At 40.9% G+C, this 101,237-nt stretch carries 101 protein-coding genes, 1 rRNA gene and 1 pseudogene (1 of these 103 only partly in view); 53 read left to right on the top strand and 50 right to left on the bottom strand.

What is annotated here, in order from left to right:
• The first annotated feature begins 4 nt into the window (after positions 1 to 4).
• A 5S ribosomal RNA gene (gene rrf, locus FTU62_RS08835) occupies positions 5 to 119 on the top strand.
• A gap of 182 nt (positions 120 to 301) precedes the next feature.
• On the opposite strand, the gene FTU62_RS08830 is transcribed toward rrf, so the two are convergent.
• From FTU62_RS08830 to FTU62_RS08800, 7 genes are all read right to left on the bottom strand, one after another.
• Positions 302 to 712 (bottom strand): hypothetical protein, encoded by a 411-nt coding sequence (locus FTU62_RS08830; RefSeq protein WP_078194283.1) that lies wholly within the window; start codon positions 710 to 712, stop codon positions 302 to 304.
• Between the two features lie 10 nt (positions 713 to 722).
• Positions 723 to 1,268: an ATP/GTP-binding protein gene (locus FTU62_RS08825; protein ID WP_180102454.1), complete on the bottom strand. Its 546-nt coding sequence runs from the start codon at positions 1,266 to 1,268 to the stop codon at positions 723 to 725.
• A 15-nt stretch (positions 1,269 to 1,283) separates the two neighbouring features.
• A complete protein-coding gene (locus FTU62_RS08820) occupies positions 1,284 to 2,258 on the bottom strand; it encodes a hypothetical protein (RefSeq protein ID WP_180102453.1) in 975 nt (324 codons plus the stop codon).
• A gap of 86 nt (positions 2,259 to 2,344) precedes the next feature.
• Entirely contained in the window at positions 2,345 to 2,704 is a 360-nt protein-coding gene (locus FTU62_RS08815; RefSeq protein ID WP_180022868.1) for a roadblock/LC7 domain-containing protein, read from the bottom strand.
• A 426-nt stretch (positions 2,705 to 3,130) separates the two neighbouring features.
• Positions 3,131 to 3,772, bottom strand: a complete 642-nt coding sequence (locus tag FTU62_RS08810; RefSeq protein ID WP_180077483.1) for a hypothetical protein — start codon at positions 3,770 to 3,772, stop codon at positions 3,131 to 3,133.
• Positions 3,773 to 3,790: 18 nt separating this feature from the next.
• Entirely contained in the window at positions 3,791 to 4,219 is a 429-nt protein-coding gene (locus FTU62_RS08805; protein WP_078194278.1) for a ClpXP protease specificity-enhancing factor, read from the bottom strand.
• 27 nt (positions 4,220 to 4,246) lie between these two features.
• Positions 4,247 to 4,900, bottom strand: a complete 654-nt coding sequence (locus FTU62_RS08800) for a glutathione S-transferase N-terminal domain-containing protein (RefSeq protein WP_180024986.1) — start codon at positions 4,898 to 4,900, stop codon at positions 4,247 to 4,249.
• 88 nt (positions 4,901 to 4,988) lie between these two features.
• Here FTU62_RS08800 and FTU62_RS08795 point away from each other — a divergent pair, with 88 nt between their 5' ends.
• The gene (locus FTU62_RS08795; protein ID WP_078194276.1) at positions 4,989 to 5,300 is read left to right on the top strand and encodes a hypothetical protein; all 312 of its coding nucleotides are present in this window, start codon (positions 4,989 to 4,991) and stop codon (positions 5,298 to 5,300) included.
• Between the two features lie 63 nt (positions 5,301 to 5,363).
• Here the strand turns inward: FTU62_RS08795 and rpsI are convergent, their stop codons facing one another.
• On the bottom strand, positions 5,364 to 5,750 hold the full coding sequence (gene rpsI, locus FTU62_RS08790) for a 30S ribosomal protein S9 (protein WP_180102452.1): 387 nt from the start codon (positions 5,748 to 5,750) through the stop codon (positions 5,364 to 5,366).
• 12 nt (positions 5,751 to 5,762) lie between these two features.
• Positions 5,763 to 6,191, bottom strand: coding sequence for a 50S ribosomal protein L13 (rplM, locus tag FTU62_RS08785; RefSeq protein ID WP_004722943.1), 429 nt, complete (start codon positions 6,189 to 6,191; stop codon positions 5,763 to 5,765).
• 191 nt (positions 6,192 to 6,382) lie between these two features.
• Between rplM and FTU62_RS08780 the strand changes: the two genes are divergently transcribed.
• From FTU62_RS08780 to FTU62_RS08760, 5 genes are all read left to right on the top strand, one after another.
• The gene (locus tag FTU62_RS08780) at positions 6,383 to 6,763 is read left to right on the top strand and encodes a hypothetical protein (RefSeq protein WP_180102451.1); all 381 of its coding nucleotides are present in this window, start codon (positions 6,383 to 6,385) and stop codon (positions 6,761 to 6,763) included.
• 90 nt (positions 6,764 to 6,853) lie between these two features.
• The gene (gene pdxA / locus FTU62_RS08775) at positions 6,854 to 7,837 is read left to right on the top strand and encodes a 4-hydroxythreonine-4-phosphate dehydrogenase PdxA (protein ID WP_180092545.1); all 984 of its coding nucleotides are present in this window, start codon (positions 6,854 to 6,856) and stop codon (positions 7,835 to 7,837) included.
• 69 nt (positions 7,838 to 7,906) lie between these two features.
• A complete protein-coding gene (locus FTU62_RS08770) occupies positions 7,907 to 8,716 on the top strand; it encodes a pilus assembly protein PilJ (RefSeq protein WP_180102450.1) in 810 nt (269 codons plus the stop codon).
• Positions 8,717 to 8,746: 30 nt separating this feature from the next.
• The gene (gene rsmA / locus FTU62_RS08765) at positions 8,747 to 9,559 is read left to right on the top strand and encodes a 16S rRNA (adenine(1518)-N(6)/adenine(1519)-N(6))-dimethyltransferase RsmA (RefSeq protein ID WP_180102449.1); all 813 of its coding nucleotides are present in this window, start codon (positions 8,747 to 8,749) and stop codon (positions 9,557 to 9,559) included.
• A gap of 6 nt (positions 9,560 to 9,565) precedes the next feature.
• Positions 9,566 to 10,411, top strand: a complete 846-nt coding sequence (locus FTU62_RS08760) for a symmetrical bis(5'-nucleosyl)-tetraphosphatase (protein ID WP_180102459.1) — start codon at positions 9,566 to 9,568, stop codon at positions 10,409 to 10,411.
• Positions 10,412 to 10,464: 53 nt separating this feature from the next.
• Here the strand turns inward: FTU62_RS08760 and FTU62_RS08755 are convergent, their stop codons facing one another.
• From FTU62_RS08755 to hflX, 6 genes are all read right to left on the bottom strand, one after another.
• Positions 10,465 to 10,911: a DUF2147 domain-containing protein gene (locus FTU62_RS08755; protein WP_180102448.1), complete on the bottom strand. Its 447-nt coding sequence runs from the start codon at positions 10,909 to 10,911 to the stop codon at positions 10,465 to 10,467.
• A gap of 140 nt (positions 10,912 to 11,051) precedes the next feature.
• Positions 11,052 to 11,501: a DUF2147 domain-containing protein gene (locus FTU62_RS08750; protein WP_180102447.1), complete on the bottom strand. Its 450-nt coding sequence runs from the start codon at positions 11,499 to 11,501 to the stop codon at positions 11,052 to 11,054.
• Positions 11,502 to 11,561: 60 nt separating this feature from the next.
• A complete protein-coding gene (locus FTU62_RS08745) occupies positions 11,562 to 12,014 on the bottom strand; it encodes a DUF2147 domain-containing protein (protein WP_180024995.1) in 453 nt (150 codons plus the stop codon).
• A gap of 248 nt (positions 12,015 to 12,262) precedes the next feature.
• Entirely contained in the window at positions 12,263 to 12,937 is a 675-nt protein-coding gene (locus FTU62_RS08740; protein ID WP_078190106.1) for an LrgB family protein, read from the bottom strand.
• 10 nt (positions 12,938 to 12,947) lie between these two features.
• Complete coding sequence (locus FTU62_RS08735; RefSeq protein WP_078194269.1) at positions 12,948 to 13,319, bottom strand: hypothetical protein; 372 nt, start codon at positions 13,317 to 13,319, stop codon at positions 12,948 to 12,950.
• Between the two features lie 43 nt (positions 13,320 to 13,362).
• Positions 13,363 to 14,697, bottom strand: a complete 1,335-nt coding sequence (gene hflX / locus FTU62_RS08730; RefSeq protein WP_111885001.1) for a ribosome rescue GTPase HflX — start codon at positions 14,695 to 14,697, stop codon at positions 13,363 to 13,365.
• A gap of 411 nt (positions 14,698 to 15,108) precedes the next feature.
• Between hflX and FTU62_RS08725 the strand changes: the two genes are divergently transcribed.
• Positions 15,109 to 15,933, top strand: coding sequence for a 1-acyl-sn-glycerol-3-phosphate acyltransferase (locus FTU62_RS08725; RefSeq protein ID WP_180102458.1), 825 nt, complete (start codon positions 15,109 to 15,111; stop codon positions 15,931 to 15,933).
• A 45-nt stretch (positions 15,934 to 15,978) separates the two neighbouring features.
• On the opposite strand, the gene FTU62_RS08720 is transcribed toward FTU62_RS08725, so the two are convergent.
• Complete coding sequence (locus FTU62_RS08720; RefSeq protein ID WP_257223140.1) at positions 15,979 to 17,598, bottom strand: phospholipase D family protein; 1,620 nt, start codon at positions 17,596 to 17,598, stop codon at positions 15,979 to 15,981.
• 104 nt (positions 17,599 to 17,702) lie between these two features.
• Between FTU62_RS08720 and FTU62_RS08715 the strand changes: the two genes are divergently transcribed.
• The gene (locus FTU62_RS08715; RefSeq protein WP_180102445.1) at positions 17,703 to 18,713 is read left to right on the top strand and encodes a metallophosphoesterase; all 1,011 of its coding nucleotides are present in this window, start codon (positions 17,703 to 17,705) and stop codon (positions 18,711 to 18,713) included.
• A gap of 290 nt (positions 18,714 to 19,003) precedes the next feature.
• On the opposite strand, the gene FTU62_RS08710 is transcribed toward FTU62_RS08715, so the two are convergent.
• Positions 19,004 to 20,317 carry an MFS transporter gene (locus tag FTU62_RS08710; protein WP_078194265.1) on the bottom strand — a complete coding sequence of 438 codons (1,314 nt, stop codon included), beginning with the start codon at positions 20,315 to 20,317 and terminating at the stop codon, positions 19,004 to 19,006.
• A 145-nt stretch (positions 20,318 to 20,462) separates the two neighbouring features.
• A complete protein-coding gene (locus FTU62_RS08705) occupies positions 20,463 to 21,104 on the bottom strand; it encodes a hemolysin III family protein (protein WP_180011623.1) in 642 nt (213 codons plus the stop codon).
• A gap of 107 nt (positions 21,105 to 21,211) precedes the next feature.
• On the opposite strand from FTU62_RS08705, the pseudogene FTU62_RS08700 reads away from it, so the two are divergent.
• Both FTU62_RS08700 and FTU62_RS08695 read left to right on the top strand, forming a co-directional pair.
• Positions 21,212 to 22,435: pseudogene (locus FTU62_RS08700) on the top strand (SAM-dependent methyltransferase).
• 11 nt (positions 22,436 to 22,446) lie between these two features.
• Positions 22,447 to 22,872 carry a GNAT family N-acetyltransferase gene (locus FTU62_RS08695; protein WP_257223138.1) on the top strand — a complete coding sequence of 142 codons (426 nt, stop codon included), beginning with the start codon at positions 22,447 to 22,449 and terminating at the stop codon, positions 22,870 to 22,872.
• A gap of 78 nt (positions 22,873 to 22,950) precedes the next feature.
• Here FTU62_RS08695 and FTU62_RS08690 read toward each other — a convergent pair whose 3' ends face one another.
• The 3 genes from FTU62_RS08690 to FTU62_RS08680 all read right to left on the bottom strand — a co-directional run bounded on the left by FTU62_RS08690 (position 22,951) and on the right by FTU62_RS08680 (position 26,822).
• Positions 22,951 to 23,289, bottom strand: coding sequence for a hypothetical protein (locus tag FTU62_RS08690; protein WP_078194261.1), 339 nt, complete (start codon positions 23,287 to 23,289; stop codon positions 22,951 to 22,953).
• A gap of 184 nt (positions 23,290 to 23,473) precedes the next feature.
• Positions 23,474 to 25,606, bottom strand: a complete 2,133-nt coding sequence (locus FTU62_RS08685; RefSeq protein WP_180102443.1) for a 3-hydroxyacyl-CoA dehydrogenase NAD-binding domain-containing protein — start codon at positions 25,604 to 25,606, stop codon at positions 23,474 to 23,476.
• Positions 25,607 to 25,616: 10 nt separating this feature from the next.
• Entirely contained in the window at positions 25,617 to 26,822 is a 1,206-nt protein-coding gene (locus FTU62_RS08680; RefSeq protein WP_180102442.1) for an acetyl-CoA C-acetyltransferase, read from the bottom strand.
• Between the two features lie 12 nt (positions 26,823 to 26,834).
• Between FTU62_RS08680 and FTU62_RS17415 the strand changes: the two genes are divergently transcribed.
• A complete protein-coding gene (locus FTU62_RS17415) occupies positions 26,835 to 27,299 on the top strand; it encodes a hypothetical protein (protein ID WP_257223137.1) in 465 nt (154 codons plus the stop codon).
• Between the two features lie 50 nt (positions 27,300 to 27,349).
• Here FTU62_RS17415 and FTU62_RS08670 read toward each other — a convergent pair whose 3' ends face one another.
• Positions 27,350 to 28,360 (bottom strand): AraC family transcriptional regulator, encoded by a 1,011-nt coding sequence (locus FTU62_RS08670; protein WP_180005120.1) that lies wholly within the window; start codon positions 28,358 to 28,360, stop codon positions 27,350 to 27,352.
• 210 nt (positions 28,361 to 28,570) lie between these two features.
• On the opposite strand from FTU62_RS08670, the gene FTU62_RS08665 reads away from it, so the two are divergent.
• The 5 genes from FTU62_RS08665 (at position 28,571) to FTU62_RS08645 (ending at position 36,110) form a co-directional block, all read left to right on the top strand.
• Complete coding sequence (locus tag FTU62_RS08665; RefSeq protein ID WP_180102441.1) at positions 28,571 to 29,692, top strand: CaiB/BaiF CoA-transferase family protein; 1,122 nt, start codon at positions 28,571 to 28,573, stop codon at positions 29,690 to 29,692.
• Between the two features lie 216 nt (positions 29,693 to 29,908).
• A complete protein-coding gene (locus FTU62_RS08660; RefSeq protein WP_257223146.1) occupies positions 29,909 to 31,147 on the top strand; it encodes a carbohydrate porin in 1,239 nt (412 codons plus the stop codon).
• 170 nt (positions 31,148 to 31,317) lie between these two features.
• The gene (locus FTU62_RS08655; RefSeq protein ID WP_180102439.1) at positions 31,318 to 33,723 is read left to right on the top strand and encodes a glucose/quinate/shikimate family membrane-bound PQQ-dependent dehydrogenase; all 2,406 of its coding nucleotides are present in this window, start codon (positions 31,318 to 31,320) and stop codon (positions 33,721 to 33,723) included.
• 265 nt (positions 33,724 to 33,988) lie between these two features.
• Positions 33,989 to 35,632 carry a nitrite/sulfite reductase gene (locus FTU62_RS08650; protein ID WP_180102438.1) on the top strand — a complete coding sequence of 548 codons (1,644 nt, stop codon included), beginning with the start codon at positions 33,989 to 33,991 and terminating at the stop codon, positions 35,630 to 35,632.
• Positions 35,625 to 36,110, top strand: a complete 486-nt coding sequence (locus FTU62_RS08645; RefSeq protein ID WP_180085417.1) for a DUF934 domain-containing protein — start codon at positions 35,625 to 35,627, stop codon at positions 36,108 to 36,110. The genes FTU62_RS08650 and FTU62_RS08645 overlap by 8 nt, the downstream gene beginning before the upstream one ends.
• Positions 36,111 to 36,180: 70 nt before the next feature.
• Here the strand turns inward: FTU62_RS08645 and FTU62_RS08640 are convergent, their stop codons facing one another.
• From FTU62_RS08640 to FTU62_RS08630, 3 genes are all read right to left on the bottom strand, one after another.
• Positions 36,181 to 36,630, bottom strand: coding sequence for a VOC family protein (locus tag FTU62_RS08640; protein ID WP_180102437.1), 450 nt, complete (start codon positions 36,628 to 36,630; stop codon positions 36,181 to 36,183).
• A gap of 207 nt (positions 36,631 to 36,837) precedes the next feature.
• Positions 36,838 to 38,013, bottom strand: a complete 1,176-nt coding sequence (locus FTU62_RS08635; protein ID WP_180102436.1) for a thiolase family protein — start codon at positions 38,011 to 38,013, stop codon at positions 36,838 to 36,840.
• A gap of 113 nt (positions 38,014 to 38,126) precedes the next feature.
• The gene (locus FTU62_RS08630; RefSeq protein ID WP_180102435.1) at positions 38,127 to 38,648 is read right to left on the bottom strand and encodes a GspH/FimT family pseudopilin; all 522 of its coding nucleotides are present in this window, start codon (positions 38,646 to 38,648) and stop codon (positions 38,127 to 38,129) included.
• A 378-nt stretch (positions 38,649 to 39,026) separates the two neighbouring features.
• Between FTU62_RS08630 and omp38 the strand changes: the two genes are divergently transcribed.
• Both omp38 and FTU62_RS08620 read left to right on the top strand, forming a co-directional pair.
• Positions 39,027 to 40,079 carry an outer membrane protein Omp38 gene (gene omp38, locus FTU62_RS08625; RefSeq protein ID WP_180102434.1) on the top strand — a complete coding sequence of 351 codons (1,053 nt, stop codon included), beginning with the start codon at positions 39,027 to 39,029 and terminating at the stop codon, positions 40,077 to 40,079.
• A 431-nt stretch (positions 40,080 to 40,510) separates the two neighbouring features.
• Positions 40,511 to 42,688: a TonB-dependent siderophore receptor gene (locus FTU62_RS08620; protein ID WP_180102433.1), complete on the top strand. Its 2,178-nt coding sequence runs from the start codon at positions 40,511 to 40,513 to the stop codon at positions 42,686 to 42,688.
• A 62-nt stretch (positions 42,689 to 42,750) separates the two neighbouring features.
• Here FTU62_RS08620 and FTU62_RS08615 read toward each other — a convergent pair whose 3' ends face one another.
• Positions 42,751 to 43,815 carry an aldehyde reductase gene (locus tag FTU62_RS08615; RefSeq protein ID WP_257223134.1) on the bottom strand — a complete coding sequence of 355 codons (1,065 nt, stop codon included), beginning with the start codon at positions 43,813 to 43,815 and terminating at the stop codon, positions 42,751 to 42,753.
• A 438-nt stretch (positions 43,816 to 44,253) separates the two neighbouring features.
• Between FTU62_RS08615 and FTU62_RS08610 the strand changes: the two genes are divergently transcribed.
• From FTU62_RS08610 to bfr, 3 genes are all read left to right on the top strand, one after another.
• Complete coding sequence (locus FTU62_RS08610) at positions 44,254 to 44,742, top strand: immunity 26/phosphotriesterase HocA family protein (RefSeq protein WP_078194246.1); 489 nt, start codon at positions 44,254 to 44,256, stop codon at positions 44,740 to 44,742.
• 348 nt (positions 44,743 to 45,090) lie between these two features.
• Positions 45,091 to 46,065, top strand: coding sequence for a 23S rRNA (adenine(1618)-N(6))-methyltransferase RlmF (gene rlmF / locus FTU62_RS08605; RefSeq protein WP_180102431.1), 975 nt, complete (start codon positions 45,091 to 45,093; stop codon positions 46,063 to 46,065).
• 372 nt (positions 46,066 to 46,437) lie between these two features.
• A complete protein-coding gene (gene bfr, locus FTU62_RS08600) occupies positions 46,438 to 46,902 on the top strand; it encodes a bacterioferritin (protein ID WP_067762676.1) in 465 nt (154 codons plus the stop codon).
• Between the two features lie 57 nt (positions 46,903 to 46,959).
• On the opposite strand, the gene FTU62_RS08595 is transcribed toward bfr, so the two are convergent.
• Positions 46,960 to 47,526 carry a peroxiredoxin gene (locus FTU62_RS08595; RefSeq protein ID WP_180102430.1) on the bottom strand — a complete coding sequence of 189 codons (567 nt, stop codon included), beginning with the start codon at positions 47,524 to 47,526 and terminating at the stop codon, positions 46,960 to 46,962.
• Between the two features lie 189 nt (positions 47,527 to 47,715).
• Here FTU62_RS08595 and FTU62_RS08590 point away from each other — a divergent pair, with 189 nt between their 5' ends.
• From FTU62_RS08590 to FTU62_RS08565, 6 genes are all read left to right on the top strand, one after another.
• A complete protein-coding gene (locus FTU62_RS08590; RefSeq protein WP_180102429.1) occupies positions 47,716 to 48,447 on the top strand; it encodes a YqiA/YcfP family alpha/beta fold hydrolase in 732 nt (243 codons plus the stop codon).
• A gap of 86 nt (positions 48,448 to 48,533) precedes the next feature.
• Positions 48,534 to 49,826, top strand: a complete 1,293-nt coding sequence (gene bioA, locus FTU62_RS08585; protein ID WP_180102428.1) for an adenosylmethionine--8-amino-7-oxononanoate transaminase — start codon at positions 48,534 to 48,536, stop codon at positions 49,824 to 49,826.
• Complete coding sequence (locus tag FTU62_RS08580; RefSeq protein ID WP_180102427.1) at positions 49,823 to 50,980, top strand: 8-amino-7-oxononanoate synthase; 1,158 nt, start codon at positions 49,823 to 49,825, stop codon at positions 50,978 to 50,980. Before bioA ends, FTU62_RS08580 begins: the two co-directional genes overlap by 4 nt.
• Before the next feature lie 7 nt (positions 50,981 to 50,987).
• Positions 50,988 to 51,776, top strand: a complete 789-nt coding sequence (gene bioC, locus FTU62_RS08575) for a malonyl-ACP O-methyltransferase BioC (protein WP_180102426.1) — start codon at positions 50,988 to 50,990, stop codon at positions 51,774 to 51,776.
• The gene (bioD, locus tag FTU62_RS08570) at positions 51,773 to 52,417 is read left to right on the top strand and encodes a dethiobiotin synthase (protein ID WP_180102425.1); all 645 of its coding nucleotides are present in this window, start codon (positions 51,773 to 51,775) and stop codon (positions 52,415 to 52,417) included. Before bioC ends, bioD begins: the two co-directional genes overlap by 4 nt.
• A gap of 39 nt (positions 52,418 to 52,456) precedes the next feature.
• Entirely contained in the window at positions 52,457 to 52,915 is a 459-nt protein-coding gene (locus FTU62_RS08565) for a nucleoside deaminase (protein ID WP_180102424.1), read from the top strand.
• Between the two features lie 104 nt (positions 52,916 to 53,019).
• Here the strand turns inward: FTU62_RS08565 and FTU62_RS08560 are convergent, their stop codons facing one another.
• The 5 genes from FTU62_RS08560 to FTU62_RS08540 form a co-directional block, all read right to left on the bottom strand.
• Positions 53,020 to 53,433 carry a biopolymer transporter ExbD gene (locus tag FTU62_RS08560; protein ID WP_078190075.1) on the bottom strand — a complete coding sequence of 138 codons (414 nt, stop codon included), beginning with the start codon at positions 53,431 to 53,433 and terminating at the stop codon, positions 53,020 to 53,022.
• Between the two features lie 18 nt (positions 53,434 to 53,451).
• Positions 53,452 to 53,877 carry a biopolymer transporter ExbD gene (locus FTU62_RS08555; protein ID WP_180102423.1) on the bottom strand — a complete coding sequence of 142 codons (426 nt, stop codon included), beginning with the start codon at positions 53,875 to 53,877 and terminating at the stop codon, positions 53,452 to 53,454.
• 14 nt (positions 53,878 to 53,891) lie between these two features.
• Positions 53,892 to 54,755 (bottom strand): MotA/TolQ/ExbB proton channel family protein, encoded by an 864-nt coding sequence (locus tag FTU62_RS08550; RefSeq protein WP_078194237.1) that lies wholly within the window; start codon positions 54,753 to 54,755, stop codon positions 53,892 to 53,894.
• Between the two features lie 28 nt (positions 54,756 to 54,783).
• Entirely contained in the window at positions 54,784 to 55,482 is a 699-nt protein-coding gene (locus tag FTU62_RS08545; protein WP_180055273.1) for an energy transducer TonB, read from the bottom strand.
• 148 nt (positions 55,483 to 55,630) lie between these two features.
• On the bottom strand, positions 55,631 to 58,342 hold the full coding sequence (locus tag FTU62_RS08540) for a TonB-dependent receptor (protein ID WP_078194235.1): 2,712 nt from the start codon (positions 58,340 to 58,342) through the stop codon (positions 55,631 to 55,633).
• A 774-nt stretch (positions 58,343 to 59,116) separates the two neighbouring features.
• On the opposite strand from FTU62_RS08540, the gene FTU62_RS08535 reads away from it, so the two are divergent.
• From FTU62_RS08535 to FTU62_RS08510, 6 genes are all read left to right on the top strand, one after another.
• Entirely contained in the window at positions 59,117 to 60,844 is a 1,728-nt protein-coding gene (locus FTU62_RS08535; protein ID WP_180102457.1) for an ABC transporter substrate-binding protein, read from the top strand.
• Positions 60,845 to 60,911: 67 nt separating this feature from the next.
• Positions 60,912 to 62,675 carry an ABC transporter substrate-binding protein gene (locus FTU62_RS08530; RefSeq protein WP_373886347.1) on the top strand — a complete coding sequence of 588 codons (1,764 nt, stop codon included), beginning with the start codon at positions 60,912 to 60,914 and terminating at the stop codon, positions 62,673 to 62,675.
• Positions 62,676 to 62,698: 23 nt separating this feature from the next.
• Complete coding sequence (locus FTU62_RS08525; RefSeq protein WP_180085377.1) at positions 62,699 to 64,714, top strand: M3 family metallopeptidase; 2,016 nt, start codon at positions 62,699 to 62,701, stop codon at positions 64,712 to 64,714.
• Positions 64,715 to 64,724: 10 nt separating this feature from the next.
• Positions 64,725 to 65,663, top strand: coding sequence for an ABC transporter permease (locus FTU62_RS08520; RefSeq protein WP_078190067.1), 939 nt, complete (start codon positions 64,725 to 64,727; stop codon positions 65,661 to 65,663).
• 7 nt (positions 65,664 to 65,670) lie between these two features.
• Complete coding sequence (locus tag FTU62_RS08515; protein WP_180102421.1) at positions 65,671 to 66,810, top strand: ABC transporter permease; 1,140 nt, start codon at positions 65,671 to 65,673, stop codon at positions 66,808 to 66,810.
• A 15-nt stretch (positions 66,811 to 66,825) separates the two neighbouring features.
• On the top strand, positions 66,826 to 68,565 hold the full coding sequence (locus tag FTU62_RS08510) for an ABC transporter ATP-binding protein (RefSeq protein WP_180102420.1): 1,740 nt from the start codon (positions 66,826 to 66,828) through the stop codon (positions 68,563 to 68,565).
• 51 nt (positions 68,566 to 68,616) lie between these two features.
• Here FTU62_RS08510 and rluB read toward each other — a convergent pair whose 3' ends face one another.
• Genes rluB through FTU62_RS08495 form a run of 3 tightly spaced genes read right to left on the bottom strand, consistent with a single transcriptional unit; the run spans position 68,617 to position 71,164 of the window.
• Positions 68,617 to 69,735: a 23S rRNA pseudouridine(2605) synthase RluB gene (rluB, locus tag FTU62_RS08505; protein ID WP_180102419.1), complete on the bottom strand. Its 1,119-nt coding sequence runs from the start codon at positions 69,733 to 69,735 to the stop codon at positions 68,617 to 68,619.
• Between the two features lie 41 nt (positions 69,736 to 69,776).
• Complete coding sequence (gene scpB / locus FTU62_RS08500) at positions 69,777 to 70,373, bottom strand: SMC-Scp complex subunit ScpB (RefSeq protein WP_078190063.1); 597 nt, start codon at positions 70,371 to 70,373, stop codon at positions 69,777 to 69,779.
• The gene (locus tag FTU62_RS08495) at positions 70,370 to 71,164 is read right to left on the bottom strand and encodes a ScpA family protein (protein ID WP_180102418.1); all 795 of its coding nucleotides are present in this window, start codon (positions 71,162 to 71,164) and stop codon (positions 70,370 to 70,372) included. The genes scpB and FTU62_RS08495 overlap by 4 nt, the downstream gene beginning before the upstream one ends.
• Positions 71,165 to 71,503: 339 nt before the next feature.
• Between FTU62_RS08495 and FTU62_RS08490 the strand changes: the two genes are divergently transcribed.
• A complete protein-coding gene (locus tag FTU62_RS08490) occupies positions 71,504 to 72,223 on the top strand; it encodes a GNAT family N-acetyltransferase (protein WP_180102417.1) in 720 nt (239 codons plus the stop codon).
• Between the two features lie 14 nt (positions 72,224 to 72,237).
• Here FTU62_RS08490 and FTU62_RS08485 read toward each other — a convergent pair whose 3' ends face one another.
• The 3 genes from FTU62_RS08485 to FTU62_RS08475 form a co-directional block, all read right to left on the bottom strand.
• The gene (locus tag FTU62_RS08485) at positions 72,238 to 72,564 is read right to left on the bottom strand and encodes a hypothetical protein (RefSeq protein ID WP_180102416.1); all 327 of its coding nucleotides are present in this window, start codon (positions 72,562 to 72,564) and stop codon (positions 72,238 to 72,240) included.
• 103 nt (positions 72,565 to 72,667) lie between these two features.
• A complete protein-coding gene (locus tag FTU62_RS08480) occupies positions 72,668 to 73,285 on the bottom strand; it encodes an L-threonylcarbamoyladenylate synthase (RefSeq protein ID WP_078190059.1) in 618 nt (205 codons plus the stop codon).
• An 89-nt stretch (positions 73,286 to 73,374) separates the two neighbouring features.
• Positions 73,375 to 74,037 carry an elongation factor P hydroxylase gene (locus tag FTU62_RS08475; protein WP_180102415.1) on the bottom strand — a complete coding sequence of 221 codons (663 nt, stop codon included), beginning with the start codon at positions 74,035 to 74,037 and terminating at the stop codon, positions 73,375 to 73,377.
• A gap of 97 nt (positions 74,038 to 74,134) precedes the next feature.
• On the opposite strand from FTU62_RS08475, the gene FTU62_RS08470 reads away from it, so the two are divergent.
• The 9 genes from FTU62_RS08470 to FTU62_RS08430 all read left to right on the top strand — a co-directional run bounded on the left by FTU62_RS08470 (position 74,135) and on the right by FTU62_RS08430 (position 79,163).
• On the top strand, positions 74,135 to 74,692 hold the full coding sequence (locus FTU62_RS08470) for a DUF177 domain-containing protein (RefSeq protein WP_078194223.1): 558 nt from the start codon (positions 74,135 to 74,137) through the stop codon (positions 74,690 to 74,692).
• A 76-nt stretch (positions 74,693 to 74,768) separates the two neighbouring features.
• Positions 74,769 to 74,951, top strand: a complete 183-nt coding sequence (gene rpmF, locus FTU62_RS08465; protein WP_004279227.1) for a 50S ribosomal protein L32 — start codon at positions 74,769 to 74,771, stop codon at positions 74,949 to 74,951.
• Between the two features lie 206 nt (positions 74,952 to 75,157).
• The gene (fabD, locus tag FTU62_RS08460) at positions 75,158 to 76,138 is read left to right on the top strand and encodes an ACP S-malonyltransferase (protein ID WP_180102414.1); all 981 of its coding nucleotides are present in this window, start codon (positions 75,158 to 75,160) and stop codon (positions 76,136 to 76,138) included.
• Positions 76,135 to 76,869, top strand: coding sequence for a 3-oxoacyl-ACP reductase FabG (gene fabG, locus FTU62_RS08455; protein WP_078190055.1), 735 nt, complete (start codon positions 76,135 to 76,137; stop codon positions 76,867 to 76,869). The genes fabD and fabG overlap by 4 nt, the downstream gene beginning before the upstream one ends.
• 85 nt (positions 76,870 to 76,954) lie before the next feature.
• The gene (gene acpP / locus FTU62_RS08450) at positions 76,955 to 77,191 is read left to right on the top strand and encodes an acyl carrier protein (RefSeq protein ID WP_078190054.1); all 237 of its coding nucleotides are present in this window, start codon (positions 76,955 to 76,957) and stop codon (positions 77,189 to 77,191) included.
• A gap of 191 nt (positions 77,192 to 77,382) precedes the next feature.
• On the top strand, positions 77,383 to 77,856 hold the full coding sequence (gene lysM / locus FTU62_RS08445) for a peptidoglycan-binding protein LysM (RefSeq protein ID WP_078190053.1): 474 nt from the start codon (positions 77,383 to 77,385) through the stop codon (positions 77,854 to 77,856).
• A 107-nt stretch (positions 77,857 to 77,963) separates the two neighbouring features.
• Positions 77,964 to 78,218: a hypothetical protein gene (locus FTU62_RS08440; protein ID WP_180102413.1), complete on the top strand. Its 255-nt coding sequence runs from the start codon at positions 77,964 to 77,966 to the stop codon at positions 78,216 to 78,218.
• Positions 78,219 to 78,314: 96 nt separating this feature from the next.
• Positions 78,315 to 78,680: a hypothetical protein gene (locus FTU62_RS08435; RefSeq protein WP_180102412.1), complete on the top strand. Its 366-nt coding sequence runs from the start codon at positions 78,315 to 78,317 to the stop codon at positions 78,678 to 78,680.
• 336 nt (positions 78,681 to 79,016) lie between these two features.
• Entirely contained in the window at positions 79,017 to 79,163 is a 147-nt protein-coding gene (locus tag FTU62_RS08430; protein ID WP_180102411.1) for a hypothetical protein, read from the top strand.
• Between the two features lie 122 nt (positions 79,164 to 79,285).
• Here the strand turns inward: FTU62_RS08430 and hemJ are convergent, their stop codons facing one another.
• Complete coding sequence (gene hemJ / locus FTU62_RS08425) at positions 79,286 to 79,738, bottom strand: protoporphyrinogen oxidase HemJ (RefSeq protein ID WP_180022661.1); 453 nt, start codon at positions 79,736 to 79,738, stop codon at positions 79,286 to 79,288.
• Positions 79,739 to 79,806: 68 nt separating this feature from the next.
• Positions 79,807 to 81,036, bottom strand: coding sequence for a beta-ketoacyl synthase N-terminal-like domain-containing protein (locus tag FTU62_RS08420; RefSeq protein ID WP_111885033.1), 1,230 nt, complete (start codon positions 81,034 to 81,036; stop codon positions 79,807 to 79,809).
• A 273-nt stretch (positions 81,037 to 81,309) separates the two neighbouring features.
• On the opposite strand from FTU62_RS08420, the gene FTU62_RS08415 reads away from it, so the two are divergent.
• The 7 genes from FTU62_RS08415 (at position 81,310) to rimI (ending at position 89,173) form a co-directional block, all read left to right on the top strand.
• A complete protein-coding gene (locus tag FTU62_RS08415) occupies positions 81,310 to 82,770 on the top strand; it encodes an EcsC family protein (protein WP_180102410.1) in 1,461 nt (486 codons plus the stop codon).
• 155 nt (positions 82,771 to 82,925) lie between these two features.
• A complete protein-coding gene (gene rpsL, locus FTU62_RS08410; RefSeq protein ID WP_000246374.1) occupies positions 82,926 to 83,300 on the top strand; it encodes a 30S ribosomal protein S12 in 375 nt (124 codons plus the stop codon).
• A 178-nt stretch (positions 83,301 to 83,478) separates the two neighbouring features.
• A complete protein-coding gene (gene rpsG / locus FTU62_RS08405) occupies positions 83,479 to 83,949 on the top strand; it encodes a 30S ribosomal protein S7 (protein ID WP_005011815.1) in 471 nt (156 codons plus the stop codon).
• A gap of 131 nt (positions 83,950 to 84,080) precedes the next feature.
• Positions 84,081 to 86,216 (top strand): elongation factor G, encoded by a 2,136-nt coding sequence (gene fusA, locus FTU62_RS08400; protein WP_111885035.1) that lies wholly within the window; start codon positions 84,081 to 84,083, stop codon positions 86,214 to 86,216.
• A gap of 93 nt (positions 86,217 to 86,309) precedes the next feature.
• A complete protein-coding gene (tuf, locus tag FTU62_RS08395; RefSeq protein WP_180077405.1) occupies positions 86,310 to 87,500 on the top strand; it encodes an elongation factor Tu in 1,191 nt (396 codons plus the stop codon).
• 215 nt (positions 87,501 to 87,715) lie between these two features.
• On the top strand, positions 87,716 to 88,597 hold the full coding sequence (locus tag FTU62_RS08390) for a metal-dependent hydrolase (protein ID WP_180102409.1): 882 nt from the start codon (positions 87,716 to 87,718) through the stop codon (positions 88,595 to 88,597).
• A 117-nt stretch (positions 88,598 to 88,714) separates the two neighbouring features.
• A complete protein-coding gene (gene rimI / locus FTU62_RS08385) occupies positions 88,715 to 89,173 on the top strand; it encodes a ribosomal protein S18-alanine N-acetyltransferase (RefSeq protein WP_180102408.1) in 459 nt (152 codons plus the stop codon).
• An 85-nt stretch (positions 89,174 to 89,258) separates the two neighbouring features.
• On the opposite strand, the gene FTU62_RS08380 is transcribed toward rimI, so the two are convergent.
• The 3 genes from FTU62_RS08380 to trxB all read right to left on the bottom strand — a co-directional run bounded on the left by FTU62_RS08380 (position 89,259) and on the right by trxB (position 91,892).
• A complete protein-coding gene (locus tag FTU62_RS08380; RefSeq protein WP_180102407.1) occupies positions 89,259 to 90,074 on the bottom strand; it encodes an arginyltransferase in 816 nt (271 codons plus the stop codon).
• Positions 90,075 to 90,095: 21 nt separating this feature from the next.
• Positions 90,096 to 90,827 carry a leucyl/phenylalanyl-tRNA--protein transferase gene (gene aat, locus FTU62_RS08375; protein WP_180089343.1) on the bottom strand — a complete coding sequence of 244 codons (732 nt, stop codon included), beginning with the start codon at positions 90,825 to 90,827 and terminating at the stop codon, positions 90,096 to 90,098.
• A gap of 111 nt (positions 90,828 to 90,938) precedes the next feature.
• Positions 90,939 to 91,892, bottom strand: coding sequence for a thioredoxin-disulfide reductase (gene trxB, locus FTU62_RS08370; protein ID WP_180024006.1), 954 nt, complete (start codon positions 91,890 to 91,892; stop codon positions 90,939 to 90,941).
• A gap of 253 nt (positions 91,893 to 92,145) precedes the next feature.
• On the opposite strand from trxB, the gene FTU62_RS08365 reads away from it, so the two are divergent.
• Complete coding sequence (locus FTU62_RS08365) at positions 92,146 to 95,259, top strand: DNA translocase FtsK (RefSeq protein WP_180102406.1); 3,114 nt, start codon at positions 92,146 to 92,148, stop codon at positions 95,257 to 95,259.
• Between the two features lie 56 nt (positions 95,260 to 95,315).
• Here the strand turns inward: FTU62_RS08365 and FTU62_RS08360 are convergent, their stop codons facing one another.
• Positions 95,316 to 96,203: a LysR family transcriptional regulator gene (locus FTU62_RS08360; RefSeq protein ID WP_180102456.1), complete on the bottom strand. Its 888-nt coding sequence runs from the start codon at positions 96,201 to 96,203 to the stop codon at positions 95,316 to 95,318.
• A gap of 104 nt (positions 96,204 to 96,307) precedes the next feature.
• Between FTU62_RS08360 and FTU62_RS08355 the strand changes: the two genes are divergently transcribed.
• Positions 96,308 to 97,210 (top strand): AEC family transporter, encoded by a 903-nt coding sequence (locus FTU62_RS08355; RefSeq protein ID WP_180102405.1) that lies wholly within the window; start codon positions 96,308 to 96,310, stop codon positions 97,208 to 97,210.
• Positions 97,211 to 97,290: 80 nt separating this feature from the next.
• On the opposite strand, the gene FTU62_RS08350 is transcribed toward FTU62_RS08355, so the two are convergent.
• The 6 genes from FTU62_RS08350 to FTU62_RS08325 form a co-directional block, all read right to left on the bottom strand.
• Positions 97,291 to 97,578, bottom strand: coding sequence for a PA4642 family protein (locus FTU62_RS08350; RefSeq protein WP_067766167.1), 288 nt, complete (start codon positions 97,576 to 97,578; stop codon positions 97,291 to 97,293).
• A 285-nt stretch (positions 97,579 to 97,863) separates the two neighbouring features.
• Complete coding sequence (gene minE, locus FTU62_RS08345) at positions 97,864 to 98,136, bottom strand: cell division topological specificity factor MinE (protein WP_078190039.1); 273 nt, start codon at positions 98,134 to 98,136, stop codon at positions 97,864 to 97,866.
• 2 nt (positions 98,137 to 98,138) lie between these two features.
• Entirely contained in the window at positions 98,139 to 98,951 is an 813-nt protein-coding gene (minD, locus tag FTU62_RS08340) for a septum site-determining protein MinD (RefSeq protein WP_067670152.1), read from the bottom strand.
• 65 nt (positions 98,952 to 99,016) lie between these two features.
• Positions 99,017 to 99,736: a septum site-determining protein MinC gene (gene minC / locus FTU62_RS08335; protein WP_078193110.1), complete on the bottom strand. Its 720-nt coding sequence runs from the start codon at positions 99,734 to 99,736 to the stop codon at positions 99,017 to 99,019.
• Positions 99,737 to 99,861: 125 nt separating this feature from the next.
• Positions 99,862 to 100,926, bottom strand: coding sequence for a preprotein translocase subunit SecA (locus FTU62_RS08330; RefSeq protein WP_373423587.1), 1,065 nt, complete (start codon positions 100,924 to 100,926; stop codon positions 99,862 to 99,864).
• 15 nt (positions 100,927 to 100,941) lie between these two features.
• A protein-coding gene (locus FTU62_RS08325; RefSeq protein ID WP_180036149.1) for an acyltransferase crosses the window boundary here: on the bottom strand, positions 100,942 to 101,237 show its 3' portion. It continues 628 nt past the right edge of the window; the window shows 296 of its 924 coding nt (coding positions 629–924); the start codon falls outside the window, past its right edge; the stop codon is at positions 100,942 to 100,944.

Raw genomic sequence — 101,237 nt, 5'->3', positions numbered from 1 at the left:
TTGTGCTGGCGACAATAGCAAGAGTGAACCACCTGATCCCTTCCCGAACTCAGAAGTGAAACCTCTTAGCGCTGATGGTAGTGTGGGGTTACCCATGTGAGAGTAAGTCATCGCCAGCTCATTATTCAAAACACCCCCTGACTCGTGCAGGGGGTGTTTTTTTATGTGGGGAAAAAAGGGGGAATAGAAGAATAGAAGAATAGAAGAATAGAATAGGAAAATGAATATGTTGTAAGTGGATAATATATGAATATTTCTCACTCAAATATAAAGTAAGACGTCCTCAATCTTTCTATCAAGGTCATTGATCCGCTGAAATAATTGATTGCGTTGCAGCTTTAAGCATATATAAGACTTGGCCTAATAAAATGTCCTTATCTGTCAATGCTACAATAATCATGGGATGATTTTGTGCAGCAACAGATGCAAGTATCGCTTTTCCATTTTCGGCATCTAAGGTTATATTTTGACAACCGACCAAATGAATTTCTTTAATAAATGCTGACACCATTGCAAGGATAGAGCTGCTAACCGCAGCTAACTTGCTATTGTTATATTGCCCACGTTTGTAAACACTTGTTAGCTCAAATCCATCTGTTGAACACACCATGATGAAATGAACGCCTCGTGCATTGTTAATAATATTATTTATTTGTTCACGGGCATGTTGTATTAACTCATTCGAAGCGGTGCGTTTTGTGACATTAAACATTAATAGCTCCTTATGCGGTAATGTAGTGATTTACTTCGATTGAGGTAATTAAAGCTTCAAGTAGCAGTAAAACGTCAGTTTTTTTGCGACAGTCAATAAAGAATAGGGGCGAATATAAGTCCTGACTAATCAGCCAATCTTTGTAGATAGCAGTATTCGTTGAACTTGTGATTTCGTCTGTATGGGTAATTCCAATGGCTATGTTATCTGTATAGTTTTGGAAGGTTTCTAAGTAGCTTTCGAGTTCACTTAGGGGATCATTAACATTATGATCAATCAAAATAATTGCACCGATTGCGCCTTGACAAATCACAGGCCAAATAAAATCAAAACGACTTTGTCCAGGGGTACCATATAAACCTATTTTTAAACCATCTTCTAAGGTCACTTCTCCGTAGTCGATACCCACTGTGGTTTCGAGTTTTTGATGGCTGGTTTGGTCAGTGTTAAGCGCTTCAGTAAGTAAAACAGGGATATCCGAAAGTGAACGGATCGCTTCAGTTTTTCCAGCACCCATAGAACCAGCAAAAACAATTTTATATTGCTGAAGAATCATGTTTGATGTCCTATTCTAAAATCCAAATTTACGGCGTAATTTACGAAAGAAGCTTTGTACAAAGTTCTTTTCTTCTGTTGTTTCATGCTTTTCAGGTGGCGTGTAATGTTTATCCCAAAGATTTATTTTTTTAATATTCAGTGATGCCATATTCGCAGCAATGAACTGTCGAACGGTGCTGAGGGGTATATCATATTGTTCTGCAATCGTTGATATCTTTGCGCCCTGGATAAAGCATGCAGAAAGTTGAAAAATTTGTTTATGAGATAAATGTTCAGCAGGTTTTGGCCAGCTTAAAATTCGAAAATGACCATCTTCAGGAACTGTTTGGTAAAAATTCGGAGTTTGCCAAAATAGATTCCATATCCAGTCTTGAAGGATGACGGGGTGCTTTCGACTTACATGGGTCATATCTTCAATTGATGCGAAATCATATTTAAAACTAGCATCTGTGTGTTGAAGTTGACGCTCGAGGTTGAGCCAAGCTATATTTTGCGCGGTATCGATTACCGCTATTGTACCTAGATCATCATATAGGTGTAATTTTTCATGGTTATCTTCTGCATACATTTTTTTGAAGTAATCATCTTCCAAATTAAAATCGCTAAAGCTTTGAGTTTGACATTTTTGTGCATGCTCTATGGATTCATTAAGGCCATTATGGCTGACGAGATGTTTATCAATCCATTGATTGAGCTCTTGATTATCATCCACGGGTAGGAACAGCGTATTATTTCTGACACGCCCAGATTGTTGGTAGTCTTTCGAGATCTTGAGCCAAGGTAAAGCGCGGCGTGTTAATATTTTTTGAATTCCTTCGGTGTCAAAAAAACGCTCATGAATAAATAAGCAATCGAGATTCACATCAGATGCACTTTTCCATTGGATATTAAAGTGCTGTGGAAAAATTGCGTAAAGCTGATGTTTGAGTTGATCTGAATCATGAATACTTAATCCAGCAATGCCGATATTGATATATTGCTTATTCATGGTGTTCCTCGACTAATTTTATTCAAATCTGTAAAACATTTTGGGAATAAAAAACCCTCTTATTGGCATAAGAGGGTTGGGTGAAATTAAGCAAAATCTAAATTTTTTTCATAAGTTTTTAATTCGTGTCGAGCCATGGCTAGGTTTGCTTTGGCACGATCAAGTACTAAATATAAGAATACGGATTCATTATTTTCCAGTGGACGAATCAAGTGATACTGCTTTCCTAAGGTAATTAAAATATCGACAATGTGATCATCTAAATTGAGTGACTGAGCAACACGTCTTTTGGAGCGAACCACTTCAGTATTTCCAGCAGCTGCTAATTCTAAATCAATATCTCCACCGCCTTGTGTCGCCATAGCTAGGCCACTTTCACCGTCTACCAGTGCCGCTGCATGAAAACCGTCGATTGTTGTGAGTGATTCTAATGAAACTTTAGCCATTTTTATGCCCCTCTTTTAGGTTATACATGATTATTATTTGTAGATATTTAGGTAATTAAACTAGCGTTTTTAACTACATAATTTAATTATAGGAAGCGTATGGGGCTTTGCAATAAAATTAATTTTTTGCTTTAAAAGGATAATATTTTCTAAATATAGCGTTAAGTTTTAGGATTTAAAAAATGTGATTTAATTTGCTATATATATTTTTTATGTATTTTAGAACTTTATTTTTGATATAAAATTTACCAAAAATTCAAATGTAATATTTTGTAAATGGTGTGACAAAACTCAATTTTTGCAGAATAAAGCTGAGTGATTTACATAAAGAAAACAAAAAGTGATCTAAAGGCGTGTAATTTAGAATATTGGATTTAAAAAAACCTGCTTAAGAAGCAGGTCATTGTTTTAGACAAATGAAGCCACTTAAGAAAAAATATTACAAGCTGCAGATGCCAGAATCCATAAAATCACCACTGCAACGATAGGCTCTACAATTTTTGACCAAGTTGGCACTTGTACTTCAGTTGTCACATCTTCTTGAGTATGTTGTTGATTAACCATTTGATTGAACTCCTTCATTGATGCTTCTAATGATATCTCTTCTTGCAGATTTGGTTTAGAACCAAGAAGCTCTGTTAGGTTGTTTGTTGACCAAACCCAATCATCCGCTTGACCAGAAAGGTGTTCAATTTGTCCATTGAGTAATTCTTGAATGCTTTGTGGTGAGTGTGAGCCGGTATCATGAAGTTGCTTTAATTCATTTAATTGTAAATGAAAAATTTCAGTTGTTAGGTGTTCAAGTTCAGAGCGTTCTAATATTGATGCATTCGATGAATTGGTGGTCAGATGGCGTGAAACTTCTTGAATATAGAGTTCATCAGGATGAGTAATTTCTTGATAAACCTTTTGAACATTATTGCGGAGCTGATGAATCAATTCACCTAAAGTTAATGCATTAATTTCACGTATATGTTGACGTTTTTCTTCACGATTTAAATGACTTAAAAGCGTAGGCTTTTGAGATTCTATTTGTTCGACAAAATATTGTACTAAATCAAAAGCCATTATTCGCTTCCTTATTCTTTAATCGAGCAACCTTAAACCTGGTTTTTTCTTCGGCTGCTCTTGTTGTTCTTGGTCGTTTGATTTTAAAGCATTTTGATCATTCTGAATACCTTCATATTCTTGAGGATCGAAGAACATGCCTTGACCATTTTCACGTGCATAGATACCTAGAACAGCAGAAAAGGGGATATAGAGGTTTTGCGAAACGCCACCAAAGCGTGCAGAGAAAGTAATCGTCTCATTGCTCATGTGTAGCGCATGCGTTGCATGAGGTGCGATATTCAAGACAATTTGGCCATCTTGGATATATTGAACTGGCACCATCGTACCATTCTGTGTCGCATCGACAAGTAAGTACGGTGTTAGTTGATTGTCACAAATCCATTCATAAAGTGCCCGTGTTAAGTATGGACGCGTTGGAGTGAGTTGTAGTTCCTGTTCAGACATAATGCTTACTCGAATATTTATGGGAAATTAATTTTTTGCTAAAAGCTCGCTATAGCGATTTTTTTCCTGCAATGTCATCGATTTGATAAATGCAGGACGGCTAAAGATGCGTTGGCAATAGAGAAATATAGGGCGGCATTGCTGTTTGGGAAGCTCAATCCCCATGGCTTTTAGGCGCAGAAATACAGGTGCGAGCATACAGTCTAACATGCTAAATTGTTCAGACATAAAATAAGGATAATGCTGAAACAAGGGGGTTAGTGAAATGAGTGTATCACGCAATTGTTTTTGTGCTTTTTGCTTGGCTTTTTCATTGAGGGTATCGGGATGGCGAAGCATAATATCGGCAAGTCTTAACCAATCTTGTTCGAAGCGCCATACATATTGACGTTGCTCTGCACGAGGCATGGGTGCATCTGCATACAGTTTATTTTGACGATATCGGTCATCCAGATATTCGGCAATAATACTGCTGTTATAGAGTTTTAGGCCATTTTCAATCATCATCGGAAGTTGATTGTAGGGATTTAAACTCGCAAGATCTTCGTCTTCATCATCAGCAATAATTAAATTATGTTTGATTTGCTTCTCTGCAAGTACATAGCGTATCCAGTGTGAGCGAAAGTCATCCGCATGACTGTAAAGCGTAATCCCTTGGAGAGGTGCATTTTCGACTGACATAATCCGAGACGATGAGAAATGAATAAGATAGGATACTAAAATTAGACAGTAAAATCACGGGGACTTTAGCAATATCAATGCAGCTACAGTGAAAATTACAGTTTTGTTTTATTTGATAGCTTTTCATGTCATTCATTTACCTGATTGTCACCGCATGATGACCATTGTACTTGTACAAAAATTATTATTTTTAGCTGCTGTTATTTTTATGGGCATTGGCTTTTATACGGCACTCGCTGGAGGTTATGCCTCTGATTATGGAGCAGAGGATGATAGCCCAGAACAAAAAAGCAAAATGACCATCTCTACAATTACACTAACATTGTCGGTTATATGCTTAATTGCGAGTTTGAGTCTCTTTGTTTATCGGATCGTTATTCTATTTGCATCATCTTCATAAAAAATTAAGACATAAAAAAACCTTGGCATAAGCCAAGGTTTTTTGTCCGATTCGGTAAACGAATTAACGTTTAGAGAATTGAGGACGTTTACGAGCTTTACGTAAACCAAGTTTCTTACGTTCAACTTCACGAGCATCACGAGTAACGAAACCAGCTTGACGAAGAGCAGGTTTAAGAGTTTCGTCAGAAGCGATCAATGCACGAGTAATACCGTGACGGATAGCGCCTGCTTGACCACCGATACCACCACCAGCAACAGTGATGTAAAGGTCATATTTCTCAGTAGCTTCTAAAAGCTCAAGTGGTTGGTTAACAACCATACGAGCAGTTTCACGACCGAAATATTGTTCTAAAGAACGGTTGTTGATTACGAGTTTACCAGTACCAGTTGATAGGAAAACACGTGCAGTTGCGGTCTTACGGCGACCTGTACCATAGTTAGTAGCCATGTGCTGTATCCCTTAGATGTCCAAAACTTGTGGCTGTTGAGCAGTATGTGGATGCTCAGTACCAGCGTACACTTTCATTTTCTTGATCATTGCATAACCAAGAGGACCTTTTGGCAACATGCCTTTTACAGCACGTTCGAAGATTTCTTCTGGTTTGTGAGCAACTAATTTTTCGAAATTAGTTTCACGAATACCACCAGGGAAACCAGTGTGGCGATAATATTTCTTATCAAGTGATTTTTTACCAGTCACTTGAACTTGCTCAGCATTGATAACAACGATGTAGTCACCAGTGTCAACGTGAGGAGTATAAGAAGTTTTGTGCTTACCGCGTAAACGACGAGCGATTTCAGTCGCAAGGCGACCTAAAGTTTTGCCAGAAGCATCAACAACGTACCAGTCGTGTTGAACTTCAGCTGGCTTAGCGCTGAGAGTTTTCATTAAACCACTACCTATTATAGTTGGTTTGGACTATGGAAACTGTCCAAACAAAAGGAGACGCGATTCTATACGAATACGTGAAGAATCACAAATGAAAATATAAAATTTCAAGCGCTGTATTGTAGTATATTTCTTCAGCAATAAACAGCAGATAATCCAGAAATTATAAAAAAAGTGGATGAAAGTAAATCATGTCGAATTCTAATCTGTTAAAAAACACATCTGAACCCTCATTTTGGCGGCAATGGTTGCAATTAATGGGCTTATGTAGCGCCTTGGTTTTAAGCCCAACTTTTTTGTATTTGGTGTATTTGCACGGGGCGGATGGTGCGATCATCGTTTTGTTAATGATGCTCACTTTATTTTTCCTTAGTTATTTATTGGTTTATCTGTTGATTGGATTATTGCTTCTGGGTGGTATGTCTTTTTGGCTGATAACGAAGTACCCGCAACATGTGTCAGCCGTTCAGCGCGGCATTGTAATTCTTATTGCATTGATTTGGATCATTGGCATTTCAGGTTTTGCTTTCGATTTCATTCCATACAATGTCGCACAACGCGCTTATTTTTGAGTTTTAGTCCGATATTTTTAATCAATAAAATTAGGTCTGTCATGTGCATCACACAGTATAATAATGCTATTGCACACACAGGATAGACCCATGCTGCCTTTATATATCACGAGCGGTGAACCCGCAGGTATCGGACCTGATATTTGTTTGAGCTTAGCCAATCGAATAGATGAAAGGCCACTTGTGGTTCTTATTGATAAAGATTTGCTGCTCAAGCGTGCTCAACAGTTAAAGCTCGAAGTTGAACTGATTGACTATGTTGGGCAGGAGGGTTCGGCAGCTCTAGGTCAGCTTTATGTGGAACATGTACCTGTAACTACACCTGTTATTGCAGGTCAGTTAGATGTGAATAATGCAGCCTATGTGTTGGAGCAATTACGGCGTTCTGCAGATTATGCGATGTCTGGCAAAAGTGTTGGTGTTGCAACTGCACCTGTGCAAAAGTCGATTATTAATGATGCCGGCATCCATTTCAGCGGACATACGGAGTTTTATCAAGAATTTGCAGGCGTTGACCGTGTCGTGATGATGCTTGCGACAAAAACGCTCCGTGTCGCATTGGCAACAACACATTTACCGCTTCGTGATGTAGCCGATGCCATTACTCAAGAACGATTGCATCAAGTCATCGATATTTTAATTCATGATTTAAAAACCAAATTTAAAAAAGATCATCCGCATATTTTAGTCTGCGGTTTAAATCCGCATGCGGGTGAAGATGGCTATTTGGGCATGGAGGAGATTGAAGTGATCAATCCGGTGCTAGAGCGTTATCGCGCTCAAGGGGTGAATATGAGCCTGAGCTTACCTGCTGATACCTTATTTACCCCTGAAAATTTAAAAGATGCCGATGCGGTTTTGGCGATGTATCACGATCAGGGCTTACCTGTGTTAAAGTCGCAGGGCTTTGGCGAAGCCATCAATATCACTTTGGGTTTACCGTTTATTCGGACTTCAGTGGATCACGGCACAGCACTGTCACTGGCTGGAACTGGTCTTGCTAAAAGTTCGAGTTTACAGGTGGCGGTTGATTTGGCTTTAGAGTTAGCACGTGCGAAAAATAACGAAACTTAATAATAAAGGTTTGAATTTTATATGAATAATAGTAAAAAATTATCAAAAATAAAACAGGAAAATAACAAGATGCTTAGGGCGAAATCGATCATTCGCCCATTTTTTGGGATTGCGTTAGCGTTGATGCTGTCAGCATGTTCAACGCTCGCTACAGATCATCATTTTTGTGAATTAAAAGTATTATCGCTGCAAATTCCAAAACAGACGGAAGGATTTATACGTTTTGCATCACCGGGTGCCGTGGATGGCTTTAAACATAATCAGCAAAAATTTAATCAAGCGCTGACCGCGATGCATAAAAAATATGCGAATCGTGGCGGTGCTGATAAAATGCTTCAAGATGGACAGGCAATCAATGCTAATATTGATCTGCTTGTACAGCATCAAAATAGCCTGAATGCGCTATATGAATATCAAATTCTTGTAAGTGAAACCATTCCAGGTATTCAAGCTGAATATAACATTCTGGCTGATATGATGGCTAGAGCAAACAATTCAGCAATTCAAGCGATTATTGCTAAAAATCAAGTCTTTATTGCGGGACGGGTGTTGGATTCTTTGCTGAATTTAACTGATGTGAATTCTATTCATCCAGACGATTTAGATGACTTTTTAGCAGATTTTGAAACTTTCAATCTTTATTTGAAGGCTCAACTGAATGGTAATCCTGAACTGGGTGTAGAGCGCGTAAACAATGCTGAAATGCGCGAAAGTTTGCTCTCCATTCAGGCTGAAACTGAAGAAATGATGAAATCTGAAACAATGGCTTTGTTGCAACAAAGAGAGCCATTGCTCAGTGTAATTAAAGCGGCTCGGGATAATGTGACCAAGTCCGAAAAAATTTTTGCTCGCTTGAGTGAATTTGAATCAAGTCAGTAATCGTTGTAATAAACCTATGCGGAGAATTTTATGTATCAAATTAATGCCCTAAACCCAAAAGATGAAGGGCATCACACGCGTAAGCGGTTTGGACAGAATTTCTTACATGATCAACGTGTTATTGCCAAAATTGTACGTTCGGTAAATCCGCGTACTGGTGACAATATTGTCGAAATTGGTCCCGGTCTTGCTGCGCTTACATCGCCTTTAATTGGTGAATGCGATGCTTTAACTGTGGTTGAGCTGGACCGTGACTTAGCCGCAGGTTTGCCGGGCCGTGTGCCGCATCCTGAGCGCTTAACCATTGTTGAAACCGACGCGCTGAAATATGACTTTACCGAGCTGTTTACCGAAGGCCGTCCTCTGCGCGTGGTTGGCAACTTGCCGTATAACATCTCGACTCCGCTGCTGTTTCATCTCTTGGAGTTTGGCGACAAAATCAAAGACATGCACTTCATGCTGCAAAAAGAAGTCGTGGACCGTATTACCGCTTCACCGAATACTAAAGAATATGGTCGTTTATCGGTGATGATTCAATACTTCTGCAAACCGACGTTTTTATTTGAAGTGCCGCCGGGCTCATTTAATCCGCCGCCAAAAGTCACCTCTGCGGTATTCCGTTTAGAGCCTTATGCCGTTAAACCGATTGTGGCGAAAGATGAAAAAGCGCTTGCGCGTTTGGTTTCACATGTCTTTACTCAGCGCCGCAAGACCTTGCGTAATAGCTTAAAAGGCATGTTGGTTGAAGATGGTTTTGAAAATGCAGGGGTTGATCCAATGGCGCGTCCTGAAACCCTAACACTTGCAGAATTTGTCGCATTAGCAGATCAAATGGTGGCTTAAATAATGATGACTCGCTCTACTCGCTATAACTATGTCATTGGTGATGTTCAAGGCTGTTTTGAAGCATTAAAAGCTTTACTGAAAGAGATCAAGTTTGATGCAGACCAAGATTTTATATGGTTTGCCGGTGATCTCGTCGCACGGGGTGAAAACTCGGTAGGCGCTTTGCGGTTCATCAAAAAATTAGTGGATAGTGAAGTTGCGGCGACGGTACTGGGCAATCATGATCTGACTTTGCTGGCATGCGCTCGCGGTATTAAGGATATCAATCCTAAAGACAATATCGATGATGTGATTCACGCTTTAGAAAGTGATGATTTGATTGATTGGTTACGCAAGCAGCCGCTGTGTTTATTTCCGAATGAGCAAACCATTTTGACTCATGCGGGTATTCCTTTGAATTGGACTGCGCAGCAAACCGCAGACTTGGCAAAGGAAGTGGAAGCGGTGATTGGTCATGACGACTTTGATGTGGTTGATGCGTTTCTTCAAGTGATGTACGGTAAAGAGCCAAACCTATGGTCGGATGATTTGTCGGGTCATGCGCGCTTACGCTGTATTACCAACTATCTGACCCGCATGCGCTTAACCGATGCTGAAGGCCGTTTAGAGTTTAGTTTTAAAGACTCACTCGATGACCCTATGCCGAAGGGTTTTAAGCCATGGTTTGAGTTTGAGTCACAAGCAGCGCAGACCCATCAAATTCTTTTTGGTCATTGGGCGGCTTTGCAAGGAAAAAGCATTTCAGCAAAAATCCAAAATGTGGATGGCGGATGTGTTTGGGGCAATCAGTTGATGGCCTATCGTTTAGAAGATCAGCACATGTTTGCGGTCGATAATCCTGTGATGTAAGTATTTAAAAATAAAAAAGCCGCATTGATGCGGCTTTTTTATTGGTGTGAGGATTAGTCTAAACGAATCCAAGTTTGGTTACGGCCCAAGACTGAAACGCCAATACTTGCACGGATCGAAATACGTTTTCCTGTGCTGTTTAAGCGCACTTTAGCATCATAAACCTTGCCAGAAAGAGGGTCGATAATACGACCTTTTTCATAATTATTCGTATTATTAATTTGCTTTAAACCTTTAACAATTTCCATGCCGAGAATCGGTTGGTTGGTATAAGGCGCAGGGCACTTATTACAGTTTTTTTGTGGTGTATAGCCAGGACGTGGTGTAATTTTAATAATTTTACCGGTATAGGTATTATTTGATTCTTTGTGAATCGAAATAATCGCTTTGGCCGCTCCTGTTTTATCGTCAATTTGTTGCCACGTGCCAGTAATGTCATTTGCAAATGCACCATTCATCAAACCGAATGTGCATAGGCTGAATAATATTTTTTTAAACATAATCGCTTTTCCCCTAGAAGCGTGATTTATGAGCACGTATGTTAGAAAGTTTACGAGAATAGTCAACTTTATTTTTAAAATAATTTGAATATCTTAGGCATAAAAAAACCGCCAACATGGCGGTTTTTATGACACTGAGCTTATTCTTGGCGAATCCAAGTTTGGCTACGACCGAGTGCTGAAACACCCATATAGCCACGTAGCGTGAGACGTTTTCCACTGGCATTTAAGCGAACTTTTGTGTCGTAAATTTTGCCAGAAAGTGGATCAATAATACGGCCTTTGTCGTAGTTATTGGTCCCTTCAACATGTTTTAAACCAGTTAACACATCAAGGCCTAAAATCGGTTTGTTTTTATAAGGTGCAGGGCAGTTTACGCAGGTGTCGCGTGGTGTATAGCCCGGACGCGGCGTCACTTTGATGATTTTACCCACGAATGTACCATTAGTTTCTTTACGGATTTCAATAATGGCTTTTTGTGAACCAGTTTTATCATCAATTTGTTGCCAAGTCCCTGAAAGGTCTTGAGCAAAAGCTGAACCACTCATTACAGCAGCTAAGAATAAGAGGCTCACTTTTAATTTTTTCATCAGATATTCCCTGTAGGTGGTTCACCTATATCAAATCAATTTACTGAATAAATTTAAAATTTATTCAACGCGAATCCATGTCTGTGTACGACCAATCGCGGAAATCCCCAGATATCCACGTAAATGTAAGCGCTTACCATTGGCAGAAATTTTGCCTTTTAAGCTGTAAATTTTGCCTGCTAAAGGATCAATAATTTTTCCTTGAGAGTAGGTATTTTCACTTTCAAGTTTCAGCCCCTTAAATACATCCATCCCTAAAATAGGCTGGTTGGTATAAGGTGCAGGGCAATTCACACATTTTTCCTTTGGTGTATAACCCGGACGTGGCGTCACTTTGACAATTTTGCCGGTATAGGTGTCTTTGGCATCTTTTCGAATTTCGATCAGTGCTTTAGGCGAACCGGTTTTATCGTCAATTTGTTGCCAAGTCCCTGTAAGATCTTGAGCATAGAGTGCAGAGCTTGTGACTACAGCACCGAATAATGCAGCCCATTTCAAACTTTTTTCGATCATATTAATAATCCTTTATCAATACACTTTGTGAGGGTTTATTGATCATACTAGGTAATATCTGAACTTAGAGCAACTACTCTAAGCATAAATATTTACATTTTATTCGGGAAAGTTGACATGTTGCACAAAAGTGCCTTTACCAAAAATGTAACATCCACAGCATATCGTTCAATGTGTTGTGGTGTACCCTAGAATTTATATTAAGTTTATTTTTTATACAAAACAATCATTTAAAAGTGATTGCTCAGTCACATATTTTGTAGATAGAGTATGAAAGTTGGCAACCAGATTGCTGTGAATACTGCATTTACCGCCATGCCAAATGCCGCATAGCGCCCAGCAATGCTGCCGCGCTGCCAAGCTTGAGCTGTGCCAATCGCATGTGCAGCAAGTCCTAAGGCGAGTCCTGATGCACGTTCATCATGAATATTTTTAAGTATGATGGGTGAAAATGCTGCGCCAATCACCCCTGATAAAATTACAATTAAAATTACCAAAGGAATCGGGGAATGCAGCAGCGTCGCAATGTTGATGGCAATAGGGGTGGTCACTGCCCGTGTAGCAAAAGCCATAATGGTTGGATCTGACAAATGCAGCAAATAAGCCAGCCCCATAGGGAGGGCAACGGCACTGATACTGGCAAAGACTAAAATCCCGCCCACGGCTTTTAAAGGCAAGTCATCGTAGCGCATCGCTGCTAAAGGAATGGCCAAGGCCACTGTGACATAGCCGAGTAAGTTGTTGAACAGTGGATTGACCTGTGCCATATAACTTTCATAGGAAATGCCAAAAAGATAGAGCATACCAATGACGAAAAACATCCCAATCACAATCACGGGGATTTGCGGTAATTTTTTATTAATAGGTTTTGCGACAAGATAGGCGATCAGGGTAATGATGAATCCAGAGATGATTGAAAGCATGTTGATTCTCCTATAGCCATTTCTTAGACATTTTTGCGTAGACCCACAGCGGTATGAGGGTGCTGACAAAGAGAACAATCAAAAACATCGGAATTTCATCGCCTAAATGCATCATCATTAGCAATGAGCCTGCACTAATAGGTAGGAAGGCAAAGGCACTTTCTTTCATAATTTTATTATTGGTATCGACCAAACTGGCTGGAATTTTGTTGAATTTTCTCCAAAATGAAAGCACGATCAAGAGGGCAATCAAACCGACTAGATTGCCTAATTCTGGGTGATTGAATTGCTTCATGACCCAGACCGCGCCTTCACGGAAAATAATAATTAATGCAATAGTGCCTATCCAGGCTTTCCAGTCGATGCGCTTGATCCAGTCCATTTTTGTCTTTCGTTAAAATTATACTAATCAAGTTTTAACCGATTTAGTCTTTAATTTCAAATTCTTCAAGTGGACGTTGAAATTGTTGCGCACGCGTTCCCAAAATTTCTTCGATGGGTAAATGCGCCTGTTTAATCAGTTGTTCTAACTTATGCGGGGCAATGATGACATGCAAAATTAAGTTGCCTTGTTCATCATAACTTTCATTTTGGATCACATTAAGCGCATACAGTTGTGTTCTTAATTTGCCATAAGCCGGTTTTAGACGGACTTCAAAGCTTTGAATCTGTCCCATTAAGCATTCTTGAACCGCTTGGCGTAATAAGGGAAGACCTTTACCACTATGTGCTGAGACATAAACACGTTCCGGCTGATGTGGCTTGCCATAGATGATTTTAGGATCTTCGCCACTGACATCAATTTTGTTATAAACGCGCAGAATCGGAACATCGACACCAATTTCTTTCAGTACTTTTTCGACAGCCTCGATTTGTTCCATCATGTCCGGACTGCTGGAGTCAATGACATGTAACAATAAGGTCGCCTCCAACGTTTCTTCTAAGGTGGCTTTAAACGACTCGACCAGTGAGTGCGATAAATTACGCACAAAACCTACAGTATCTGCGAGAACTAAGTTGCCGATACCATCCCAATGTAGACGGCGTAAAGTTGGGTCAAGTGTCGCAAAAAGTTGGTCTGCTGCATAGACATCACTTTTTGCTAAATTATTAAATAAGGTCGATTTACCAGCATTGGTATAACCCACCAATGACACGGTTGGAACAGCAGCTTTTTGACGTGCCACACGACCTTGCATACGTGTTTGGCGGACTTTCTCAAGTTTCGCTTTGAGTTGTCCCATACGCAGCTTGAGTAGCCGACGGTCAGTTTCCAGCAGCGTTTCACCCGGTCCACGTAGGCCGATCCCACCTTTTTGGCTATCGAGATCGCCACGACTACGAATCAGCCGTGAAGCCATATGTTGTAATTGGGCCAATTCAACTTGCAACTTACCTTCATAGGTACGTGCGCGTTGGGCAAAAATATCTAAAATTAATTCTGTACGATCGACCACACGACAACGCATGATGCGTTCAAGATTACGTGCTTGGGCAGGGGTGAGAGCATGGTCAAAGATGACCAATTCGGCTTCATATTCTGCGACTACTTCTGCAATTTCTTCAGCTTTCCCTGAGCCGATAAATAATTTGGCATCAGGCTTAATACGCTGAGCATGCACATGTTGCAGAATATTGGCACCTGCAGATTGAGCAAGTAAGTGGAATTCTTCGGCATCAAGGTCTGCAAGCATTTGTACTGCCACACTGACTAAAATTACGCGTTCACCGCTCGCTTGATGTTGATTTAAATTTTCCACTCAGCACACACTCCTGTTTAAAGATTCATTTTAGGCGAAAATGCAGTGCGGTGGTTAATCTAAGTGAGGGATTAATGGCAAAGTTGCTGTACGACCTGCAGTTCAATTAGAGAAAGCTGCGAAAGCTCAGTGCCAGTAAAAAAAGCACACTCATATATATCAGTGAAAAACCAGCAATGGCTTTTAACGCTTGCCATGAAGAAATAGGGGGATTGTCTGAATATGAATGATTCATAATTTTAACCTTTAAAACCGATATAAAAATAATATTTGATTTTTAAAAACGATTAAAATGGGAAAATATTATCTTCGACTTCGGTTTTTATGATCAATGCAAAAAAACTGTCTTCGGTATATGATGATGAAAATTTACGCCAAATTGTGGCACCGTGTCCTTTTAGTGAACCGTTTATGAATCAACCTCAAATCGTCAATACACCGCAAATTAATGTGTTTTCAAAATTTTATTTGTATTGTAAAAAAGTCGGTGCAGCAGCTGTTGCCGTGACGCAGGGTTTTTATTTGGTTTATCGTCATCAATTGTATAAAGACCCGAATAACCCGCAAAATACCCGCTATGTGCAGTATTTTTGTCGCAAGTTATGCAAAGTATTTAATCTTGAAGTCAAAGTGCATGGCGAAATTCCACGTCAACCAGCCCTTTGGGTAAGTAATCATATTTCATGGTTAGATGTGGCAGTTTTGGGTTCTGGCGCACGTGTTTTCTTTTTGGCGAAAGCTGAAATTGAAAAATGGCCGGTACTGGGTAATTTGGCGAAAGGCGGTGGCACCTTATTTATTAAGCGTGGCTCTGGCGACTCGATTAAAATTAAAGAACAAATTACGGGCTTCTTAAAACAAGATACGCCGGTACTCTTTTTCCCAGAAGCCACCACTTCAGATGGCAGCAAAATTAAAAAAATTCATGGTCGTATTTTAGGTGCGGCAATTGAAGCCGAACGTCCAGTCCAAATTTGCTTAATTTGCTATGTGAATCAGGACGGTGAACTCGATAATATTGCGCCCTATGTCGGAGACATTAGCTTTGATCGACATGTCAAAAATGTCTTAGAAATGCCGAAAGTCACAGCGCATCTGATGACATTGCCCGCAATTGATTCGGTAGGTCATACTGTTGACAGTCTGACACAAGAAGTGCAGCAAAAAATGAATCAGGGATTGGCAGAACTTCAAGCCAAAGTCCTTAAAGCGCCAGTTCCAGTTGATGCTAAATAATTTAATGATACATGCTGCAAGGGGGATGCCTTTGCAGCACAATCCTTACATAAAGCCTTCGAGCGGCAACCAAGAGATAAATTTCCCCCCTGCTTTTTGCCACCACTTGATTTTCGGTTCACGTGGATAAATACGCGTTTGACCATTTGACAGCTTAATTTTCCAATTGATCTGTTGGTCTGCATTGAGTACTAACTTATAGGCATATTTACTCAAATTTTCATCCATGGTGTAGTGGACTGCTTTGGCTAAGCGTGGGCTATTCAGTAATACCCCAATTTCAGTATTTAAATATGCTGAGCGAGGGTCAAAGTTAAATGAACCAATAAAAACTTGTTTTTCATCAATTGCCATCAGTTTGGCATGTAGGCTTGAACGGCTTAAACCTTTTAGACTAACTTTAGATTTTTCCGCCAACTCTTTGGTATTGGTGTTGAGGTTTTCTGCATCAGGTCTAGAGAGAAATTCATAGAGTTGAACGTCGTGTTCCAAGAGATCTTGACGATATTTGCTATAAAAAGCATGAACCAATGGCACGTCATTGGCCTGGAATGAGTTAGTCAAGACTCTGACTTTTACGCCATCTGCACGAAGGTTTTTTAGGCGTTCAGCCCCTTTTTTTTCTGGGACAAAGTAGGCCGAAACGATATCGACACTTTGTTCCGGTTTATCTAAACGGTTGAGGAGCTGAAAGTTGAGGTGCTCTTCTTTTTTGGCTTTAGATTTGATTTTGCTCGGGGAATCTTTGACCACTTCGGCTTTGACCCAATCAAATTGGATTTTATTGTTGAGCCAGTCATCAAAGGCATGTGAACGGTTAGCTAAGTCCAAATAATTGACCACAGTGGCTTCTTGGTTATAGTCATCGAGTTGTTGTTTGAGACTGTCGAAGCGCAAACTATAGTGGCGTGGATTGACCAATTGACGTACTGGAAAGGCATAATCATCATTCCAATATTCGTCAAAAGAATGGATGATTTCATCGGATGCCGCACCGACCAGCATGACGTCAACATCGGAAAATTGATAATTATCACTGACGTTATAGTATTGGTTACTCATATTGCGACCACCAATCAATGCGATTTGATTGTCTGCAATAAAGCTTTTGTTGTGCATACGGCGGTTGATACGTTTTAGATCCAGCACCATATCGACAGGGCGGAAATGTCGGAAGCGGTATGGGTTATACAGTTTGACATCAATATTGGTATGCTGGTCGAGTGCCATATAAATGCCTTCCATTTTTTTTGCATTGTTGTCATCGACCAATAAACGAATTTTCACCCCACGATCTGCAGCTTTGATCATGGCATGTAGGGCCAAAGCACCAATTTTGTCGTTATCCCAAATATAGTATTGTAGATCTAAACTTTTTTCGGCTTTATTGATCAGTTCGATTCGAGCCGCTAAGGCTTCTAATGGGTCATATAGAACATGATAACCAGTTAAGTTGGGATTTTGTTCACGTAGCGGCAGCACAATTTTCGCAAGGCTAGTATCGTCTGTCGGGGTATTAAAAGCATATTCCACAGGTTGAGTTTGCTGTTTAGGCAAGGTACTACATGCAGATAAAGTCAAAACAAGGCTACAACTCAGCAAAACCGCCTTAGTGTGGTTGTGTATGAAGGGCAAATTTTGCTGTTTCGGTGTAGCTGAGTTCATACTGTTAGACATACTAAAAAATTTGATTTGAGTATAAGTGTCAGCTGTGAAAAGATAAATATAGTGACCGAGTTTTCTCGTTAGGCAAATTGTAGAGCAAATGTATGTGGGAATTAGATTCCGTAGTGATGTATTTTTATATCGGGTTGGCTGTGCTGGGCGTTTGGGCAATATCCCAAGCTTGGTTAAGCCAGTCACGCACGGAAACGATTCATCCGTTTAAAGCCTTCGTACATTTGTTGGCATTCTATCTTTCGTATTTACTTATCCCTTTATTCTTCTTTAGCTTTTATGCAGGCTGGAGTGGCTATTATTCACTACATGAAGCGATTTTTGTCGGTGCTGTTACGGGGCTTTTGTGCTATGCCCGATTTATCGAGCCGCACATGATTCAGGTGAAAAAATGTCGATATCAATTGCATGAAACACGACAATTATTAAAGCCTGTACGCATTGCTTTAATTGGTGATTTACATATTGGTTTATTTTCGGGCCATGAACGTCAGTTAAAAATGATCGTCGATAAGATCAATGCACAAAATCCTGATTTGGTCGTGGTTGCAGGGGATTGGACTTACGAGCCAGAAAATAAGTTAGCTGAAGAACTGGCCGTACTAAAAAAAATTATTGCTCCGATTTATTCGGTGAATGGTAATCATGATGAGCAATATCCCGGTCCGCCTATTCAAGCGCTGTTAAAACATGCATTAGAAAGTAATCATGTGGTGGATATCGAAGGGCAAGTGGTGGAGTTTAATGAGTTTCGTTTATTAGGTGTTGGGGATTTGTGGGCAGGTAAAGCCGATATGCGCTATTTGCCAGAATTGCCACAAGATAAGCCTTGGATCATTTTGTCGCATAATCCTGATACCGTAGATATGGTACCTAAACTGCCAGAACGACCATTGATGTTGTCGGGTCATACACATGGCGGGCAGGTACAACTGCCATGGTTGACTGATTATGTAATGAAAAAAGTGTCAATTTTAGGCCACAAAAAAGGGCTATATCAGCATGATAATGCAGATGTCTTTGTCACTGTTGGTACGGGGATGGTTGGTGTACCTTTTCGTTTTCTCGTGCCACCGACCATTGATATTATCGAGTTGGTTTAATCAAATCCTACCGTTCAAGATTGATAAAATTTTTGGTGATTGTTCCTCTTGATGAAGAGCTACAAACCTTGTTTTGTTAATAAAATTCAATCGTGCCATTCATTTGCTGTTTGAAATTAAGTGAATGACCGTGTCTTGGAACAGATAAGGTGTATTGCTTAGTTGGATCTAAGTTGCTTTCATGAATTACATCAAAATGCTGTCAACTACAGAGTATTCATCAGTTCATTGACTCCATTTGAGACATAAAAAAGCCAGCAATATGTGCTGGCTTTTTTATTATGTGCAGATTAAACCTGATTATTCACATCATCATTTTTAGTTTCGCGAATCATTAAGAACGCGATCAATGAAAGGATTGATGCCGCAGTTAGGTAGTAACCTACTGCATATAAACCATAGCCAGTTGCAAGTTTAGTTGCGATCAATGGCGCGAAAGATGCACCAAAAATACCAGCCATGTTAAAGGTTAAAGCTGAACCTGTGTAACGTACAGACGTTGGGAAGATTTCAGACAATACCGTACCAATTGGACCATAGGTTAAACCCATGATCGCAAGACCGATACATAGGAATAAGAACACCATCGCAGTACTGCCAGACTCAAGCATGCTTGAGAAGACTAAGCCAAACAATGCAGATACAACACATACCGCAATCGAAGTCGTTTTACGACCAAATTTTTCAGCAAATACAGCAGAAAGTGGAATGAAGGCAGCGAAACAAAGTGTGGCAACCAGTTGAAGTTTTAAAAATTCTTCACGTGTGTAACCAAGCTGGGTTGTACCCCATTGTAAAGCGAATACTGTGGTTAAGTAGAACACTACAAATGTACAAATCGCGGCAATCGTACCGAGAATTAACATCCCCCAGTGCTTAGTGATCACTTCTTTGAACGGAATATTTACTTCTTTTTGCTTATCCAATACTTTTTGGAACGCTGGTGTTTCATGTAATTTTAAACGAATCCACAGACCGACAATAACCAATAGCGCACTTGCAATGAATGGAATACGCCAACCCCATTGCATAAACTCAGCTTCAGACATGAAGTGACCTAAGGTCAAGAATGAGCCTGTTGCAAGAATAAAGCCGATTGGCGCGCCCAATTGAGGGAACATACCATACCAAGCACGTTTGCCTTCTGGCGCATTTTCAGTTGCAAGCAGCACGGCACCTGACCATTCACCACCTAAACCCAGACCTTGACCTAAGCGACAAAGTGCAAGCATGAGCGGAGCAGCGATACCAATTTGAGCATAGGTTGGAAGCAAGCCGATACATACTGTAGAAATCCCCATCGTGAGGAGAGCGGCAACTAATGTGGCTTTACGACCGATACGGTCACCTAAATGGCCAAAGAATGTTGCACCAATCGGGCGAGCAATAAAGGCAATCGCAAACGTTGCTAGAGATTGAATCGTTGCGGTTGTTGGATCTGTACTTGCAGGGAAGAACAGATGCGGGAAGATAATTACAGCCGCAGTTGCATAGATGTAGAAATCGAAGAATTCGATTGTGGTACCTACAAGACTTGCTGTAAGTACGCGGAATTTTGAATTTGTTGGTTGCTGTTCAGTGGCAGCAGCACTTGAAGACGCCATGGTGGACCTTACACTTACTAAAAATAATTGAACTTAGTTTTAAAAGCGTAATCTTTTTAAAAAAGGCGTAATTTCTTAAAAAAATACGAAATACCAACTTACGAACTGCGGAATTAGGGTCACTAAAGAATGCAGTGTCAGTGGGTTATATCACGTATAGATAAATCGACAGGAAATGTGATCCTGCACCTATCAATACAAAAATATGCCAGATAGCGTGTGTATATCTTACCTTTTTTAAGGCATAAAACAATGCACCGATTGTATAAGATAGCCCGCCAATGATCAGGTAGGTTAAAGCTTGATCAGATAAAAAGCGTTGCATATCATCCATTACCAGTACTGCAAGCCATCCCATCACCAAATAAGCAATCAACGAAATCTTTTGAAAACGATGAATGAAAATTAATTTGAATAGTGTTCCAATTGCAGCAATGACCCACAGTGCAATGAGTAAATAATGCGCTTTTGCGGTAGGCAATGCGATTGCCAGAAATGGGGTGTAAGTACCTGCAATCAAATAATAGATTGCGGTATGGTCGAGTTTTTTGTACCAACCACGGCGCTCAGGAGATTCTGCGAAGTGATATAGACTCGAGGCTGAAAACAATAACAGCATACTGAATGCATACACCCAAAGTGCAAGCCATTGTCCAGTTGGAAGATATGATCCTTTTAAAATCAGTAGGATACCTGCGATGGCAGACAACGCTGCACCGAAAGCATGGGTATAGAAATTCAGTCTTTCTTCAGCTGGGTCATAAGCTAAAAGATGGGGAGCATTCATAACGTATCTTTTATAATAATTTAAATATACAAGTGTATAGTAATTCAATTTTGCTTTTGGTGTAAGAAGATTTAAAATTGTTTTGCAAATTTATCTAGGTTTATATTATGTCATCATTGGCTTCTCCCTCTACGCAAGAGCAGCAATTTTTAGCAGCCTTTCAGCAAGCCATTGAAACACAGCGTTTTGATCGCATGATCTTGAGTTAGTATAAAGGTGAATTAGACCAATTAGAAAAAATGACCTTACGAGTCATTTCGCTGCAAGGTGAGTCATTTCTTAGCTGTTTATATCGTTATAAAACCCAAGACATCACCAAAAATTATCCAATTGCATCTGCGTATCAACAAGTCGAAAGTTTATTGAGCTGTTGTAAGCAAGCCAACCTGATGACCTTAGATGAAGAAATTCAGCTTAAGAAAAATAAAAAGAAAGCCATGCTAAGCATTAGCAAAAAGCAGCCTGCTTTAGGGAAAAATCCTACGGAGCAGCAAGGGCATGATCGAGCAAAACATCGCTATGTCGATCAAGACAGTTATTTCTTACAGCCACTCGGTATTACGGATGCCAAAGCACAAATTATTCCGAGCATGGCGCGTAAATGGAAACAAATTAATAAATTTGTAGAAATTTTTTCAGGCGCTTTAAGTCAGATTAAAGAGACTGATCAATCTCTACATGTTGTAGATTTTGGTTCAGGCAAGGGATATCTAACTTTTGCATTATATGATTATTTAGCAAAACACCAGCAAGTGCCTAAAGTGACTGGGGTTGAGCTGAATCCAAAAATGGTGGAATTTTGCCAAAGCGTTGCTCAGCAGTCGAATTTCAGCCAACTGGATTTTTTCCAAGGCGATGTTCGTACCTATGCGCCTGAGCGCTTAGATGTCATGATTGCGCTGCACGCCTGTGATGTGGCAACGGACTTTGCGATTCATACCGGTATTCGATTAAATGCGCAAATGATCATGTGTGCGCCGTGTTGTCATAAAGAACTGCGTCCGCAATTGAAAGCGCCGCAAGTACTTGCACCGATGTTGCAATTTGGTATTCATGCAGGCCAGCAAGCAGAGATGCTTACTGACACGATTCGTGCACTTTTATTGAAAGCATATGGTTATGAAACCAAAGTCTTTGAATTTGTGGCACTTGAACATACCAGTAAAAATAAAATGATCTTGGCAACCAAACGTGCAGACTATGTCGAACCTGATCAAGCGGTATTGGCGCAGATCCAAGCTTTAAAAGACATGTATGGCATTCAAAAGCATTCGTTAGAATTATTGTTGAATGATCAATGGGACCAGCAAGATATTGGCTGTAAATGCTAAAGGATGAAGGGATGCAGCAGTTAAATATTCAATTTGGTCCGTGGGAGCAACTGGCATCTGCAGCTCGGCCGATACGTGAACAGGTCTTTATTTTAGAACAGCAGATATCGCCCGAAGATGAATGGGATGCAGAAGATGCGATTTCACTGCATTTTATTGTTCATGATGGGATGAAAGCTATTGCAACTGCACGTTTGTTGAAAAATAACAGTATAGGTCGTGTTGCTGTTTTAAAGGCCTATCGCGGTCAGGGTATTGGTAAAATCTTGATGCAAGCCATTATCGAACAAGCGAAATTAGAGCAACGTGAATATTTAAAACTATCTTCACAAGTGCATGCTATCCCTTTTTATGCAGCGTTGGGTTTTGCTGTTGAAGGTGATGAATATTTAGATTGTGATATTCCGCATCAAGATATGTATATGACCTTAGCTTAAATACCTAAAATTCGAAGTTTATAAATAAAAAAACGCTTAATATTTTAAGCGTTTTTTTTGCATAGATTGGGTCAAAGCTTAGTGGCCATGATCATTCGATGCAGTAGGTTCAGGGCTCATGTCATCCATATGTGCATGTTGTTCTTCAGTCATCTGCATATCTGCTGCAGTCGGCGCAGAAGCTTCACGAGCTGCTTGATCAGCTTGCGCCTTTTTCAAGGCTTCTTCTGACATCACAGGGGCATTTTTAAATGCATGCTGTTGAGTATTGTCTTTTTTCTGTTGGCTCGGCATATAGTCTGGTTCATTGGTCACAGCAAGCCAGAAAATACCCATGAATAGCGCACCTAAAATACAGAAGATAATCAGTGCTTTCCAGCCCCATGGTGATTTTTCAGGAGAAGTATGATCAGTCATAACAAGCTACTCAATCGGATAAAAAGAAATCAAAAAACTTGTTACTTTATAACATAAAACTGATGAGAGTTCGCGTAAATTCTAGGCTTGTTTGCAAATACGCGACTGAGAAGGAAAATAAAAAGGAGCCGAAGCTCCTTTTGATGTGATTGAACAGCAAAATTTGCATGCTCAAAATGAATAATTAAATCTGCTCAGCTTTCGCCACTTTGTCTTTCAGCAATTGCGGTGCTTTGAAGCGTTCGCCATATTTTGCTTCTAGTGTATTGGCACGAAGTAACGCTTTTTCCAAACCATATTGATTTAAAAATTGAAGTGCACCACCTGTCCAAGGGGCAAAACCAATCCCGAAGATTGAACCGACATTACCATCAACTGTCGACTGCAAAACACCTTCTTCTAGGCAGCGTAAGGTATCAAGTGACTGTACAAACAGGAAGCGGTCTATCATTTCCTGTTCAGAAATAGCATTATCATTCTGCCATTTGCTCAAGCCATCCCAGAGGTGCTTTTTACCGCCTTCAGGATATTCATAAAAACCTGCGCCGGCAGCTTTACCTTTACGTCCGAACTCATGAATCATTGTCTGAATCACCTCATCCGCACCTGAACGTGGTAGGTCTTTGCCTTCGGCTTGCAAGGCTTTACGTGTCTCGGCCGCAACATGCTCAGAGAGTGTTAAAGACACTTCATCTTGAATCGCCAATGGGCCTACAGGCATGCCGGCTTTTAGCGCTGCCATTTCAATGCGGGCAGGGTGTACGCCTTCAGCCAATAGACGTAAACCTTCTTGCACAAAGGTTCCAAAGACACGGCTGGTAAAGAAGCCGCGGCTGTCATTCACCACAATTGGCGTTTTGCCAATTTGCTGCACAAAGTCAAAGGCTTTAGCCAAAGTGTCTGCTGATGTGTTTTTACCTTTAATAATTTCGACCAATTGCATTTTGTCGACAGGACTAAAGAAATGCAGACCGATAAATTTAGCTTGATCTTGAGATGCATTGGCTAAGCCTGAAATTGGCAAGGTTGAAGTATTGGATGCCATTACGCCATTGGCTGCCAAGTAACTTTCTGCTTCTTGAGTCACTTTGGCTTTCAATTCGACATTTTCAAATACAGCTTCAATGATCAAGTCGCAGCCTTGTAGGTCGGCAGCATCTGCAGTGGCATGTATCAGGCCTAAGACTTGATCACGTTTTTCTGCACTTAAACGGCCTTGAGTTACTTTTTTATCCAGCAGTTTTTGGCTATAGGCTTTGCCTTTTTCAGCAGCTTCTACAGAGATATCTTTAAGTACAACTGCAATGCCTTTTGATGCTGTGGCATAAGCGATGCCTGCACCCATCATGCCTGCGCCTAAAATACCAACTTTGGTGGCTTGCCATTTCGCGACGTCTTTTGGACGGCTTGCACCAGACTTAATAGCATTTAGACCATGCCAAAAGGTGCCGATCATATTTTTAGAAATTTGACCGGTTGCAAGGTAAGTAAAGTAACGTGATTCAATCGTGAGCGCCGTATCGACATCCACCTGAGCGCCTTCAACAGCAGCCGACATAATGGCTTCAGGCGCAGGGTAACAGCCCTTGGTTTTGTCACGTAGCATAGCGGGGGCAATGGCGAGCATTTGCGCCACAGCAGGAGTCGATGGCGTACCGCCCGGAATTTTATAGCCTTTTATATCAAAGGGCTGCTGTGATTTTGGATTGGCTTTCACCCACGCAATGGCTTTGTCCATCAGGTCTTCAAGGCTATCTACAGTATCTTGAATCAGCCCCAATGATTTGGCTTTTTCGACACCAATTTGCTTGCCTTCCATTAAGAGTGGAAATGCATTTTGCAGACCCAATAAACGTACCATACGAACAATACCGCCACCACCCGGCAGTAAACCTAAGGTTACTTCAGGTAAGCCAAATTTCGCTTTAGCATCATTAAGGGCGATTCGATAATGACAGCCAAGAGCTAACTCCCAGCCACCGCCAAGCGCTGTACCATTTAAGGCTGCTACAACAGGAATGCCACGGGTTTCGATATAACGCAGTTTGGCTTTCATCTCTTCAGTCATATTGAAGAATTCTGTCGCATGCTCAGGTGTAGCTTGAATCAGTTCGTCTAAGTCGCCGCCGGCAAAGAAGGTTTTTTTTGCGGAACGAAAAATAATCCCTGCAATATTTTCATCTGCTTGCAGTTTGTCTACCGTTTCAGCCAGTGCCGTGCGGAAGTCTGCATTCATGGTGTTGGCAGATTGGTTTGGAGAATCTAAAGTTAAAATGACGATATTGTCGGCATTTTTTTCAAATTGAATTGCACTCATTTTAGTCTCCTTATACCAACTCAATAATCGTTGCGATGCCCATACCGCCGCCTACGCACAAAGTCGCTAAACCGCGTTTTTTACCTTGGCGTTCCAGTTCATCCATCAGTGTGCCTAAAATCATGGCACCTGTTGCACCTAGCGGATGTCCTAATGCAATTGCGCCGCCATTCACATTGACTTTGGCAGGGTCCACCTTGAGTTCGGTGATAAAACGCATCACCACAGCTGCAAAAGCTTCATTCACTTCAAATAGGTCAATATCATCAATTGTTAGGCCAGCTTTGGCTAAGGCTTTACGTGCAGCAGGTGCAGGGCCAGTCAGCATAATGGTCGGATCAGCACCTACCAATGCTGTTGCCAGCACTTTGGCGCGTGGTTTTAAACCTTGTTCTTTGACTGCTTTTTCAGAGGCAAGCAACACCACGGCAGCACCATCTACGATGCCCGATGAGTTGCCTGCATGGTGTACATGGTTGACCGCACCCACTTCAGGATATTTTTGTAAGGCGATGGCATCAAAGCCCATTTGACCCATCATGGCAAAACTTGGGTTGAGTTTGCCTAAGCCTTCTGCTGTGGTCGTTGGTTTAATAAATTCATCTTTGGCTAAAACTGTCACGCCTGCTTTGTCTTTAACAGGAACGACAGATTGGTCAAAATAACCCTTGGCTTGGGCTGCTGCGGCTTTTTGCTGAGAGTTGGCTGCAAAGGCATCCACATCTGCTCGGCTATAACCGTCAATGGTGGCAATTAAATCTGCCCCAATGCCTTGTGGTATAAAATCACAAGCCATATTGGTTTCAGGGTCGAGCGCCCAAGGGCCGCCGTCACTGCCCATCGGCACACGAGACATCGACTCTACACCGCCTGCAACCACCAGATCTTCCCAGCCAGAACGCACCTTTTGTGCAGCCATATTCACAGCTTCTAAACCTGATGCACAAAAACGGTTGATTTGAACGCCTGCCACATCATTATCCCAACCAGCTGCAATCGCTGCGGTTTTGGCAATGTCTGCGCCTTGGTCACCAATGGGGGTTACACAGCCCAGTACAATGTCGTCAACTGCAGCGGTGTCAAATTGATGTCGGTTTTGTAATTCGTTCAATAAACCGGTCAGTAGGCTAATCGGTTTAACGGCATGTAGTGAACCGTCTTTTTTTCCTTTGCCGCGCGGTGTGCGAATGGCATCAATGATGTAAGCCTCGCTCATAATCCTGTCCCTATGATCTATAAATTTTTATTGGTTTTTTTGAGTGTACGGATTAATCAAGCCAGTGCAATGATGAGAACGGGTGAGTCGTTTGATATTTTTGGTCAACGCTTGCTGCTGAATAAGATAAAAATCAACCTGCATATTGAAAGCGAGGATCGGCTAAGATCAGTTGCTATCGATTCAGTACAAATTGAAGATCAGCTTATGCATAAAAATGTGAAGCGAGTGTTGAAAGGTCTGGCTTGGCTAGTACTAGTAGGCTGCTTAGGTTTTGTATGCATGATCGGTTTTTATATTTATATGATCTATCGCATTCATCCCTCAGATGAGGGGACGGGCGGTTTAGCCTGTGAGTATGATCGAAATGATCATGTGACCAAGGCAGAAATGTATCGGATACAGGATGGCAAACGCGTGATCACGCCCGTCGATCCATTGCTTTGTCAAAAACAACGTGCAGATTTTCCGAAATAAAAAAACCTGATCGAGATCAGGTTTTAGAGAATGCTATTTTTGAATATTGCTTAATGATAACCATGTAATTGGCGATATAGGCCTGGTGTTACACCGGTCCACTTTTTAAAGGCACGGTGGAAAGTACTGGTTTCACTAAAACCGACTTGCTGTGCAACATCTTCAAGCGTTAAGTCTGGATTAAGCAATAAGTGAATTGCAGCATCACGACGTAAGGCATCTTTCACACCTTGGTAGCTCTTACCTTCAGCGGCTAAACGACGACGTAGTGTTTGCGGCGATAGATACAGCATTGAAGCAACATCGTTCAAGGTTGGCATTTCTTCGCCAATTTGACTCTTCAGCACATCACGGATACGAGATGTTAATGAATTGGTATTTTTAAATTTAACCAATAACTGTGCAGGAGCCGCTTTTAAGAATTCTTCAAGCGTTTCTTCGTTTTGACGAATGGGTAAATCTAAATAATCCGCTGCAAATGTAATTTCAGTTCGTGGTGTATCAAACTGCATGACAGGTGCAAAAAACAAGGCATCATATTCGTCAGCATGTTCAGGACGTTCATAACCGAAGTGAACACGCTCTAAAGGCAGACGACGTTCAATCAACCAAGAAGCGAGACCATGCCAAATCATCAGCATACTTTCTGTAATGAAATGGTCTGGGTCCATAGATTTCGGAATTTGAGGAACTAAACGTGCTTCGTGCTTATCACGTTCTAGTGTCACCGACCATTCATCACCAAACAGTTTGTAGAACTGCGAAGACAATTCGAGTGCATCACCGAGGGTTTTTGCATGAATAATCAATTGGCACATAATGGCAAAAGTACCCAAGCGGCGCGGTTGAATATCAAAACCGACATGTTCGTCTTGAGTCACCATCCACAACATTTTAATAAAACGTGTGTATTGTTCAGGTGAAATACGCGCTTTGGGTTGGCGTAGAAGTTCAGCCTCAATGCCAACATGAGACAGTAAAGTTTCGACATCCATGCCGAGACGTCTCACACCAGTTAAGGCTGCGTTGACGAAATGGATACTGATCGTATCACGACTCATGTTTAATCCTTCAGTCTCTTTAATGTTCACAAATGTTTGACCTAAATGACGCTAAAAAAAGAAATCATGGCAATTTACAACAGCGGTTTTGCCATTTTTACATGGTAAATTGCCGAAACTATCAAGGTAAATGGCTGAACATGACATTGTTTTAATCATTTTATATTTCTACCATGGATAAAAAATCTACACAATTAGAGAAAAATATCCATGGAAGCTGCTTTAAAAGGATTGAAAGTACTCGACTTTTCGACATTACTCCCAGGGCCATTTGCGACCTTGTATTTGGCTGACATGGGTGCGGAAGTTGTGCATATTGAGTCACCGACGCGTCCCGATCTAGTTCGTTTGATGCCACCTTATGCCAATGGGCAAGCCACAGCGCATAGTTATTTAAATCGCAATAAACAATCCATCGCATTAGATTTAAAAGATCCGAAAAGTATTGAATTGATCAAAGCCAAAATTTCAGATTTTGATATTGTGGTAGAACAATTTCGTCCAGGTGTCATGCAACGCTTGGGTTTGGATTATGTAGTTTTGGCCGAAATTAATCCGCGACTTATTTATTGCTCGATTACGGGTTATGGTCAAACCGGACATTACAAAGACCGTGCAGGGCATGACATCAATTACTTGGCTTTATCGGGCATTTCAGGTCATAGCGGACGCCAAGACAGTGGCCCGCCACCAATGGGGATTCAAATCGCCGATGTCGCAGGCGGATCAATGCATGCGATTACTGGCATCTTAGCTGCGGTGATTGAGCGTTACCGTAGCGGTTTAGGACAATATATTGATATTTCCATGACCGATTGCGCTGTCGCATTGAACAATATGGCTGCAGCTGGCGTATTGGCTGCCAATGCGGTAACCGCGGCAGAGACGGCGCATCTGAATGGCGGAAGTTTCTATGACTATTATCGAACCCAAGATGGTCGCTATCTGTCTATAGGTGGTTTGGAGCCACAGTTTTTACATGGATTGGCGCAAATTCTAGATTTACCCGCTTTAGCGACGCAAGGCATGTCATTTGATCCGCAAGACCAGACTGAAATTAAGCATGCAATTGCCCGAAAAATACTAACCAAAACATGGGCTGAGTGGAAAAAGATTTTTGCCTCTCAAGATGTCTGTGTGGAACCAGTTTTAAGTTTGGACGAAGCTCTAAATTCACAATTGGCCCAAGAGCGGCATTGGTGTGTTGAAGTTCCGCTACAAGAAGGCGACACAATGACACAAACTCAACTGGCATGTCCGATTAAATTTTCTAGATCAGCATTGATTTATACCCATGTGGGTAAAACTTTAGGTGCGGATAATTGGTTATGAATGGTATAAAAAAAGGTGATAAGTTAAACAATAAAACCTTTAAAATCTCTTAATTAGATAAACATCTATGTAAATATTGAGAGTTGTTAACAAAAAAATAAATAAATTATACAAATGTGAGAGTATTATATGAACTATTAACATAATTGGTATATAGGTCTCCAAATGAAAATAGCTGTGAGTAAACTTGGATCTTTATATCTTAGCCTCGGAATAATGCTTGCGGGTTCAGCAACCCAAGCGGCAACTACTGCAGATGCTTTCAGTTCTGAAAGCCCATGGATGTTCGGTGATTGGAACGGTCAACGAACAGCGCTTCAACAGAAAGGTTACGATTTTAGTTTTAGTTATGGTGGCGAATTAGCCACTTTGTTAGATGCAAAGCATGCTTCTGGTCATGGCACTGAATATGCGGACCAATTCGCGATCGGGGCACATCTCGATTTAGAAAAAATTGCGGGTTGGAAAGATACCGAAGCGCAAATCAATATCACTGAACGTAATGGCCGTTCATTGTCTCAAACTTCAGATGTATTAAACGGTCATTTAAGTGCAACACAAGAAGTGTGGGGTCGTGGTCAAACTTGGCGTTTGACTGATTTTTGGATCAAGAAAAAATTCTTAGACCAAAAATTAGATATTAAAGTCGGTCGTTTTGGTGAAGGTGAAGATTTCAACAGCTTTGACTGTGACTTTCAAAACTTAGCACTTTGTGGTTCACAAGTGGGTAACTGGGTCGGTGACCAATGGTACAACTGGCCAGTCAGCCAATGGGCTGCTCGCGTGAAATATAACATTCAGCCTGAACTCTACGCACAAGTCGGGGTTTATGAATACAACCCTGAAAATCTAAAACGTGGTAAAGGTTGGAACTTGAGTACTGATGGTTCTAAAGGTGCGATTATTCCTGCTGAAGTGGTGTGGACTCCAAAAGTGGGGACACAAAAGCTACCGGGTGAATACCGTGCAGGTTACTACTACAGTACCGCTGATGCCGATGTCATTGATAGCCCAGTAAATGAAAAAGATCACCATCAAGGTGGTTGGATTGTGGCGAAACAACAACTGACAGCACACAAAGACGATGCCTCACGTGGCTTAAGCGGTTTTGTGAATGTGACTGTGCATGACTCAGACACCAACAATGTGAGTGATATGCAAAACATTGGCTTGGTCTACAAAGGCGCATTTGATGCACGTCTTCAAGATGAAATCGCGATAGGCTTAGGTCGTATCAGCATTAATGATGATGTGAATGATGCCAATATTGCCAATAACAGCGTTGATGCACGCGGTCTACAAAGTGAAGAGTATGACGCAGAAATTTACTACGGTATTCATGCAGCAAACTGGCTGACTATTCGTCCAAATATTCAATATATCCGTCACGTCGGTGCTTACAAAAATGGTGAGAATGCGTGGGTCGGCGGTATCAAATTTCAAACAGCATTTTAATTGATGTCAAATTAGAGTTCTTATAAAAGCAATTCGGTAATTCTGAGAAAAATTACGATATTTTCCCTTGAATTGTTTTTGTAACAACTTCTCTTTGCGACATAAAAACGGTGGTGTGTTGAATGTGTTTCACGCACCAAATACAACATTCGACAATAGAGGTGGTCAACATGAGCAACCCATCTACTGGAACTGGGATGCGAACATTTACCGTCGTTGTGATGGCAATTTTCGCCTTAGTTCTATTGATTGGTGGTATCTGGCTGGCAGTCCTTGGCGGTTCTTGGTACTACATTATCGCCGGCCTGTTAATGCTGGCTTCAGCAATATACTTAAGAAAAATTCAAAACAGTTCTTTATACATTTATGCAGCGTTGATGCTGGGTACAGTGATTTGGGGACTTTGGGAGGCAGGTTCTGACTTTTGGGCACTTGCACCGCGTTTTGATATTTTAGGCTTATTGGGCCTTTGGTTACTGATTCCTGCCGTGACACGCGGTATGGAAAATGGCAAAACTGCGAAAATTACATTATCAGGCACACTGGTGATTGCGATTATCGTGATGATCTATTCAATTTTTAATGATCCGCAAGAAATTCACGGTGAAATTAAAAATGCACAACCTCAAACAGCCAAAGCGATTGAGGGTATTGCTCCTGAAGATTGGCCTGCCTATGGTCGTACACAAGGTGGTGTACGTTATTCTCCACTCACCCAAATCAATAGCGACAACGTTAAAGATTTAGAAGTAGCATGGACTTTCCGTACAGGTGAGTTACCAACAGAAAATGACTCAGGTGAAACCACAAACCAAGTCACTCCGATTAAAGTCGGCAATGACATGTTTATGTGTACAACTCACCAACGTTTAATTGCACTTGATCCTGCGACAGGTAAACAAAAATGGGCATTCGATCCAAAACTTAAAGCGGACAATACCTATCAACATTTAACATGTCGTGGTGTGTCTTATTTTGACGCTGCAAATACCACTCAGTTTGCAAAAAGCTTAGAGAACAAACGCTCGACTTCTACTGAATGTCCGCGCAAAGTGATCTTGCCTGTAAATGATGGTCGTTTGGTTGCAGTCAATGCTGACACAGGTAAAGCATGTAGTGATTTTGGTCATAACGGCGAAGTCGATCTACAAAAAGATATGCCTTATCCGTATCCGGGCGGTTATATCCCAACTTCACCTCCAGTGGTTACTGGCACAACCATTGTGATTGGCGGTTCAACTACCGATAACTTCTCGACTAAAGAGCCATCTGGTGTCATCCGTGGTTATGATGTCAATACCGGTGAATTATTGTGGATCTTTGATACAGGGGCGGAAGATCCAAATGCCATGCCAGGCGAAGGTCAAAAATACTCTGTAGCCTCACCGAATGCATGGGCACCTTTGGCATATGACGAAAAACTTGACATCGTTTATGTGCCAACAGGTGTAGGCACACCAGACATTTTTGGTGGTCACCGTACGCCTTTAGATGAACGCTATGCAAACTCAATGTTGGCATTAAATGCATCGACTGGTAAATTGATCTGGAACTTCCAAACCACACATCATGATTTGTGGGATATGGATGTACCATCACAACCTTCATTGGCAGATATCAAAGATAAATCAGGTAATATTGTTCCTGCGATCTATGTCTTAACCAAAACAGGTAATGCATTCGTCCTTGACCGTCGTACTGGTAAAGCGATTGTGCCAATCACCGAAAAAGCGGTTCCACAAACTGTAAAACGTGGTCCACAAACTAAAGGTGAGCATTATTCTGCAACTCAACCGTTCTCTGATTTTGATTTAGCACCAAAAGATAAATTGACTGATAAACAAATGTGGGGTGCCACTATGTTTGACCAGTTGATGTGTCGTGTGTATTTCAAATCATTAAACTACGACGGTATTTATACACCACCTTCTGAAAATGGCACATTGGTATTCCCTGGTAACCTTGGGGTATTCGAATGGGGTGGTATGTCGGTGAACCAAGACCGTCAAGTTGCTGTGATGAATCCAATTGGCTTGCCATTTGTCACTAAGTTGATTCCTACCGATCCAAACCGTGAACAAACTGCGAAAGGTGCGGGTACTGAACAAGGCGTGCAACCGATGTATGGCGTACCTTATGGTGTGGAAATCAAAGCCTTCTTGTCACCACTTGGCTTACCTTGTAAACAACCTTCATGGGGCTTTACTGCCGGTGTAGATTTAAATACACATGAAGTGATCTGGAAAAAACGTATAGGTACAATTCGTGACAGTTTACCGAAATTGTTCCAATTACCTGCTGTGAAAATTGGTGTACCGGGTCTTGGTGGATCAATCTCGACTGCTGGTAATGTCATGTTTGTAGGCGCAACACAAGATAACTATATCCGTGCAATCAATGTAACGAATGGTGATACTTTGTGGGAAAGTCGTCTACCAGCAGGTGGTCAAGCGACTCCAATGACTTATGAAGCAAATGGTAAACAATATGTTGTGATCATGGCTGGTGGTCATGGTTCATTTGGTACAAAACTTGGTGATTACCTTGTTGCGTATGCGTTACCAGATAAAAAATAAGTGATTTTACATCGCTAAATAAAAAGCCCGATTTATCGGGCTTTTTATTGGCTTAAATTCTTTATGTAAATTTATGCTAAGTAATAGAAAAATAATTCAATATATTAATAAATAAAAAGTAAAGGACTGAAATCCGCTATATCAGTGAAATTGCGACAGTCTTATCAATAAAATCGCTATTAAATATGTAAAAAACGCATTTTCTTGATAGATAAAATCTCGTTATGCTGTGCATTGTTATAATAGAAATTACTAGCTGTACGCCATGTATTTATATACTGATTTTGACCAGCAACTGGTTAATGAACGTGTTGCACAGTTCCGTGATCAAACGGAACGTTATTTAGCAGGTAAATTGACGGAAGATGAATACCGTCCACTGCGTCTTCAAAACGGCCTTTATGTACAACGTTATGCACCGATGCTACGTATTGCAGTACCTTATGGCCTGATGAATTCTAAACAATTACGTAAAATTGCGTCATTGGCTCAGGACTATGACCGTGGTTATGCGCACGTATCTACTCGTCAAAACATTCAGTTTAACTGGCCTGCACTAGAAAATGTGCCTGATATGTTACAAGAGCTCGCATCTGTTCAAATGCATGCGATTCAAACTTCGGGTAACTGTATTCGTAACACAACCACTGACCAATATGCAGGTGTGGTTGCGGGTGAAATTGCTGACCCACGCCCAACGTGTGAATTGATTCGTCAATGGTCAACTTTCCACCCAGAATTCGCTTTCTTGCCACGTAAGTTCAAAATTGCAGTTTCAGCACTGGAAGAAACTGATCGTGCGGCAACGTCTTTCCATGATATCGGTGTGTATATCGTGAAAAATGAAGCAGGCAAGATTGGCTATAAAATCAAAGTTGGTGGTGGTTTAGGCCGTACCCCAGTGATTGGTAGCTTTATTCGTGACTTCTTGCCACGTGAAGATTTGATTGCTTATTTAGAAGCGGTACTTCGTGTATACAACTTACACGGTCGTCGTGATAACAAATATAAAGCGCGTATCAAAATTTTGGTGAAAGCATTAACACCAGAAGTATTTGCAGAGAAAGTTGAAGCTGAATTTGCACATACCATCAAAACGTTAAAAATCGATGCTGATACCTTGGCGAAAATGGATGAGAACTTCACACCATTTGATTACCAAGATTATGCGGATGAAGATTTCGCAGAGCAATTTGCCGCAGAGCCGAAATTTAAACAATGGTTCAACATCAACACCAATGCACATAAAGTCAAAGGTTACCGCATCGTTACGATTTCTTTGAAACGTGCGGGTATTGCACCGGGCGATATGACTGTTGAAGAAATGAACCTGATTGCTGACTTGGCTGACAAATATACCTTTGGTGAGTTCCGTACCACACATGAGCAAAACATTGCGCTTGTGGATGTACCGCAAAAAGATTTGTTTGATCTATGGAAAATCCTTGATCAACACAATCTTGCACGTGCGCATATTGGGTTCTTAACCGATATCATTTGCTGCCCAGGTGGTGATTTCTGTTCATTAGCAAATGCGAAATCGATTCCAATTTCTGAAGCCATTACACGTCGTTTTGATGACTTAGATACCATTTACAATTTAGGTAAATTGGATCTGAACATCTCTGGTTGTATGAATGCGTGTGGTCACCACCATGTCGGTAATATCGGTATTTTAGGTGTAGATAAAAAGGGTGCTGAGTTCTATCAAATCACTTTGGGTGGTAATGCCGACCATGATGCATCAATTGGTGACATCTTAGGCCCATCATTTGCAGCCGAAGTTGTACCAGACATCATTGAAGAAATCTTAAATACTTATCTAGACCTTCGTGCAGAAGGCGAAGAGTTTATTGATACTTACCGCCGTGTTGGCATTCAACCATTTAAGGAGCGTGCATATGCTTAATACAGCACTACAAGTCCTCTCTAAAGATGGCTCGATTGCAGACAATACTTACCAAGTCATTGGTGAAGATGGTGTGTTGCCACAAGGTGACGTGGTTTTAACAGTTGAGCAGTTAGATCAACTTGCGAATGTAACTGGTAAAAAAGCACTTTTCGTAACGGTTGATGCTTCACCTGAAACCAATGAATTCCCGCTTGACCAGTTAGATGCAATCTTTATCGAGTTTGCAGGCTTTAACGATGGTCGTGGTTATTCATTTGCTGCGTTGTTACGTCGCCAAGGTTTTCAAGGCGAGCTACGTGCAACAGGTGATGTATTCAAAGATGTGTTGAACTACATGAAGCGTTCAGGTTTCGATACTTTTGTAGTGAAAGAAGGTAAAGATATTGCGGAAGCTGCTGCTGGCTTAGGTGATTTTACCAATCCATATCAAGCTTCAACTGCAGTGCCGCAAGCGCATTATCAAACTGGTGCTTAAGTGCCTTGATCTATAAAAAAAGCCTCCATTCGGAGGCTTTTTTATAGATCGAAATACTTTTAATGAGTGATTATTCGTTTTCAAGCTGGCAATTGACCATCCATTTAATACCGAACTGATCGGTAAATGCGCCATACAGCGCACCCCAAAAGGTCTTTTCGAGAGGCATTTCTATAGAGCCGCCTTTGGACAATGCATCAAACAGTCGTTTAGCTTCAGCTTGTTCACTACTTTCTAAATTAATCGAAATATAATGATTACTGCCTACTGTAAAGGGTTGGTTAGTTTGTGCACAAAATTGTTCGCTGACATCAGAGGCCATCAGCACGGTAAATTCATTGATCGGTAGGGAAATATGCATAATTTTTTGCTGTTCTGCATCAGACAGTGAAATGCCATCCTCAGCAGGCATATCACCATAACGCATTACATTGAGGAACTCTCCACCAAATACAGAACGATAAAAATTAAACGCTGCCTCGGTATTGCCTTGAAAATTCAAGTAGTGATTGAGCTGCATAATGGTCATCCATTTTTTATTATGTCGACATTTATTTTAAGAGCCTTTGCTGACCTGTATGTGAACAATTTATGTCTAAAATGTAAGCATAAAAAATCCCTCTTACAGAGGGATTTTCAGTCTCCCTCCTTTATTAAAGGAGGGGTTAGGGGAGGATTAAAGAATATTCCCTCTAAATCGCCCTTTGTGAAGGGAGTCAGCAGAGGATTAAAGCAATTCAATCGCCACAGCAGTCGCTTCACCACCGCCAATACACAGCGCTGCAATACCACGTTTACCGCCTGTACGTTTTAATGCATGGATCAGCGTTAAGATAATGCGTGAACCTGTTGAACCAACAGGATGTCCAAGCGCACAAGCACCCCCGTTGATATTTACTTTTTCAGCATCTAATTTAAATTCATCAATAGGGCACATCGTGACCATGGCAAAAGCTTCATTAATTTCCCATAAATCGACATCAGCAACATTCCAACCCGATTTATCTAGAACTTTTTGAATTGCGCCTACAGGTGCAATAGTAAATTCTGAAGGATGCTGTGAATTTGATGCATAAGCCACAATTTTTGCGAGCGGATTTAAACCTTTTGCTGAAGCTTGATCTGCTGATGTTAAAACTAAAGCAGATGCGCCATCAGAAATAGAACTGGCATTGGCAGCGGTAATCGTTCCATCTTTAGCAAAAGCAGGGCGCAGCGTTGGAATTTTTTCGATATTGGCGTTAAAAGGCTGTTCATCTTTATCGATAATCACATCGCCTTTACGACTCGAAACAGTGACAGGCACGATTTCGTCAGCAAAATAACCCTCAGTAATTGCAGTTTGAGCACGTTTAAGCGAGCGAATGGCGAAGTCATCCATTTGTTCACGTGTATAGCCTTTTGTATTTGCCATATCTTGCGCAAAAGAACCCATGAGTCGGCCCGTTTCTGCATCTTCTAAACCATCTAAGAACATATGATCTTTAACGTCACCGTGGCCCATACGGTAGCCAGCTCGTGCTTTGGTCAAAACATAAGGGGCATTGGTCATTGACTCCATACCACCTGCAACCACGACTTGAGCCGAACCTGCCTTAATCATATCTGCCGCTTGCATCACGGCCTTCATACCTGAACCACACAGCTTGTTGATGGTTACGGCACCAGTTGAATCTGGAAGACCGGCTTTACGCATCGCTTGACGGGCAGGACCTTGTTTCAGACCAGCCGGAAGCACACAGCCCATAATGACTTCTTCAACATCTGTCGGTTGTATATCCGCGCGTTCGATGGCTGCTTTAATCGTAACTGCGCCTAATTCTGGTGCAGTGACAGCGGCTAAACTCCCTTGAAAACCACCCATTGCTGTACGGGCACCATTCACGATGACGATATCAGTCATTACATGTCTCCATTTTCTTATACATTAATTTTTGAATACGTCAGCAGTATAAGTAAAATTGAACAGGAATAAAGCAAATTTAAAAGGCTGCTTTGGACTCACCGGTTCTCAAATTAGCAACTGATTGGGTTTTCAAATCGGATATGTCCCATTCGACTTAAGACTGCTCGGATCGGTTGAAGCGTTGATTTCGAACAGTAGTAGAAACTACCATTTGAACCATTGGGTAAACCGGAGCTAGCCTGAAAGGTTAGGCTCGGAATGTGTAAAGTCCCACGCCAAGACAGATCGCCATATTTTAAATTGAGTTTATCTTGCAGCAATATTTTTTCATTTGCGTCGACTTGACGGTTTTTATTACTGTCAATAAATATGATCAGACCACTGTTCCAGTTGTTAGGTTGGCAAAGTTTAAAGTTAAGACTAGGACAAATCACAATATTGGAATGATAAATAGTGGCCTGAGCCCGTGCGAATGCATTGTGATTCTGAATAGTCAATTTGATGTTATTCGCTTCTCGCTGCGCCATTAAATTGTTGAAATGTGGTAAAGCTATCGTCACGATAATGACCATAATCGCAATTGAGACCAAAAGTTCAAATAACGTAAAGCCGGTTTCTTTATTGTAAAGCATTGATTTAATCCAAAATTTAATATTATTTTTATATGTCTAATGTTATATGTGTTTTTAATGGCGATATTAATTTTGAGTATAGAATTTTATTACTCAATTTTAGATAAAGCTGTTAAAATGAAAATAGCAAGTGACAATAGGCGATTCACTGCTCAAAATTGAGTAAAAATTTACCGAATTACAACGGAAATTGTAAGTAATTTTGTCAATAATTTACTTGATTAGATTAATCAAGCACTTGGAAAAAGAATAAAGTGTTTGTATGATTCAGCGTGAATAGCTTAAAAAAAAAACTGGGGTATAAGAAAGCCTATCTCAGGATAGCCAATTTTTCGGCTTGAGCTTGAACAACAATTGTTATCTCTGGAGGATAAATCCATGAAAATGAGTCGTATTGCATTAGCAATGCTCGTAGCTGCTCCTTTAGCAGCTGCAAACGCAGGCGTAACTGTTACTCCATTAATGCTTGGTTACACTTTCCAAGATTCTGAACACAACAACAGCCGTGGCAACCTTACTGAAGGTCCAGAGCTACAAGACGACTTGTTTGTTGGTGCAGCACTTGGTGTTGAATTAACTCCATGGTTAGGTTTCGAAGCTGAATATAACCAAGTTAAAGGTGATGTAGACGTTGATCACGGCGAATACAAACAAACTCAAATCAATGGTAACTTCTATGCTACTTCTGATTTGATTACTAAAAACTATGACAGCAAAGTTAAGCCATATGTATTGTTAGGTGCTGGTCACTATAAATACAAATTTGACGAAGCTCTTGCTCGTGGTGTAAACGGTACTGATCGTGGTACTACTGAAGAAGGTACTTTAGGTAACGCTGGTCTAGGTGCTTTCTGGCGCTTAAACGATGCTTTATCTCTACGTACTGAAGCTCGTGCTACTTACAACATCGATGAAGATTTCTGGAACTACACAGCTTTAGCTGGTCTTAACGTAGTTCTTGGCGGTCACTTGAAACCTGCTGCTCCTGTAGTTGAAGTTGCTCCTGTAACTCCAGTTGCTCCAGTTGCTCCAGCTCCTCAAGAGTTGACTGAAGATCTTAACATGGAACTTCGTGTGTTCTTTGATACAAACAAATCTAACATCAAAGATCAATACAAACCTGAAATCGCTAAAGTTGCTGAAAAATTAGGTGAATACCCTAATGCTACAGCTAACATCGAAGGTCACACAGATAACACTGGTCCACGTGCTCTAAACGAACGTTTATCACTAGCTCGTGCTAACTCTGTTAAATCTTCACTTGTTAACGAATACAACGTTGACCCAGCTCGTTTATCTACTCAAGGTTTCGCGTGGGATCAACCGATCGCTGACAATAACACTAAAGAAGGCCGTGCTATGAACCGTCGCGTATTCGCTACGATTTCTGGTAGCCGTACTGTAGTGGCTCAACCTGGTCAAGCTCAATAATTTGAGTTTAACTTCGGTTAGAAAAAAGCGGCTCTTTTGAGTCGCTTTTTTTTATGTCAAAAAATTAAAAAAGAGACTTAAATTTGGCTAAAAGGCACTAACCAAAATGCCTTATTAACTTTTGAATAATCGTAGGATGTAAATGGATACATCTATTCAAAGGCAATAAAGCATGTAAAAATTCAAATTATTTGTATGTTAATTAATCATTTGTTTGCCTAAGAGCTTTAATTGAACATACACAGATTGTATTTATATTTTTTATAAAATCAATAATAAACAATTATTTACATTTGTCTTATCTACAATTTATAAAAAATGAATATTTATATTTTTCATTAAAAAAATATTATCATCGGGATTCATGATACAGTTAAGAATTATTCTAAATATAATAATGATTCTTATTCAAATAAATTAAGCGTTCAACAATGATCAATTTTCCAAAAACTCATTTAGTCCGTGCGATTTCAATCGCGATCTTAGGGGTGGGTACATCTGCAGTAGTAAATGCAGCAGAGCGAACCGTGCTTGAAACAATTGAAGTTGAAGTGCCAGCCGAAAAGCAGCTTGCAAATGGAAAATTGAAAGCGCAGACAGACCTTGGTGCACTGGGAAATAAAAAAATTGTTGATACGCCTTTTAGCGTTGCTGCATATAGTGAAAAGTTAATTGAAGAACAGCAGGCTAGGACAGTTGGTGAAGTTTTAAAAAATGATGCGAGTATCCGTATTACCACCAACCAAGGTCATATAAACGAAAACTTTAATATTCGTGGCTTTGACATCAATCACGATGACATTGCACTCAATGGTATGTACGGTATGGCGCCTTATGGACGCGTACCGACTGAAATTCTAGATTCGGTAACGGTTTTAAAAGGCCCGAATGCCTTGGTTGCAGGTATGTCGCCTGCTGGTGGGGTCGGTGGTGTGGTCATCGCTAAAACTAAGCGTGCAGATAAAGAAAAAACTCAAGTTTCAGCTTCAATGGAAGAAGGTGGTTTTTACCAATCAGGTTTTGACGTTTCGCGACGTTTTGGTGCTGAAAAAGAATTTGGTCTACGTGTGAATGGTGCTTATGGTCAAGGTGAGCACATTATTGAAGGCATGGAAGATAAACATGCATCAGGTGCAATTGCTGCAGACTATACAACGGATAAGTTAAAACTTAATTTTGATGCCTATGCGGTACGTGATGATCGTAATGGTGGGTCACCTGCAATGGTCGCGTTCGGCGTGAAAGACGCACATGGTCATATCTATAATGGCGTACTTGATGCGCCTAAAGGAGATACCAATTACTTTAGGAATTTAGAAGGTCATACTGACAGTGAGTTTGTAGGATTAAGTGGTGAATATGCATTCACGCCTGATTTAAATGTGTATGCGGGTGTAGGGCATGTTGAAAAGGTCTATAGCGGGCACATTTTTGGTACACGTCTTATCGTAGGGCAAGCTGATGGTCATGCAACTTCACAGTACTATCGTACAGGGTCATCTGAGTCGATTACATCAGCAAATACAGGTATTCATTATAAGTTTAATACGGGTGCTATAAAACATGCTATAAATGTCCGAGCTGATTATTTGACCAAAGAAACAGATCAGCATGTGAAAGCGACGCAAGAGAATATTGATTCAACTAATTTGTATGATCCCAACACGACTGTAGGGATGCCTTCAGCGTACCCAATGGTTAAACCGAATTTAGATAATAAATATACCAGCTATACGGTATCTGATCAGATTTCAATGTTAAATGATAAATTGCAGCTGATTGTTGGTGCACGCTATCAGGATATCGATACCAAGAATTTACAAAGAAAGACTGGCTATCAAGATGATAAAATTTCGCCAAGCTTAGGTGTTGTGGTTAAACCATTTGGTGAGAATCTTTCTATTTATGCAAACTATGTTGAAGGTCTTTCTGAAGGTGTAACGGTGAATAACGTTGCAGATGCCAACAATAATGTCACCTTTGCGCCATTCCAAACCAAACAATATGAATTGGGTGCAAAATATCAAGCAGGTTCTTGGTTGAATACATTTGCCCTTTATCAAATTGAAAAACCATCGACCATGGTATCTTCATATTCTGATGGTCAACCCAATAGTACAATCAATCAAATTACCACAGATGATGCAGAAACACGTTCACGTGGCGTGGAATGGGCATTTTCAGGAGAGATTTATACAGGTCTAAATCTGATGGGTAGTTTGGCGTATATCGATGCTGAATATACCAAAGCAGCGGTGAAAAATGGTGTAACTAATCAAGGTAATTCGGTATATGGTATTCCTGACTTTACCGCAACGCTTGGCTTAGATTATGCAGTACCTTATGTAGATGGATTAAATGTGAATGCGCGTGCAAACTACGTGAGTGAACAGTACTTAAATGAAACCAATGCACTTAAACTACCAGACTATACAATTTTAGATTTAGGTGCGCGTTATAAAACCAATTTGGGTGGTGTAAATACTACATTCTTAGCCAATATTGCTAACGTGACTGATGAAAAATATTGGGAAGGTACATTCAACTCAGGTTATGCCTTAGTGGGTGGTCCACGTACCTATAAAGTCGGCGTGACTTTTGATTTCTAAGTTAGTTTAGTTTTATTATATAAAAAGCCACCTGCGGGGTGGCTTTTTTGCAAATGAATGATTTACGGAATATATTGCTTCACCACACCGTCATCGAGTAATTGTTGGAAATGTTCAACCACACTTTGTTGAATATCTCGGTACTCAATGCCCAATTCTTTTTTACTTTTTTCAGCATTAAAGTAAATCGGGTAACCCATATTCAGTTCAACAAACTTTCGCGGGAAACCTGCAAGAGGGCCAAAGGCTTTAAAGGCAAACTTCGGTAAGGTATTGCGCGGAAATGGAAATTTATTACCAAAATGCGAGCGTAATATTTTCCCCATTTCTAATAAACTTAAAGTACCACCACTAATAATATAACGTCCGCTTGCTGCGGGATTGATAGCTGCTTGTACGTGCGCATCGGCAACATCGCGAACATCGACAATTCCATTCCACATTGGTGGAACACCGGCCAAAGTCATACCATTGGCAAACTGTTGTAGTACTTCAACGCTTCCTGACTGTGTTGACGCTGTTAAAGATGGCCCCATGACCAGTGCTGGATTAATACAGACCAGATCCCAACGGTTTTGTGCTTTTTGCATTTCCCACGCTTTGCGCTCTGCCATCACTTTTGAATATGGATAAGGCTGATGGGTTTCTGTACTGGAGGTATTCCAATGCGATTCATCAAATTCATTATGCTCGGTCTGTAGAATATCAATGGCATCACCATAGGTTGATGCGATGCTTGAAGTCACGACAACACGTTGTACAGATTCTGTTTTATTGACACTGTTGAGCACATTTTCAGTGCCTAAAATAGCCGGCTCAATAATGTCTTTTATTGCGTCTTTATAGTTGGTCACTACAAAAGGGGATGCCATGTGGATCACAATGTCACAACCTTGCATGGCTGAATCAAATGCACCCTCATCCAATAAATTGGCTTGGAACAGTTTTAAAGTGCCAGTTGTATCAGCTGCAATTTTTTCGAGATGTGCAAATCCTGATGTTTTATTCAGATCACGAACTGTGGCATGTACCGTGTGCCCTAATTCAAGTAAGTTTTTAATGACCCAACTGGCAATATAGCCTGTCGCGCCTGTGACGAGTATCTGTTTTGTTGTCTTGCTATTCATATTCTTCAACTTTAATAGACGCATTTTTATCATATTGAGAATATTTAGTTTTGTCTTTGATTGATTTGAAAAAATATATGTTGATGATTGGGTTTAATGCGCACTAAATTCAGCAGAGAATGCTGTAAAAGTACTTTTTTATTGATCTTAAAAACGTAAATATGGGATGAATGTTGGATAGATGTATATTCTTATGAGTATGGATGCAAAATCTCACAGAAAAATGGACAAAGAGTCATATCTAACTTGTGAGCTTTAATTTAAAGCCTAGATAAGAGTTATAGGCTTCTTCATTTCGTATAACAGCCATTATGTTAAATAGTTTATTTCTATTAGCTTCTGTAAAGCTCAATAGTAAATTAAGCTAGTTTCTTAATGTGACAGAACCTTATTATTTGCAGGAATGTATTTGAGATTTTGGTAAGTAGATCAGAAATTATGGAACAAAGAACAAAACGTAAGAGAATTAAAGAAGGTGATGTGATTGCAATTAATTTGGGGAATCTAAGCTATGGCTATGGCATAGTTTTAAAATCTCCATTGGCAGGGTTCTACAATTTACAGACGAAAAATTTAGAATTGAATGTTAATTTCATAACATCACATTCGATTTTGTTTAAAGTACCTGTCATGAATTACGCATTTAAATCCGAGAAATGGCATATTATTGGGAATGTAGAATTAAATGACGATTTAAAACAGAAGGTTTACTTCTTTAAGCAAGATATGTTTGATCATTCAATTTCTATTTATTATGAAGATGGAACAGAAGGTATCGATATTCCAGCAACATATGAAGAAGTAAAAGATTTGGAACGTGCTGCTGTATGGGATCCTGAACATGTAGAAGATCGTTTAAGAGATCATTTTAATGGTGTTCCGAATGAGTGGGTTAAACAATTACGCCCTAAACCCTCTGCATCTTAAAATTAACATAATACACGCTATACGAAATCCTATTTTTATTTGATATAAATCGTTGCTTTATGCTGGTGCGAAAAACCCAGACATCACCGAGTGGAATTTTTTTTGATTCTTCATGTTCCGCGACTATTATTTAATCAATGTTCCAAGGTTTTGTTTAATGATATAGCAAACAAAAATGTCTAAATAAAATAAGAATAGACTTCCAAGTGGTTATTGATTTTCAGATAGACAAATAAAAGGATAGGGGCGTCATTGATGGTCAAATTCACGTACAATATTGACTAATTTGCAGGTATTGATCCTGCCTTATCAGATGATTCTGTTCTCCCGTTGAATATTGGCATATACATGGCGCAAGTAAAGAAATCTTTTCCGCAGCAAAAATCGGAATTACATGCACGAAATCTGCATCGCAGTCGTTACGATTTTCCTCAACTCATTAAGAGTTGTCCGGAACTTGCACCTTTTGTCAGCCCAAATAAATATAATGATTTATCGGTAGATTTTTCTGATCCACACGCTGTGAAAATGCTCAATAAAGCATTGCTTAAGCATTTTTATGGCATTCAATATTGGGATATTCCCAAAGATTTTCTTTGCCCGCCTATTCCGGGCAGGGCTGACTATATTCACTATTTGGCTGACTTGTTAAGTGCCAACAACAAAGGGCAGATTCCAACTGGACACGCTGTTCAAGTCTTAGATATCGGGGTGGGCGCGAACTGTATTTATCCGATCATTGGTCATCGGAGCTATGGCTGGAAATTTGTCGGCTCAGACATACATGCTGCATCCGTTAAAAGTGCTCAATTTATTGTGGAGGCAAATCCGAATCTGCGTAAAGGCATTCAGATTCGATTGCAAAAAAAAGCGAGCAATATTTTTAATGGTGTGATTAAACCTTCAGATCGTTTTGATTTGACCATGTGTAATCCACCATTTCATGCCTCGCAAGATGAAGCCAACGCGACAGCAACGCAAAAATTAAGAAAACTGGGCAAGCCAGTTGATCGGAGCAAGGTGGTATTAAACTTTGGCGGTCAAAAGAACGAACTCTGGTGTGATGGCGGCGAAGAGCGATTTCTCTGCCAAATGGTACAAGAGAGCATCCAGTTTGCTGAACAATGTCTTTGGTTTAGTACGCTGGTTTCCAAGAAAACAACATTGCCAGTGCTTTTAAAGGCCTTAGCGAAGAGCGGTGCAGTGGATGTGAAAACCATTAAAATGACGCAGGGACAAAAAGAAAGCCGTTTTGTCGCTTGGACTTTTCTAGATTTAAGGCAACAGCAAGCGTGGAAGAATGCACGTTGGACTTCAGCTTAAGTCGGTCTTCTTTGTAAATATTCGCCTTACTCTTGACTGCAATGCATGGGTCATCAGTGCACTATTCCATGAATAGAGGCGAGGCAGTGCAAGTATGGCGTCTTGGATCAATCCGGCGATTTTTTGCTAAACAAGACACATTGTTAATTGTTACAAAAAACAGCATCTAGCGATTTTTAATTATTTCGTGTTCTAAATGCCTTAAATTTTCTGCAAGGGCTTCTTTTATATGTGAAAAATGCGCGGAATTGAACTGCAAATGCGTATGTTTATCATTTAAATTTTATATAAATCATAAACTTACAAAAATTATATTTTGCATTCATTTTGAAACTTGTCCATAATATTTGAAAAGGGTATGGAGTGAAGAAAATGCGTGGCAATCCAGAAGTCGTAGACTACTTAAATATGCTGATCGGTGGCGAACTGGCTGCTCGTGATCAATACTTAATTCATTCCCGTATGTATGAAGATTGGGGCTTAAGTAAAATCTTTGAACGTATCGATCATGAAAGCCAAGAAGAAGGCTCACATGCAGATGCATTGATTCGTCGTGTATTGTTCCTTGAAGGTACGCCGAATATGAATCGTGATGATATTGAAGTCGGTACAGACGTCGTGACCTGTTTAAAAGCAGATTTGGCGCTTGAATATCATGTTCGTGAGAAACTAGCACAAGGCGTAAAATTGTGTGAAGAAAAAGGTGACTATGTGACCCGTGACATGCTACGTCAGCAAATGTCGGATACTGAAGAAGATCATACCTACTGGCTTGAAAAGCAAATGCGTTTGATCGAACTGATTGGCTTACCAAACTATATTCAGTCTCAAATGTAAATTGCGAAAGAATCTAAAGACCCAGCACAAGCTGGGTTTTTTATTAAGTCATGAAAACTATTGTTGTAGTTTTTTGATATCTGCCAAAACTTGCGCCGCATGTGTCTGTGTATTCACACTACTGTAGTGATACACAATAATGCCTTTCGGATCAATCAGAAAGGTTTCACGTTTGGCAACTTTCAAAATCCCTAAGTTTCGTACAATACCTAACTGTGTCGCCAGCTTATGCTGTTGGTCGGCAAGAATTGGAAAGGGAAGTCCGAGTGCTTTAGAGAACTTTTGATGTGATGCAACATCATCTAAGCTTGCGCCCAAAACAACCGCATTAGTTTTTAAAAATTGTGGATACAGGGTTTTAAATTGATTGGCTTCTTCTGTACAACCGGGTGAGTTGTCTTTGGGATAAAAGTACAGAACGAGCCATTTCCCTTGATATTGCTTCAGTTCGTGCCATTTTCCGTTTTGATCTTGTAATTTAAAGTTGGGTGCGGGTGTGCCTACCCATTGTTTTTGTTTGTTTTGACTGGTGCTGAGTATTGATGTTTCGGCAACTGTGATTTGGGTGGTTGCTATTAAAGCACATGTCATTAAACAGATTTTTAGCAATGAAGAAACTTTCATAGAGCATCAGTTTATATTGTTCTTTATCTGATCTTAGCAAACTTTAAAGCGATGTAGGCAGTCAGATTTTATATCTATTGAAATTGATTCCAAATGTATTTTGCAAATCGGTTGATGTGCTGAAATGCCACTATCAAACTTACTTTGAACTTTTATACTATTTGGAATCGGTTAATTTTAGAGTTTGCATTGAATCAACATATTTTACTTATTACTGGCTGGGGCGGCGGTCGTAAATTACTTGCTCCTTTACAGCAGGCATTGATCACACAAGGTTATCAGGTCGAATTATGGAATATTTTTGATGCCTTAAATCTAGCAGTGCTCGAACAGAAAGTTGAATTGGCGAAGCAATTTGATGTGATTATTGGCTGGTCACTTGGTGGTCAATTGGCGACGATATTGGTAGATGAAATTCAAAAAAAATATCAACAACAAAAAGTGCTGATCACACTTGGCTCAAATCCAAGTTTTGTGGCTCATGAAAAGTGGTCTGCTGCGATGGATCAAGCGACTTTTCAAAGCTTCAAACAATCTTTCGAGCAGGATACGATTTCTACCTTAAAGAAGTTTGGTTATATGGTTTGTCAGGGTACTGATAGCACCAAGCAGGATTTCATCACCTTGCAAAGTTTGATTCAAGCGCAAAATTTAGATGTACTTCGTGCGGGTTTGAATTGCTTGGAAAAATTAAATAATGTAAGCATCTTAAAAAATTATAGTGGTTATCAATATCATGTATTTGCCAAGCAAGATTATTTAGTTAGTTACAAAGTTGAACGTTTATTGCGAAATTTAGCAGTAGAATTTTTAGAAACTGAATTGGTTTCTGGCTCACATGGCTTTCCATTGTTTGAATCTGAAGTCATAAGTTGCAAAATCTGCCAATATTTAAAGAAAATAGAACAAATCTCTGACTAGCTGGGCTTTATGGCAATTTATTTTTCATTGCCATGGGTTTAACATCTTGCCTCATTGATGTTTAAGCCTGATACATGGAGTGAGGGATGGCCAATTTAACCGATCTACAATTTGATCAGCAGCATATTTGGCATCCCTATACATCGATGACTCAGCCCCTTCCAACGTTTAAAGTGAAACGTGCGCAAGGGGTGATGATTGAGCTTGAAGATGGTCGTCAATTGATTGACGGTATGTCTTCATGGTGGTGTGCGATTCATGGTTATAACCATCCTGAGCTAAATCAAGCTGTGACCGATCAACTGCAACAGATGTCTCATATCATGTTTGGTGGATTGACACATGATCCCGCGATTCAACTGGCTAAATTACTGTTAAAAATCACCCCGCCCAGTTTAGATAAAATTTTCTTTGCCGATTCAGGTTCGGTTGCTGTCGAAGTAGCCTTGAAAATGGCAGTGCAGTATTGGGCGTCTTTGCATCAACCGAATAAAACCAATTTTGTCACACCACGTTCTGGCTATCATGGCGACACTTGGAATGCGATGTCTGTGTGTGATCCCGTGACTGGGATGCATCAGATTTTTGGTTCAAGTTTGCCAAATCGATTTTTTGTTCCTGCGCCTCAAGTTGGCTTTTATGATGCTTGGGATCAGTCGGATATTGAAGAATTAGAAATGACTCTTTCTAAACAGCATGAAAATATTGCGGGATTGATTCTTGAGCCGATTGTGCAAGGTGCGGGAGGCATGCGTTTCTACCACCCTGAATATTTGCGTCAAGCTAAATTACTCTGTGAGAAATATCAGGTCTTATTGATTTTTGATGAAATTGCCACAGGCTTTGGCCGTACCGGAAAATTATTTGCATGGGAATGGGCTGAAGTTGAGCCGGACATTATGTGTATTGGCAAAGGCTTGACTGGCGGATATATGACTTTGTCAGCAACTCTGACTACCAAGCATATCGCAGAAACCATTAGTCAAGGTGAGGCAGGTGTATTTATGCATGGGCCAACCTTTATGGCAAATCCTTTGGCTTGCGCTGTGGCTGTAAAAAGTACCGAACTGCTGCTGTCTCGAGATTGGCAAGCGAATATTCGACGTATCGAAACACAATTGAAGTTTCATTTACCAGCACTTTCATCGCTTGAACATGTCAAAGATGTACGAATACTTGGTGCAATTGGTGTGGTGGAATTGACCTTTAATGTAGATATGAAAACCCTACAACAGGAGTTTGTCCGTCGTGGTATTTGGATTCGTCCATTCGGTAAGCTGGTTTATGTTATGCCCCCATATATTATTTCAGAGCATGAATTAAAAAATTTGTTAGAACACATGGTTGAGGTGGTGAAAAACATGGTGCAGCCAGCATGAATCTGCTCAACCATTTTTCAGATCAACTTGATCAACTAAAACAGCAAGGCAACTTACGTCAGTTCACTTCAAATCATCAGCATGATCGTTACATTAGTATTCACGATCATACCATGTTGAATTTAGCGTCAAATGACTATTTAGGTTTGGCTTCAAACCTACACCTACGTGAACAATTCTTTGATGAAACCCCGAACGCACAGCGTTGGATGAGTTCATCCTCATCGCGTTTATTGACAGGAAACTTTCCTGAATATGAACAACTTGAATCAACATTAAGTGATGCCTTTCATGGCCGATCTGCACTGTTATTTAACAGTGGCTATCACATGAATATCGGGATTTTACCTGCACTGGCAGACAGTAAAACCTTGATATTGGCGGATAAGCTGATTCATGCCAGTATGATTGATGGCATCCGATTATCGAGTGCGAAATATGTACGTTATCGCCATAATGATTTGGCGCATCTTTCTCAGCTTTTATGCAAATATCATGAAGATGAGGCTTTTGAGCGGATCATTGTGGTGACTGAATCGATTTTTAGTATGGATGGTGATGAAACCGATTTGGCTGAATTGGTACGGATCAAAAAACCATTTCCTAAAGTGATGTTGTATGTCGATGAGGCACATGCGATCGGTGTGCGCGGTGAGCGTGGTTTAGGCTGTGCTGAGCAATATCGGGTGATGGATGATATTGATCTTTTAGTCGGTACATTTGGTAAAGCACTGGCTTCAATAGGGGGATATCTCATCTGTCATGCGATTATTCGTGACTATTTGATTAACTCGATGCGACCGTTGATTTTTAGTACCGCACAGCCCCCGATCTGTATGGCGTGGACAGATTTTATTTTCAAGAATGTTTTAAATTTAAAAGCAGAGCGTCACCATTTACAGCAAATCAGTCAAAATTTGCAACAAGCTGTGCAAGCCAAAGGTTTTGATTGTCCATCTACATCACATATTGTGCCTGTCATTATTGGCGAGTCGAATAAAACTGTTGCCAAGGCTCAAGCTTTGCAAGCGGCAGGTTTTTATATCATGCCTGTACGTCCACCCACTGTGCCGCAGCATAGTTCGCGCTTACGCATTTCACTCACTGCTCAGATTACACAAACTGATTTGGATCAGTTGACTCAATTGTTGTGAGTGACTTGTGAATAATTTTGAGATTGATAAATCCCAAGTGGCGTTACGCTTTGCTCAGGCAGGGCACAGCTATGCTGAACATGCCGTAGCACAAAAAGAGATTGCTCAACATTTATTTGAGTTGATGCAGCAGTATTGTCCAAAGTTGCAAAATCATCCTGTGGAAACGCTTTTTGAAATTGGATGTGGCTCGGGGAATTTAAGCCATTTAATGCTGGAAAATATGCAAATCAGTCGTTTGGTTTTAAATGATCTATATGCAGAAATTCAACAGTATTTTCAGTCAAGTCCGCAGATTCATTACAGACTTGGAGATATCGAACAACTTGAATTTCCACAGCATATCGACTTGATCGCATCGAGTTCGGCTTTGCAATGGGTAGGGAACTTTGCGGGCATTGTCGAAAAAGCTTTTCAAAGTTTAAATCCAGAGGCATATTTTTGTTTTTCGACCTTTGGACAGCAGAATTTACAGGAAATAAAAGCTTTGACTGGGCAGGGTTTGGACTACCTCGATATCGACATGCTTCAAGCTATATTAAGTCAAAATGGTTTTGAAATTCTGCATCTTTCAGAGCAGACAGCGGCATTATATTTTGATCATCCAAAGCAGGTTTTGCAGCATTTAAAAGCGACAGGTGTGACTGCGACAGCCTCACATTTTCGTTGGACGAAACAATCGCTCTTTGATTTTTATTCAGCATATCAACAGTTTTCTTTGCGTGATGAAACTGGGCAGATGCGTTATACACTGACCTATCATCCGATTTTTTGTATTGCACGGAGAATGCCATGACAGGGCAAGTTTATTTCATTAGTGGGATCGATACAGGCATCGGGAAAACATATACCACGGGCTATTTGGCTAAAATATGGAATGAACAAGGGGCGCGAACGATCACGCAAAAGTTGATCCAAACAGGCAATGTCGATATTTCTGAGGATATAGAACAACATCGTCAAATTATGGGTACAGGGTTGTTGGTCGAAGATGAAACCAAACTCACGATGCCTGAAATATTTAGTTATCCTGCATCGCCACATCTCGCCACCAAAATCGATGGACGTGACATTGATTTTGCTAAAATCGAATACGCGACAAAACGTTTAACTGAAAAATATGACAATGTTTTACTCGAAGGTGCGGGTGGGTTGATGGTGCCATTAACCACGGATCTTTTAACCATCGACTATGTTGTAGAGAAACAATATCCCGTTATTTTGGTGACATCAGGTCGTTTGGGCAGCATTAACCATACGATTTTAAGTTTGGAAGCACTAAAAAGTCGTGGCTTGGCACTTTATGCACTGGCTTATAATTTAAATGATGAATCGCAAGATGCATTGATTTCTAAAGATACTGCTGAATATTTAAAAGCATATTTAGCGAAACACTTTCCACAAGCATTATGGATTGATGTTCCTGTATTGGCATAATGGGCTAACTCTTTATATTAACAATGATTGGGCGTATTTATGACGGATCATGCGTTTATAGAACTTGCGATTCAACTTGCGAAAGAAAATATTGAGCAAGGTGGTCGGCCATTTGGTGCTGTGATCGTTAAGCATGGCGTTGTGGTGAGTACAGGGGTGAATCAAATATTAATCTCGGGCGATCCGACATCTCATGCCGAGTTAAATGCATTAAGACAAGCCGCACAAAATTTAAATACGACGTCTTTGAAGGACTGTGTCATTTATGCGAGCGGACAACCGTGTCCAATGTGTTTGGCAGCTCTGCGAATGGTTGGAGTTGAAAAAATTGTATATGCCTATTCAAATGCTGATGCAGAAGCCTATGGCTTATCTACAGCAGAGATTGCCGAAAAATTAAGACATGAACCTCATGAACAGCAAGGGTTGAGTTTTAGTCAGTTAAAGCCAAACTGTGATCATGAGCTATATGATTTTTGGAAGCAGAAAAATACTTAATAAATAATAAGAGTTTCTTTCTGAGTCACTAACTGTATAGATTTCTGTGAAGAATTAAAAAAGCCAACTGAGGTGATCAGTTGGCTTTTTTTGTTGGAGAGCAATTATTGATTTGCTGAGACACCAATTTTTTTGACATTCAAACGTTGTGCTGCTGCCATCACCATAGCGACATCTTTATATTCTGTCATTTTGTCAGGTTGCACTTTGATCGTATCTTGATCTGCTTGTTGTGCAACACCAGCAAAAAGTGTTTCTAAAGCTTGCTTATTGGCAACGGGTTGACCATTCCAAAATAATTTACCCTGCGCATCAATGCGTAAGGTGACCGGCTCAGGCGGCTTTTCATTGGTTGGCGGTGGCGTACCGTTTGGTAAATCAATATTGATCGAGTTATTTGGAATTGGAATTGTGATAATAAACATAATGAGCAAAACCAACATCACATCGATCAATGGCGTCATGTTGACGTCCAACATAACATCATCGTCTTTATCGGAACCGACATTCATTCCCATACCTTGTCCCTCATCCGATTATGGTGCGGCAACAGGAGTGGTGACAAAAGCAATTTTGCCAATTCCTGCTGTTTGTGTTGCACTAATGACTTCATCAATCGCTTCATATTTTGTCACCTGATCGCCACGGATATGAACTTCAGGTTGCGGACGCTTTTTAGCTTCCGCTTGTAGTCGACTGATCAGCGTGTCTTTATCTGCAATGTATTTTTCATTCCAGAAGATATCGCCATTTTTATTGACAGCAATCTGAATATTGATCGGTTTAGTTTCATAAGGCGTGTTCTTTTCCTCAGGTAACTTCACCGGAACTGTATGGATTGCAACAGGTACTGTAATTAAGAAAATAATGAGCAGCACCAACATAATATCAACCAAAGGTGTTGTATTAATGGCTGAAATTACATCATCTTCGTCACCATCTGAATTGACCATCATTCCCATGGCTGATGCCTCTCTTATTTTGTGTCGTTATTATTGTTTTTGATCTCACCGCTTAAAAGTACGGTGTGTAGATCTGAACCAAAGGTACGAACATTATCTAGAACTGCTTTATTACGACGCGTTAACCAGTTATAGCCAAGAACCGCAGGTACTGCTACAGCCAAACCAATTGCCGTCATAATTAGGGCTTCACCGACTGGGCCTGCAACTTTATCAATAGATGCTTGACCTGAAATACCAATTGCCGTTAAAGCATGGTAAATACCCCAAACTGTACCGAACAAACCCACAAATGGTGCAGTCGAACCGACAGTTGCGAGAAAAGCCAATCCACCACTTAAATGGCTTTGAATTTTATCGATAGCACGCTGGATTGAAATAGTCACCCATGTGTTGAAGTCGATACGTTCCAGCAGATTACCGCCATGTTTTTTGGTTGAATTAATGCCTTTTTCTGCAATAAAGCGGTATGCACTCGATTCGTCTAAGGTTTCTGCTGCGCTATCAATTGAAGCAGCATCCCAAAATTTAGCTTCGGCTTCTTTGCCTTGACGTTTAATTTTAGCTTGTTGAATAAATTTAGTGACCATGATGTACCAAGTTCCAATTGACATCAGGACCAAGATAAAGAGTGTCGATTTAGCAACGATGTCACCTTCACGCCATAGTGCTTCTAAGCCATACGGGTTATAGACTTCTTTGGTTGCTGTAGGCATCGGTGGCGGTGCAGGTGTATTTGTTGTATTCGTAGTTTCTACTTGTGTTGTTGCAGTATTTGCAGATTCTTCAGCAAATGCTGCTTGCAGTGGGAGTAATGTACTTGTTACTAAAACTGTAGCAGATGCAAAAATACGCGCAGATTTCATCATTTTATTCATTTATATTCTCCAAATTTTTGTAGATTCATTAATCAAGTTTAAATTCGTATTCAATATCAAACCAATCTTCAACTGGCTCACCATTTTTGAGTGCAGGCTTAAATGTACATAAGCTGAATGCTTTGCTAGCAGCCTTATCTAGAGATTTAGTACCACTCGATTTTTTGACCTTCACTTGTTTCGCACTGCCGTCAGGCCCAACCAATACAGAGATGCGGACAGTTCCTACTTCTTCTGCCATTGCAGCTTCACGAGGGTAATCTGGTTCTTTACATCCAACGCTTCCCTCAGATGCACCACGTGTTTCCCCAGCTGGTTTTGGAGCAGGGGCAGGTGCTGGAGCTGCTGCAGCTACAGGTGCTGGTGCTGCCACAGGACTAGGAGATGGGGAAGCTGTAGGCGTAGGTGTTGAAACGGCTTTAACTGTTTGAGTTGGTGCAGCTTTTTCAACGACCTTTTGTTCAGGTTGAGGGTCTGGTGTTTTGAGCACTTCCTTAACGAGTTTTGGTAATTCAGGTGGTTTTTCAATTGGTTTCGGTTTTTCTGGCTCAGGTTTTTTATCTTGAATAATGATTAATTCAACAGGTTCTTCTACAGTTTTCTCACCTTTTTTGGACAGGCCAGTAATTAATCCGTAGAGTACAATGAGATGCAGAAGAATGACTGCCCCAATTCCGATCAGGCGTTTGCCGGAATTATTTTCTAATTCGGAAAAGCTTTTGCCCATTACTACTCCTGAAATGTGAGACAAACAATCAATAGTGAAATTGGCACTTGAGATATAAGTGTTTTTTGCATTTTTTATGTTTGACTAATTAATTAAATAAATAGTGCAAGTACGATTCCTATTGGAATCGTACTTGCAAATTTAGCTTTTAGAACTTGTAAGTACCGCGGACATAGAATGTACGACCAGTAGGATCGCTATAACGTGGGTCATAGCCATATTGGAAGTTATCTAAAACGTTCGATGCTGCAGGTTCTTCAGCAAAGATATTTTTGATACCACCAGTGAGCTCTAAGTTTTTAAATCCACTGTAAGTTGTTGCAATGTTATAAAGGGTGTAGTCAGGAACACGATGTTTGTCGAACTGTGCTTTCCCAGTTTGGTTTTGGTCGTCATAACCACGGAAGAACTGTTGTTCAAAAATCATTTTCCAGTTTTCATAACTCCAGTTTAGATTTGCTGTGTGTTTCCAACGTAAAACAGCTGGATCGTCATACACGCCAACTAAGCCTTCCCAAGCACCATCTTTTTCTTCTTGATAGTCATTTTTGATGACATAGGTACCATTAATGCCAAAGCCGAAACGACCTGTCGCGGTTAATGGTGAAAGATAATCTAAGCTAATGTCGATACCTTGAGTTTTAATACCCCCTGTATTCATTAGAATGGTATTGATGTATTCAATACGACCATCGGCACCACGCACGAATAATGAAGCATATTTCTCAGGATCTTCAAAAATTGAAGTTTCACCCACTTGGCCAACTAATTCGTCAATTTCAATGTTGTAATAATCAACAGCTAAAACTAAGTTTTTAATTGGTTCGTAAACAAAGCCGGCTGTAAATGTTTTAGATTCTTCTGGTTGAAGATCTGGGTTACCACCTTGCATACGGTAGAACTGAGTATTACATTCGGTTTGATATTGAGTTGAGGTTGGTTTACCGCCTGGGCAAAGGACAGGGTCGTTATATTTTGCGCCAGTGTAGGTTTTACTTTGTTGCGCATTAATTTCCCAAAGGCTTGGAGCACGGAAACCAGTACTGTAGGTACTACGGAACATAAGTTGCTTCATTGGTTCCCAACGAATACCGACTTTTGGATTGAAAGTGTCGCCAAAATCGCTGTAGTCGTCATAACGTGCTGCAAGTTGAGCTTCAATTGTTTTGGTAATTGGAATTTGAAGCTCAGCAAAAGCGGCAGTAATATCTCGGTCACCTTTACTCAGAGGTTTGTCAGGGTCAATACCACTACCTGGTACAAGGCGTACTAACTCAGAGTTTACTTTTGCTTCCCAATCTTGGGTTGTAAAACTTCCACCAAATGCAAAACCAACATCACCAGCTGGTAAGGTGTAAATCGGGCGGCTCACGGTAAAGTCAAATGTTGTGGAATCAAGTGTTGCTTCGTTTGTTGTACCACTCACATTTAATGAGGTCCAAACGTTAGCATCTGCAGATGGACCAAATGGGTTGATTGTGCCGTCATTTAATCCTTCTTGTAGTTTGTTACGATTTAAGTATCCACTAACAAAGCTATCTGATGCTTCGCCTTTTGCGTAAGTTACGCCACCGTTGATATCCCAACCGTATGCTTCACCTTCAAGTCCAGCAAAAATACGATGAGATTCATTGATAGATTGTGAAACACGGTTGCCCGCTTGAGAGCGTAAGTAAAGTTGTAATGGATCACCACTTAGACCATCAACACCAGGGGTAATACCCTCGCCTGGATAATATTGACTGCTTTTAGGAATCGTGACAGAGCGGCTGTAGACGTCTGGAGCAATAGATGTCGTCACTTTGCTTTTTGCATAGACATATTCACCAATAGCGTTGAAGTTATCGCTAAGTTTGATGGTTGCACGACCAATTGCAGACAAGTCCTCAGTTTCTGGCTGAATACCAATTAAAGCTTGCGTATTAAGGAAGCAGAGTCCGCCATCTTCAGTGACATTGGTTAAATTATTACAATTAGCTGCACCACCATACGGGTTCGCTAATACACCTTCAGGATTTCCGTCAGCATCTAAAGGCCCGCCGTTTGGATCAAGAAAGTTAGCAGGGAAGCCATTTGCTGAACCAGCATCGATACCTAACTCAGGTAGAAGGCCACCACGACGGCTGACTTTACGGTCTTTTGCCATAATTTCTTTGGCTTTACGGTAGTCAATTGCGCCATAAACGTTAAAACCTTGTTCATCTAAGTCGCCATAGCCACCAAAAATCGAAACATCGTATTCTTCGCCGCCTTTATCTTCTGGTTTGAGTAAACCACCGCTAATACCTAAGCCAGTGTATTGTTTTTTTGTAATAAAGTTAATTACACCTGCGATTGCATCTGCACCATAAATTGCAGAGGCACCATCACGTAAAACCTCAATACGTTCAACCATTGCAAGCGGAATAGTATTTAAGTTGGTCTCAGATGTACTAAATGGGCTATAAGCCAAACGACGTCCATTAAGTAAGACGAGGGTTTTATCTGATCCTAAGCCACGTAAGTTCGCTGTTGAGCCTGACGTATTACTTGCACCAACGTTTTGCGCTGTACTGTAGCCCGCTTGGTTCGCACTAATTTTAGTTAAAGCTTCTTCAGTCGTTGTAACCCCTTGTTTAGTTAATTCTTCAACTTTAATCACCGTAATAGGTGAAGAACTTTGAGCAGAAACCCCTTTAATGGATGAACCAGTCACAGTTACTTTGGCTACTTTCGTTGGCTTTACTGTTTCTTCTTCATTTGTTTCTGCTGCATGCGCTAAAGATAAACACAGCATACTTAAACTAAGAGTACTTAATTTAAGTATTGTTTTGCTAAATGGTGTGCCCCCCACAGATTTAGCATTTTTTTTCTCTTTCATAGTAAAAGTATTCCTTTTTGTTGTAGTTAGCGATATTGCTTGATTCTTTTTAAGCAATTCAAGTGCCAAATTTATATTTAAATTTTATTTTCAAATATAAAATACTGATAAATATCTACATTATTGAGTTTAAAGTGGAGAACTTTAAGATGAACGGTAAGTATATTTTTTTTAAAGTTATCCTTTTAATTAGGTTTTATCAGGAATTTAACTTTTGATCAAAAGTTTTTTTAAAAATATGATTAGGTGCAAATTAAACCTTAAAAAGTGTGAATTAATTCATATTTATGTGTTTGATTTATAAGGTTAATAAGAGAAATAAATAAAAAATAAAAACATATAATTCATTGGTTTATATGCTAATGACTTGTCATTTCATCTGAAGGTGATCCATTATGAATCAGGAATGTATTATATTTGTGCAAAATATGCTTGGATGCGTTCAACAACAAGAGTTGAATTTTTGATAAAAACGAGCTTTACTCGGAAAGTCGCTATTAGTATAAATTTATCTTAAAAAATGAATTTAAAAGGATATTTAATTCAGATAACTTTCAACCAAGGAGTGGTGGCATGAATTTCGCTTTATATTAATTACTGTATTAAGTTCTACGTTTAAAACTTAATTTAAACTGGTTCATTTTATTTTAGTAAAGGTGGCTTTATTTAAAGTCTGCTCGCGGCTTTGTATTATTAAAAAATCATCAGAAAGGAAAAGGTTTGGAAACTAGAAAATTTAAAATAGCGCTCCTTGCATTATTAATTTCAATAGGGATGATGGCCGAGGTTCAAGCTTCTGCACAATCGAATAAAGTTTTAAATATTGCATTTGAAGCACCGGATGATGGTTTTGATATGGTCAAAACCTATAATTATTATAGTGGCAATATTGCGGAAGCAATTTTTGAACCCTTATTGAAATATGACTATCTAGCACGTCCTGTTGTTCTTGTTCCAAATACTATTGAAGCGATGCCAAAGATTGAACAAGAAGGAAAAGTCTATACCTTCAAAATCAAACGAGGCATCCATTTTTCAGATGATCCAGCCTTTAAGGGAAAAAAACGCGAGCTAGTTGCGCAAGATTACATTTACGCGATTCAACGAATTTTAGATCCAGCTAACCGTTCTCCGACCTATTCATTTATTGATGGCAAAATCTTAGGAGGGGATGCGGTCGTTGCGGATGCAAAGAAGTCAGGAAAATTTAATTACAATGCGGCTATTGCCGGCCTAAAAGCGATAGATCCTTATACTTTGCAAATTACTTTGACGCGCCCTGACTATAATTTTCAATATATTTTGGCCTATGTTGCGTTTGGTGCAATTTCAAAAGAAGTTGTTGAATTTTATGGCAATAAAATTGCACAGCATCCTGTTGGAACAGGACCGTATCAGCTCAGTAAATATGTTCCACGTAGCAAGATAGAATTGGTTGCAAACCCGAATTATCGTGGTTTTGTCTGGAATTTTAAATCGACAGGCACCGCTTGGGACAATCAGTTAGTCAAAGAAATGAACGGGAAGAAAATGCCACAAATCGGCAAGGTTTCCGTCAGTATTATTGAAGAAGAACAGTCACGGTGGTTAGCATTTAAAACAGGGCAGCTAAATTTTGATAAATTGACCTCAAATGCTGTCCCACAAGCCTTAGATTCTCAAAATAAACTTAAGCCTGATATGCAAAAGCTCGGCATTAAGCATTATCCAAATAAAGACGCTGAAATCACCTACAGCATGTTCAATATGCAAGACCCGCTTGTCGGTGGTCAAAGCCTTGAAAAGATCGCTTTACGCCGTGCCATCAGCATGTCATACAATCAAGCTGAATCGATTAAACAGTTATATCAAGGGCAGGCCGTAAAGGCTGAAATGTTTTTACCAGAAGGCGTGAGTGGCTTTAATCCAAAATATCGCAGTAGTTTGGGATATAACCCATTGCTGGCTAATAAATTACTGGATCGATTTGGGTATAAGAAAGGTGCTGATGGTTATCGAACCTTGCCCGATGGTAAAGCGTTGATCTTAAAAATAAATACTGAAAATAGCTCTAAATCGGTGATTCAATCTGAGTTGTGGAAAAAAAATCTCGATGCCATTGGGATACGGGTACAGTTTAAGGTCAGTAACTTTGCTGACAATTTAAAAGAAGCAATGCAATGTAAATATATGATGTGGTCTGGAGCGTGGATTGCAGATTATCCTGAAGGGGAGAACTTTGCTCAATTACTATATGGGCCAAATTCAGGACAAGGGAATTTAAGTTGTTATCAATCTAAAGCTTATGACGCATTATATAAGCAAGCTATTGTGTTGAAACCTAAAGATCGTGAACCTTTTTATGAAAAAATGAACCGTCAAATTGAAGCGGATAACCCTTGGATTATCCATTCTACACGGATTCGTAATTGGTTAATTCACCCTGAAATTCAGGGGTATAAAACACATCCAATGATGAACACCAGTTGGCAATATCTCGATATTCAGCCTAGTAAAAAATAATTGAGTCAGGATTACAATGAAGCGAAATTCGAATTTTACGCTCACCAAATTTGCTACAGCGTGTTTGATGGGGGGAGTGTTGTTCAGTGCGATGCCGACATTAGCATTGGCAAAGAATCCAGCAGATCCAAATAAAGTTTTACGTCATATTTTCCCTGTCGCAGAAACAGGTTTTGACCCAGTTGGCGTACATGATCTGTATTCTGCACATGTGAATACCTCAATCTTTGAAACCTTATATACTTATGACTATTTAGCATCACCAGCAAAGTTGGTTCCTAAAACGGCGGCTGCGATGCCAGAAATCAGTGCTGATGGTTTGACTTATACCATTCGCCTGCAAAAAGGCATTTATTTTGCTGATGATCCTGTATTTAAGGGCAAGAAAAGAGAGTTAACCTCGGCTGATTATGCATATACCTTTAGACGTTTAGTCGATCCACAACTTCGTTCACCAAACAGTTGGCTACTTGATGGTCGTATTTTAGGGATGGAGAAGGTTTTAGAAAAGGCAAAAAAAACAGGTAAGTTTGATTATGATGCGCCCATTGAAGGCATACAAACCCCTGATCGGTATACCCTTGTCATTCGTTTAAATTCTCCAGATCAAAACTTTCCAATGTTATTGGCTCATCAACCTGCCTCAGCCATGGCACGTGAAGTGGTCGAAAAATATCGAGACAAAGCGGGTTTTGTGATGGGTAAACCTGTGGGCACAGGGCCATATATTTTGACACGCTGGACACCTGGTTCACGAATTATTTTAAAGGCCAATCCAAACTATCGTGGCTTTGTCTGGGACTTTAAAGCATCAGATGCCAAAGATGAAAAGATTGTAAAAGCCATGCAAGGCAAAAAAATGCCGCAAATTGGCGTGATTGATATTCAGGTGATGGAAGAATCACAATCACGTTGGTTGACCTTTGCAAAAAATGAAGCGGATTTGTTGGTACTAGATGGAGATTTGTCGGTACAAGCCTTAAAAGATGGAGAGCTAAAGCCTGAGTTGGCTAAAAAAGGCATCCAAATGTCGCGGATTTCTGACCCCTCTATCGACTATCACTATTGGAATATGCAAAACCCTGTGGTTGGAGGTTTTAGTAAAGAAAAAATTGCATTACGTCGTGCAATGGCGATGGCTTATTCAGCAGATAATCAAATCAAAATTTTGATGAATGGTGATGCACAAAAATTACAAAGCCCAATTCCACTCGGCGTTGTCGGTTATGACCCGAATTATAAGTCGAGTATTCCATACTCAGTTAAAGCGGCAAATTTATTGCTCGATCGTTATAACTATAAAGTCGGCGCAGATGGCTGGCGTACTCAACCGAATGGTAAACCGCTTACGATTGAAATGACGATATCAGGCAATAGTAGCCGTAGTCAGCAGTTGGGTGAATTTTGGAAGAAAACTTTAGATAGCATCAAAATTAAAATGACAACAAAGTCGATGCCATTTGCAGAAGCTTTAAAAGCCGAAAAACAGTGTCAAACAATGTTTAAAGCATCTGCGTGGATCGCAGACTATCCAGATGCAGACAATTTTATGCAATTGTTCTATGGCAAAAATATCAATGTCACCAACAACGGCTGTTCAAAAATACCTGAATACGACCGTTTATATGAACAGACACAGCGTATGAAGCCGGGACCGGAGCGTGATGCAATCTATCGGAAAATGTCACGCATATTAGAAGTGTACATGCCTGTCCAAATTAATTATGCACGTTACCGTAGTGTGTTGTCACAACCACGCGTGATTGGTTATAAAAAGCATCCAATTTTGGCAACAGAATGGATGTACATCGATATTGACCCGAAAAAATAAAATGGAACAAAACTGGAGAAATTATGAAAAATAAAGCTTTGAAACTCACCACACTCAGTATGTTGATGATCGGCGCTAGCCAATTCGTTCAAGCCGAAGATTCAATACGGAGTACTTTGCCAAAGTTCCAAGCCAAAGAAATACCTGCGCTGTGTGATGCCAAAATTCAGCAAGTGAAAACAGATTTAGCGGCATTTGAGCAAAAAAAGATAAAAAATAATGCAAAAGCAGCACCTGTTTTGGCGGAGTGGGATCAAATTTTTGCCAAATTTGAAGATTTTTATGGACCAATCGGACTGTATAGTAACGTCGATCCTGATGAGGCTTTACGTAAGGCGGCGGAAGATTGTGAAATTAAAATTATGGAGTTTCAAACTTCGGTTTATCAAAATCCAAAACTTTACAAGCAAATTAAAAAACTCAAAACCAATGACGAAATTGATAAAAAAATGCGTCAAGACATCTTGGATGGTTTTGAAAATACAGGGGTACAATTTACACCTGAAAAACGTGCTCGTTTGAAAGCTATCTTTGATGAATTAGCAAAAATTGAACAAGAATATGCGCGTAATGTACGAGATAATAAAGAAAAACTGGAGTTTACACCGGCGGAGTTGAAAGGCTTGCCAGACAGCTATATTTCGGGCTTAAAGAAAAATGAAAAGGGCAATTATTTGCTCGGTTTTGAATACCCAGAATACCGTCCATTTATGGAACTAGCAGAAAGCGATGATGCGCGTAAGCGTTACCAAACTGCATTCACGCGTCGTGGTACTGAGAAAAACTTAGTATTGTTAAAGCAAGCAATGGATTTACGTTATGAAATTGCGCAGCTCTTTGGCAAAAAAAGCTATGCCGAATGGGTGTTGCAACACCGTATGGCAAAAGACCCTGAAACAGTGAATAAGTTCTTAGCCGATGTTCATCAAACGGTGGCACCTTTAGAGAAAAAAGAAGTTGAGACTTTACGTGAGTTCAAAGCGAAAAGCCTGAAAATTCCACTCGAAAAAGCTGAAATCAATCGCTGGAGTGAGAGTTACTGGAGTGAAAAACTTCGCAAAGAAAAGTATCAAATCGATCAAGAAAAATTGCGTGACTATTTCCCAACCCAAGCATCTCAAGAATGGATTTTTGCCATTTCATCTGACCTTTATGGCATTGAATTTAAGCCTGCGAAAGTCGATGTTTGGCAGTCAGAAGTTGAATATTACGATGTAAAAGATAAAAAGACCGGTGAGTTGCTTGGTGGTTTATATATCGATAAATACCCACGTGAAGGGAAGTATGGTCATGCGGCTGTTTGGGGCGTAAAAGGTGGCAGTACCTTGACTAAGCGTAAACCGATTTCTGCTTTGGTGACCAACTTTAACCGTAAAGGTTTAAATAGTGATGAACTTGAAACCTTTGTTCATGAGTTTGGTCATGCTTTGCACGGTATTTTGTCCAATACACGCTATGCATCCCAATCGGGGACTTCAGTAGAGCGCGACTTTGTAGAAGCACCTTCACAAATGTATGAAGAATGGGCGCGTCGTAAAGAAACTTTATCTACACTCGCAAATTACTGTAATCCAGCGTGTCCACCTGTAGATGACGCACTGATTAATAAATTAAAAGCGGTTCATAGCTATGGACGTGGTTTGCATTATGCACGTCAAGCCTTGTATGCAAAATATGATATGGCACTTCACTCATCAGATGCTTTGAGTGTTAAACCCTTAGATGTCTGGAAGAAAATGGAAGGCGAGACAGCTTTAGGCTATGTCCCAAGCACTGAATTCCCAGGACAATTCAACCATATCATGGGCGGTTACCAAGTTGGCTATTATGGCTATATGTGGTCTGAAGTGATGGCACTCGATATGTTGTCTGCTTTCGGAGATAACCTAAATAACCCAGAAGTGGGACAACGCTACCGTAAAACAATCTTGTCGCAAGGTGGTCAATATGAAGCAGAAAAATTGGTGCATGATTTCTTAGGTCGTAAACCTGATAACAAAGCTTTCTTTGATGAAATTACTGGACAACGAGTGAAGTAAGGACAACTTTATGCTGGCATATATCATACGGCGTATATGGCAGATGATCCCAACGATGTTGGGGGTTGTTCTGCTCATATTCTTCTTATTTAACTGGGTAGGTGGGGACCCTGCTTATATTCTAGCAGGCAAAATGTCGAACCCAGAGCAAATTGAAAACATCCGACAACAGTTGGGGGTTGATCAACCCTACTATGTCCAATTGTGGATTTTCATTAAGCAGATTTTAACTTTTGATTATGGAATGAGTTGGAGTACAGGTGAGTCGGTGTCAGATATTATTTTGACCCGTCTAGGACCGTCACTGACGATTTTAATTCCTTTAACCATTTTGCAAACGATCATTTCAATTGGTTTGGCACTTGCTGTGGCTTCAGTTCGTGGCACATTAACCGATCGTATGATTATGATGCTATGTACGATTGGTATGTCGATTAGTATTTTGGTTTACATTATTGTTTTCCAATACGTTTTTGCATATCAGTTAAGCTGGTTTCCGGTTCAAGGCTGGAGTGATCACTTTAGCGAAAACTTATTTAAATACGGTTTACTGCCTATCTTAATTATGTTGGTGGTAAGTATTGCGCCAACTTTGCGCTTATACCGCAGTTTTGTATTGGATGAAGTCAATCAAGACTATGTTCGAACTGCGCGCGCAAAAGGTGTGGGTGAAAGCCGTATTTTAGGTGTACATGTACTGCGTAACGCCTCAATTCCAATTATTACCGATGTCATGTCGAGTCTACCGGCACTGCTGATAGGCGCTTTCCTGATTGAACGATTCTTTGGTATTCCGGGTATTGGTCGTGAAGTCATTATTGCTGTTGAGCGCAGTGACTTCCCTGTCATTAAGGCGATTACAGTCTACGTTGCAGCGGCTACAATGATTTTTAACTTAATCGCGGATTTGATTTATAAACTTGTCGATCCACGCGTTCAGTTGAAGTAGGTGGCCTATGCTAGGAATATTCAATAAGACCAAAGCAACGGCATCAACACCTGCATCGACTGGCTTGTGGAAGTTGGCGATGCGACGCCTAAAAGCCGATAAATTAGCGATGGTGTCGTTGTTCGTTGTACTGTGTTATTTCGTGGTGTTGCTATTGTCGATGACAGGCTTGGTTGCATCTAATTGGAATAAAGAAGTGGCTGTGAGTTATGCACCTCCAAGTTTTATTGGGGCGGAACTCAATGAAACAGCCAAAACCAAAGCATCAGCAGAAGATATGGCATTGCCTGAAAATCCTGTTGATCCTTTAAAAGATGTAATTGCTGAACTGAATGCAGAGATTGCGACTGAGCAAGGTGGTGCCAATGCAATTGACTACTATGGCGTTGTCGATCCACTAGCAGAAGATATGAAAGCGATTGATCAGCAATTGGGTGGCCATTTGTTAGATCAACAAAGCGAGCTAAAACAAACTTTACTGTTTGGTGCGGATAAATGGGGGCAGGATGTCCTGCAAAAAACCATTAAAGGTGCTGAAACATCTATTATTGTTGGCGTGGTAGCTGCATTACTTGCTGTCGTGATTGGGACAATTTTAGGGGCAATTTCTGGCTATTTCGGTGGTTGGGTTGATGACATTTTAAACTGGTTTTATAACATTTTTACTTCGATTCCGTATTTGCTCTTGGTTCTTGCGATTGCAGCTGTATTACAACAAAAGGGGATCATATCGATTGTCCTCATTCTAGGGCTTACTGGATGGACGGGGGTGTATCGCCTGATTCGTGCAGAGTATATGAAACATACTTCGCGTGAATATGTACTCGCTGCCAAAGCGATAGGAGTGAGTCATTTCCGACGCATCTTTGTGCATATCTTTCCGAACGTCAGTCATATTGCATTGGTGCAAATCTCGATTTTAGTGGTGGCCTTTATTAAGTCAGAAGTGATTTTGAGCTTTTTGGGATTTGGCGTTCCTGTTGGGGTTGTGTCATGGGGAAGTATGCTCAATGAAGCACAAAGTGAATTGATTTTAGGTAAATGGTGGCAGCTTATCGCAGCATCTGTAGCAATGGCGGTTTTAGTTACGGCATTTTCAATGTTTACTGATGCACTACGTGATGCATTAGATCCAAAATTGAAATAAGGGGGGGAGTAAAGGATGACGGAACAAAATCAAACTGTTAAACCAACGCTCCTCAGTGTTCAAAACCTGAAAGTGAGCTTTAAAGCCGAAGATAAAAGCTATATCGAAACGGTCAAAGGAATATCTTTTGACATTCCTGCCAATACAACTGTGGCGCTTGTGGGAGAATCTGGCAGTGGCAAGTCGGTGACCTCGTTGGCAACCATGGGGCTGTTGCCACGTGATCAAAGCCGTATAGATGCAAGCAGTAAAATAGTTTTTGAAGGGCAGGATTTACTGAGTCTGTCTCCAAGAGAAATGCGTAATATCTGTGGTAAAGATATTGCGATGATTTTTCAGGAACCGATGTCGTCACTCAATCCAGTCTTTACGGTGGGTGATCAAATTGCCGAAGTATTACGACTTCATCTAGGTATGGGACGTAAGCAGGCAAGAGCACGAACTTTGGAATTATTGAAGGAAGTGGGTATTCCTTCTCCTGAAACGAAAATTGATGCCTATCCTAGCCAAATGTCAGGTGGCCAACAACAGCGGGTCATGATTGCAATGGCAATTGCATGTGAGCCGAAGTTATTGATTGCCGATGAGCCAACCACGGCACTTGATGTGACAATTCAAAAGCAAATTTTAGATTTACTTGAAGCCTTGCAAAAGAAACGTGAGATGTCGATGCTGTTCATTACGCATGATTTAGCATTGGTAAGCGAAATTGCCGATCAGGTGATTGTCATGCGTCATGGAGAAATCCGTGAACAAGGCTTGGTCAATGAAGTGCTGGATCATCCTAAAGATATCTACACTCGAGCTTTGCTCAAGTGCCGTCCGCAGATGTCAGAACGTCCTTATAAATTGCCAATGATCAGTGATTTTATGCGTCAAAATGGTGATGAGCTGATTGAGGATGTGCATTTATCTGAGGAAACCCGTAGACAACGAACGCGTGGTCTTACGGGTAATGAACAGATTATTTTAGATGTCAAAGACCTGAAAAAATCGTTCTATAGCCGCAAGGGTTTATTTGGTAAGGATGAGTATCAGGCGGTCAAAGGTGTCTCGTTTCAACTGGCGAAAGGTAAAACGCTCGGGTTGGTTGGAGAATCTGGCTCAGGTAAAACCACAATCGGCCTTTTACTGATGCGTCTACAGGAAGCGACAGGTGGTCAGGCGCTGTTTGAAGGTCATGATATTTTGGCGATGAGCGAAAAAGAATTTACCCAATATCAGCGCAAAATACAGATCATTTTCCAAAACCCATATGCTTCGCTCAATCCAAGATTTACGGTGGGTCAAATTTTGATGGAGCCGATGCAAGTGCATCAGATAGGGAAGGATGATGCTGAACGCGAGCAAATGGCGTTTGATTTGCTTGAACGTGTCAGTTTGCCTGCCCAAGCATTTTATCGCTATCCACATGAGTTTTCTGGTGGTCAGCGTCAACGTATTGCCATTGCACGATGCTTGACCTTAAAGCCAGAAATTTTGATCTGTGATGAGTCTGTCTCTGCCCTAGATGTTTCGGTTCAAGCCCAAGTTCTGAACTTATTGCAAGATTTACAAGATGAATTTGGTTTGAGCTATATCTTTATTTCACATGATTTATCTGTGGTGAAATATATTTCTGACCAAATCATGGTGATGAACCATGGTGATATTGTTGAAATTGCAAACTCGGATGAGTTGTATCGATCACCTCAGCATGAATATACCAAGCGTTTGCTGAGTGCGATTCCACAAACCACTGAACAATTTATTTAGTATTGGTATAAAAAAACCGCTCAAATGAGCGGTTTTTTTATACTTAAGAAATTAAAATTTCTTAAAGCCTTTGTTGTTTCCGCTAAATGCGCGACTTGGCACAGAGTCATTACGACGCTCACGATTGCCAAAATTGTCGTTACGACGTTCACGGTTACCGAAGTTTTCACTGTTGCGATCATTACGGTTATTGTTGAAACCATCGTTGCGACGCTCTGAACGGTTAAATCCATTGCCTTGGAAACCACCTTCAGTACGACCAGTACGACGTTCGCCACGGTTGTCTTGATAACCATTGCTTTGTAGTGGCTGGTTTTCGTCACTGTCACGACGTTGTTGGCGTAAGTAACCACCACGACGTGCTGCCATTGGTTTGTCTTGCATACGTTCAGTACGACGTTTCGCCATACCAAACAGGCCAGTACCTTGACGTGGTTTAAGCTCAACGGACTTGGTTAAGTTGTCGATATCTTGTTTATCTAGCTCGATCCAACGACCAGTACGTAGTTCGCGTGGCAGAATTACTGAACCATAACGTGTACGTAAAAGACGGCTCACTTTTAAGCCTTGAGATTCGAAAATACGACGAACTTCGCGGTTACGACCTTCTTTTACAACCACTTGATACCAACGGTTAATACCGTCACCACCAATTTCAGAGAATGACTCAAATTTTGCCGGACCATCATCTAAAACAACGCCTTGTAACATGTTGTTTTTTAACTGAGGGGTGACTTCACCCATGACACGAACGGCATATTCACGTTCGATTTCGCTAGACGGGTGCATTAAACGGTTCGCCAGTTCACCGTCATTCGTGAACAGCAATAGACCTGTAGAGTTGATATCTAGACGACCCACCATCACCCAACGATCACCTGTAATTTGAGGTAATTGTTCAAATACCGTTGGACGGTTTTCAGGGTCATTGCGTGAGCAGATTTCGCCTTCTGGTTTATAGTAAATCAACACACGGCGACGAATTTCGTCTTCAATTTGGAACTGAACTTTACGACCATCGATGCGAAGCTCATCACCTGGTTCAATACGTTCACCCACTTGGGCAACTTGCCCATTTACGCTTACACGACCAGCGGCAATGACTTCTTCCATATAACGGCGAGAACCCAAACCAACGCGTGCGAGCACCTTTTGCAATTTTTCACTCATGACAGCATAACCTTAGAAATTATCATCAACAGTTCACCTATTTATGACTTCGGTGCATTCGCATCGAGGGCCATAAAAGCTTCCTTGGCATCCTGCAGGGGAGGCAATTGGCCCAAAGAGGTTAGACCAAAAGCATTTAAAAATTGAGGCGTTGTAACTAACAACGCGGGTCGTCCTGGGAGTTCACGAAAACCAGATTCTTTAATCCAGTTCCAGTCAAATAATGTACGTAAAATTTGACTATTGTTGGTCACCCCACGGATTTGCTCAATATCTGCGCGGGTTACCGGTTGATGGTAAGCAATGACAGAAAGAGTTTCGAGCAAGGATGGCGATAAACGAGTTGGTCGTTCAGGCCAGGTCTGTGCAATAATATTACGATATTTTGCACGTACTTGAAAACGGAAACCTTGAGCGGTTTCAACAAGTTCAATTGATCTGCCGTGTTGCAGCATTGAAAGCTGCTGCAAATATTGGCGTAATTCGGTTTTACTGAAACGGTCTTGGAAAGCCTCTTTTAAACGGGCAATACTCACTGCCGCTTCACTGGCAAAAATAATGGCTTCAAGCTGCATCAAAATTTCATGCAGATTATCTTCTGAAGACACCGCAGTCATCTGTTTAAGTTCAGTGTTCATGCACGTGCTCCCTGAATTGCAAGCGGTGCTTCTACACCTGATGCGACAATTTGGACTTTTTGTTGGCGTGTCAGTTCTAATACAGCCATAAATGTCACGACAACACCCATGCGACCTTGGCTTGGCTTGAGTAAGTCCGCAAAATCTAATACTTCACCTGACGCTAGCTTAGTTTCAATATAAGCAATACGTTCTTCGAGTAAGACAGGCTCTTGCAAAATTTGGTGGGTAACCGGTTCTGGTCGATTAAAAACACAGAGTATGGCATCACGAAGTAATTGAATATCATAGCCATCATTGGTTTCGACTATTGTTTCTAAACTGACATTGGTATCGAATGTATCTCGATCCAACACTGACATTTGACCTAATCTTTCTGCAGCTTGTTTGATGCGCAAATACGTTTCTAAACGGTCAATCAATTCTTGTTTAGGATCTTGTTCATGTGCCGCGGTCGATTTAGGTTTTGGCAATAATAGACGCGATTTTAAATCGGCCAATAGAGCTGCCATCACCATATAGTCTGCGGTTAATTCAATATCTAGGGATTTCATTGCATCCATATAAGACAAATATTGGGATGCAATCGGGGCAATATCGACTTGTAATAAGTCGAAGCCATTTTTTTGAATCAGGTAAATCAGAAAGTCGAGTGGTCCTTCGAAATGCTCTAATAGAATTTCAAATGCAGCGGGTGGAATGTACAAATCTTCTGGAATAGCTTCTTGCCACTCATCCAAAACGCGAATGTGTGGAGCATCTTCCATAGAATTATGGACAGTTTGGTTCATTGCAATTATAGGCCACGCGAATTTTCAAAGGCATGCAGACAGCTTTCGCTTCGATCTCACATCGAAAGTAAAAGCACAAAAGTTATAGGGAATAGTGTAATGGAAAAATGCGTTTAAAGAAATTACTGAACGGTTGAATTGGGTAAAAAACTTAAAATTTATAGGGAATAGGCTTTATTTATACACATGTAAAATTTTAAAGCTGTGATATCGATCACATCTTATGTTAATTATAAAAAAAACACTCATCAATCCATGAACTCATTTAAGCTGTGATGTCTGGATGATGGGCGTCCAGCATAAAATGATTTGATTGAATTGACTAAAAGATTATTTGCTATGCCACAACAATATAATCAATGGGGTCAGGCCGTAGGGATGACGTTGGCGCAGTTTGTACCTTGCCAGTTCAGATGTAAAACCGAAGAGGGGCAATCTGTTCGACTTATTCCGATGTTGCCCGATCAGCTTGATGACAGTCTTTTACAGCGGCTATGGCAGACAGTACAACTAGAACCTGATGAACGCTGTTGGACGTATTTGCCTTATTCTCAAATTCAAAGCATGCAGCAATTGCGTGATTATTTTCAGCAATCCTTTCATTTTGCGGGTTCCATGCATTATGTCATTGAGGTTGGTGATGCCATTGTAGGATGGGTTGCTTTGCTCAATGTACGCCCTGCACATGCTGTCATCGAAATTGGCAATGTCTATTTTTCAAGTTTAATGAAGCAATCAACAGCCGCAACAGAAACCATTTATCTATTGTTAAAAGCATGCTTTGCAGCGGGATATCGACGGGTGGAGTGGAAGTGTGATGACTTGAACACGCCTTCGAAAAATGCTGCCTTACGTTTTGGCTTTCAATTTGAAGGGTTGTTTCGTCAACATGTGATAGTGAAAGGTCGTAATCGTGATACCGCTTGGTTTGCGATGTTAGATCAGGATTGGCCAATGTTGTCTCAAGCATATGCAGCATGGCTCGATACAAACAACTTTGATGAGCAAGGGCAACAAAAAGTTCATTTAAAGGAATTTATGCAGCTTTATTACGCTTGAGGAAAAGCACACTATCAAGGTTTTGAGCTTGTTGGTAAGACCCTTTGTTCAAGTGCAAATTCGATGATGACTTGGCACTGCGCTTGCGAACAGAGGTTTTGATTAGCTCTACGTTTAAACAGTGATTTGACCGTTGATGCATGCAGAAAATAACGAAAAATTTGCGGCTGTGTTGTCGCTATTGGTGAAATTAAATTTTCATCTTTTGCCCTCAGTTGAGCCTTGGATTCTAAAGTCCAAGGCTCAGTGGCATATATAGCAAAATGATTGAGACTGCTTTGCTCGGAGACACTGAGGTCTGTCGCATTTTGGAGCTTGAGTAAAATTTGAAATAAAGTCATCAGGTCGATTCCTTTATCGAAAGGTGCTTTAACTGCGTTTTGAGCAGATGACCTTTACATGCTGTGCCTCTGATCGGTAACAGCATGTATTTAACAGTACATGCTATTCAAAGGCACTGACATCACCGACACCGCGGCGGATCACTTCTGGGTATTCACCTGCAAGGTTTACAACGCTAGTGGTATTCAAAGTACCTAAACCTCCATCAATCAATACATCTATGCGTTTACCGATTTGCAGTTCAATTTCGTAAGGATCATCAATCGGTTCTTTTTGGCCCGGTAAAATTAAGGTCGATGTTAATAAAGGCTCACCGAGTTCTTTGAGTAATAATTGGCAAATCGGGTTGCTCGGAATACGCAGTCCAATGGTTTTCTTTTTAGGATGCATTAAACGGCGAGGAACTTCACTGGTGGCAGGCAAAATAAAGGTAGTGACCGCAGGGGTATTATTTTTCAATAAACGATACATGGCATTGTCGACTTTGGCATACGTGGCAATGTCAGATAAATCTGCACAAATAATCGCATATTGATGTTTAGCATCGAGCTGACGAATTTGGGCAATGCGTTCCATGGCATTTTTGTTCCCAATTTGGCAGCCGATGGCATAGGCGGCATCTGTAGGATAAACCACCACATCGCCGGCACGAATCCGTTCAACGGCTTGCGTAATTAAACGGGGCTGAGGATTTTCCGGATGTATTCTTAAATGCAACATGTCGTTTTCCTCTTATTATTAAAAGCTCTAGACATTATGTCGCGGTCTACTTGCTTTGTGCAATGTGAAATGCAGTCAAATTGTATAATTTAATCAAGCATTTCACGTTGAAATTCATTCGCCTGTAACATTTTGCCAGCACGTGTACAGTGGCAAATGCATTGGATAAAGCGCCAAGCATCGCGTGGAAGTTTGGCTTCACCTTTAAAATAAGCCTGTAATTGTGCATAGACATTATCTTTAAAGCTACTGCCATCACCGCCTTCACCAGTGAGGTTATCAAGTGATACACGAAACTTACGCCCAAAGGCTTTGGCAAATAACCATTCGATCGCTTGGGGCTTAATCTCCACCTGCTCAAAGAGGGCTTGCTGCTCTTTGTTACGACCATCTGGTGCATACCAATAGCCTAAATCGGGAAGTAAACGGCGTTGCTCGCCAGCAATAGTCCAATGACTAATTTCATGCAAGGCGCTATTGAAATAACCATGAGCAAATTGAATGCGGGCAGGGCCGTTTAAATCGGCAGGAAAGTACTCGGGCTCACAGTCACCTTTCACTAAGCACACATTCAGGTGGGAAAACCAATGATTAAAGTGTAAGATGAGCCAATCGACGTGTTCTGTTTCTGTGGAAAGTTTCTCCCAAGCCGAGAGTTGCACTTGGTCGGTTGAAATGTCAGAATCAAGCGTTGAAATTGTGCTCATAAGTGATGAAACATTCACTTCTGTTTGCGGCTGCAACAGATGCATAACTTAAGTTACCCAAATGGTCTGTCTAAATAAGTACAAAATTGTATCTTAATCTTTGACAGAGTACTGATGAATTTGTAGAATTGCCGCCTTAATTATGTCAGCAAATACCTTTCCGGCACAGATTGAGCCGTTTAAATGGGCTGAACAGGGCTTTAAATGGTCAGGAACACTGCCATTATCTCGCTTTGTTCGTATTGCTCGTGAAGCTGTTGGATCAATTGATGATCAATTGATTAACATAGACTGTAAGCTATCAATGGATGCTTATCATCGCATTGTATGGCTAGATGGTCATGTTGAAACAAATGTTCCAATGGAATGCCAGCGTTGTCTGGATACTGTTGAGATCCCACTTGTTTCAAGTTTTCATCTAGCTCTTGTAGATGACGAGTCACTGATAGAGCGCTTGGATGAGGATGCTGATTTCATCGTTTTAGGTGAAAGTGAAGCAACAACCAAAGGTTCATATGATGCGCCTGCGACTGCTGATTTACTCTCACTGATAGAGGATGAATTGTTATTGTTGATGCCTTTGTCACCTAAGCATGACGCTTGTGAACATAAGCATCAACCTGCCGCTGAAGAGCTTGTTGAAGAAAAACGGGACAACCCGTTTGATGTTTTGGCAGGTTTGAAGGGTAAACTTAACTAATTTTGTGTTATACTCTTGAGTATAAGACAATCGAATTTGTTCTGATCCATTTTTTCGATCTTTGTAAGGAGCCATCATGGCCGTTCAGCAAAACCGTAAAAGTCGCTCTCGCCGTGACATGCGCCGTTCACATGACGCTTTAACCGAGAATGCATTAACTGTAGACCAAGCTACTGGCGAGACTCACCGTCGTCACCACGTATCTAAAGATGGTATCTACCGTGGTCGTCAATTATTCGCTAAAGCATCTGCTGAATAATTGGTGATGTATTAAGCGTCAAGCTTAGTAGAAAAAATGGGAGCGTTAAGCTCCCTTTTTTTTGTACCGATTTTTTGTTGCATTTGGCAATTACCAAGACAAAAATTAAGTGTTAAATTTCCGTCCCTGAAACAAGCTTACATGGGATTGTGTTGAATAAATGTCCAAATAGCATAAATTCACCAGTCTTGATAAAGGATTTTTTTATGTCTGCTAAACAACTCGAGCAAGCAGCTCAAGCTACTAAAACTGCATTCGTGTTCCCGGGTCAAGGGTCACAGAAAGTCGGCATGCTCGCTGAACTTGCAGAACAGTTTAGTAGTGTGCAAGCAACATTTGCAGAAGCATCAGAAGCGGCTGGCTTTGATCTTTGGCAAATTGCTCAAAGTGGTGAAGGGTTAAACCAAACAGAATTTACTCAACCTGTACTCCTGACTGCCAGTATTGCTTTATGGCGTGTGTGGTTAGAGTTAGGTGGTGTTGCACCGAAATACCTTGCAGGTCACTCATTAGGTGAATACAGCGCCTTGGTTGCTGCAGGTGCGATGAGCCTAGGTGATGCCGTTAAATTGGTGAACCTACGTGGTCAGTTAATGCAAAGTGCTGTACCTGAAGGACAAGGTGCAATGGCGGCAATTTTGGGTCTAGATGATGCTAAAGTGATTGAACTTTGTGCTCAAGCAGAAGGCCCAGGTTCAGTAGATGCTGCAAACTACAATGCACAAGGTCAAGTTGTCATTGCGGGCGATAAAGCCATGGTTGAAGCGGTTATGGCTGCTGCTAAAGATAATGGCGGTAAGGCAATCGCACTTCCGGTTTCTGTGCCATCGCATTGTGCATTGATGAAACCTGCTGCTGAACAGTTTGCGACAGCATTGGAACAAACTGCCATTGAGCTGCCTACTATACCTGTAATACAAAATGTAGGCGCTGAAATCGCGACTGATGTAGCGCAATTACTTCAGGCGTTAACTGCACAGTTATACCAATCTGTACAGTGGACAAAGACCATGCAGTATTTGCAAGACCAAGGTATTCAGTACATTGCTGAATGTGGTCCGGGTAATGTCCTTGCGAATCTCGCAAAACGTTTGCCAAATATTGAAAAAGCATTCCCACTCGACACGAAAGGTCGTATGGAAGATGCACTGAATGCCATTTTAGTGGCAGAAGGGAAAATTGCATGACACAAGAACGCAAAGTTGCTTTAGTAACAGGTGCGAGCCGAGGGATTGGAGCAGCAATTGCTCAGCAATTGATTCAAGACGGTTATTTTGTTGTAGGTACGGCAACATCAGAAGCGGGTGCGGAAAAATTATCTGCTGCTTTTGCTGAAAATGGTGCGGGTAAAGTTCTAGATGTACGTGATGCAACTGCAATTGATGCATTGGTATCAGACATTGAGCAAAACTTTGGTTCTGTATTGGTTTTGGTGAACAATGCTGGTATTACCAAAGATAATTTGTTACTTCGTATGTCAGAAGATGATTGGGATGACATTCTCAACATTCATTTGAAAGCCGTTTATCGACTTTCTAAACGTGTTTTAAAGGGTATGACCAAAGCACGTTTTGGCCGAATTATTAATATTAGTTCTGTGGTTGCACATTTTGCTAACCCAGGACAAGCAAACTATTCTGCTGCAAAAGCAGGGATTGAGGCCTTTGGTCGCAGCCTTGCAAAAGAGATGGGAAGCCGCCAAATCACTGTAAATGCAGTGGCTCCGGGCTTTATTGCAACAGAAATGACAGAACAGTTAAGCGAAGAAATTCGTAAAAAGATGAGTGATCAAGTGGCCTTAAACCGTTTAGGTGAGCCGCAAGATATCGCAAATGCCGTAAGTTTTCTTGCTTCTGAAAAGGCAAGTTACATTACCGGAACTGTATTACATGTAAATGGTGGTTTATACATGAGCTAAGCGCTCAAGTATAAACTTTCAAAACGATTTAGATTCAATTAAACTAACGGCATTAAAAACGCCACAAGCAATGAGGAGAATTCCTGTGAGCGATATCGAACAACGCGTAAAACAAGCAGTAGCTGAACAACTTGGTCTTAAAGCAGACGAGATCAAAAACGAAGCTTCTTTCATGGATGACTTAGGTGCAGATTCTCTAGACCTAGTTGAATTAGTTATGTCTTTCGAAAACGATTTCGACATCACTATTCCTGATGAAGATTCAAACGAAATCACTACTGTACAATCTGCAATTGACTATGTTTCTAAGAAACTAGGTTAATTTTAGATTTCAGCGATGCTGATTTAAAAAGCCACCATTCGGTGGCTTTTTTTATGCCGAATATTTTGTTTTTACATTAGCTTACGTTTCTGTCACCAACAACAACTCAAAAGCGGTTATTTTTTAGCTATAAGAATAGAGTTTGAACAATAGTTAAATGATTTAAAACAGTAAAAACAACGGAGAAAAATATGGGTCTTTTTGATTTTGTAAAAGGTATTGGTAAAAAAAATACAGCACCTGCAGAGCCTCAGGCAGCGCCAGCAACACCTTCTGAACCATCTGCACAAGAAATTGCCAATAAGTTATTGGGTCATATCAAAGCACTGGGCTTACCTGTAACAGGCTTGTCTGTGAGTTATAACGGGACTTCAGATCTAGCAACAGTGAAAGGTCAGGTACAAAGCCAAGCAGATCGTGAAAAGATTATCTTAGCAGTAGGGAATATTGATCATGTGGCACAAGTAGATGATCAGTTAACAGTGACGAGTCCTGAGCCTGAAAGTAAGTTTTATACTGTTAAGTCGGGAGATAACCTGTCTAAAATCTCTAAAGAATTTTATGGTGATGCAAATCAATACAATAAAATTTTTGAAGCAAACCGTCCTTTGTTAAAAAATGCCGATGACATTTTCCCAGGGCAAGTGCTGCGTATTCCTGCATAAATATTTGTGTTTACAGTAAAAAAGCCATCTTTCGATGGCTTTTTTTTGTATGCGTGAATGGTGGAGTTGAATATAATGCGGCTGAAATAATTCAAAATAAGAAATCAATGAAACAAAAAATCATCTTTATTTTCTTGCTGTTGCTTGCAGTTGTTGTGTGTTTTTGCCTTTGGCTGCGGTGGGATGAGCGTATTGATCCTCGGGTGCTAAAGTGGCAGCAGTCTGAAATTTCTTATCTTTCAAATTACACACAAGAGCCGTATTTTAACTTGCTTGGGCTGAATGCTGCAGATCGGTTTTCGGCATTGAATATTGGGCGCTATCGTTATCATCAAGATTGGTCATTTAGTTTGTTTGGGTAAGAGCATCAGAATGTTTTGGGCCAGCCATTGAATGCGAAGCTAATACGTGAAAAGTGGTCAGAAGAACAGATGAATTTAGTTGCGGAGTTTCAGTAATTGCTGGTCGATGATCCTAAGGCGGCTAGCGCATTTGTTGTTGAGCATCATCAGGTGATCGGTGGGCTGATACAGCAAGAAAAGGTACCGTTGCAGCGCTTTAACACATGGTTGCAGCATGCAGACCAATACCGCAGTTTAAGTATGCCGAGCAATTCTGCATATCCAGACTTTAAGTATTTAAATCAGTTGGTGATCCTTTATCAGATCAATATTGCGTTAAATAAAGAGGATAAGCTGGATGCTTATATGACTGAATATCACAGATTGCAGCAGATGCTTGAGCGCCCGATCTCATTGGTTGAAAGGATGTTGATTCAAAGCTGGCTGGCACGTTATGTTCGAATTAACGTAATGAGCAGTTAAAGACTGGACAAGTAGTTTATTTGGAGCCTTTAAGTGCCAGTCAGTTGAGTTTGCGCTCAGCAGCAAAATTGGAAGCCTATGGCGTATAGGCGGTGTTGAAGCAGGTGCAGCAATCATCGGGCTGGAGTACCTCGTTGATCTATTGGTTGTATTTGCCAAATCAAACTGCGAATCAATTGTTTAAGCAATATGAAAAGGCGGCTCAGCTATCTGAGCTTTCTTATGATTCGTTTAGGGTGCAGGCTGGTCAAGAGCAGGAACAGTATTCATCTTGGCATATCAAAAACTATTTGGGCAAGACTTTGTCCAATATAGAGGGGGGCTTGGGAGCACTCTGTGCTTGCAGGGCACATTTTGAATGATCGTATTATGATTTTTAATTTGTTGAATCAGGGTGCGACTGATTTAACGCAGTTGAATCAAAATAGCCACGGGCGACGTTTCTTTAAAAATGAGGGGGTGTTGTGTGCTGAAGTGCCGTAGCCGCGTGAGCAATTTAGAGCACACAATTGGAGTATTTTAGATAGCTGTGTGCAGTTGTAATTTTTGAATATGAAATAAGATAAATAAAAAGCCCCAATGAGTAGGGGCTTTTTTACAGTCGTTTAGAAGCTTGGCTTCACTACAACTAAAATGACAACCGCAAATAAAATCAAAGTGGGCATTTCATTAAAATAACGCCAGAATTTATGCGACTTATAATGTGCATTTTCGATAAGCTTTTTACGGTAATAACCACAAACAAAATGATAAATCACCAATAGTCCAACCAATCCCACTTTTAAGTAGAACCAAAGCGCTTCATGGTAGTGTCGTGTTGCATCACCCCAATCGACGAGGAAGTGCGCAGTGATCAATGTAGCAATCATAGCGGGCCACATAATGCCGCGGTATAGCTTACGTTCCATGATTTGAAAGCGCTGATGACTCGTAGCATCATCACTCATAGCGTGGTAGACATAAAGGCGAGGGAGATAGAATAGCGCTGCGAACCAGCAAACAACTGCGATGATATGCAATGCTTTTACCCAGAGGAAAGCATCTGATGGAGCATCCATATATTGACCCTTAAAAGGGCGGTGGGTATGTGCTTTGGCACCGAAGCGCCAAAGCAGCAAACTTTATATTAAGCTTCCCATTTTTTGAAAACGAGGCAAGCGTTTACACCGCCAAAACCAAAACTGTTACTCATCACAGTATTCAATTTTGCATCACGTTTTTCAAGTACGATATCAAAAGGTTTTGCGCCTTCGTCAAGTTCAGTCACGTTGATGTTCGGTGCTATAAAGTCATTTTGCATCATTAAAATAGAGTAAATCGCTTCTTGTACACCTGCAGCACCCAGACTGTGACCAGTCATCGACTTGGTTGAGCTGAGCGGAGGAACTTGCCCTTCACCGAAAGCACGCTCCATCGCTTTAAGTTCAGTGACATCGCCTGCCGGAGTAGATGTACCATGTGTATTAACATAGTCGATGGTATCTACACCATGTTGTTTAGCTTCTTCTAAAGCCATAAGGATACAACGCGTCGCACCTTCGCCCGATGGTGCAACCATGTCAGCGCCGTCAGAATTTGCTGCATAGCCGACAACTTCAGCCAAAATGTTTGCACCACGTGCTTGAGCATGTTCAAGTGACTCTAGTACAACGAAGCCACCGCCGCCAGCGATCACGAAACCGTCACGGTCAGCAGAGTAAGGGCGGGAAGCAGTTTCAGGAGTGTCATTGTATTTTGAACAAAGTGCACCCATTGCATCAAATAAAAGACTTTGTGACCAATGGTCTTCTTCACCGCCACCAGCAAGCATTAAGTCTTGTTTGCCTAATTGAATCAGGTTGTATGCATAACCAATGGCATCTGCAGATGTTGCACAAGCGCTAGTAATCGTATGTGCAATACCTTGCATTTTAAATGCCACACCCACGTTTGCGGTAATGGTGTTGGTCATGTTACGTGGTACAAAGAATGGCCCAACTTTACGTGCACCTTTGGTGTCTAGAAGTTCTTTCATTTCAACAACAGATGCAGTTGAACCACCACCTGAACCACCCGCAATACCGTAACGTGGATTACCACCAATTTGTTCTGCTGTTAAGCCTGCATTTTCTACCGCAGCCAAAGCTGAGTTGTATGCATACATTGCGCATACGCCCATAAAGCGTTTTAAACGGCGGTCAATACCGTCAAAGTTTTGTTCTGCAGCCGCACTGACATGACTTTTAAAATTAAGTTCAGCATAACTTGGGTTGAAACGTGTTCCAGAAATCCCGTTTTGCAAAGAATGAGTGACATCTTCTAATGTATTACCAATGCATGAGTTGATGCCCATACCAGTGATTACAACACGTTTCATCTACAGATCCTTTATAGGTAGTGTGTGAGCAAGCTATTGAAAGTATACGAAGGAAACTTTCTAAATAGGCGAACTCATATAATTTGATTGGAATAATGATAGCAGAAAGCTTTTTGAATTCTTATGGCAAATCCTATGCCTATTGTTGACTTAGCTAATTTGCAACTTTGCAGCAAAAAACTTAACTTAAAGATACATATTCAAGTTGTGATAAAGTTTGACTACACCTAGTATTTATCAATAATTTCAAGAATAGTTTTAATGAGGTAGGGAATGGTGAAAACGAATAATAAACCAACGGCAGGTCTACTCTCAAACGCCTTTGGAGTGGCTAAAAAGCTCAGTTCTACTGGGGTGTCTATTATCAATCATGTTGCACCCGAATCTGTAACTAAGGTCATTCAACCTCAAAAAAATGGTCAAACCTTGGAGGGTCAGTCAAGGCAAGCGGGCGTATTTGATGTAAAAAAATATGATAATCCTCAGCAAATCTTACGTGAACACGTTCCAAATGTTTCTAGACAATTATTCGGTCGACATTTTAATACCGTAAATAATGTGGCTAATTTTGTTGCTCCTCAATTTAGTGACAAAATTTCTGATTATTTATTTGATCGACTTAATCATTTTAGTTCGGATATTTCATCTGTAGATGCTGTACTGGATGAAGCTGGGGTACGTGATTTAGAAGAGTTGACACAAGATGTCGATCGTTCGCGTCGTATTAGTGAGGCTCTGGGTGAGCAAAATAAATGGATTGCTTCGATTCAAGGGGCTTTAACAGGTGCGACAGGTGTCATTGGTTCAAGTATTGATATCCCTGCTTCACTGATTATGACTCTGCGAGTGATTTATCAAGTTGGACGTTCTTATGGTTTCGACTTAAGCAAAGAAAGTGACCAAGATATTGTTCAGTTTATTTTTAAACAGGTCGACTTGAGTTTAATTGCAGAAAAACAAACTTTGCTTATGGCAATAAAAGCTCTGAGTAGTACGCTACAAAATAGTGATTTACATCAATTGCAGCAATTGGTGGGTTCAGATACTGATGCAGCAGCATTGAAAAAATATGTACTAGATGAAAATGGTCAGTTTAAGTGGGCATGGCTCAATCAAATGCCAAAAGTTTCATTGTTAAATCAGCTATCACGATTATCTCCTGTGGCGAGTGTTGGTGTAAGTGTGGTGTATAGTCGCCGTTTAGTGGATGAAGTGAATCAGAAGGCACAGCAAGTCTTTTCTAATGCGCGCCAATATATTTTGCAGCATCAGGATATTAGCTTGTCACCTTTACATGCCTATGAGCGTTCTCTTGAGTTGCTTGCTCAAGCAACACCTAAATTACTAGAAGGTATTAAGGCGAAAGATATTGATTTGGCTGAGCCTGTACTAGATCAGACCATAGATGTTACAGGTCATGAGAGTATCCGCGCAGTAAAAGTCACTAAAAAAGCACAAGTTAAAAACTCTGATGCAGCCGCAGTGGAAGTAGAGCAGGAACAAAAAGTCTCAGAAGGTTTGGAGGCACTTGCGGAGAAAGTTGTTGAGCCTCATGCACCCGGGGCTGCGCAAAAACCTGCTTTAGCTGAAAAAGATGAGTTTGATGTGTTGGAATCTGTACAGCAGGAGGATGTCCCAGTGGAAAAAGCTGCACCCAAAACTAAGCCGCGTAAAGCCAAAACAGCAGCCGTAGATAAAGTTACAAAAAAATCAGCAGATTCTTCTGAAAAATAAACTATTTATTTGTGGGTGAAAAATTGCGCAAATCATGATGAATAAATGTTTTCGATGATCGTATATTGTTGACCAATTTTAAGTCTTCGCTTACAATTGCATGCCCTCAAAAAGTAGTATTTTTTGGGGCTTTTTATTAACGGGAGAATTGCCAAATGGCAACAACAAATCAGTTGATCCGTAAGGGTCGTACAACTTTAGTTGAAAAATCTAAAGTTCCTGCGTTGAAGGCTTGTCCACAACGTCGTGGTGTTTGTACACGTGTTTACACAACTACACCTAAAAAACCTAACTCAGCAATGCGTAAAGTTTGCCGTGTTCGCTTAACTTCAGGTTTTGAAGTTTCTAGCTACATCGGTGGTGAAGGCCATAACCTACAAGAGCACAGTGTTGTTCTTATCCGTGGTGGTCGTGTTAAAGATTTACCAGGTGTACGTTACCATACCGTTCGTGGTTCTTTAGACTGTGCTGGTGTTAAAGATCGTAACCAGTCTCGTTCTAAATACGGTGCTAAACGTCCTAAGAAATAATCTGAAAAGATTAACTTCTTAGTTCGTTAGAACTGCAATCCTTTATCGTCTCGCTTGTCTGATTTCTGCATTTTTTGTGAAAATTCCAAGCGACGTATAGTAAGGCCAGCGAAAGCACATGACACTTTGTGCACCTGCTGGAGTAACCTGAAGTGTCATATTTATTAGGTGTATTAAAATGCCAAGACGTCGCGTAGTTGCTGCCCGTGAAATCCTTCCGGATCCTAAGTTCAGCAGCCAAACAATCGCTAAATTCATGAACCACGTAATGCAAGATGGTAAAAAATCTATTGCTGAAAGTATCGTTTACGGTGCTTTAGACCGCGTTCAAGAAAAATCTAAAGTAGACCCAGTTGAATTTTTCGAGACTACTCTTGAAAAAGTTCGTCCTATGGTCGAAGTAAAAGCACGCCGTGTTGGTGGTGCTACATACCAAGTGCCTATGGAAGTACGCCCATCCCGTCGTACTGCCTTGGCTATGCGTTGGTTAGTAGATGCTGCTGCTAAGCGTTCTGAAAAAACTATGGCTTTACGTCTTGCTGGTGAGTTGCTTGATGCAGCTGAAGGTAAAGGCGCAGCGATCAAAAAACGTGAAGATGTGCATCGTATGGCTGAAGCCAACAAAGCCTTCTCTCATTACCGTTTCTAAGCGGATAAAACAGCCCCTATTCAGGAGGGTGACAAATCAGTTGTCACTGTTTTGTCATCGAATCGCTTTAAGTTGCTATGCAGCTTAAAGCGTCCTGTTTTAAACAACAAAATTTAGGAATGCTAGAAATCATGGCTCGTCAAACCCCAATTTCTCGTTATCGTAACATTGGTATCTCTGCGCACATTGATGCTGGTAAAACTACCACTTCAGAACGTATTTTGTTCTACACAGGTGAGAGTCACAAACTTGGTGAAACTCACGAAGGTTCTGCAACTACAGACTGGATGGAACAAGAGCAAGAACGTGGTATTACTATTACCTCAGCGGCAGTAACATGCTTCTGGAAAGGGATGGGTAACCAATTCGAACAGCACCGTATTAACGTAATTGATACCCCAGGACACGTAGACTTCACTATTGAAGTTGAACGTTCTATGCGTGTTCTTGACGGTGCATGCATGGTTTACTGTGCTGTAGGTGGTGTACAACCTCAGTCTGAAACTGTATGGCGTCAAGCAAATAAATATAAAGTTCCACGTATTGCATTCGTGAACAAAATGGACCGTACTGGTGCGAACTTCTTCCGTGCTGTTGAACAAGTTAAAACACGTCTTGGTGGTAATCCAGTGCCAATCGTTGTTCCAATCGGTGCAGAAGAAAACTTCCAGGGTGTTGTTGACCTAATCGAAATGAAAGCGATTATCTGGGACGAAGCGTCTCAAGGTATGAAGTTTGAATATGGCGAAATCCCTGCTGAATTAGTTGATACTGCTAACGAATGGCGTACTAACATGGTTGAAGCTGCTGCGGAAGCATCAGAAGAACTCATGGACAAGTACCTTGAAGAAGGTGAGTTAACTAAAGAAGAAATCGTTTCAGGTTTACGTGCACGTACATTGTTGAATGAAATTCAACCAATGCTTTGTGGTTCAGCGTTCAAAAACAAAGGTGTTCAACGTATGTTGGATGCTGTAATTGAATTCTTACCTGCGCCGACTGACGTTGAAGCGATCAAGGGTATCCTTGACGACAAAGACGAAACTGAAGGTTCTCGTGAAGCGTCTGACGATGCTCCGTTCTCTGCGCTTGCGTTCAAAATCATGAACGACAAATTCGTAGGTAACTTAACATTCGTACGTGTTTACTCTGGTGTACTTAAAGCAGGTAGCCCTTGCTATAACCCAGTTAAAATGAAGCGCGAACGTGTTGGCCGTATCGTACAGATGCACGCAAATGACCGTCACGATATTGAAGAAATTCGTGCGGGTGATATCGCAGCATGTGTAGGTCTTAAAGATACTACGACTGGTGATACATTATGTGATGAAAACAATGTAATTACACTAGAGCGTATGGAATTCCCAGAGCCAGTAATTGCGCTTGCGGTTGAGCCTAAAACTAAAGCTGACCAAGAAAAAATGTCTGTTGCTTTAGGCCGTTTGGCGAAAGAAGATCCATCATTCCGCGTACGTACTGACGAAGAATCTGGTCAAACAATTATTGCTGGTATGGGTGAGCTTCACCTTGACATTATTGTTGACCGTATGAAGCGTGAATTCAACGTTGAAGCGAACATTGGTAAACCAATGGTAGCTTACCGTGAAACGATCAAAAAATCAGTTGAACAAGAAGGTAAGTTCGTACGTCAAACTGGTGGTAAAGGTAAGTTTGGTCACGTATACGTACGTTTAGAACCACTTGCTGAAGATGCTGGTAAAGACTACGAGTTCGCTGAAGAAGTTGTTGGTGGTGTAGTACCTAAAGAATTCTTCGGTGCGGTTGACAAAGGTATCCAAGAACGTATGAAGAATGGTGTCCTAGCTGGTTATCCAGTTGTTGGCATCAAAGCGACATTGTTCGATGGTTCTTACCATGACGTCGACTCTGACGAATTATCGTTCAAAATGGCTGGTTCTTACGCATTCCGTGACGGTTTCATGAAAGCAGATCCTGTTCTTCTTGAGCCTATCATGAAAGTTGAAGTAGAAACTCCAGAAGACTACATGGGCGATATCATGGGTGACTTAAACCGTCGTCGTGGTCTTGTTCAAGGTATGGACGATTTACCTGGTGGTACTAAAGCTATCCGTGCAGAAGTTCCACTTTCTGAGATGTTTGGTTACGCAACTCATATGCGTTCTATGTCTCAAGGTCGTGCGACTTATTCTATGGAATTCGCTAAATACGCTGAAACACCACGTAACGTGGCTGAAGGCATCATCGCTAAGTTCCAATCTGGCGGTAAAAAAGGTGACGACGAGTAATCTTTCGATTACTATAAGCCCAAACTAATTCATAGTTAAAAACCAAATGCTCATGCAGTATCCCTGCATGAGTAGTTTAAAAAGGAAGATCTCATGGCTAAGGCTAAGTTCGAACGTAATAAGCCACACGTTAACGTGGGTACAATTGGTCACGTCGACCACGGTAAAACTACTTTAACAGCTGCAATTGCAACTGTATGTGCAAAAAAATTCGGTGGTGAAGCGAAAGATTACGCTGCAATCGACTCTGCACCAGAAGAAAAAGCACGTGGTATTACAATTAATACTTCACACGTAGAATACGATTCTCCAATCCGTCACTACGCTCACGTAGACTGTCCAGGTCACGCCGATTATGTTAAAAACATGATCACTGGTGCGGCTCAGATGGACGGTGCGATCCTGGTTTGTTCAGCGACTGATGGTCCTATGCCACAAACTCGTGAACACATCCTGCTTTCTCGTCAGGTAGGTGTACCTTACATCGTTGTGTTCTTGAACAAATGTGATATCGTTGATGATGAAGAGCTAATTGAACTAGTAGAAATGGAAGTTCGTGAACTTCTTTCTACTTATGACTTCCCAGGCGACGACACTCCAGTAATCCGTGGTTCTGCTCTTGCAGCGCTTAATGGTGAAGCTGGTCAATACGGCGAAGATGCTGTAGTTGCTCTTGTTGAAGCTCTTGACTCTTACATCCCAGAACCAGAACGTGCTATCGACCAAGCATTCCTTATGCCAATCGAAGACGTATTCTCAATTTCAGGTCGTGGTACAGTAGTAACTGGCCGTGTTGAAACTGGTATCGTGAAAGTAGGCGAAGAAGTTGAAATCGTTGGTATTAAAGATACAGTTAAAACAACTGTAACTGGCGTAGAAATGTTCCGTAAACTTCTTGATGAAGGTCGTGCGGGCGAGAACTGTGGTGTTCTTCTACGTGGTACTAAACGTGAAGACGTTCAACGTGGTCAAGTACTTGCTAAACCAGGTACAATCAAACCGCATACTAAATTCGACGCAGAAGTATACGTACTTTCTAAAGACGAAGGTGGCCGTCATACTCCATTCCTTAACGGTTACCGTCCACAGTTCTACTTCCGTACAACTGACGTAACTGGTGCGATCTCGCTTAAAGAAGGCGTTGAAATGGTTATGCCTGGTGACAACGTAGAAATGTCAGTAGAATTAATCCACCCAATCGCAATGGACGCTGGCTTACGCTTCGCGATCCGTGAAGGTGGTCGTACAGTTGGTGCGGGTGTAGTTTCTAAAGTAACTGCATAATCACTAAATGTGTGTAAAAAAGCGCCTCTTTGAGGCGCTTTTTTTATGCTTATTCAATGTGATAGGGAAATTGTCTGACAATATTTTTTAAAGCTGTCCTTTAGTGATAATTCACTGTCCTTAACTGAAATAATTACGCGTCAATAAAACCGTAATATGAACTGAAGAAAACCAATAAAAGTTTGAGTATTTCATAACTCAAAAAGGAGTTAGGCATGAACGCTAAAGTAAAGATTACTAATCGAGCAGGTGCAAGTTTCCCTGTACGTCGCATGAATTTTGATTTTGATGCGGTACCAGAGTACTGGATGAATGGCTCAGCAGGTTTGACACATTTTATGACCGCATTGTCTGCTTTATTTCCCGCGGGTGAAATGTTCTTTATTGATAGTGTGCGTGCAGTACGTAAACACCCATCGATCGCAAATAATGAAGCCCTACAAAAAGAAATTAGTGCTTTCATTGGTCAAGAAGCGATGCATACGCAAGAGCATGAGGGTTTTAATGCTTCTGCACAAAAATACGGTCATGATGTCGAAACACTTGATAAGGCAACGGGTCGTGTTATCCAAGGTGTACGTAAAGTCTTTGCACGTATTGCTAAACCTGTTGGTATTACTCAAGAAATGGTGGATCTTACTGCAACTACGGCACTTGAGCATTTCACTGCAACGATTGCTTCACAGTTATTGGTAAACCCACATATTCAAGCCTTAATGACTGATGAAACCATGAAAAATATGTGGTTATGGCATGCGATTGAAGAAAATGAGCATAAAGCCGTAGCTTATGATGTATTTGAAGGGGTCTTTGGTCAGGGAATAAAGGCCTACGCACTCCGTACAGGTTCATTGATTGGCGCAATGGTGACTTTATTCTTTGTACAAAGTTATTTTGTCGCTCGTTTATTAAAAGAAGATAACAAGCTTAATTTTGAAGCATTAAAAGATATTTATACCTATGGTTATAGCCCTTCAAAAGGCATCATCACTGGTATGGGTAAAGAAATGCTGATGTATTTTAAACCAGGTTTTCACCCGAATGATTTAGATACTTCTGGTTTGTTAAAAACGTGGAAAGCATATTTGGGTCTCTAATCACAGCGCTGTGGTGACTTTTTCAGAAGGGTGATGTAAATCGCTCTTTTTTTTATTCAACTTTATAGACAAACTTTTTATAATGCGCATACCCTAGCTATAGAAAGATAAACGAAGATGATTCGTTTGATGCAAGACGCTGATGTCCAGCAGGTTTACGATATCGAGCGCCGCGTACAAAGCCATCCTTGGACCATAAAACAATTTCAAGAATCGATTGCTGCCTATCAAAGTACGGTGATTGAGCGACAAGGAAAAGTTGTAGGTTTTTGCATTTTACAACCCGTTTTAGATGAAGCAAATTTATTGTTAATGGCGATCGATCCGAGCCAGCAAGGCAAAGGATTAGGTTTTCAATTACTCGATGAATCTATTGCCTTACTCAAAAATAAACCCATTCAAATCTTCTTAGAAGTGCGAGAAGGTAATCAACCAGCGATCCGTTTATATGAAAAAGCGGATTTTCATCAAATCGATTTGCGAAAGAATTATTATCCAAATGCCGATGGAACTCGTGAGCACGCCATTATTATGGTGAAGACTTGTGGTGATGATTTTGCAGCTTTATTTAAATAAAAGCGGTGAAGAGTGATCAAATTTAAAGAAAGCATTCGTGAATAAACGGATGCTATTTTATTGAATATCTTTTGTTTGATCCCTTTTATTTAATAATAGGATTATTCCAACCTGAAGGTAAGGTGGTCATCAGGGAATCCCCTAGTTGGCTGATTTCTTCTTGGGTCAGTGGTCGGTTGAGTCGACGCCATTGTCCATCAAGCAGAAGTTCCAGCGGAATGTACTGAGATTTATAATTCATTTTTTGAGAATCGGGCACCCAATAGCCCAAGTAGACATATTGCAGTCCAAGCTTTTGTGCGTGCTCGATTTGTTTCAGAATGGCAAAAGTACCTAGTGAGCGACGGCTTTCATCAGGATCAAAAAAGGTATATACCGCTGAAATACCATCATCGAGTGGATCACAGGTAGATACACTGATCAGTTGCTCATCCAACCATAGCTCTAAAAAGAAGCTGTCAGTGCAGCTATTGATTAAAAATTTTTCAAATTGATCTTGGCTGGGTGGGTGCATATCACCATCAGCATGCCGTTCATTGATATAGCGTTCGTACAGGGCATAATGCTTTGCATCGGCATCTTGAGGGCGGCTAATTTTCACCGTTAAATCTTGATTCCGTTTCCACGCTTTTTTTTGCACGCTGTTCATTTGAAACTCATGCACAGGCACACGTGAGGACAGACATTGGCGACAAAGATGACATTCAGGGCGATAGACAAAATCCCCACTACGACGAAAACCCATGCGGGAAAGTTCGGATAACGTGACCACATCAATATGATGGACAGGATCAAGAAAGACCATCCGAGCAGATTTATTTTCTAAGTAGCTACAATCATGCGGAGGCGTGATGTAGTACTGTAATTCGTTCAACAGGGACTTCGGTTGATAGGAATTCATCGTAATATCCCTCTTTTATTGTCATGCGCTGAGACTCGCCCATTGCGCTATTGTTTTACTTGAAAATACACTGTCCTGATACTTTTTCCAATCGATAGAGGGTTGTTTCACAACATCTTGTAACGAATTAAGGTATTGTTGGCGAGAAAGTGTACTCGCACCTAAGCTTAAGAGGTGATCGTTGACCAATTGGCAATCGATCCATGGGAGCTGATTCTCTTGCCCGATGAGCATTAAGGTGTAAAACGCCATTTTAGAGACATCTGTTCGTGTACTAAACATAGACTCGCCAAAGCAGCCATGGCCAATATTAACGCCATAGAGGCCACCGACAACGATCTCGTTTTCCCAAACTTCAATGCTATAAGCATAGCCTGCGTCAAACAGCGCAGAATATCCCTGAATAATATCTTCTGAAATCCATGTTTCATTGGCATAACTACGCGGCAGTGAACATGAGCGAATCACAGTTTCAAACGCATGATTAATGGTGATCTTATAGTCCATTTTTTTCATGCTGCGTAATAACGATTTGCTCGGATGATAGTCCTGCGGTCGAATAATGCAGCGGGGTTCAGGACACCACCAACAAATCGGATCACCTTCACTGAACCATGGGAAAAGACCGTGACTATAGGCTTCAAACAGTGTGGAAGGGGAGAGGTCAGCACCGATGCAAATTAAGCCTTCACCTTCGGGATCGCATTCAACTGGATCGGGGAAAGTAAATTCAGAAGGAGGGAGTATCGGCATGCCAAGCTTCTTATTGAGGTACACGGATATTTATCATACATAAAAAAGCCGACCATCAGGTCGACTAATTTTTTAAAACTATTTAGCTAAGCAAATGACTGAAGCAAAAGATTATTCGCCGAGTGCATCAAGGTATTTTTCAGCATCGAGTGCAGCCATACAGCCTGAACCTGCAGAAGTAATCGCTTGACGGTAGATACTATCGGCAATATCACCCGCAGCAAATACGCCTGGAATAGACGTTTGTGTTGCGTTGCCTGCGGTGCCACTTTGAACTTGGATGTAGCCATCACGTAAGTTCAATTGACCTTCAAAAATACCGCTATTTGGTTTGTGACCAATCGCCACGAACATACCAGTGACATCAACGTTTTGAGTTGAATCATCTTGCGTAGATTTAATACGTACAGAAGTCACACCAGTGTTATCGCCAATGACTTCATCCACTTGGTGATTCCAGATAATACTGATTTTACCTTCTTTTTCTTTTGCAAAAAGATGATCTTGAAGGATTTTCTCTGAACGTAAAGTGTCGCGACGGTGTACAAGAGTGACATGAGAAGCAATGTTTGAAAGATACAGCGCTTCTTCCACAGCAGTATTACCGCCGCCGACAACCATAACTTTTTGGTTTTTGTAGAAGAACCCGTCACATGTTGCACATGCACTCACGCCTTGACCCATGAAAGCAGCTTCTGATTCAAGACCTAAATATTGTGCAGTTGCACCTGTACAAATAATCAATGCATCACAAGTAAACTCTTCCATATCGCCTTTAAGCACGAACGGACGAACATTGAGGTCCACTTCGTTGATATGGTCATACACAATTTCTGTACCAAAACGTTCAGCATGCGCTTGCATTTGTTCCATTAGGGCAGGGCCTGTTAAACCTTCTGCACCACCTGGCCAGTTGTCTACTTCTGTTGTTGTAGTCAATTGACCGCCTAATTGAATACCTGCGATGAGTGTCGGTTTCAGGTTCGCACGGGCAGCGTATACCGCAGCGCTATAACCTGCAGGACCAGAACCTAAAATAATTAGACGTGAGTGACGAGCGCTCATCCGTAGAATCCTTTTTTTATATGATAATTTGTGGAATTATACGTCAAAGTTTGAAACGATTGTGTGAGATTAAAGTCGATATTATTGATCATCGAAATCGTTTTGAGCTATATAGAATAAAGTTAACAACTATACTTAAATTATCTTGCATCTTTTTTATTGAACAGGTGCATAATAACAGGTTTAGATTCAGCCCATTTTTGTTGTGGGTAATGACAAAAACATTCATGAAGAATTGGTTACAGGAACGTATATGACAGCGGTGTCGGGTGCATATGCACAGCGCTTAATAATGACATTATTCCTTGTTTCATTTGGGATATATCTGTTCCTTGCAACAGTCACATATACGCCATTTGATCCGGGATGGATGCATTTATCCAGTGATACTCAGCAAGTTTCAAATGCCAGCGGCGTCGCAGGCGCATGGATAGCTGACTTACTCTATGGATTTTTAGGTTGGGCAAGTCTGCTGATACCTGTCTATTTATTTCTCGAAGCAATTCAAGTATGGTGGCCGCGTAGTTTTCTAAACCGTCCATTTCGCTATGCCGCTCAGTTCTTTATTTTGTTGGCAACTTCAAGTTTACTTTTCCTGTTTTGGAATGTTCCCGAAGATACTTTAGAAAATGCATCGGGCGGGATTATTGGTTATGAACTGGGTCAAAGTCTTGAACAAATTTTAACGGTCTATGGTGCAGCAGTATTTCTCATTGCATTTTGGATCATGTTGTTCACTTTGGTCTTTGGTATCAAGTGGAATAAGACATGGGCAACCATGAAGTCCACACCGGCTTATCTCCAAGATTTGTTCTATCGCAATGTCCCAGAAGGAGATACTGCTTTTGACCGTACCGTACCATCTACTAAAAAAGGCAGTGTGACTACTAATGTATCAAAAGTGATTGCACCAGTCACACCCGCCCATGAGCATCATGCTGTAGAGGTTGACCCTGTAGTACGTGATCGTGTTGCTGAGCGTTTATTTGATGATATTGCTGATAAAGAATGTGCAGACAAAGAAGGCAATGCACAGCATTTATCTACGGTAAATTCGCCGGAGACTGCTACACCATCCGATGAAGATTTTGAACATACTTTGGCGAAAGTGCGTCAGCTTGAGCAAGATCAACAACGTGTTGTTGCGACGGGAGAGGTTTGGCGTGCCTTGCATTCAAATGATGACCAACGGCACAAACAAGATATTGATGCTTTACTGAAAGCTGCAGAAGAAGAGCAGCCTGCCAATCAAACTGAATATTTCAACAAAGCAGCAGATGTGCATTTGACTTCTCCGACAGAAGCGGTGCAACCTGCTAAAAAATCTGTGGATTGGGATGATGATGAGATCTTCGATGAGCTGTTAGCCGCTGTTCCAAATGGTAAAACAGCGACTGATGTGCATAGCCCATTTAATACAGCACAAAGTGAAAGCCCTGCAACGCATTCAAATGATTTTGCAACAGGTACTGCTGCAACTGTTGTAGGATTAGGTGTGGCAGCTGCGCAAACGACAACGCTCACCACACCGAAAAATATCAGTGTTGAAACCGAATTTAATGATCTCGATGATTTGCTGGTTGAAGAAGCAGAGCGAGCAATAGAACAGCCACAACCGGTTCGTACAACCAGTAGTTATGCGCAATCTACGCCTTTGGTTCGTGCTGAAATCAATACGCAGCCACAGACTTTTATATCTGACGATGAAAAAGCGTTAATCAGCTCGAATAAAGATGCTTTCCGTGAAGTATGGCAAGAAACAGCAGGTAAGCCTGAAGACATCGATTTAGATCTCGAAGATGATTTTGACTTTGATGCGCCTTTAACCGATGCCTCTGGTCGTCCAATGTCTCGTGCGATGCAAGTGGCACAAAAACGTTTGGATTTACCGACTTTGCCGGGATTGGAAATATTAGATCCTGTAGATCCGAATAAGAAAGTTAATTTCACTGCAGAGCAATTGTCTCGCTTGTCTGAACTTTTAGAAATTAAGCTGCAAGAGTTTAATGTCAAAGCTAAAGTTGTAGAAGCACAGCCGGGCCCTGTCGTGACACGTTTTGAACTAGATTTGGCACCCGGTGTCAAAGCGTCGAAAGTCACCAATATTTCACGTGACTTGGCACGCTCAATGTCTATGGCCTCTGTACGTGTGGTGGAAGTCATTCCGGGTAAACCCTATATCGGGATTGAAGTTCCAAATAGTTCACGTGAAATGGTTCGACTTATTGAGCTGTTAGAAACGCCGGCATACCGTGATCCAAATGCCTTACTTAGTATGGCGATGGGTAAAGACATTTCCGGCAATCCTGTCTTGGCAGATTTGGCGAAAGCACCGCATATGTTGGTGGCAGGTACTACGGGTTCTGGTAAGTCAGTCGCAGTAAATGCCATGTTGCTATCGATGTTGTTGAAATATACACCTGAGCAATTGCGACTTATTATGATTGACCCAAAACAGTTGGAACTTGCCAACTATAACGATATTCCACATTTATTAACGCCTGTTGTAACTGACATGAAAGATGCGGTGAGTGCATTGAACTGGTGTGTCAATGAAATGGAGCGTCGTTATAAGCTGATGTCTTTGATGAAAGTGCGTAAGCTGACTGACTTTAACCGCAAAATTGAAGAAGCAATGGCCAATGGTGAAGATCTCATCGATCCAACTTGGAAGCCAGATGACTCAGCAACGCAAAGTCGTGCGCCACGTTTACAGCCTATGCCGTTGATCGTAATTGTTGCCGACGAATTTGCCGACATGATCATGCAAGTGGGTAAAAAAGCTGAAGAAATGATTACCCGTCTTGCACAAAAATCACGTGCGGCAGGGATTCATTTGCTGTTGGCGACGCAGCGTCCAACCGTAGATGTAGTGACAGGTTTGATCAAAGCCAATATTCCAACGCGTGCTGCGTTACGTGTGAACAGTAAACTGGATTCACGTACTATCTTAGATGCTGGTGGTGCGGAAGACTTACTGGGTCATGGTGATATGTTGTTCCTCGGACCGGGTAAAATTGAGCCTGAACGAGTACATGGCGCGTTTATTTCAGACGATGAAGTGAACCGTATTTGTGATGCATGGCGTGAACGTGGCGAGCCAAACTATGTGGATGAGATTTTGACGCCATACGACGAAGAACCAACTTCTCGCGGCTTTGAAGATGGTGATGGTGGATCAGACCGTGATGCGCTGTATGACCAATGCGTAAGCTTTGTACTGGAAACTCGTAAAGCTTCTACTTCTTCGCTGCAACGTAAATTTAGCCTCGGTTATAACCGTGCTGCACGTATCATCGACCAAATGGAAGAAAATGGTATCGTAAGCAGTATGGGACCAAATGGTAAGCGTGACATTTTGGTTTAATCAATTGGATTAGATCTTTCTCTAAAACCTGCTTCGGCAGGTTTTTTAGTACTGAATTAATTTGATTGATAAAATTTTTGCTGAGCTAATTCAATGAAGGCTTTGCATGCTGGACTTATTAATTGTTGATTTTTAACTGCGAGTCCAATCTGTCGTTGCGTATTAGGTGAAAGTGGACGTTTCACCACATGCGGATGTAAAGCTAATAATTCTTTGGGCATAGCCATATCTGCAACGATAGCGATACCTTCTTGTAAATTCACCATATTTAAAATGGTTAAAAGTTGCGACATTTGATAGGTGATTTTGGGTTGAATTTGATGTTGTTGCAGTAACTTTTCCACATGAGACTGACTGCCTGCACGGGTCATAATAAAGGGGTAGTTTTGTAGGTCTTGGATATTTAAATGACTGTGTTTGGAAACTGAATAACTATCTGGAATCAAGGCAATGAAAATATCTTGGATTAAGGGGAAGGTGAACAGTTGCGGCTTAGGGAGTACGGCAAAACCCACATCAATTTGACGTTCAGAAATCCAACGAGACACTTCTGCATCGGTGCCTTCGTCGACATAGATCTCAATGTGTGGATAGCGCTCTCTATATGCCTTTAATAGCTCTGGAAGCAGATGAATCGAACTAGAAGAACCAAAAGAGCCAATTCTCAGCGTTCCTTGTTGAATACCATGTGCGGCATGCACTTCTTGTTGCATGATTTGTGCGGTATTGATGACTTCTTTAGCATGCAGTAATAACTGCTGACCAATATTAGTCAGGCTAATTTCGCCTTGTTCACGGCTAAATAAGCTGACATTCCAATGCTGCTCTAAACACTTTAGGGCATGAGAGACAGCTGACTGAGTAATTCCCAGCTGTCGAGCAGCGAGAGTAAAGCTTTGTTGTTCTGCGACTTTAATAAAAATTTCAAGCTGAGAAAATGTCATTGCCATGAGTAATTACTCATTTTGTTATGAGTTTAGATGAGGATTATATTGTGCTACATAAATGGTTAAAGATGAAATAGCTACTTTATTTCAAGGCGTACAGCATGAATATCGTCGTCGCATTGTTTCCCCTCGTTGCATTAATCGCGATGGGCTATGTGCTTAAATACACACAGTTTGTTCAGGATGAATTTTGGGCAAATTCAGAAAAACTCAATTACTACGTTTTATTTCCTGTGCTGCTTTTTTTGAATGTATCAGCCGTGCAATTGGATATGAACACCGTTTCACGAATGTTGACAGTACTGGTTGCGGGCACCTGTTTGATCAGCATTGTGTTGTGGGGGATCAAGCAGTTTATGCATATCCCCGTGCAGCGTTTTGGCGTGTATATCCAAAGTCATATCCGTTTTAATACCTATATTGGTTTATCCCTTATGGGCGCTTTATTTGGCTCCACAGGCATGCAGATGTTTGCCATGTTAATTGCCGTTGCAGTGCCCTTAATCAATATTATTTCAGTATTGGCCTTCTCAAATTTAAGTGTGAAGCAATTGAGGCAGACCTGTCAGTCCATCGCAAAAAATCCCTTAATTTTAGGCTGTGTGGCAGGGGTATTGTTTAATTTATCAGGCTTGAGTCTGTTTCATGGCTTACCTGAATTATTAAAAATATTGGCAGCCATGAGTTTACCGCTCGGACTACTTTCTGTTGGGGCAGCATTACAGTTTCAGCAAATGCGCGCCGATCTACGTCGTTTAAGTTTAAATACGATAGGGCGTCTCATGTTAATGCCATGTATTGCTTATCTATTGAGTACTTGGATGGGTTTGACTGATTTTGAGCGGATGATTTTAGTGGTCTTTTTTGCTTTGCCGACTGCATCATCGTCTTATATTTTGACACGCTATTATCAAGGTGATTCACAACTGATGGCGGCGATTATTAGTGTACAAACCATTGGTTTTGGCTTGATGTTTCCATTGCTCATGTTGATCGTGCATTAATCATGCTGAAATACAATAACGCTGATTTTAAATCAGAGAAAAAAAGCCCGCATGATGCGGGCTTTTTTCGGTACTCGAAATTAAGCAAATTTAGCCAATACTTCGAGGAAACCTGCGCTTTGACGTGGATATTGAGCAATCACGTCATGAATACGCTGACCTTCAGGATTAGTTGCGTTCACATCACGGCCATCGGCAACAAATTGAGTCAAAAGACGTTCATAGTCATTTGGACGCATATGTTTGAAAGCATGGTAAAGCACGTGAAAGTCGCCATTCACTCCTTCAGGAGGAAGCTGAGTAAGGTAGGCAAAAACACGCTCATCTGACCATTCTTCGTTGAACGTTGCTGGCTGAGATAATGCCATCGCAATCTCCTTGCTGGTTTAAAATACAAAAAGGCAAAAATGAGTACGCAAGTAAAATGGTTTTATTCGCCATCTCTAAGTTAAGCGACTCATTTTATGGTTGGATCAAAAGTTATTTTTTATCCCGTTTACTCGAAGCAAAGCTTTTGATCTAACACAGGAATAAAACTAATCCAGCCCACTCGAAGCAAAGCTTCTCGTCTTGCGGCTGGGTAAAGCAGCGCTTTACTGATCCAGCCTCACATTTTGCCTTGATTCAATTTACTTGGCTAATCAGAATTCAGATTAACGTTCTTCAGGCAAATTGATATTCATTTCAAGCATTTCAATATTCGCTTCAGAACGAACAGACATTTGAATATGTTGCTCATCTACACCACGAACATAGCGGTTTACTACTTGCATGATTTCTTTTTTCATCATGTCAATCTTATCTTGGCTGAGGCGTTTACCTAAACCATTTTCAGATGCCACGATGACTTTTAAACGGTCTTTTGCCGTTTGTGCGCTTGACGGTTTCTCGTCGCTGCTAAAAAGTTTGCTCCAGAATCCTGCCATGATTACGCTCCAAATAGACGTGCTAACCAACCCTTAGGTTTTACCGTAATATGACGGTAAGGGCGCTCTTCACCAAGGAAACGTGCAACAAGGTCATCATACGCTTGGCCAGCCGCTTCTTCTGTAAACAGAATCACTGGTTTACCTTCGTTCGATGCTTGTAAAACGCTTTTACATTCAGGAATAACACCTAAAGTCGGTACGCGTAAAATATCTTTTGAAATGTCATCAATCGTCAACATCTCTTGTTTATCCGCACGTTCTGGATTGAAACGTGTAATACAGAGATGCTTACGGATACGACCTTCGTTTTGTTCTACTTTTTTGGTTTTGCTGTCGAGCATACCAATAATACGGTCAGAGTCACGTACCGAAGAAATTTCTGGGTTCGTCACAATGATCGCTTCATCAGCATGATACATTGCTAAAATTGCACCACGTTCGATACCCGCAGGTGAGTCACAAATAATGTAATCAAACTCTTGAGAAAGTTCGTCCATTACACGAGCTACACCTTCATCTGTTAACGCGTCTTTATCACGTGTTTGAGATGCTGGCAAAATATAGAGATTTTCAATATCTTTATCGCGAATAAGCGCTTGTTGTAATCGAGCTTCGTTATTCAATACGTTTACAAAGTCATATACAACGCGGCGTTCACAGCCCATGATCAAGTCAAGGTTACGTAAACCCACATCAAAGTCGATCACAACAGTTTTGTGGCCGCGAAGGGCTAAACCTGTTGCAAAAGATGCGCTTGTAGTTGTTTTACCTACGCCACCTTTACCTGATGTTACGACAACAATTTTCGCCACCGAATCCACTCCTGTTATGGTTTAAATCCCCTTTTTTAATTAGGGGTTTGGTGATTATTTATACATTAAAATTGCAAAGCTTCAAATACTAGCTCTTGCTGGTCATTCAAATAAATATGTACTGGCTGTTTGACCACATGAGGTGGAATGTCATCAGCGACACAGTAAGTCCCTGCAATTGAAACCAATTCAGCTTCTAATGAATGGCAGAAAATACGTGCAGCCGTGTTCCCACCAGCTCCGGCAATGACTCTACCACGAGCACTACCATAAATATGTATATTTCCTGAAGCAATTACTTCTGAACCGCTATTAATCCCAGCATTAATAATGATATCGCCATGGTCTTGGACTAAACATTGACCTGTACGCAAGATTTCATTGTGATACGACGTGGCATGACGAATGGTTGGTACTTCGACTGCAGCAATTTTATCTTCGGTTTTTTCTTCAGCAGGCGCGGGCTCTTCAACCACTTGTTCGCGTGTCGGTTTAACTTGTTGTAGTTTGCGATCTGCAGGAACTACGGGAAATTGGATGGCACGTGCTTGGTCAGATAGCGGACCTTCAGTAACACCAATGGGTTGAATTTCTATACTAATAAGCAGTTGTATCAGTGCAATTAGTTCTTGATCAACAGTACTTTCAATCACGGCCAATGTTCCGGGTGGAAAAGCCTTTTGGAACATTGGAGTAAGTTGCTGGCGGATCGCATCATGATCATTGGTATCGAGGTGAATGCGAATCGCATTGACCATTTTGCCTTTTATCCGTATATCAGCCATATTGAATCCTTGAGACTTCTAACTATTACTTTTGTGCCGAAGTAGTTATGTTGTAAATAGAGCAAATCCTAGAACAATTTGCATGAATACTCTAGCGGAGTTCGCAATTATTTTTGACTAAGTGTTTATTCTGTAGCTTGGTCCTGCTCCTGCATAATCTGCTGCCACTGTTTTACTTTCACTTGCTTACGAATAGCTTCTAGACTTTCAAAAACCGCAGAGCGAACCAACTCATCCAGCTGGGCATTATTTTCGATTTCAATACGGCTAACACGCTGTGAAATGTCTAAATATAGATTGGGTTTTTGAGCCGTCGATGTATTGGGATAAGCCAATGGGGAAATTAAACCTTGGGTAATATTTTCACCTAAACGTTGCCCGATACTTTGAATCTGCTGTTCAATGCGGCTGCCAACGATTGGCACTAAGCGCAATAGCTGCGTGAGTTCTGGAGTGTCTTCGATGGCCTGACTGACGATTTGTCCGACATTTTTGGCGATCAATTCACGTTCAGTACGTAGCTCTTTGCTTAAATTTTCTTGCAAAATCTCAGCTAAAACTTGGGTGAACATCTCACGGTGATGCTGCACAAGATTACTAATTAGGTCTTTATGGGTTGTACTGGTATTGAGCTCATGCTTAACACCATCTAACACGGTAAGTACTACTCGATCAGACAGTTCTTCCATCACCACACGATAATAAAACAAAGCTTTCTTTTGCCATGCCGATGGCACGATCTGATAACCCATTTCATACAGTCGATAGGCAATCACGCCCGCGCGAAATAAACGCAGGAAACGTAAATGCGGCACAATGGCTAAAATTTCGTACCAATGTATAAACGGGAAGAAGAACCAGCGCTGATGGTGCTTGTTGATGATGGCAATCGCCCAACGCACCAACAGTTCTACAATCAAAAAGATAATGAACCACGCTTCGGTGGTAATCACCCACGGATGCAAATGTTCACGGTAAAAACTCAGCACATCGGGCAGGTGGATACTGTTAAAGAACCAACTGCCAAGATTGCTCATGAGGAAAAAGTTCATGCACAGGCAGAACAAGTTAAAAACAATAATAAACACCATGAATATGTCATAAATCAAAAACAGTTTGAATGACCAACTGTTTGGATTGACATGATGATATTTAGATTTCTTGTTTTGCGGCATGCTGTTCTGCGACATAAAACTTCTTCTTAATTATTCAGTAACTGAGTATTTAGCTTTCATACGAGTAATGAGTTGGTCTTTCTCCGTCCACAGCTCATCTACCCAATGCTGAAATTTTTCACGGAATTCTGCATCATCTTCATAGTTGCCGCCATGCACCCACGTTGGAATTTCAATTTTACGTAAATCCACGGCTATGCGTGGAACTTCACCGAGCCAAAATTCGCCATAACCTGGTGCACCATTTGGATAGACGATGGTCATATCTACGAGAGCATCAACTTGATCCCCTAAAATATTGAGTGCTAGTGCTAAACCACCCGCTT

The organism is Acinetobacter sp. YH12126 (assembly GCF_013418745.1).
GTDB lineage: Bacteria > Pseudomonadota > Gammaproteobacteria > Pseudomonadales > Moraxellaceae > Acinetobacter > Acinetobacter amyesii.
Note: the sequence above shows the minus strand (reverse complement) of the source record. Positions and strands in the feature narration are given on the sequence as shown.

Excerpts from the sequence above, each read along its gene's own strand:
- FTU62_RS17415 (WP_257223137.1), top strand. The coding sequence starts at position 26,835 with ATGATCTATAAATTTTTATTGGTTTTTTTGAGTGTACGGATTAATCAA.
- rpsL (WP_000246374.1), top strand. The coding sequence starts at position 82,926 with ATGGCAACAACAAATCAGTTGATCCGTAAGGGTCGTACAACTTTAGTT.
- FTU62_RS08610 (WP_078194246.1), top strand. The coding sequence starts at position 44,254 with ATGGAACAAAGAACAAAACGTAAGAGAATTAAAGAAGGTGATGTGATT.
- FTU62_RS08750 (WP_180102447.1), bottom strand. The coding sequence starts at position 11,501 with ATGAAAAAATTAAAAGTGAGCCTCTTATTCTTAGCTGCTGTAATGAGT.
- FTU62_RS08555 (WP_180102423.1), bottom strand. The coding sequence starts at position 53,877 with ATGGGAATGATGGTCAATTCAGATGGTGACGAAGATGATGTAATTTCA.
- FTU62_RS08780 (WP_180102451.1), top strand. The coding sequence starts at position 6,383 with ATGTCGAATTCTAATCTGTTAAAAAACACATCTGAACCCTCATTTTGG.
- FTU62_RS08645 (WP_180085417.1), top strand. The coding sequence starts at position 35,625 with ATGCTTAATACAGCACTACAAGTCCTCTCTAAAGATGGCTCGATTGCA.
- tuf (WP_180077405.1), top strand. The coding sequence starts at position 86,310 with ATGGCTAAGGCTAAGTTCGAACGTAATAAGCCACACGTTAACGTGGGT.
- FTU62_RS08495 (WP_180102418.1), bottom strand. The coding sequence starts at position 71,164 with ATGAACCAAACTGTCCATAATTCTATGGAAGATGCTCCACACATTCGC.
- FTU62_RS08695 (WP_257223138.1), top strand. The coding sequence starts at position 22,447 with ATGCAGCAGTTAAATATTCAATTTGGTCCGTGGGAGCAACTGGCATCT.
- rsmA (WP_180102449.1), top strand. The coding sequence starts at position 8,747 with ATGTATCAAATTAATGCCCTAAACCCAAAAGATGAAGGGCATCACACG.
- FTU62_RS08725 (WP_180102458.1), top strand. The coding sequence starts at position 15,109 with ATGAATCAACCTCAAATCGTCAATACACCGCAAATTAATGTGTTTTCA.
- bioD (WP_180102425.1), top strand. The coding sequence starts at position 51,773 with ATGACAGGGCAAGTTTATTTCATTAGTGGGATCGATACAGGCATCGGG.
- FTU62_RS08365 (WP_180102406.1), top strand. The coding sequence starts at position 92,146 with ATGACAGCGGTGTCGGGTGCATATGCACAGCGCTTAATAATGACATTA.
- FTU62_RS08640 (WP_180102437.1), bottom strand. The coding sequence starts at position 36,630 with ATGCAGCTCAATCACTACTTGAATTTTCAAGGCAATACCGAGGCAGCG.
- minC (WP_078193110.1), bottom strand. The coding sequence starts at position 99,736 with ATGGCTGATATACGGATAAAAGGCAAAATGGTCAATGCGATTCGCATT.
- FTU62_RS08810 (WP_180077483.1), bottom strand. The coding sequence starts at position 3,772 with ATGGCTTTTGATTTAGTACAATATTTTGTCGAACAAATAGAATCTCAA.
- FTU62_RS08710 (WP_078194265.1), bottom strand. The coding sequence starts at position 20,317 with ATGGCGTCTTCAAGTGCTGCTGCCACTGAACAGCAACCAACAAATTCA.
- FTU62_RS08560 (WP_078190075.1), bottom strand. The coding sequence starts at position 53,433 with ATGGGAATGAATGTCGGTTCCGATAAAGACGATGATGTTATGTTGGAC.
- FTU62_RS08740 (WP_078190106.1), bottom strand. The coding sequence starts at position 12,937 with ATGCTTTCAATCATCTCTGGATTCATCATTACCCTGATCGCCTATCTT.
- FTU62_RS08550 (WP_078194237.1), bottom strand. The coding sequence starts at position 54,755 with ATGAATAAAATGATGAAATCTGCGCGTATTTTTGCATCTGCTACAGTT.
- FTU62_RS08825 (WP_180102454.1), bottom strand. The coding sequence starts at position 1,268 with ATGATTCTTCAGCAATATAAAATTGTTTTTGCTGGTTCTATGGGTGCT.
- FTU62_RS08670 (WP_180005120.1), bottom strand. The coding sequence starts at position 28,360 with ATGAGTCGTGATACGATCAGTATCCATTTCGTCAACGCAGCCTTAACT.
- FTU62_RS08660 (WP_257223146.1), top strand. The coding sequence starts at position 29,909 with ATGCTTGCGGGTTCAGCAACCCAAGCGGCAACTACTGCAGATGCTTTC.
- fabD (WP_180102414.1), top strand. The coding sequence starts at position 75,158 with ATGTCTGCTAAACAACTCGAGCAAGCAGCTCAAGCTACTAAAACTGCA.
- FTU62_RS08535 (WP_180102457.1), top strand. The coding sequence starts at position 59,117 with ATGATGGCCGAGGTTCAAGCTTCTGCACAATCGAATAAAGTTTTAAAT.
- FTU62_RS08475 (WP_180102415.1), bottom strand. The coding sequence starts at position 74,037 with ATGCATCTGTTGCAGCCGCAAACAGAAGTGAATGTTTCATCACTTATG.
- FTU62_RS08515 (WP_180102421.1), top strand. The coding sequence starts at position 65,671 with ATGCTAGGAATATTCAATAAGACCAAAGCAACGGCATCAACACCTGCA.
- FTU62_RS08565 (WP_180102424.1), top strand. The coding sequence starts at position 52,457 with ATGACGGATCATGCGTTTATAGAACTTGCGATTCAACTTGCGAAAGAA.
- bfr (WP_067762676.1), top strand. The coding sequence starts at position 46,438 with ATGCGTGGCAATCCAGAAGTCGTAGACTACTTAAATATGCTGATCGGT.
- FTU62_RS08830 (WP_078194283.1), bottom strand. The coding sequence starts at position 712 with ATGTTTAATGTCACAAAACGCACCGCTTCGAATGAGTTAATACAACAT.
- minE (WP_078190039.1), bottom strand. The coding sequence starts at position 98,136 with ATGGCAGGATTCTGGAGCAAACTTTTTAGCAGCGACGAGAAACCGTCA.
- aat (WP_180089343.1), bottom strand. The coding sequence starts at position 90,827 with ATGCCGATACTCCCTCCTTCTGAATTTACTTTCCCCGATCCAGTTGAA.
- rpmF (WP_004279227.1), top strand. The coding sequence starts at position 74,769 with ATGGCCGTTCAGCAAAACCGTAAAAGTCGCTCTCGCCGTGACATGCGC.
- FTU62_RS08805 (WP_078194278.1), bottom strand. The coding sequence starts at position 4,219 with ATGTCTGAACAGGAACTACAACTCACTCCAACGCGTCCATACTTAACA.
- bioA (WP_180102428.1), top strand. The coding sequence starts at position 48,534 with ATGGCCAATTTAACCGATCTACAATTTGATCAGCAGCATATTTGGCAT.
- FTU62_RS08470 (WP_078194223.1), top strand. The coding sequence starts at position 74,135 with ATGTCAGCAAATACCTTTCCGGCACAGATTGAGCCGTTTAAATGGGCT.
- FTU62_RS08755 (WP_180102448.1), bottom strand. The coding sequence starts at position 10,911 with ATGTTTAAAAAAATATTATTCAGCCTATGCACATTCGGTTTGATGAAT.
- FTU62_RS08760 (WP_180102459.1), top strand. The coding sequence starts at position 9,566 with ATGACTCGCTCTACTCGCTATAACTATGTCATTGGTGATGTTCAAGGC.
- rluB (WP_180102419.1), bottom strand. The coding sequence starts at position 69,735 with ATGAGTGAAAAATTGCAAAAGGTGCTCGCACGCGTTGGTTTGGGTTCT.
- hemJ (WP_180022661.1), bottom strand. The coding sequence starts at position 79,738 with ATGGATGCTCCATCAGATGCTTTCCTCTGGGTAAAAGCATTGCATATC.
- FTU62_RS08350 (WP_067766167.1), bottom strand. The coding sequence starts at position 97,578 with ATGGCATTATCTCAGCCAGCAACGTTCAACGAAGAATGGTCAGATGAG.
- FTU62_RS08415 (WP_180102410.1), top strand. The coding sequence starts at position 81,310 with ATGGTGAAAACGAATAATAAACCAACGGCAGGTCTACTCTCAAACGCC.
- FTU62_RS08530 (WP_373886347.1), top strand. The coding sequence starts at position 60,912 with ATGGGGGGAGTGTTGTTCAGTGCGATGCCGACATTAGCATTGGCAAAG.
- FTU62_RS08510 (WP_180102420.1), top strand. The coding sequence starts at position 66,826 with ATGACGGAACAAAATCAAACTGTTAAACCAACGCTCCTCAGTGTTCAA.
- pdxA (WP_180092545.1), top strand. The coding sequence starts at position 6,854 with ATGCTGCCTTTATATATCACGAGCGGTGAACCCGCAGGTATCGGACCT.
- FTU62_RS08665 (WP_180102441.1), top strand. The coding sequence starts at position 28,571 with ATGGAAGCTGCTTTAAAAGGATTGAAAGTACTCGACTTTTCGACATTA.
- rplM (WP_004722943.1), bottom strand. The coding sequence starts at position 6,191 with ATGAAAACTCTCAGCGCTAAGCCAGCTGAAGTTCAACACGACTGGTAC.
- FTU62_RS08420 (WP_111885033.1), bottom strand. The coding sequence starts at position 81,036 with ATGAAACGTGTTGTAATCACTGGTATGGGCATCAACTCATGCATTGGT.
- FTU62_RS08685 (WP_180102443.1), bottom strand. The coding sequence starts at position 25,606 with ATGAGTGCAATTCAATTTGAAAAAAATGCCGACAATATCGTCATTTTA.
- FTU62_RS08650 (WP_180102438.1), top strand. The coding sequence starts at position 33,989 with ATGTATTTATATACTGATTTTGACCAGCAACTGGTTAATGAACGTGTT.
- FTU62_RS08490 (WP_180102417.1), top strand. The coding sequence starts at position 71,504 with ATGCCACAACAATATAATCAATGGGGTCAGGCCGTAGGGATGACGTTG.
- FTU62_RS08355 (WP_180102405.1), top strand. The coding sequence starts at position 96,308 with ATGAATATCGTCGTCGCATTGTTTCCCCTCGTTGCATTAATCGCGATG.
- scpB (WP_078190063.1), bottom strand. The coding sequence starts at position 70,373 with ATGAACACTGAACTTAAACAGATGACTGCGGTGTCTTCAGAAGATAAT.
- FTU62_RS08745 (WP_180024995.1), bottom strand. The coding sequence starts at position 12,014 with ATGATCGAAAAAAGTTTGAAATGGGCTGCATTATTCGGTGCTGTAGTC.
- FTU62_RS08520 (WP_078190067.1), top strand. The coding sequence starts at position 64,725 with ATGCTGGCATATATCATACGGCGTATATGGCAGATGATCCCAACGATG.
- FTU62_RS08820 (WP_180102453.1), bottom strand. The coding sequence starts at position 2,258 with ATGAATAAGCAATATATCAATATCGGCATTGCTGGATTAAGTATTCAT.
- FTU62_RS08715 (WP_180102445.1), top strand. The coding sequence starts at position 17,703 with ATGTGGGAATTAGATTCCGTAGTGATGTATTTTTATATCGGGTTGGCT.
- FTU62_RS08630 (WP_180102435.1), bottom strand. The coding sequence starts at position 38,648 with ATGCTTTACAATAAAGAAACCGGCTTTACGTTATTTGAACTTTTGGTC.
- FTU62_RS08800 (WP_180024986.1), bottom strand. The coding sequence starts at position 4,900 with ATGTCAGTCGAAAATGCACCTCTCCAAGGGATTACGCTTTACAGTCAT.
- fusA (WP_111885035.1), top strand. The coding sequence starts at position 84,081 with ATGGCTCGTCAAACCCCAATTTCTCGTTATCGTAACATTGGTATCTCT.
- FTU62_RS08815 (WP_180022868.1), bottom strand. The coding sequence starts at position 2,704 with ATGGCTAAAGTTTCATTAGAATCACTCACAACAATCGACGGTTTTCAT.
- FTU62_RS08635 (WP_180102436.1), bottom strand. The coding sequence starts at position 38,013 with ATGACTGATATCGTCATCGTGAATGGTGCCCGTACAGCAATGGGTGGT.
- FTU62_RS08330 (WP_373423587.1), bottom strand. The coding sequence starts at position 100,926 with ATGTCGCAGAACAGCATGCCGCAAAACAAGAAATCTAAATATCATCAT.
- FTU62_RS08525 (WP_180085377.1), top strand. The coding sequence starts at position 62,699 with ATGAAAAATAAAGCTTTGAAACTCACCACACTCAGTATGTTGATGATC.
- FTU62_RS08595 (WP_180102430.1), bottom strand. The coding sequence starts at position 47,526 with ATGAAAGTTTCTTCATTGCTAAAAATCTGTTTAATGACATGTGCTTTA.
- FTU62_RS08735 (WP_078194269.1), bottom strand. The coding sequence starts at position 13,319 with ATGGACTGGATCAAGCGCATCGACTGGAAAGCCTGGATAGGCACTATT.
- rlmF (WP_180102431.1), top strand. The coding sequence starts at position 45,091 with ATGGCGCAAGTAAAGAAATCTTTTCCGCAGCAAAAATCGGAATTACAT.
- trxB (WP_180024006.1), bottom strand. The coding sequence starts at position 91,892 with ATGAGCGCTCGTCACTCACGTCTAATTATTTTAGGTTCTGGTCCTGCA.
- FTU62_RS08380 (WP_180102407.1), bottom strand. The coding sequence starts at position 90,074 with ATGAATTCCTATCAACCGAAGTCCCTGTTGAACGAATTACAGTACTAC.
- omp38 (WP_180102434.1), top strand. The coding sequence starts at position 39,027 with ATGAAAATGAGTCGTATTGCATTAGCAATGCTCGTAGCTGCTCCTTTA.
- FTU62_RS08580 (WP_180102427.1), top strand. The coding sequence starts at position 49,823 with ATGAATCTGCTCAACCATTTTTCAGATCAACTTGATCAACTAAAACAG.
- rimI (WP_180102408.1), top strand. The coding sequence starts at position 88,715 with ATGATTCGTTTGATGCAAGACGCTGATGTCCAGCAGGTTTACGATATC.
- FTU62_RS08620 (WP_180102433.1), top strand. The coding sequence starts at position 40,511 with ATGATCAATTTTCCAAAAACTCATTTAGTCCGTGCGATTTCAATCGCG.
- FTU62_RS08615 (WP_257223134.1), bottom strand. The coding sequence starts at position 43,815 with ATGAATAGCAAGACAACAAAACAGATACTCGTCACAGGCGCGACAGGC.
- FTU62_RS08720 (WP_257223140.1), bottom strand. The coding sequence starts at position 17,598 with ATGAACTCAGCTACACCGAAACAGCAAAATTTGCCCTTCATACACAAC.
- FTU62_RS08655 (WP_180102439.1), top strand. The coding sequence starts at position 31,318 with ATGAGCAACCCATCTACTGGAACTGGGATGCGAACATTTACCGTCGTT.
- FTU62_RS08390 (WP_180102409.1), top strand. The coding sequence starts at position 87,716 with ATGAACGCTAAAGTAAAGATTACTAATCGAGCAGGTGCAAGTTTCCCT.
- fabG (WP_078190055.1), top strand. The coding sequence starts at position 76,135 with ATGACACAAGAACGCAAAGTTGCTTTAGTAACAGGTGCGAGCCGAGGG.
- rpsG (WP_005011815.1), top strand. The coding sequence starts at position 83,479 with ATGCCAAGACGTCGCGTAGTTGCTGCCCGTGAAATCCTTCCGGATCCT.
- FTU62_RS08680 (WP_180102442.1), bottom strand. The coding sequence starts at position 26,822 with ATGAGCGAGGCTTACATCATTGATGCCATTCGCACACCGCGCGGCAAA.
- FTU62_RS08540 (WP_078194235.1), bottom strand. The coding sequence starts at position 58,342 with ATGAAAGAGAAAAAAAATGCTAAATCTGTGGGGGGCACACCATTTAGC.
- FTU62_RS08440 (WP_180102413.1), top strand. The coding sequence starts at position 77,964 with ATGAAACAAAAAATCATCTTTATTTTCTTGCTGTTGCTTGCAGTTGTT.
- FTU62_RS08360 (WP_180102456.1), bottom strand. The coding sequence starts at position 96,203 with ATGACATTTTCTCAGCTTGAAATTTTTATTAAAGTCGCAGAACAACAA.
- FTU62_RS08690 (WP_078194261.1), bottom strand. The coding sequence starts at position 23,289 with ATGACTGATCATACTTCTCCTGAAAAATCACCATGGGGCTGGAAAGCA.
- FTU62_RS08485 (WP_180102416.1), bottom strand. The coding sequence starts at position 72,564 with ATGACTTTATTTCAAATTTTACTCAAGCTCCAAAATGCGACAGACCTC.
- lysM (WP_078190053.1), top strand. The coding sequence starts at position 77,383 with ATGGGTCTTTTTGATTTTGTAAAAGGTATTGGTAAAAAAAATACAGCA.
- FTU62_RS08770 (WP_180102450.1), top strand. The coding sequence starts at position 7,907 with ATGCTTAGGGCGAAATCGATCATTCGCCCATTTTTTGGGATTGCGTTA.
- rpsI (WP_180102452.1), bottom strand. The coding sequence starts at position 5,750 with ATGGCTACTAACTATGGTACAGGTCGCCGTAAGACCGCAACTGCACGT.
- FTU62_RS08545 (WP_180055273.1), bottom strand. The coding sequence starts at position 55,482 with ATGGGCAAAAGCTTTTCCGAATTAGAAAATAATTCCGGCAAACGCCTG.
- FTU62_RS08705 (WP_180011623.1), bottom strand. The coding sequence starts at position 21,104 with ATGAATGCTCCCCATCTTTTAGCTTATGACCCAGCTGAAGAAAGACTG.
- FTU62_RS08480 (WP_078190059.1), bottom strand. The coding sequence starts at position 73,285 with ATGTTGCATTTAAGAATACATCCGGAAAATCCTCAGCCCCGTTTAATT.